The organism is Afipia massiliensis (assembly GCF_014203115.1).
GTDB lineage: Bacteria > Pseudomonadota > Alphaproteobacteria > Rhizobiales > Xanthobacteraceae > Afipia > Afipia massiliensis.
The window spans coordinates 1-115,343 of record NZ_JACHIJ010000001.1; the positions used below are offsets into that span (position 1 = coordinate 1).

A 115,343-nucleotide genomic window follows, 5' to 3' on the forward strand; every position below is an offset into this window, starting at 1 on the left:
CTCTTCGGTAAACCTGCTCTTACGCATCGTCTGTCTCCTGGCTGGAGAACAGAAATCCTAACTCAAAATCGAGGGCGTTTCAGGGGTGCAGGTCACATTCAAGCAAGGGGCCGGTTTGCAAACACATGCAGAAGTCGCACGCCGTTAGCATCTGCTGTCCTGAAGTATTTGTTGGCTAACGAACCCGTTCGAATATCCAGCCGCGCACAGCTCGAATAGACCGAGGCATCAGCTGGTTGGCGTGTCTTTGCCCATTGTTATCAAGCAAAACACAAAGCCAGCAAAAGTCAGATAAGCCGCTGCTAAAACCTTGTAGCTACATGCAGCCCGGCAAAGACCGCGTTCTGGTCAACGTGTTTGACCACCGGAAGAAAGACCCGCTCGACCGGCGGTCGGATGAAGAACTTTAATGGAAGGATTGAAGGGCGCCTGAGTAATTGGCTTGCCGCGCACTTTGGCAACGGCTCTCCCGTGACATGGATTCCGGCTGGCAGCGTTCTGCCAAACACTTCTGCCTCACTGCCGTAAAATCTCGGCACCTACGAATGTTGAAATCCCCGCCTAGTGCGGGTTTTTCTTCATTAGCCACACGTCCACAGAATGGCCCAACCCTCCTATCGATCTCAGATAGGATGCGATGCTAAACCGCGAATGCCCCTCGATTAATGCAAAGCAAGCAGGAACATCCCAAATCGGCGGATAGTCGACGTTCAAATGACCGTCGCGGTTGTCGAGAACTATGATTGGCGCTGGGAAATTCTTGTGCGCCTTCATGTAGACGCCCGTCGGATATAACTGACCAAACTGTTCTTCGGTTACCAGCTTGCGCCCTTGCTCAATGCATCCAGCTTGAGCCGGATGGAAGTTATCCCAGGTAGACCGGATTTCCTTCAGGCGCAACGTTTCCCATTGCATCAATTCAAATGCGTAACGGCGCGAGGCCATATATCTGTAAGGTGAGCGACCCCAATGCTCATGTAGCCAATACTGCGCCACGTTATCGGGCACCGTTGGGAATTGAGCTTTGACCGTGGCCCACCATTGTGAAAACTGGGTTTTGTCGATACCGCCCCATTCGTCTTGAGGCGGCTTCAGGTTTTCTGGATAATTGTCCATGGCAATCCTGTTACACGCCGGCGGCGATGATAGAGGGCCGGTCAACGGGAATCCGCACGCTACGCCTGCCCCTTGGTGCGATTTGTTGCTATTTAGGGCTCGTAGCGCCAAGAACGATGCGAAATCTGCAAATGTTCTCCAGAGGAGAAGAAACATGCGTTATCTGCACGGCGTAACGCATGTATATGATAAACGCGCGCGTCACGACACGCGGCGAATGGGCACAATCTTATCTTCCGATGACGACACATAAGCGGCCCAGCTTATCATGAGCTCGCGGCGCTTCTCAAACAGATCACCGCGCCGATATGCAGCTTCGGTTCGATCTTTCACCATGTGCGCGAGGGCCGCCTCGCAGATCTCGCGGGTGAAGTTGGTGCGCTCGGACGCCCAATCGCGGAACGACGATCGAAAACCGTGCACGGTGTAATCGACGTTCAGCCGCCGCATCAGCATTAGGAACGCCATGTTCGACATCGGTCGTGTGCTAGTCCGCCCCGGGAAAACAAACTCACTCGTCTTACCTAGGGCTTGTGCCGCCCGCAGGACTGCGATCGCCCGCGATGACAGCGGGACGCGATGTTCGCGACCGGCCTTCATGCGGTTGTCGGGAATGGTCCAGGTGCCCTGCTCCAGATCGATCTCGGTCCATTTGGCGCCAAGGACCTCCCCGGTGCGCGCCGCGGTCAGGATCAAGAACTCGAGCGCAAGGGCGACCCCGGTTTTGCCCTCCTCAGCCTGCAGCCGGCGGATAAATCCGGAAACCTCGGTATAGGGCATGGCCGCGTGGTGGTCCCGGCGGTCAGGTTGGCGCGGGAGCGCCTTGGCGATGCCCTCGACCGGATTGCCGCCGCTGCGATAGCCGGCCGCCTTGGCGTAGTCGAGAACCGTCCCGATGCGCTGCCGGACCCGCCGCGCGGTCTCGGGCTTCGGGAGCCAGATGGGTGCCAGGGCGCGCAAAACCTCGGGCGTGCCGATCTGGTCAACCGGCACGTTTCCCAGGGCCGGGAAGGCGTAGGTCTTGAGCGTGGTGATCCACTGCTCGCCGTGCTTGGCGTTCTTCCAGCCGGCCTTATGTTGGCCATGGACGGTCCGCGCAAGGTCCTCGAAGGTCGGGATCACCGCGCGGGCACGCCGGCGCTCGGCTAACGGGTTGCCGCCATCCCGCGCGACCTTCCGATGGGTGCGAGCAGCTTCACGGGCCTCACCCAAGCTGACCAGCCGCAGGCTACCGAGGCCAATGTCGCGCCGCCGGCCCTGCACTATGGTGCGCAGGATCCAGCGTTTGGCGCCGGACGGATCAACCACGAGATAAAGCCCATTGCCGTCAGCGTAGCGGCCGGCCTGCTTCATTGCATTGATGCGGACGGGCGTGAGAGCTTTGTCGGGATGCTTGCCGGTGCGTTTCATGACAGGAAGCCCAATTCGCAGCGGCCATCAGGTTGACCCACATTCGATGTGGGATGGAGCTGGATTTGGTCGGATTCTGCCGGACAAACGCGAATCTGTAAAGTCCTTGTGCCACAGGCACTTCTTGGACGTTATTGGACGGTGTCGGACATCGAGTTAGGCGGACACCCCTTCCGCCAAGTCAGCGTTTTTCAAGAACTTTTTCAATCGTCTAACGTCGGCGCCTGTTTCTAACCACGGTTCTGCCCACGAGCGAAGATGGCGTGTGGTGCGGACGAAGATGGTCGCATGCGCTCTCAATCCTCGTGATGGTCACCATCAATGGGTGACCATCTGGCTGGTACTGAACGGGCGGATCGCTCCGTGACGTGGCTTGACCGGGGCCGGTCGCCCCCTGCGCGGCATCATTTAGGTCGCAGCCCTAATGCGAAAAATGGACTCGATTCTCGTTCGGCGCAGGAACTAGGATGGTGATCCCTTGGCAGGGTGGTCACGATGCCCATCAATCAGCGGATTTGTCCGGAGTGTGGAAAGCCTATGAAACTGATGCTGCCACCCGGCGGCAAAGGTCCGCGCGCTTATCAATGCATCCATTGTGACCGGCCCGACCCGATCAAGTCGCCCCAGGTTAAGAACCTGCTGGATGCGCTCCTGCACGACGAAAAGAAGTAGACCGCCCAGTGAGGCGGCCTCCCCTGTCCCTAACCATTGCGCAATCAGCCGACGCGCAAATTCTCAGCAGATTCTTTGCCGCGGTTTGGCACCACGTCGTAGCTGACCTTTGCGCCCTCGTTGAGGTTAGAAAGTCCCGCCTTTTCAACTGCTGAGATGTGTACGAACACGTCTTTGCCGCCATCGTCAGGCTGAATAAATCCGAAACCTTTAGTCGAGTTGAACCACTTCACGGTACCCATAGCCACGGCTGATATCTCCCAGATTAATCAAGGCCGACAGCAAGCCTGAAATAATGATCCGTGACAAGAGGAACCCGCCGGCGTGAACCGGCCGGTGCCTGTTCTCCTTTTCGCGCCTGACGCCCTAAGCGATTGCCCCGAAGCCGGTACGCTTGGCCCTGCGCGCCCGCCCAACGCAATCCGCTTGTTCTTCCGCTCAATCAAGCAAGGATAAAGTCGTTCGCGGTCAGACTGTGAACACCGTGGAGCTTGAAATCGATGGTGCCACCAAACACATCCGCATGCACCAGCGTTGCGTCGGCCGTCTGGGTAATCGCCAGCGAACTGAAATCCAAAGCCAGCCCCTTCATATCGATCCTGTCTTGCCCATCCTGGAAATCGGCAATGACAGCAGGCACCCCGACCTGTGATCGCGCGAATACGAACGTGTCCGCGCCGCCGCCGCCGATCATGAGGCCGCCCCCCGCGTCAAAATCGAGCCGGTCATTCTCGTTGCCGCCAATCAAAATTGCGCCGGTATATGAGCGGTAGGTGATGTCGTTGGACGAATTCAGGTCGCCGACAATCATGCTGCCGCCGTTAGATACGTTGATCACGGGATCGCCGGCCTTGTTGAGGGAGTAATCGGTGTTTCCGAAATCAAATCCGGCGTAGGAAGCGCCGTTGAAGTTGATGGTTTCAATATTGTGACCCTGGCCATCAAACTGGTTGAGCACCGTGATCGAGTCCGTGCCGCTGTAATTGATAACAAGGTCATTTCCCCCGCTAGCGGCGGTTGGATCGTGAGACGCTGAAAACGAAGTCAGCGCGGCTCCTTTGGTGTCGATGATGATGCGGTCGGCGTAAAGACTCGATTGCGGATTTCCGCCGCCCCGATCATCGATGGTGTCCTGTCCATCGCCGACGTTGAAGACGTAAGTTTCGGTAGCATAAATATTCGAAAACGGGCCAGCGTTCGGATCACCAACTCCGTAGCTGATGAGCATGTCATCGCCCTTCCCGCCGACATAGATATCGCTGCCACCCAAGGCATAGGGGGCCACATTTGCCAAGGCATTGCCGCCGGTGATGACATCGTTGCCGTCGCCGCCGAACATCAGGTTGCCGAAGCCGACGGCATTGATGTGATCCACGCCATCGGTACCCACCAGAATCTGTTTGTTATCGGTGCCGTCCAATCCGTGGTGGAAACTCCAGTTCCAGCCGAATGATGCGGTGCCGTAGATGAACGGAATGGGGTTATCGAACGTGAAGCCTATGTTCACATGATCGTTGTCGGTGTAGTTCAGCAGATCGATAGTGGTGTTGCCGTACGTCAGTTGCAGCCCGTCGGCGCCCAGATGCGTGATGTTGAATGCATCGTATGGTGCGTAGCTGGGAGAACCGCTGAGCAAAATCGTTCTGGTGCCGCCGTCGGTATAAGCGACGGTGTCGTGGCCATCGTTGGCGGTGAACTTGAACGTGTTGTTGCCGGTGCCGCCATCGAGATAGTCGTCGCCGCCGCCACCCATGATGATGTCGTCGCCGCCATTACCGTAGATCGATTCCTTGCCGTTCGAGCCGGTGAGCGTATCGGATCCGCTGCCGTCGATAATCGTTACGTTCTCGACGTTTAAAATCTGCGCAGAACCAAGTCCGAAATTCCCGTTCGCGATAATAGTCAGCGCATCCTGCGCGCCGTCGCCGAGATCGATGGTGCTGAACTGGGCAACTTCGAGGTCGGTCATTTTCAGCGATTGATTGCCCGAGCCCGTCGTCAGCAGGTTGACAGGAGATCCATTCGCGGACGCGAAGTGTAATGACGTCATATCGTATTGCGTCGGAGCTGTCGCAATATCCGCGGAGTTAATTGAATCAGGCAGATAGACGTCGACGATGTTGGTGCCGCCGCCGAGATTGAATGAGGTAAACTGTTGATACTGCGCGTAGGACATTTCAACGGTGTTGGAGCTATCGTCACCGGACAGAATTTCAAAGTTCACGATAGTCGCGGGGCGCAGGTCTATATGTCCGGTGGCGACATAAAGCGCGTCGTTCACATTCAGCCCGGAATAGCCGCCGCCGTCGAAGACATCGCCCGCGCTGATATTGCTGGATGCCGTGAGCCTGACTGTGTCGGCACCCAAGCCCGCATGGATAACGTCGTCACCGTCGCCCGGAATGAACGTGTCTCCGACCGTGTCGGACAGCTGCCTTGCGGCACCACCCGTGAATCCGGTTAGTGTACGAGGCGACACGTTCGCGATGTCGTTACCTGACGTTCCAACAAAGGTCGCTGCCGATGGCGCCTCAAAAATAAAATCGTCGGCGGTCAGCGTAATGTTTCCGTACAGGTCGATCTTGATGCCTGTGACGCTGTCGGTCAGCACGGTTTTGTTTTGCGCGGAGTCGTAGGTGAATGTCAGGTTGCCGAAGCTCGTGCCGCCGACGATTTGCGAGAAGTCGATGCTGTCCACGCCATGCTCGAAGTCGGCGATGACGTCGGTCGCGGTCGCCGTGCTTGATGAGGGCAGTATAAATACGAAGTTGTCGGCTCCGCCCCCGCCAACCATCAGATCATTTTTGATGCCGGCGTAGAGCTGATCGTTCTGATCGCCACCAAACATGAGCTTGGCGCCGTTAAAATAATCACCGCGCAGGATGCTGGGCCGGTCTTTTGCCGCGACAAGAACCGTATTGTTAGTGGCGCTCGTCGCATAGCGCGACAGATTGTCGTCGTGAGACAGGTCGTAAAATCCAAACCCGAGATTGTATCCGGCGAACGACGCGCCGTTGAAATCAATTATGTCGACTCCAGCGTTGCCGCTATTTGTGAACTGGTTGTTAATCGTGATCTGATCGGAATTGCCGCCGCTGCCATACTTGATAACGAGATTTCCAGTGATACTCGCCGGATTGTCGTCGTAAAAACTCAGACTCGTGAACGCGGCGCCTGCGGTGTCCAGAACAATAAAGTGCTCGTAATTGGATGTGTCGTTGATCGTGTCGTTGCCGTCGCCCGGCCGGAAAACGTAGGTCACGCCATAGCTGTCGGTTCCATTGAGCGTGTCATCGCCACGCCCGCCGATGAGAAAGTCGGCCGAAGTCGAGTTGACCAGTGTCAGCGTGTCGTTGCCGTCTCCTCCAAAGAAAGCGCCGCTGCCGGACATAATGTCGTTGCCGTCAGTTCCCACGACAAGGGAATTGGTTCCCGATAGCCCGGTCGCGATGCTGTATCCATTGGTATTGAAAAAATTATATGTCGGCAGATAGGACGCGATGTAGTCGATGCCGCCCTGATCGATGATCGTTTCATTTCCGAACGTGAACGTCAGTGTCGAGCCATCTCGCGTCACATCGAATGTCATGTAAGGCGACGTTGACGAAGGGATCGAGCTGGAGTTGCCGAGAACCAACGTATCAAACTGATCGGCCGACCCTATAGAGCCAGTATCGGTGACTGTCGTCGTGCCGCCGCTCGTGCCGAAAAATTTGTACGTATCGATACGCCCGCCGCCGTCTATGAAATCGTTGCCGCCGCTGCCGATGAGAATATCGTCTCCGTCTCCGCCGCGGATCGTTTCGGAGTGGCTCGATCCGGTAATCGTGGCGCCAATGCTGCCTTGGCCTAGGACGATGCCTTGACCCACAATGGTCACTTTTTCCGCGTTGAGAACGACGCTCTCAGGCATAAAGAAGGTACGGCCGGTGTGAATCTCAAGCGTGTCATGATTTCCCGCGCCTAGATCGATAAGCGAGAGCGCCGCGAACTGCGCCTGCGACATAACGAGATATTTGCTGCCTGAACCCGTTGGATGGAGATTGACCGTTCCCACGCCGGTCAAGGTCGGGAATGGCAGGTTGGAAATGTCGTACTGTGTCGCCGGAACAGCATCCGGATCGCTGCCGTAATCCGGCAGATAGAGTTCGATCTTGTTGGTGCCGCCGCCGAGATCGATCGCACCCAATTGCAGGAATTGGTCAAACGTCATTGATACCGTGTTGTCGGCATCGCCACCGGTGAGATTCGTAAAGTTGGAGATGCTGGCGCCACGAAGGTCGACGGCTGCAGTCTCTCCGACGTCGATGGTGTTGGTGCCTGTCCCGCCCTGGAAAACGTCACCTGCGCCGACATTGGTCGACGACGTGATCTTGATCATATCGTCGCCTCGCCCGCCGATCACCGTATCGACGCCATCGCCCGGCAGGAATACGTCGCCGGCGATGTCACGTAATTGACCGACGGAGCCGCCGGTAAATCCTGTCAGCGTCCCTACCGATGCATTGGCAACGTCGTTGCCTGAGGTGCCAGTGAATGTCGCGGTTTCAGGCGCGCGTGCCGAGGCGGTCGCGGGAGCCGACTCGGTGAGATAGGAATCGATCGCGACGTACGTGAAGTCACCAGGAAAATCTGCGCTCGCCGACACGATATAAATTGTGTCGGTGGTGAAGACCTGGTTCTCCACCACGGGATGCAGATGCTGTTCGTCGAGATAGACCTGAACGTCGTTCGGGATATGCGTAAGCTTGTAGCTGAGAGTATCTCCGCTGTCCTGGTCGCTGCCCGCCAGCGTCAGCACAGATTCGTCGCCGGACGAGAATGAGAACGTCACTGCAGCCGCTGTCGGCAGATGGTTGACGGCCACCACGATGTTGAACGTACCGGAGACGGTTGCCGTGCCGTCGTTGGCGACGACCTTGACCTGCAAGGTTTCCGCATTGGGCGGGGAGCCCGAGAATGTCCGGCTCGCGCTATCGAACGACAGCCAGCTCGGGAGCGGATCGCCATTCGCGAGTGTGGCCGAATAAGCCAGCGCATCGCCATCGCCATCGCCGAATGTGTTGCTGCTAAACTGGTAGGAAAACGGAGCGCCCTGCCCCGTGGCCTGATTCACCAGCGCCTGCGCGACCACAGGCGCATCGTTCACTGGGTCGATAACGATCTGAACCGTATCCGTGAACGTCGCGGAATTGCTGGTGGCGCCCGTCGTCAACGTCGCCGTATCGGTGACCGACGTGACTGCCGTAATCACGAAGCTGCCGTTGAAATTCTGCGGCGCCTGCAGGATCAGATTGTTGGACGCGAGCGATGCGATCTGCGCCGCATCGGTGATGACCCATTTTCCGTTGTCGACACCTCCGACTGCGAGCGCACCCGCTTGCGTGCCGTTGATCGTAAAGACCGTACCGGGTTCGAAACCGCCCAGAACAAGTTTCGTGATCTGCTCGGAGCCATCGGTATCGCCGGTTGACAGCTTACCGACCACAATGCCGGCATCTTCTGCACCCGTCCCGTTGAAAGTGAAAACCGGATGATCCGCGATCGGCTTTACATCGATGGTGACGTGGGCGCTTGAGGTCCCGCCTGCGCCATCCGAGATGACGTAATCGAAGCCGGCAATACCGGAGAATCCTGCGGTAGCTGTGAATATCGCGCTCGTTCCATTGAGAGCAACGGCACCACCCACGGCTCCGCTCACCGCCGAAACGAGAAGGCTAGATGCGGAAGAATCGACGTCGGTGTCGTTGGCGCGCAGCGTTGCATTCGTAAGCGTCAGGACGGTGTCTTCATTCACCGTGACCAGATCGTCGTGCGCTACTGGTGCGTCGTTGACTGCAGTAATCGAAACACTGACGGTTTGTGTGACTGGAGCACTCGTGTTCGTGACCGTCAAACCGTTGACGACGGCGCTGTCCGTCGTGGTTGCCCCGATGCTCAGGCTGTAGTTGCCGTTGACGTTTACAGGCGGCACCAACTGGAGCGCGTGGTCATGAAGCGACGCGATATCGCTGGCGCTGGTGATCACCCACTGTCCGAACGTGGGACTTCCCGGCGTGCTGTCGAGCGCACCGACCTGAACGCCGTCGATCTTGAACACCGCGCCGGCAGGGAACCCGCTGATAGCAACTTTAATCGTTTCGGACGGATCGGATTTTGAAATGTCCAGCGTGCCCAGCGAGATCGTCGTGTCTTCGTCCCCTGCCCGCGTGCCGGCGGCGGGGGGAAGGAAGACTGGAATATCGGCCACCGGATTCACATCGAGCGTGATGGTGTGAGTCAGCGACAAGTCCGTGCCGACATGCGTGCTGTCGTAGCCGCCGCTGCCGCCGTCGTCCTGCACCTGGAATGTGAAGGACGAGATCGAGGAGCCACTCATATTGTTGGCTGGCGTGAAAACCAGCTTGCCCGCATTGATATCCGCGAGGGACACAGTCTGGCCGGCCGCCACTGCAACACCGTTCAGCGCCAGTGACCCGCCTGCCTGTGGCACACTGACGATTTTGATGGCCTGAAGAACATCGCTGTTGACGTCGCTGAACGGAAAGTCGTTGGCAGTGAACGTACGCGGCACATCTTCGCTGATAGCAATGCGCGCATCCGCAGACGTCGGCGCATGGTTTGGCGGCAGGATTTCGACTTTCAGCGTATCGGTAAAAGTCTGTGAGGCTGTGTGAACGGTGCCGTCCGAATAAATAGCGCTGTCGGTTATAGTCGCTACGCTCGTGACGTTGAAGCTGCCGACATAGTCCGCTGGCAGCGTCGCTGTTAAATCTGTCGTCGCAAGTGCATCGAGCGTTGCTTGATCGGTAATGACCCACTTGCCGCTATCGGGACCGCTAACCGCAAGCGCACCGACCTGCACTCCGTTTAGCTTGAAGACGGTGCCTGCAACAAATCCGCTCAATACCAGCTTGGTGACGTGCTCGGAGCCGTCAGTGTCGCCTGTTGAAAGTCTTCCGATAACAATGTCACTGTCGTTCTCAAACCCTACGGCGCCGATCTTGGCGGTTACCACGACATTGTCGACGCCCATGTCCAGGGGAATGGGATAACCATTCACAACGCCAAACCGGAGAGTGTAAGTCTGGTCGCTGGTGAAACTGATCAGGATTCCCGTATCCGTCGCGAAATCATAGTGGTGCCATTGGTCGGCACCAAAATGCCGGAAGCCACCAGAAACGTCGCCGCCCAACAGGTCTGCCGTTGTGCCAATGAACAGATTATCCAGAACAGCATTACTGCTTACGTCGTAGTGGTCCGATACGCCGTTAAGGAGGTCCACCCGCCCAAATTGCGCGTACGGAGTTCGATGAAGCGAGCCATCGACATTGTCGTGAGTCGAATTTCGATTCAGAATAAACATGTCATACGAGATACTTATGCTCTCGATGCCGTACGGGATCTTGAATGACTGCTGAAGAATTGCGTCGTAAGTGGTGGTCTCGGGGTAGGCCAATGCATATGGGCCGGTGGGAGCGCCGGGCAGATGGTAAACATTGGTAACGGGGCCCGCCTGCTTCTGGTATTGCCCCATCGTTGTGTCAAAGAATACGTAATTGAGATTGCTTGCCGCTAAGGACCAGCCGCTCATACCAGCATCGAAGCCGCCATTAACAATCAGACTCACATTGCCGCGGCCGAACGCGAACGTCGCGGTATCCACCACAGGAGCAATGTCGATCTTGGCCGTCGCAGGCGTTGTGTCGTCGCTGCCAAAATTGTTGACGGCCGCGAACTGGAACGACGCAGGACCGTCGAAGTTTGCGGCAGGCTTGAAGTAGACGGTGGTTGCGAAATTGTTGGCGGCATTCCCGCTCGCGGCCACGTTGCCGGTGATCAATTGCGATAATCCGGCGTCCTTGTAGAGCTGACCGTGCGATATCGACGTAATGTTGTAGCTGGAGACCGTGCCCGTCGGGTCCGTACCCGACAACACGATGGCGACGCCCGTTGTCTGGTCTTCCGTACCCGCAGCGACCGATGACGGCGCAATCGTCTGCGGCTCGGGCGGCAGGGTAACGTCGAAATGGAACGTGCTGGCAACAGGTGTGGAATGATCCTCATTGCCGTCTTCGACGGTCACCGAAAATGAGGCTGACGTGTTTGCCGAGCCGTCCTGAGCGAAGGTGACACGACCGGCCGCCACGTCGGCCTGTGTAAACGTCGTCGCTACCGTGCCGTTGACCTTGATCGTGCCGTGCTGAAGGTTCGAAACCAAGAAATTGGACGTTGCGTCGTCTGGATCGCTGGCATTGAGATCATTCGTCGTCAGCGTGTAAGCCTGGTTCGTGTCACGCTGGCTGTCAGATCGCCAAGAAGCTCCGGCGCGTCATTGGTACCGGCAATGTTAACGGTGATCGTCGAGGTCGTGCCATCGGTGCCGGCAACGTTCAGCGTGTCGGTATAGGTCGTGCCCGCGACGAACTCGTTGTGGGCGCCGTCGGTCGCATAGCTCCACACGCCATCTGCGCCAAGCGTGAAATGTCCATAGCCGCCGCTGCCTGCGACATTGGTTTGCGCAACGAAAGTCGGCGAGTTGTCGGGATCTACAATGGCAATTGTGCCACCGGTTGTGAGGACGGCGTCGCCTTCATTCAGATTGACGGTCGCCGCAGCAATCACCGCGATGTCATCGGTACCGGCGACGTTGACCGTGATGGACGAGGTCGTGCCATCCGCACTCGTCACCGTCAGCACATCTGTATATGTCACCCCGGCTTTGAATTCGTTGTGCGCCGAATCCATCGTGTAGGACCACGCGCCATCCGCGCCGACCGTGAAATGTCCGTAGCCGCCGCTCCCTGCGACACCTGTTTGTGCGATAAATGTCGCCGGGCTATCGACGTCCGTAATCGCCAGCGTTCCGCTTGCCGTCTGGATAGCGCCGGTTTCGTCCAGGTTGACGACGGCTGATGTAATCACCGCTGCGTCGTTGACGCCGTTGATCGTTACAGTGAGCGTCTGCGTGTTGGAATCGACCGCGCCGTCGCTGACGTGCACGCTATAGGTAATAGTCAGGACATCGTTCTCGTTGAGGAAATCGAGGTTCGCGGCACCGGGATCATAGGTCCACGTCAGATCTTTCGATCCGCCATCGCTTGTTGCACCATCGATATGAATGTTGCCGGCCAGGCCAAGCGCCGACAGATTGACGCCAGGCGGTAATACAGTCGAACCGTTCAGTTTGATGACGGCGGCACCTGCGACCGAGGCCGTCAGCGTGTCGCCGACATCCAGGTCATGAGCCGTCAGGGTTCCGGTAATCGACCCAATGTCCTGTGCCGAGGCGTTCAGCGCTTCGGTCTGGTCCGGCGGCACAGTTACGCCCGCAATAACCGGCGCGTCGTTGACCGCCATAACGTTCAGTGTAACGATGGCGCTTGCTGAATTCTGGCCAAAGTGGGCGGTGCCATCGGGATCCTGCACGGTTACGGTGATCGCGCGCGGCGATGTCGATGGCGCATCGGATGTGTCGGTGTATGTCACCGATTGTAACGCAGTCTGGAAATCCGCAAGCGTCGGTGACTGCCCGGCAATCGCAGTCAGTGTCAGCGTACCGGAGGTCGCGTCGAACATACCGTGAATCTTGGCCGTGTCCGTGAACGACAGCACGTCTTCAGCTGCGTCATAATTGCCGGTGATCTGGACGGTCGCCTTCGTCAGCGTTGTGCTATCGATGTCTGCGAGCGTGAGCGACGGAGCGACAAGAACAGCCGTCTGCTCCTGTGCGGTGACCGGGCTCGTTCCGATAATTACGACAGGTGCATCGTTCACCGAGTTGACGTTGAGCGTCACAATCACCGAGTCGGATATCGTGGTGCCATTGGTCGCGTGATAGGTAAACGTATCCGTGCCGCTGAAATCCGCCGCCGGCGTGTAAAGGAACGAGCCGTCTGGATTGAAGGTCAGCGAACCGTGCTGGGGGCCGACATCAACAATCGCAGTCAGCGATGAGCCGTCGCGCGTGGAATCGTTGGCGAGTACGCCGCTCGGCAGAACGGCAAGAATGCCGTCTTCATTCAGTGTATAGGAATCCGCTGACACGTAGGTTTTGTGATCGACCGCGCTGACGCCGGCGACAGTTGTCACAGCCGGGTTGCCGGTCGTCGCGTTACCGGTGCTGTCGCTTGCTGGTGGAATGACAATCGTAACCGGAACGACAACCGGTGGCGATGCCGTATCGCTCGGCGTCAGGAGCGGCGTGGTTGGATCGCCAAAGGGCGACGATGAGCCGTGCCTCGTAGTCGATTGCGGCTGTGCGTCGGCCAGCATGCCGGAGCCGGCGATACTCTTGAATTTCAGCAAGGCCTCGAGCGCGCTCAACTCGGCGGCAAGGTCGGCGGGCGTTTTGCCCTGCAACTGACTGTCGAATTGCGACGGGCCGGTCGGCGTGAGAATGAGCTTGCCGCCTTCGCTGGTCAGCGTCGCAATGACATTGCCGTTCTGGTCGAGGATGGATGCCCTGTGCTCTCCGTCGCCCTGACGGAAGATATACAGCGTCACCTCGCCGTTATTCGAGCCGACATCACCGCCGCCTGCGGTGCCATCGATCTTCATGGTCGCGGCCGGCGTGCCTATCCGCATGTTGCCGAGTTTGGCGATCGCGCCCGAAACAAAACTGAACGAGCCCTGGACGAGATTGAACTCTTCGATATTGGCGGAGCCGTTCGCGTCATAAGCGAAGTCGGTCAACACCAGTCGCGAATCCGGCGTGATCTGAAACACGCTGCCATCCCTGAACAGGATGCCAATCGTTCCGCTGGAATCTGTCTGAACGACATCGCCCTTCAGCACCGCATCGCCGACGTTGAGCACGATGGCAACGCCGTTACGGATCACGGTCGCATGGCCTTCAAGCTTGGCCACCTGCCCGATGGCTTGCGCGGAGGCCTCTTGCGTCGTTGCGGAGGCGTATTGCCCCGCGGCGCGTGGGCCCGCGAGAGCCGCGATCACAGCTCCTGTCAGCGCCGCACCGTTCGGCGACTGAATTGTCGCGGGAGCGCTTGTTTTGAAGTAGCCCGTAACGACGTGAACATTGCCGTCGCCACCGATAAGCGTGAGGTCGTCGCCGATGCGTTTGAAATCAGCGTGAAACAGCAACTGCGCATCAATGATCGCAACGCTGGCGTTTAAGCCGACATTGTCGGCTGACTGCGAACTCCACGCAGCGAGTGTGTCGTCTCTGCTTTCCAGAAAGGAAGGGATTTCCGCGAAGTCAGTATCGTCGCTGCCCAGCATTTCAACCCACCGCTAATTGCCGTCACGTTCCGCATGGAGCGCGGCGGGACCCAAGCGGGGGTTCCACTGCAGGTCTAACTTTTGACGAATTGTAGGGAACCAAGCAAGGAAATGTTCCCGATAACCTTATCTCTCCACCGTCCCCGCTAAGGGAGCGCCCAGTTGGGCAAGAAATCGGGAGACCGGTGTCAAAGTCAGCATATTGAAAATACATAATATTTTCAATATATTGCAGGTCGTTCTTGTTGTGAGAATTGACGCTAAGGAGGCACGGCCTGAGGCTGGCTTTTCGCCCGTTGCGGAAACCGCCGGCGGCATTCATCTGCGCCTCGACGAAAAAGGCCCCGGTTTTTCCGGGGCCTAAGTTCAAACTGGAGTAGGAATTCGACAGTTAGTAAGCGCCGAACCGATAGTTCAGGCCGACCTTGACCGTCTGCACTTCGATGTCGCCGCTGCGCAGGAAGCCCGCGGTGCTGACGAAGTAATCTTCGCTGCCGTAACCGGCGTAGAGATACTCAGCCTTTACAGACCAGTTTCGAGCAAAGCCAACTTCCACGCCAGCGCCCACAGAATATCCAACGTGCGTCTTGCTGTCGTTGAAATTGACACCAAGCACGGCGACGTTCACCTCATTGCTTGCGAAGCCGACGCCGCCCTTACCGTAAACCAGCACGTTGTCGAAGGCGTAGCCGATGCGACCCGACACAGAGCCGAAGCCTTCAATCTTGGTCCCGACGGTGAGCAGACCGACGATACCCGCGGTCTGGCCGATGTCGGACCATGCACCTTCAGCCTCGATACCGAAAACCCAAGGCGAGCCGGCGCCCTGCCAGTTGTAACCAAGGGTACCGCCCGCGAAGCCGCCCTTCAGATCCATTCCCTGGCTGTCCGACCAACCGTAGCCGCCCATCGCGCCGATATAGAAGCCGGTCCAATTGAAGGCCGGAGAAACGATTGGCGCCTTTGTATAAGTGCGCGCTGGCAGATCGGCCGCAGAGGCGATCGACGTCGTGGCAAGAAGTCCCAGTGCAATAAGCTTAAGTTTCATTCCCAGTCCCCAAGGTTCCAAAATTTACGGTTCCACTGAGCATTGTTTAGTCAAGCGGCTCAAGTGGATGCCCATATTTCAGGCTGATTAACAGGGGCTGAGCTTTTTTGGCAACACTACCGCCGAGAACGCTAGCGGTATCTGGCCACTTATGGGAGCGCTGCCACGCCAAGGCGCCACGAGCGTTCTTGGATCTTGCCTAAAACAGTCGTCCACGTTGGGCGCTTCACGCGCGCGGTTGAGCGGCAAAAACGGACGGGCTGGGTTCACGCGGAGCGCACCAGCGTCTATGCCAGCGCAAGCGCCCAATGTGTCGCGGAGTCCTGCGCGCACGCACATATAAAAGGACGATCGCAGACCGAAGGTCTTGCAGACTTGGCGGGCAGATTTCTCAATCACGATCTCTCCCGCTGTCCTTCAGCAACTGCGCCGCGTTGATGAGCCGGTAGATCTTTGGTGATTTCAGCGGGTCCGCATCGCAATTCGGGCAAAGCAACTGCGTCTTCCCGCCCTTGAGAGCGATCGCCATCTTGTTCCCGCAGTGGGGACAACGACTATGGACCCATTTTCCCATTCCGGAACTCAAGCAACTGGCTGGGACTCTGTCTGTGGAATACCTCACAGATAACCCCGAGCCGCATGCTTTCTTCCAACGGGTCTTCGTGAAGGCATTTCCCTTCAGCAGTTTCAAACAGGGGACCGCCGTGAGCTCGCGTACCAATAAAAAGGACGCGCCCAGCAATGCTCGACGCGTCCTTCCTATTCTCGCTGAACCAGGCGGAAAGACCGCCCTGTCCGAAGTTCTTGCGAACTTAGCGGGCGGCCCCAGCGAGGTGACAGCGCTTGGAATGAGACACTGGACCACCTCCTTTCGTGTTGACGGAACAATCAATATAAGACGCCAGACGCCAAAGTGAAGGTGCGCCGCGCAATGTCCCCTGTTCCGCGCGATGCTCGATAGATCAGCTATCGTAGCGATTGCGCTGGCGATGCAGCGCAACTGGCAAGCATCATGCGCTCATCGCGTTCGGGCGCGCGCCGCCAACCTTGTCGAATTTGTGCGCCAGCCACGAAGAAAACGTCGCCGGGATGAATCCCACAAGTCCGTAGAGGAAGTAATGCTTGAGGCCCGTCTCGGTGCCCAATGTCCCATAGAGAACGGCTGTTGCCGCAAATGCCACGAGCCCGGTCAACACCATTCGGACGGTCGGACTTATCCGCCGGACGTGCAGGAAAATATCATCGACCGCGCCGATCATCAGGGCAGGAATAATCCCGAACAGGTAATTGTAGGGAAGCGTCACGACTAAAACCTTGAACAGCTTCCTTATGACGTTGTCTCCGTCCCAGTATCCGTCCGGCGTTCCCAGGATGAGCAGGAAGAACCCAGCCACCAGCGGTCCTATGGCTGCGAAGATGATGTATCGCTTCATTTGCTCCCTGCCCGGTTCTTTTCGCGCGAGCCGCGCCCAGCGTGTTCCACATATAAGAAAACGAGAACCGGCCGCGCGCAAGTCGTTAGCCCCCGCTGCCGGTCTCGCCGACAAAAAATCTACCACTGCAGGGAACGAAGCGGAAAGCCGACGCGTTATCGAAACAAGAGCCGTCAGCCCGAGAGGGTTGAAAGCTCGAAGAGCCCCGCTCAATGCTCCGGCATAGGGCGGGGCTTTTTCGGAGATGACAATGCCCTGCGCCCTGTTCTGCCAGGACGCCAAGACCGGTAAAGCCTACCCAACCGGGGCCGATGTCTGGAAACATGCCGCCCGGAACGGCCTGCTCGTCGATGCGGCGCCGAACCCGGACGAGTCCACGCCGAAACGGATTCTCGATAACGACTGCACCGTTCATCCCTGCGAACCGGACCCGAAGGAAAAGCACGATCCGGGAGCGACGGACATCGAACTGCCTGTCAGTTCCTGATTTCGTGAAGGCCTACCGCGCGCCCCTGAGCTTGCAAGACGTCGAGCACGTCGTCTTCACGCCTGCGCTGCAGGCCACGCAAACGGCCATGCATTGCTCGAGATTCTTCGGGTCGTAGGTACTGTAAAGTTTCGTTGCGCACGCAAACGAAGCTTGAGGCTGCTCCGCATTGCCGAGTGACCGCATGACAGCGAAGGCAACAATCAGCAGGCACACAACCGCGGACATCAACAGGATCACGCCGCGGATCATGCCTGACCGCCCGTGTTTTTCCGCCTTGGCCGTGCTGCCAGTGTCGCTGCCAGTCACCGGAGGCTCCTCCGGATAACCAACGCGAGGGACCTTTGTCGGTTCCCGGACGGAAGATCCCTGCGTTCAAACCCACTGCCCGGTAGGTTTTCGCGGCCCCGCCTAGGTTAACAAAATCTAAATCGACGGTCCGGGTATTGGCGCTTTGATTCAAATTTTCCGAAACTTTCGCAGGCTATGAATACGCTTCAATCATGGAGCGCAGCCGATGGCCGTTTTCAAAAGAGAATCCCGCAAGCCCCGCCACACGACCCGGCACGATGCGTGGATGCTGCTCGACGGGGGATTTGCAAAACGTAACTGCACCATCCTCGACCTGTCAGCGGGCGGCGCGCGAGTCAAACTCGCAGACCGCGAGCCGCTCGGAAGCAGGCTCAGTCTGGCGCTGACCGGCGACGTGAGAAAAGTAACCCATTGTCGCGTGATCTGGCGAAAGGACACCATTATCGGCGTGGAGTTTGTCGGGCGTAGCTGATGCCACACAAGCCGCGTCCGCGGCTGAACGAATCCGGAGAGGTGGCTGAGTGGCTTAAGGCACCGCGTGCGGTACACGGGCAACCGTGTCGGAGGTTCGAATCCTTCCCCTCTCCGCCATCCCGCTTCCCCGCCTAGCTGCGAGCATTTTCGCAGATATCGTCAGCGCTGGTTACGTTTGCTTCTCGGGGCACCCTGCTCAACCGGATAGACGCTGCGGTTCTGCGCCAATCTCCAGTTCGGTGCGCATGTCCCGCTCAGGCCGCCGGTGCTCGCCTGACACTGCGCCATCGTTGAATAGTCGCATTGCTCGATGGTGCCGCTCCACCCCTGAACGTAGGTCATGCAATAGGGATAGTCGGTGGCCTGCGCCGGAGCCTGACTCAAGAGAAACAGCCCGGCGAATGCCAGCAAGGTGCGGTGCGGATAGTTCATTCAATCCTCGATTCTTGTTTTGCCGCATGAGACACCAAGGCGCTCCCGCGCTCAAGGCGATAGCCAGCCTCCACGATCACAGTTCAGCGAACCGGGCGGGGCCGCCTGGTTTCAGCGTAACTCCCCGTCCTGCGCCGTGCTGGAGCCACCCCGATCCGTTTGATATGCCGGGTCGCTACTGACGGCCAAATGGGAAAACGCCGGGGAAAACGTCATGGCATCGTCCTGGAACGCCGCCCCCTCTGTTTTGTTCTTTGCGGATTGATACCTGTGCCGGGTACACTGCTCGCGTGGTACCTCCGGCCTCAGGCTGGCGGACGATGGTTCTGGGCCCTGCCAAAGTCAGGAGAAGCCGTGAGTGATCCGGAGCAAGACAATCGGAAACGCAATCTGAAAATCGCCGAGAACGAAGCGGCACGCGAACTCAAAAGTGACGTCCGCCTGACAACCTGGGCGATCGCTATTGCGGTGGTCGTCGCGTTGATCGTTCTTGCGCTCTTTCTGAAGCGATAAAGTCAGTCTCGCCCCTGCACCCGCGCCTTGGCGGCGATGCGAGCGGCGGCCTGAACCATTCCCGGATGAAGGCTACTTGTCGAAGGTCATGTCCACGCATTTCATGACATCCGGCCCGACGCCGACGCTGAGGATGATGCATCCCTTGGCGCTGAGCTTGGAGCGATCGCTGACCCAGATCGCGGACCCGCCTGAGCCGAAGAATGCATTCGTGTTCGGCGGCTCGGTTTCTGTCGCGTCGAATGCGTAGTCCGAATCTCCGGGAAATATACGGGCCTTCAATTTGCAGGAACCGTCGGTATCGACCTTGAGCACTTCCTTGTTGTCGCGGGTCACGCCGACACTGACCTGACATCGATAGAATTCGGATGTCCGCGAGTTGAAAATGTAAGCGTAGGACTTGCAGTTGATGTTCTGGAGCTTGCCCGCGTTCAGGCCGCGACCGCAGGCGATCCGCTGGTTGCTGCTCAGCTTGATTTCGTCGGCGGCGCGGGCGTCCGTGACGCCGGGAAACGTAGTGAGTGCGAGAGCCGGCAAAAGTCCAAAAAAGAATCCGCGAAACTTCTTCATCGATTATCCCCTATTGCGCATGCCGTATCGCGGCGAAATCATGCCGGGCACCGCACGTCCGGCCCCGACTCTAATCCAGTTTGTACAGATAGGCTATCGGCCAGCCGGTTTCCTCAGTGCGCAAGCGCCTGCGCTCTCAAATGCTCCACAACGCTCAGCAGACGGCTTTGGCCCTGCTCGCCGATAGCCGCCTCACGCGCTTCCTGAATGGCGTCACCGAGCTTCGGAAGCGGGAGGTCTCCGTCGCATGCCGGTTTGACCAGGCGGTCGATAATCACATTCCATTGCGCAAGGCCGCTCTCGTAGGCGTCGCCGTGCCCCTTGATGAGGTTGGCAGTGCGTACAATCGCAATGGTTGCATCGGGCTGCTTCACGAGGCTCCGGTCGACCATGTGAAGCCACCGTTCAACCCACACGCGCTCCAGCTTGAATCGCTCGGAAAACGGTCGCGTGATCCGCAGTGCGGCAAGCCATTTCAGCTTGCGAAGCGAAAACCGGCCCGCAGAACTGAACCGCAGCTTGACCGACCGGTGTGTCAGCCGCGCCAGCCGCAGCCGCTGGAATATACCCAGCGCAGGGCCGACTATCGCGGATGGAAGCATCCGGATTACCTCATCCCAGTGAAACCGCTCCACCCGGTCGGTCGACGATGCGTTGGGCTCGGCATTCACACCGCCGGCGTCGGACAGCTTGAGCTGTGCTACGCGGATCGGATCCTCGAAGTGCATCCGGTCCGACAGGAGTTGTGCCAGTTCGGCAAGATTGGGCACGGTAACACCGATCGGACCGATATAGCGGCCGATCCGGTCGAGATAGGCCAGCGCGTAATCGGGATCCTGGTAGTCGATCAGTGATTGAACGGCTTCATTCACGATGGGGACGACGTCGGGCGGCAGGCGCAGCGACAGCCGTGCCAGCGCCGCGCGCGCCACTCGCGGATCGCGGGTCTCCTCGCCGAAGTAGCGCTCTTTGAGCAGCCGGAACGGTGACGGCGGAACTTTGACCCGTATCTTCATGACGAGGCCTGAGCACTGCTTTGGGCGAGTTGGGCCTCAAGCTTTCCGACATTCTGGAACAGGCGCGCGCTGACCAGCCGCAGGAAATAGAATCCGAACTCCGGATTCTGGACATAAAGCTCCTGCACCTTTGAATAAGTCACGCTGAGCACCAGCCCGCCCTCGAGACATTCGAGTGTCTGGGTCCGCTTGTTGGATGGCGACAGCATTCCGAGTTCACCGACAATGGCGCCGACCGGAAGCTCGATGCCGGATTCAACCAGCCGGTAACGGCCGCTGACGATGTAGTACATTTCCTCGGCCTGTTCGTGCTTGTAGAACAGCACCTCGCCGGTCGCGCACTTTCGCTCTGTCATGAACGGCTTCAGCCACGCCATCGACAGATCGCTGCTGACCGAGCGCTTGACCTCGCGGACCAGCAGCAGCATTTCCCGCAACCGGTAGATATTGAGCGGCAGCAGGATCATGTGCAGCACCATCACTGGGTAATGGTGGTGAGCGATCGAAAAAGCGATGAAGACCACGTTGGTGAGGATGCCGAAGATGCGGAGCGGGATCATCGTTCGCATCGTGTAGCCCGCGACCACGAACGCGGACGCGATAAACCCGCCGGCGCCAGAAACGAGACCTGTCATATCCATGGGAATCGACCTGATGCTGAAGGATGTTTGACGCGTATTATGCCGTTCTGCGCCTTGCGGAACAACGGTTGTCACCTCTGACGCCGCTATTCAGGCGTCAATCTCGATATGGACGCCCACCATGACCGGCGGATGATACCGACAGCGCAGTGTACTGCGTTGCTCAAAGGTCGATGGACAGGCCTTCCCTGGCGACGATGGTCCCTGCCCGCGCCTTGGCAGCAGCCGCAGCTATGCGATCCATCTCGTCGTCGTCATGCTCGGGATCGTGATGAAACAGGCAGAGCGTCCCGGCGCCCGCCTCGTCGGCAAGCTGGACCGCCTGTTGCCAGCTCGAATGCCCCCAGCCGACGTGTTCCGGCAATTCCTCGTCCGTATATGTCGTGTCGATAACGACAAGCGCCGCATCCTTTGCGAGAGCGAGCAAGGCCGGATCGATCGAACTCCCGCTCAGCTCGGTGTCGGTGATGTAGGCAAAGACACGGCCGCCGAATTCCACACGGTAGCCGGTCGCACCGCCGGGATGATTCAGCGCGGCGGTCTGGACCTTGATCCCGGGCCGCGGAGAGAGCGTCTCGCCGGGTACAAAATCGGTAAACTCGATGGCGCCCTGCGCGGTTCCGATCTCGATTGGAAACAGCGGATAGCTCATCAGCTTCCGCACCGTTTCCTTGATGCCGCCGGCGGGCTGCAGATTTCCCGCCCACAACCGGAGCCGGCTGCCCCTGTCGAACACCGGTGTAAAAAACGGAAGGCCAATGATGTGATCGATGTGCGAGTGGCTCAAAAACAAATCGAGGTCCGTCCGCGCGGCCTCATCGCTCAGCGCATTGCCGAGCAGACGAAGTCCCGACCCTGCATCGAACACCAGACGATGATCTCCGCACTTCACCTCGACGCATGACGTATTGCCGCCATAGCGCACGGTATTGGGGCCTGGACATGGAATGCTCCCACGAACACCCCAGAACCGCACAGACATTGTGGTCGACATGAAAAAACTCAATGAATCTTACGTAAGGATGGCATGCGGCGGTCATACTCACCAACATGATACCTCGCGGCGGCGATCAAAAAAATGGCTTGCCAGACGGTCATGTGGACGGTAGCGGCGGCCTTTCGCCTCATTTACTTGGTTGTCAGGGCAACGACGCCATTCCAGTCGTCCGGCGGCGGAGTTTTGCGGAATGTTTCGATCCGCTCGGAATACAGATCGTAGAGCACGCTGAAGCTCTTTGCTTCGTCGGCAATCCGGCCCTTCGCGATTGCGGCGAGAGCGCCGTCCCAATCCCGGCTGCGGTAGCACGCCAGCATTTCGATGCCGAGGTTGCGCTGGCGCTGAAACGGCCCCGATTTGGCAAGATCTTCCCGCCCGACGATCGCATAAATCACCTCGGGCTCTTGCTTGCCCTTCACCGTGATAAAATCGATTTCCAGGATTGCGAACTTGTCCTTTGCCGCCAGCGCCGTCGCTGATCCCGCGATGATCGGCACGCCGTAGGACTTCGACTGCCCCTCAAGCCGCGAGGCCAGGTTCACGCTGTCACCCAGCACCGAATAGTCGAATCGCAGGTTGGACCCCATGTTTCCGACTACGCAGGTCCCGGTATTCAGACCGATGCCGACACGCATCGGAATGAACGGCTTGCCAGCCTCATTTGCCTCGCGCTCACGTTCGACATTCAGCGCCTCGATGCGGTCGATCATGTCGAGCGCTGCATTGCACGCATTGATCTGATGCTGCTGATCGCTCAGCGGCGCGTTCCAGAACGCCATGATGGCGTCGCCCATGTACTTGTCGATGGTGCCCTTGCGATCGAGAATCGCATTGGTGAGCGGTGTCAGGAACCGGTTCATCAGCGATGTCAGGCCCTGCGGATCCCGCTTGAACTGCTCTGAGATAGCAGTGAAGCCGCGCACGTCGCTGAACATGATGGTCATGTCCCGCTCCTCGCCGCCGAGCACGAGCTTTTCCGGCGACTGCGCCAGCTGTTCGACCAGCGCCGGCGACAGGTATTGACCGAAGGCCGAACGGATGCGGCGGCGCTGCGCCTGTTCGCGGAAGTAGCTGCTGAACACCAGCACAAGGTAGATCGCGGTACTCGCGATCAGCGGGAACGTGAAATCGATCAGCAGCCGGTGCTCCGCGAAGAAGTACCAGGACGTCGCCACCATGATGCTGACGATGACGGCGCCGAACAGCAGAAGCATGATGGCGCTCAGGATCGGCGCGAGCCAGATGATGGCGATGCCGAACAGGATCGCGGCCAGCACTTCCGCGCCGACAGCATAATTCGGCTGCGACAGCACCGAGCGGGTCAGCGCGCTCTCCAGCACCTGCGCATGAACTTCGACGCCCGGCATCACCGGATCGAGCGGTGTGGTCTTCACGTCCAGCAATCCGACAGCCGAGGTGCCGATCAGGATCAACTTGCGCGAAATCCGATCGGGACCAACCACACCGTCCAGCACATCGGCTGCCGACACATAACGCGCCGCATCGTGCTTGGCGAAATGCACCCAGAGCTGGCCGTTGCGATCGGTGGGGACTTCAAATCCGGGCACCGCCACGCTCTTCACGCCGGCTTCGTCCGACTTGATAAGAATGGTGTCGGACTTGGTGACGATGCGCAGCATTTCGAATGTCAGCGAAGGCATCAATTCGCCCTGCGCCAACATGATCATCGGGACGCGGCGGACAATACCGTCGCGCTCGGTGCGGATCGTGAACAGGCCGCGCCCGGGAGCGGCCTCCTCAAGCACCGGAATATTGCGCAGCAGCCCCGGGAACTGCAGCAGGAACGGCCGCGGATCGCCACCCAACGTCGCAAGGCCAGTCAGAGGCAGATTCAATTCCGGCTGGGGTACGAATCTCGGCAGGCCAGATTCGCCAAGAATAGACGGCGATTTCCGCAGCACGTCGGCGAGCACCTGATCGTTGCTGGGCAGCGCTCGCAATCTTGCCCGGCTTGCTTCATCCAGATCACGGTACGTATCGGCTGCGATGCCGGGCGAAAGCCGGTCCTGCTCCGCGAACACGATATCGAAGGCAATCGCGGCGGCACCGAGATCGGTCAGCCGCTGAACAAGGTCGGCGACGCGCGTGCGCGGCCACGGCCATTGCCCGAACTTGGCGAGGCTCTTCTCGTCGATGTCGATGATGACAACGGGGCGCTGCGTGGTCTCGCGCGGCTTGAGGATTTGATACCCATCGAAGGTGCGAACGCGCAGCTCTTCGAGCGGGATCGGGTCCACAATGCGGACGCCGAGCATTGCGATCAGAAGCAAAAGACACAACAGCCGCGCGTAGCCGAACAGCTTCGCGTAACGCCTGAGACGCGCGAGAAAACGCACCGCCGATTTCATGACCGCCCGCACCATGCCGCTAGCCGATACCCGTTACTTTTCCCGGAATGCACGCATGAGCTGGTCGCTGAACGGCTTCGCGAGATAGGATATCATGGTGCGCTCGCCGGTCTGCACAAAAGCCTCGACCGGCATGCCGGGCATCAGCCTGACATCCCCGAGCCGCGCCACCTCTTCCGGCGGCAGCGAGACGCGGACAGTATAATAGCTTTGGCCGGTACGCTGGTCGATCGTGGTGTCGGGCGAAATCCGGCTGATGGTCCCGTTCAGTTCGGGCGTGGTGCGCTGATTGAAGGCGGACAGCCGGAGCAATGTCTTCTGGCCGATCCGCAACTGATCGATGTCCTGCGGATTGACTTTGGCCTCGACGGACAGATTGTCGGAGTCCGGCACGATGAGCATGACCGCATCGCCGGCGGTGATGACACCGCCGACGGTGTGGACCGTTGACTGGAGCACCATGCCGTCCTGCGGCGCGCGGATATCGATGCGGCGCAGCTGATCCTCGGCGGTCACCTTGCGCTCGACGAACTCGCCGATCTTGTCGTTGATCTCGCGCATCTCCTTGGAGACCTCGCTGGAAAGATCCTTGTCGATCTGGATGATCTGCAGTTCGATTTCGGTGATCTTGCCCTTGGCTTGCGCCTTCTGGGCGACGAATTGCGCACGGTCGCCGTCGAGCCGTGCTGCGTCCCGCTCGAGAACGGTCAACCGTGAAATCTGCACGAGGTTCTTCGCGAACAGATCGCGGACACCGACAAGCTCCTTCTGGATGAGTTCAATCTCGCGCGACTTGGCGTTCTCCTGCGCCTCAAGGCCGCCGATCTCCTCCTTGAGCTGTGCGATACGTTCCTTGAGCTGGGCCTTCTGGTTGACCCGCCCCGATGAGCGCACCTGAAACAGCTTGATCTCGTTGCCGATCAGCGACCGGACATCCGGATTGGCGAACGATTCCATCAGCTCCGGCGGAAAAGTAATGCGTTCTGCGCCATCCTGCTCCGCCAGCAATCGTGCCCGGCGCGCCCACAGTCCGTCCAGGCCTTTGGTGACGATCGCAAGGCTTGCCTTCGTGACCGTATCGTCGAGGCGCACCACGACGTCACCGGCCTTGACGCGGTCGCCGTCGCGCGCCCTCACCTCGCCGACCACACCGCCGGTTGGGTGCTGCACTTTCTTGACGTTGGAATCGACCACGATGGAGCCCGGTGCAATCAGCGCGCCGGATATCTGTGCGGTCGAGGCCCACCCGCCGATCCCGCACGTCAGCAGCGTGACGACGACAAGGCCCACGATCAGGTGAAAACGGATTGATCTGCGCGATCCCGGCTGGTCGAGGCTCTTGAAGATGGAGAGGCGCTCCAGCGGTGAAAACAAGGCGGTGAAGATGCGACGCACAATACCTTCGGTTCTGGCGAGGGGCGGTTTGCTCATGGTTGGCCTCCTCCCTTGTCCGACACGATCTTGATGGCGGGTGGGGTTGCGACGGGGCGTTGCAACACCTGGCCAAGGACAGCCTCCTTGGGTCCGAACGCCTGAACCCGCCCGTCCTTCAAGACCAGAACGAGATCGACGCTCTCGATGCCGATCGGGCGATGGGCGACCACGACAACGACGCCGCCGCGCGCTCGCACGCCGAGGATAGCCTTGTTCAGCGCCACATCGCCTTCGCTGTCGAGGTTGGAGTTCGGCTCATCCAGCACCACGAGAAATGGATTGCCGTAGAGCGCTCGCGCCAGCGCGATGCGCTGGGCCTGCCCCGCCGACAGCACGCTGCCCTGATCGCCGATCTGGGTGTCGTAGCCGTCCTTCATGCCGATGATCAGGTCGTGGACGCGCGCTTCCCGGGCGGCAGCAATGATGCTTTCCGGCGACGCATCGTCTTCGAAGCGCGAAATGTTCTGGGCAATGGTGCCGGCGAACAACTCCACATCCTGCGGCAGGTAGCCGATATGGCGGCCGAGGATTTCCGGCGACCATTGGTCGAGCGCCGCGCCGTCGAGCCGCACCTTGCCGCGCAGCGGCTGCCAGACGCCGACCAGCGCCCGCACCAGCGAGGATTTGCCCGATCCGCTGGGCCCGATGACGCCGACACCCTGACCTGCCTCAAGTGCAAACGTGATGTCCTGCCCCACCACCTTCTGTTCGCCCGGGGGCGCGATGGTGAGCGCCTCGACGGAGACCTTGTTGGCCGGGGTTTCCAGCAGCGTCGGAGCACCCTGCTCCGGCAGCATGCCCAGCAGCCGGTTGAGCCGGTGCCAGCTTTGCCGGGCGGCCACGAAACCCTTCCAGTGCGCGATGGCGAGATCGACCGGCGCCAGCGCCCGGGCGCTGAGGATCGACCCGGCTATGATGATGCCCGCAGTGGCCTGCTGGTTGATGACCAGATACGCGCCGACGCCGAGCACGGCCGATTGCAGCATCATGCGCATCACCTTGGCGATGGCGCCGAGACCGCCCGCGACGTCGCTGGCCCGCTGATTGCTCGAGAGGTAGTCGCGGTTGGACTCCTCCCATCGCCGGCCAACGCGGCCGGCCATGCCCATTGCCGCCAGCACCTCGGCATTGCGGCGGCTCGCCAGCGCGAGGTCCTGCCGGCGCATCGCCAGGCCCGTGGAGCGCTTCATGGGATCGTTGGTCAGGTATTCGGTCAGGATGGTCAGAGCGATCAGGATAATGGCGCCGACCAGCGCGGTCACGCCGATCAGGGGATGGAAGGCGAAACAGATCGCGAGATAAAGCGGCAGCCACGGCAGGTCGAACAGCGCGCCCGGCCCCATGCCCGAGAGGAACGACCGGACGTTGTCGAGATCGCGCAGCGGCTGCAGGCCCTCGCTGCGATTACCCACGAGCAGCGGCATCCGCACGACAATGTCATAGACGCGGCGACTGAGCATTTCGTCGAGCGCGGACCCGATCCGGATCAGGATGCGGCCGCGGATCACATCGAGGATACCCTGGACGACGTAGAGACCGCCCGCCAGCACGATCAGCCCCACCAGCGTCGGAATGCTACGGCTTGGCAGCACCCGGTCGTAGACCTCCAGCATGAAGAACGAGCCGGTCAGGTAGAGTATGTTGATGACGCAGCTCATCACACCGACGCCGACAAATGCGCTGCGGCAGGCGCGCAGCGCCGCGCCCAGTTCGGAACGGGGCGAATGAGCGTGACCTGATGTCTTAGCGGACTGCATCGATACCTGGCTTGCCGGCTGCTGTCAGAACGCCAATCTGCGGTTCATGAATCGTGCGCGGCGACGGGTCCATCATGCCATGACACGGGTGGGGATTGCAGCCGGAAACATGATCGAAGTTAATGTTTCCGCCCCTCCCGCTCATCAGGCGTGGAGGATGAAATCGCTCGCATTCAGCGCAGTAACGCCCTTCAGGAGCACGGTATCCGTGTTGCCGTTGAGGTGGAGCAGCAGGTCTGCGCCTCCGGTGCCGACATGCTCCGCTGTGGACAGCAATGTCGTCAGCGCGGACGCAGTCATGCCTGAGAGCGCTTTGAGGTCGATCTTGTCGGACCCGATCGAAAAATCCATGATCGTGTCTTGCCCGGAAGCCGGCGCGAACACGAAGTTATCCCGACCCGCCGTCTCGACGAGCGTTTCGTTCGCGCTGGTGCTCGCTATTTCGGTGACGCCGTTAATCGTGAAGCTGATGTCTTTAGACGTACCGTCCTGCGACTGAATCGTGAAAACATCCAAGCGCGTTTGGACGCCCGTCAGAGCTTGAACGCTCGGGTTTGAGTTGAGAACCGAATAGACGTACTGACCGTCCGCCTGAAGCGACAAGGTTCCGAGGTTGGTGTGACCAGTTGCATTCGCGACGGTCGTGTTGAAAGAGTCGGCGCTATCGACATCTGAAATCGACAGCATACCGGAAGCAACAAGATTTCCTGCGGAATCAGTGACGCCCTCGCGGACTTCGGCCATTAGCGGGTTGCCGATGACTGCAGCATCATTTGCGCCAGTGACATTCACTGTGAACGTCGCGGTGCCGCTCGCGTCGTGGACGTCGGTCGTTTGCACCGTGAAGGTGTCCGTATAGTTGTCGGCGTTCAGCGCGTTGATCGCAGCCGCGTTCGGGACATAGTTGTAGGTGCCGTTGCTGTTGACCGTCAGCGAGCCATACTGGCCGACGACCGCAGAATTTCCATAGGTGCTCGTTGTGGAATCGTATGCCGTATACGTTAACGAAGCCGTCTCTCCGCTATCGGGATCGGAACCGACGAGCGAACCCGACTGTGTAACGAAGGTATCAGCAGCAACTGTGTCGACGAGGATGGCCGGCGTTGTAACCGCAGCAACTGTCGGCGCATCGTTCGCGCCGGCGTAGGTGACCGTCACCTGCTGAGTTGCTGACGTTCCATTCGCTACGACGCCATGGAAGTCCTGGACGATGATGTCGTAAGTAACGGTAAGCGTGTCGCCATCCGCCAGGAAATCCAGCGCGCTGTCCGTGATCTTGTACGTCCAGTCAATCGACCCGATGCCCGTGCCTGTGCTGTCGTGCGGTACAACGGTTTGCGTACTCGCTGCCGTCAAGGCGGCTATCTGCAATCCGGTTAGCGTACCCCCGGTCCATACGAAACTGGCGGCCGATTGCGTGACCTGATGCGTGTCGCTGTAGTCAGCATCGAAAAATCCAATCGTGCCGCCGACAGCGTCCAGCGACGTCGAACCGGTTACGCCTGTTTGTTCGGCCGAAGCCGCAGTTGCCGCCGCCGATGAGGTTCCGATCTCCGGCGCGTCGTTGGTGCCGGTGATCGTCACTGTGACAGTCTGAGTCCCGGTGGCACCGGTATGGTCAGTAATGCCAACCGTATAGGTGAGCGTTACAACCTCTCCTTCCGCGAGGTAATTGAAGGTCGTAAAGTCGGCATCGAAGTCGAAACTCGCCGAGCCTGAAGACGTGCCTACAGCCTTCTGCGCCGATACTGCCGTCAGCAAGTCATAAAACATGCCGCTGGTTTGCGCGCCGGCTGGCATGAACGGTGGCAGCACGCCGGTTACGGTTACATTCTGGACCGAGGCGACATGGCCGGTATCCGTCAGATCCACATCCGTGAAATCCACTGCGATGATCTGCTGCAGCGAACTCGTATCGGCTTGTTCATCGAATGCCACGCCGGTGATCGCAGCGACGCTCGGCGCATCGTTTGTGCCGGTAATCGTGACATCGAAGGTCGCGGGCGTGGTGCCGCCGTCGCCATCGCTGACGGTGACCGTGTAGGTCAGCTTGATGGTTTCCCCGGACGCCAGATAATCGAACGCGGTCGAGGGAGCGGAAAATCCAAGATCGACCGAACCGGCCGAAGAGCCGGCGGCCTTGGTCGCCGTGATCGGCGTCACCAGTGCGATCAGTTGTGCCGGCATCAGCGAAAGTCCCGCCGTCACGCCTGCCGTTGTCACGGCAGTGACGGACGCGGTGTGGCCCACATCGCTGAGATCGACGTCGCCAAACGTGACATGGATCGGCGACGCCAGCGTAAGTGCGCCGGTATCGGTCTGTTCATTCAACGACGTGGCAGCAATCGCGTCGATGACCGGCGCGTCATTGGTACCGGTGATCGTGATGGTCACTGTCTGGGTGACGAAGGCACCGTGTTCGTCGGTGATTGTGATGGTGTAGACCTGAGTAATGGTCTGACCTTCGGCCAGCGACTGCAGCGTGGGGTCGTTCTCGTCCAACGTGAAGTGCCAGCCGACAGTTCCGGTATTGATGGTATCCGTTTCGTTCTCCACCACCGGGCCGATAGTGAAAGTACCGATGTGCGCGTTCGGTCCAAAGCCAGGCAAGCTGGGATTGGAGATCGGGTTCAGGGTCGAGCCCGAGGTCGACGATGTGAACACGACTCCGGCCTGATGGCCGTCGGACAGATCGACGTCCCGGAACGTGATCGTTCCATTCTTTACAATCGCGTGGTCAGGGGTGACGAGCGCGTCCTCTTTGACTGCGCCGACAACGTCCGACAGCGAAAGAACGATCGTCGGTGCGCCATTGTCATTCGGCACATCGTTGTCGCCGGTAATCGTGATCGGAATGATCACGTTCGCGACGTCGGGCCCTGACCGTGACGTGACCTGAATCATGAAGGTCACGCTCTCGCCGTCGCCCAGAAAATTGAAACCCAGCCGATCGAACGTGATCACACCGGTGGTCTGGTTGATGTGCAGAAATTGCGTAAGAAAGTTCGCGCTGAGATTCGGGTTGGTGCTGACGGCGCTCTTGATGATCGCGCTGCCTGCCACGAACGGAGTCGCGGTGTCGTAGAACGGCGCGTTGCCGATGTCAGGATCGTCGATATGGACAAGATCGGATATCTTGAAAGATTCAACCGCCGTGTCGAACGACTGCTCTGACAGGATCGACGACGCCGAGAACTGCGCCTTGGTGTTGTAGAAAATCCTGTTCTGGTAGGTCGTGATCCCGGTCAGCGGATCGGTCACGGCAAAACGCAACTCGATCTGCGTCAGGAACGTCTGCTTATTGTTGGAGTTGGTCGTGAAAAGAATTTCGGCGAGGTTGTTGCCGCTGGTGTTCGATCCGAACTTGGGCATCTTCGGATTGGAATCGTCCGGATTGTAGTTCGGAAAGTAAAGCTGGAAGACCTGCTGGATGATAGCCTTCTCGGCCTGCTGGTCGGCAAGCGTCTTGAGCTGCTCGATCGCGGTCGGAGGCTGACCGATGCCGAGGCTCGACACGAAGGTCACCTGCCCGGCCTGTGACACGGTGCCGATCAACTGACCGGTGACCTTGTCGTAAAGATTGAACGATCCCGTGGTGCCGTCCGGCTCAACGAGCACAGAGAACTTTGTCGGCCCATCATTGGCCGCGATTTCGACCAGCACAGCAGTGCCGCGAATGCCCATCGTGGCCACCGGCGTTTCAACGCGCATGTTGCCGTTCTTGGCAGTCTGGCCGGCGACGAAGGTGACGGTGCCCTGAACAAGGCTCATCAGCGACGAGTTCGACGATCCGTTCGGATCGAAGATCATCTCGTTGAGAACCATGCGCGCGTTCGAGGTCATGCCGAACGCGCTGCCGTCAACGAAGGTCATGCCGATCGAGGAATTCGATCCGGTCTGGATCACATCGCCCTTCTGCACGGCGGCGCCGATCTGCAGTTCGACGGAGACGCCGTTCCGGATCACGGATGCGCTGCCGGACATCTTCTGGACGGTACCGATCACCGTGCCTGCCGCAGGTGCAGCTGTTGCCTGAGCGTAGTGAACGTGTCCGGTCAATGCATCGACGATATGACCGCCGAGCGTCGCGCCGTCTTTCGTCGACAGGGCGGGTCGCGTTTCACCCTTGAAGTAATTGCCGACGACGAACTTCTGGTTGTTCCCTGAGATGATCAGGTCGCTGCCGATCCGGGTGTAGTCGCCGGAAAACAGCAGATGTGCATCAGGAACGACAACATGGCTGTCGGATGCGTGGTGTTGGACGAAGCCTGGCTTTGAATCGAACGTAAAACGCTCGCCACCCAGTGATACCGGGGAGTCGTGCGAAAATTCGGAATCAAATGGTCCGGCGAAATTCAAACCCTGCCCGCCCGTATCAAAAAGTTTATTGTTAAGAAATTGAGAATTCGCAATTCATAGCATCAAAGGCCGCAGCCCCATAGAGGATTGAACTAAACGGCATGGTTTTACATACCTCCGTTAAGTACAATTACGGGATGATGACTTGGTCTTTCAGGCGTTACTTTCCAAATCTATGAAATAGAACCGATATTTTATGCTGTCCCGCACCATAAGCGATCAATTAACAAGGCATAATCAAGCCTAGAGACCAAACGGCCGCCTCAAGGACAATTAGTCAAAACTCAATCTATACTTCAAAACTTGTGCGCTAAACTCAAACAAAACAGTCAGCGAAACACCGATTACTGCTGAGACGCGGATTTAGCATCCGGGCGCCTACGCGTTAGCTCTATCTACAATTTTAGGCAATGTCGTCAACATTAGTTCCGCATATTTGAATCCAGTTGGCCGATTTGTCCGGTGTTTAAGCCGCCGAAAAGGGGACCACGCCTAATCCTTGTGACGAAATGATCCGGTCACGAGCGCGCATATCTTTGCAGCCGATGTCCGGACAAGGGGCGTCACATGTCGGCTTTCACTGCAGCGCGCGCAGGCGCGGTAGCATTTATCTGTATTTTCAACATGTTGGGCACACCGACGCATGCGGCGGCTTATGCCCTGCGCGAGAGCCCGGCCGGTGCCGAGGACGCCCCCGCACCTGCCCCTGCCGAGCCTTTCGGGCTTTCAACCTCCGCCCTGACCGACGGCCCCCTTCGCGCCAAATGGCTGGCAGCCGAGCGCGCCATTGCGGCCGAAGCGGACATTATCGCTGGCTGCGCCAGCGATCCGGCACATTGCACGTCCCAGCCGGCGCATCGATTCCTCGAAATCGTCAACGCCGCCGCTGCCCGCGAAGGTCTTGCCCGCCTGGGTGAGATCAACCGCGCGATCAATCTCGCCATCCGGCCGGTCAGCGACCGGGCGCAGTACGGTGTCGAGGACCACTGGTCCTCACCGCTGGCCACTCTGGCGGCGGGGGCCGGTGACTGCGAGGACTATGCAATCGCAAAGCTGGTTGCGCTTCGCGCGGCCGGCGTCGCGGCGGAGGACCTCCGCCTCGTTATCATTCGCGAGAACGCGACCGGCGACGACCACGCCGTGGTCGCGGCACGGTCCGGCGGTCATTGGCGCGTGCTGGATAACCGCACGTTCCTGATGATCCAGGACAACGGGTTCGGCAAATACCGGCCGCTGTTTGCAATCGACGCGGAAGGCGCAAAACGCTTTGAACAGCCGATGTATGCGAATGCTGCACCGATCACGCAGTCCCGCCCCGCCGAGATCGAGACGCGCAATCCCGTCGCCGATGCCGGCGCAACGGCGGTCGGATCGAACACGGCGACTGTTGCGTTCGACGAGTTCTGTATGACGCTTGCGCTGTAAGGCAACGCACAAGGTTCGGCCAGATTGACTCCCGGTCCAATCAATTCACCTAGTGGAGTGGATTTGACATTCGCGACCCACCAGCCGGAGGTTCGCAACGCGAATGTCAAATCCAAAACTCCACTACAAACCTATATTTGCTAGTGGTCCTTCCATTCTAACATTCGCAAAATCGTACGCCGAAACGGGATGCGAATGTTAGAATCGGACCACTATTGTCCATCGCTCAGGTCTTGGCGATGCTCTGGATGGTCGCGACAAACAGCAGCGCCGCGAGGGTGACGAGCACCCATCCCGGGTTGTCGCACAGGACCGCTCCCTGAACACAGATTTGGTCGGCTAATGGCCAGCCGCGGTTCCGTGTTGCACCTGCGAGCAGGAAAATACCGCCCGCGCCGGAAATTGCGAGAATGAGCTGACGCATGGATACACTCCTTTCCGCCGCCCATGTTCGGCGCGAAGGAGTGAATCAATGCTTGTTTCGACCGATGAAACATCGGTCCTTCACGCAAAATTCAGCCGGGCTTGCCGATCGCCGCCTGGTCAAACGCCGCTGTAATGGCGGCAAATCTGCCCTCGACCTCGGTGCGCATGTCGGGATGCGTGAAAATGTAGAGTTCGTTGGCACGGATCGCGGCAAGCACACGCGCCGCCACGTCCGACGGATCCAGTCCGTTCCGGATCAATTCGTCGATCATGGCGACCAGCGCAGCGGTCGGACTTGCCGGGTCGAGCGTTTGCGTCGGGCCATACTGCTCCGTCCTGTTGCGCCCGCTCTCGCCGATACGGGTGCGGACAAATCCGGGACACAATACGCTGACGCCGATCCCGAACGGCGCCAGTTGCGGCGCGAGCCCTTCCGACATGCCGACCACGGCAAACTTGCTCGCGGTGTACGGACTGAAACCGAGCGCGCTCTGCATTCCGGCCATCGATGCGGTGTTGACGATGTGGCCACCTTCGCCGTGCGCACGCATGTGCGGCAGAAAAGCCCGGATGCCGTGAACGACGCCCATCAGGTTGACATCGAGCACCCATCGCCAGCTATCCAGCGCGATATCCTCGATACCGCCGCCAGCGGCAACGCCGGCATTGTTGCAAACCACATGGACGTTTCCGAATGCATCGAACGATGCCTTGGCCGCGCGCTCGACACTGGTCGCATCGGTCACATCGCAGTCAATGCCACGCACGTCCGGACCGACGTTGTGCAGGCTTTTGACTGCGGCCTCCAATGCGTCGGTCTCGATATCCGCAAGCATGACTTTCATGCCCGCTTCCGCAAAGGCCCGTCCGAGCGCGAATCCGATACCGCTCGCACCGCCCGTCACAAATGCTGTCTTGCCGGCAAGCTCCTGCATGTTTCCCCCGCGATCCGTTCAAAGCGCGGAAGCGATCATGTCACGATCCGGTGAGTGGAGACCAGCGTGATCGCCACTTCACAAGTGACCGCCACCTGATCGTCACCCGCAAATATCGCCCCGTCTTAAAATGGACACGCGCGCGCGGCTTAGTTTGTTTTTACACCGTCGCTCCGGTGGAACTGCGGAACAAACCGGCGCATTTGTCGTGGAAGGGATTTGCCGATGGCGACACGCATACAGCGACTCGCGGAATTTGACGGCAATGGTGAACCGTCACCTGAAGAGGCAGTTCAGGTTCTTTGTGAAGACAAGAGTGGAACCTATCAGTTGCCATTCGCTTGCCGCCGCGTTAACGGCGAATGGCGCAACAGCGAATCCGGAAGCCTTGTCGAGGCAATGGTCGTCGGATGGCGGCGGCCCAGAGGGACATGATCCGAAAGATCATGTCCCCAAATATCCGACGATTACTTTTTCGCCTTTGAGGCGGCGTACCGCGCCTTGGTCTCAGCATTCATCGGATAGAGGCCCGGCAGTTCTGCGCCGTTGTTGACCTCGTTGACGATCCAGCCCTCCATCGCCTCTTGCTCCGGACCTTCGGTCAGGATCAGTTCGAGGAAGGCTTGCGGGATCAGCACCGCGCCGTCCTGATCGGCCACGATAATGTCATCGGGAAACACGGCGACGCCGCCGCATCCGATCGGCTCACCCCAATTGACGAACGTGAGCCCGGCAACCGACGGCGGAGCAGAAGCGCCATCGCACCACACCGGCAGGCCCGTGCCGAGCACGCCTTCGAGATCGCGCACCACGCCATCCGTGACCAGAGCGGTGACGCCGCGCTTGGCCATGCGCGCGCACAGGATGTCGCCGAAAATTCCAGCGTCGGTAATTCCCATCGCATCGACCACGGCGATGCAGCCCGCCGGCATCGCCTCAATGGCGGTGCGGGTCGAAATCGGCTTCGACCACGATTCCGGCGTCGCGAGATCTTCACGCGCCGGGACAAACCGCAGGGTGAAAGCCGGACCGACCAGACGCTCCTGCCCCGGACGCAGCGGACGCGACCCGCGCAGCCAGACATTGCGAAGCCCCTTTTTGAGAAGGATGGTCGTGATGGTGGCGGTCGTGATCTTCTTGAGCGTTGCGACGGCTTCGGGCGAGAGCGACATGAGGCGGACTCCGATGTGGTGGCCACGCCTTGTTGCGAAAGCAGGGCATGGCGTCAAGGCGACAATCGCGTGAGCGGTAATCCCCGCTTATGGGCTGCGATAACGCCAACTTATTTGCCATTTAGACGCCAGTGTCGGACAAATGGCGATCGATCCTTCAGATTTTCGGCCCGTCGATGACCGCTTCGCCCCGCATCCTCCCGTCCGGAGATACTGCCCTGACGGTCGAGTTCGGGCGCAGCATCGATCCGGTAATCAACCGGCAGGTTCTGGCGCTTGACCGCAGCGTCGCGAGCGAGGCTGTCACCGGCGTGCTGGAAACGGTTCCGACCTACCGCTCGCTCCTGGTTCATTACGATCCGCTGCTAGTCGGCTACGCAGCATTGTCGGAAAAGCTGCTCGCGCTGGCGCAGCGGCCTGTTCCCGCCGAAACCGGCGTCCGGCGCTGGCGCGTGCCTGTGGTTTATGGCGGCGACTACGGCATCGACCTCGACGACGTTGCGCGCGCACACAACATCTCGACATCCGACGTCATCGCGAAGCATACCGGCTGCGAATATCGCGTGGCGATGATCGGCTTCACGCCCGGCTTCGCCTATTTGAGCGGCCTCGATCCCGTCATCGCAACGCCGCGCCGCGAAAGTCCGAGGACGCATACACCGCCCGGCACCATTTCCATCGGCGGCGTGCAAGCTTGCGTGCAATGCCTCGCCGCGCCGAGCGGCTGGCATCTCCTGGGACGAACGCCGGTCCGCACCTTTTATCCACAACGCGATCCGGTGTTCCTGATGGAGCCCGGCGATGCCGTGACCTTCCATGCCATCGCGGCCAGCGAGTTCGCTGCGCTCGATCGCGCGGCTGAGCGCGGCGAAACCGTCGCCGAATTGGTCGCGTCATGAGCAGGCTTGTCGTCATCACAACAGGACCCGCGACGTCAGTTCAGGATGCCGGACGCTTCGGCGCGCAGCGCTATGGCCTCACCACCAGCGGCGCGATGGATCGCGTCTCGCTGGCAATGGCGAATTGCCTTGCGGGAAATACGCCGTTCGCCGCGGCCATCGAGGTCGGACCGTTCGGCGCATCGTTCACGGCACGCAATGGCGCGGTCCGTGTGGCGCTGTCAGGCGCTGCGCGTGTTGCGGACATCGCAGGATCGCCGCTGTTGTTGAACGAAACCGCGCTGATCGCGGAAGGCGAAACGCTCAAGCTCGGCGCTGCGCGCAACGGCATGTTCAGTTACCTTGCGGTCGAGGGCGGCATCGCAGGCGAACCCGTGTTCGGGAGTTTGTCGGTGAACGCGCGCGCCGATCTCGGCAGCCCCTTCCCGCGGCCGCTGCAGGTTGGCGATACACTCGATGTCGGGACCGCGCAGATTGCTCCCTATGAGCGCGCGCTGGACACATTCGATATGCCGCAGACGCCGATCCGCGTCGTCATGGGACCGCAGGACGACGAGTTCGGCGCAGCGTGCGATGTGTTTCTCAACAGCGAGTGGCGCATCTCCGCCACCAGTGACCGCATGGGCTATCGGCTCGAAGGCCCGAAGGTCGTCCATCCCGGCGGGCACAACATTGTCTCGGACGGAGCGGTGCACGGCAGCATCCAGGTGCCCGGTAACGGCCAGCCCATCGTGCTGATGGCGGATCATGGCACGACCGGCGGCTATCCCAAGATCGCGACGGTCATCAGCGCAGACCTCGGACGTTTTGCGCAGATGCAATCGGGCGCGATGATCCGTTTCAAGGCGGTCAGCGTCGAGGACGCACAAACCGAGGCGCGCAATCTGGCCGAATTCATGCGCGCGCTGCCCGGCCGCATTCATGCCGCAGGCGGATCGAGCCTCAATCTTGTCGAATTGCAAAAGGCCAATGTTGCAGGTGTCGCCGTGAATGCTATCGACACCGGCGAACCCTAATCTTCCACGAAGGCGTACCATGATCATCGATCTCAATAGCGATCTCGGCGAAGGCTTCGGCGCATGGGAGATGGGCAATGACGACGCCATGCTGGGCCTCGCCAGCAGCGTCAACGTCGCCTGCGGTTTTCATGCCGGCGATTCCGACATCATGCTGAAGACCGCAAAGCTCGCGAAAGAGCGCGGCGTCAGCATCGGCGCGCATCCCGGGTACCGCGATCTGCACGGCTTCGGACGGCGGCCGGTGCCCGGACTGAATTCATCCGAGATCGAAACCATGGTCGCCTACCAGATCGGCGCGCTGCAGGCGGTCGCCGCACTGGCCGGTCACAAGGTCACCCACGTCAAGGCCCACGGAGCGCTGTCAAACGTGGGATGCGTCGACGACATGACCGCGCGCGCCATCGCCGCTGCCATCAAGGCCGTCGATCCGAATTTGTACTTCGTGGTGCTGCCGAACACCGGGCTGGTCCGCGCCGGCGAAGCCGCAGGACTGAATCTGATCTATGAGGTGTTCGCCGACCGCGCCTATGAGGACGACGCACAACTCGTGGCGCGCAGCAAGCCCGGATCGGTGCTTCATGACGCCGATCAGATCGCGCAGCGTGTGGTGCGCATGGTGCAGGACAACGCCATCACCGCCACATCAGGAAAAGTCATTCCTGTGAAGATCGATACCGTGTGCATTCACGGCGACACGCCCGGCGCGGTCGACATCGCGCGCAAGGTGCGTGCGGAGCTGGAGCGCAGCGGCATCAGCGTCGCACCATTCAACTCGCGCTGATTTTAGTTGTGGTCGTCCCGGCGAAGGCCGGGACCCATCATCCCTGTCGATACATCTTGCAAAGACGTGTTCGGCCGGTCTGCATCAATTGATGAGCCGGTGGCTACAGGTCCCGGCTTTCGCCGGGACGACGGCTACATTTGTCCATGGCTCACTAGCTCGCCGCACTCGCTTCCATCGGCTGCTGCACGTCGGTCTGCGCGATCAGCCGCTTCAATTCCGGAATACAAGAGCCGCAATTGGTTCCGGCCTTCAGCTTCGCGCCGATCTCAGCTGTCGTAAGCGAGCCTTCCGCAATCGCGCCACAGATCGCGTTGCGTCCAACGCCGAAACAGGCACACACCACGGGACCGTCGTTCGCGACACCATCCGCGGACTTCCCCGACAACAGCAGCCGCCGCTGCTCGTCACTGATCGTCTCCGCCGCGAACGCGGCCTTCACAGCTTCCCAGTTAGGTGCCGCTTCCGCCGGACCGATGAACAGACAAGCCTCCAGCGAATCTCCGGAGAACTGCGCCGCACGATAGACATCGTGTGCGGCGTCCTCATATTCGGCGATATGGCTCGCTTCTCCGTGCGGTGAGAGAAAGGTTTTCCAGTTCGCGACATCCAGATTGCCGGCAAGCAGGTAGCCATATCCGCCGATCACTGCGACGCGCGACCACCACACGTCCTTTGGAAAGGACATCGGCTTGCGTGACAGCACGAACCCGCGCTGTGCAAACGCGGCAGCTTCGATGGCGACGGGCGTCGCCTTGTTCTCCGGCTGCCCCGAGAACGGATCGGTGAACGGCGCAACCAGCGCTCCCACCCGCCCCGACGCGGAATTTTCCTCGCTCCAGTGGATCGGCGCGAACAGCATGCCGCGCTGCTGCCGTTCACTCACGACAACCTTCAGGATGCACTGGCCGAGATCGGTCGCGAGCCGCGCGAAACCGCCGTCGACAATGTCCGCCTGCACGGCATCGGTAGGATGAATCTCGACATACGGTTCAGGCAAGTGCTGACCGAGGCGCGGGCTGAGCCCGGTGCGCGTCATGGTGTGCCACTGATCGCGGATGCGTCCCGTATTCAAACGCAACGGCCGTGCCTCGGAGGTCGCGCCGCGCAGCATCGGAACATCGGGCGCGATGAAGTGTCCCTTGCGGTCGGATGTGTAGTACCGGCCCTCGGCGAAGAAACGCGCCTGCGGTTCGACCGCGCCATCCGGCATCGGCCACATGATCGGCGGCATGTTATCGAATCCGTCATCACCGATCGATGCGAGCGCGCCGATATCGAAATCGCGGCTGCCATCATTCTCGAACGCCGACAGCGCGGCATGTTCGCGAAAAATATCGGCGGCGGAGTCGTAGGCGAACGCCGCGCCGTAACCGAGACGCTTCGCCACCTCGCGCATGATCCACCAGTCAGGCTTCGCCTGTCCCGGCGGCGGCAGGAACGCGCGCTGGCGCGAGATACGCCGCTCGGAGTTGGTCACCGTTCCCGACTTTTCGCCCCACGCATGCGCCGGCAGAAGAACATGCGCGCCGGAATTGATGCTGTCGTTGGATTGCACGTTTTCGGAAATCACCAGCAGATCGAGCTTGCGCATCGCCGCACGGACTGCGTCTGCATTCGGCAGCGACACCGCTGGGTTGGTGCCCATCACCCAGAGCGCCTTGATCTCTCCGCGCCCGATCGCCTGAAACATCTGGACGGCTTTCAGCCCTTCGTGTGTCGCGATGTGCGGCGCTTTCCAGAACCGGCGCACGCGGTCGATGTCCGGCGGCGTGAATCCCATATGTGCCGCGAGCTGATTGGCGAGACCGCCCACCTCGCGCCCGCCCATGGCGTTCGGCTGGCCGGTCAATGAGAACGGTGATGCGCCCGGCTTGCCGATGCGTCCGGTCGCGAGATGACAATTGATGATGGCGTTGACCTTATCGGTACCCTGCGCCGACTGATTAACGCCCTGCGAATAGAGCGTCACCACGCGTTGCGTTTTCGCAAACATCTGGAAGAACGCCGCGACGTCGGCTTCGGAGAGCCCCGTTGCCAATGCAGTCGCGGCGACGCTGCCGGCGATGCTGCGCGCCTTCGCCAATCCCTCCGCGAAACCGCTTGTATGCTCATCGATATAGGCATGGTCGAGCGCGCCGTTGTCCGCCAGATACGACAGCAATCCGCTGAACAGTGCAGTATCTGTGCCGGGCTTGAGCCCGAGAAACAGATCGGCATCGCCGGAGGTCTCGGTCTGCCGCGGATCGATCACCACGATGCGCGCGCCGCGCTTCTGCTTGTTGACGATCATGCGCTGGAACAGGATCGGATGGCACCAGGCCGCATTCGATCCGACCAGCACCAGCAGATCGGCTTCGTCGAGATCCTCGTAACAACCCGGCACGGTGTCTGAGCCGAAGGCGCGGCGATGACCGGCAACCGACGAGGACATGCAGAGCCGCGAGTTGGTATCGACATTCGCCGTGCCGATGAATCCCTTCATCAGCTTATTGGCGACGTAATAGTCTTCCGTCAGCAACTGGCCCGACAGATAGAAGCCGACCGATCCCGGACCATGCTTTGCGATGATATGCTGCAGCCGGTTGGCGACATGATCCAGCGCATCGCTCCACGCCACCTGTTCGAACTTGCCGTTCGAGCAGCGGATCATTGGGTCGAGTAGTCGCTCGCTCAGGCCCAGCGTCTCGCCGAGCGCCGAACCCTTGGAGCATAGCCGCCCGAAATTCGCTGGATGCTCCGGGTCGCCGGCAATCGACGCGCCACCCTTGCCGTCAGGCGTGGCGATGACGCCGCAGCCGACACCGCAATAAGGACAGGTGGTTTTTGTGGGAGCGAGGGATGGATCGACGTTCGTCATGCGGTTCCCCGCACGACAAACAGTTCAGAGGTCAGAACGGATGGTAGGACAGCGTGCCGAACACGATGGCTGCGATCAGCGCGAATGAACCGTACACCGCGAGCATATGCACGCGGTTGTCCGGCTCCGCCTGAGCAGAGGCGGCCCGGGCATGGGCTTCGATTCCAGGCACAACATCTCGCATCGCCGATCTCCAGTCGATCACGTGATGCGATATTGAAGCGCTCGAGCGGCCGGTTACAAGGCATTGGCGCAAAAGACGATAAAGTTGCCCCCGCCTGCGCCGGGGGAGAGAAAATTCCTCCCGTCGCAGCCTGCGGAGAACGAACTGTCTCCGGCAAAACCAGCGATTTGTACCTTTCCACCATCAATAGACGTCCTGCTGGTAGCGGCCTTTTTTCTTCAGATCGGCCACAAAGGCGATCGCTTCGTCGGTCGATCGCGCCCCAAACTGGGCTGCGATATCCACCAGCGCGCGCTCGACGTCCTTCGCCATCCGCTTGGCATCGCCGCAGACGTAGACGTGTGCGCCGTCAGCGAGCCAGTTCCACAACTCGCGGCCAACCTCGCGCATGCGGTCCTGAACGTAGAATTTTTCAGCGCCGTCGCGCGACCACGCCAGCGACAAGCGCGTCAGCACGCCCGAGGTTTTCATCGCGTTCAGTTCGTCGGAATAGAAGAAATCGTACGCGCTGCGCTGATGGCCGAAGAACAGCCAGTTGCGGCCGGGCGCCTTGGTGGCCTGACGGTCGTGCAGGAATGCGCGGAACGGCGCGATGCCCGTGCCGGGGCCGATCATGATGATCGGCGTGTTCGGATCCTCCGGCAGGCCGAAGCCGTGGGCCTTCTGCACATAGACGCCGAGCTGATCGCCGGGATTGATCCGTTCCGCAAGGAATGTCGATGCAAGCCCAAGCCGCTTGCGCTTGCCAATGACATAACGCACCGCATCGACGGTCAGCGACAGCTTGCCCGGCGTGGCGTTATGCGACGACGAGATCGAGTAGAGACGCGGCTGCAACGGCTCCAATGCCTCGACGAAGGCCTCCGGATGCGGGCGCACGCCGGAAAACTTCTGCAAGGCGGCCAGCACGTCCAGATTGGCGGCATCGCCGTCCGGATCGTCGCCGGACGCCAGCGCCCGCGCCTTCTCGCGCTGCGCGCCGCCGGTCACGAACGAGAGCAATTCAAACAGCGTGTCCGGTGCCGGAGACAGCGAGACGTCGTTGAGCAGCACCTCGCGCAACGGCTTGCCGTTGACCTCAACCATGTGCGACGCGCCGAGCATCGCGATGATCTGGTCCACAAGGCCGAGATCGTTGGCGGCGAACACGCCGAATGAATCGCCGACGACATAATCGAGACCGGCCTGCGCGAGATCGAACTCGATATGCCAGGTCTCCTTTTCGGAGCCGGGCTTGTTGACCGGACGGCGCGACAGGAACGAGGCCTTCACAGGATTGTCGCGCGAACGTCCCGGCTCCGCTGCGGGTGCCGCAGCGACAGGCGCAGCGGCAGGTGCATTTGCGGAGGACGATGCCGCGGCAGGCGCCTTCTCAAGCTCCTCATAGAGCGACTTGAGCATCCGCGCGGTTTCCTTGCCGCCGGGAACGCAGAGATTGAGCCGCGCCTCAGCCTTGCTGGCGATCACCTCGGAATAGTCGTGGCAGTTGTAACCGCACTGGCCGCAATCCTGCTGCGCCATCGCCGCCATCATCTTGCGGCGGACCGGTCGGCCTTCCGCCAGCTTCATGCGGTCGGCAATCGGCATGGTCTGGTCGTGCCAAGGCGCTTCGCCGTCATCGCCGTCGCCGGCCGCATCCTTCATGACCGCCGCGCCCTGCTCCGCCGACAGCGGCGTCACGGCGTTGTCGAGCGATACCAGACCGGCAAAGAAGCCGTTCAGCCACGAGCGCTGTTCCTGCGAAAACGGCGCGGTTTCCGGGATGATCTCAAGCTGGCCGGGAGGAGTTCTCTGGTTCATCACACAGACTCCATTTCAGTCATGCGCTTGAGCGCGTCGATCTCGGTCCGCTTGGCGAAGGCGACAAACGTTTCATCCTCCGACGCGCGATGGGCGACGTAGGCCTTCAGGACACGTTCAACGGTGCGCGGCGCGTCTTCCGCCTTCACATTCTGAAACAGTTCACGGCCCATGGTGGCGTCCGTGCCGAACCCTCCGCCGACCAGCAGGTGATAGCCATCGACGGTATCGCCGTCGTCGTTGACCGGAACACGCGCGCCGATCAGGCCGATGTCGCCGATGTAGTGCTGAGCACAAGAGTGATGGCATCCGGTAAGATGGATGTTCACCGGCGTCTCAAGCGGCACGCGCTCGTCGCACCATGCCGCGATCTCTTCCGCATTCTCCTTGGTGTGAGTCGCCGCGAAGCGGCAACCTGTCGCTCCCGTGCAGGCTATCAGTCCTGCGCGGAGCGCCGATGTCGTCGTTGCGAGACCCAGCGCCTCGATAGCAGCGGTAACGGTCGCCACGTTGGCGTCAGCCACACCGGAAATGAGCAGGTTCTGCCAGACCGTGAGACGAATATCGCCGTCGCCGAAATCGGCGGCGAGTTTTGCGAGGCCACGGATCTGCTCCGGCGACAGGCGACCGAGCTTCAGCGCAACGCCGATCCAGTTCAGGCCTGCCTGCTTTTGCGGATGCACGCCGATATGCGCAAAGCGATCATAGGCCGGGCGCGGCGCAATCGCCTCAGCCGGCACGCGCGCGAGCTTGCGGCCGAGCTTTTCCTCCACCGCCGCGAGAAACTTGTCGAAGCCCCAGGAGTCGAGCACGTACTTGAGCCGCGCCTTGTTGCGGTTGGTCCGGTCGCCGTTCTCGATGAAAACGCGCACGATCTTGTCGGCAACGTCGGTTGCTTCCTGCGGCTTGAGGATGACGCCGGTATCGCGGGCGAAATCCTTGTGTCCGGTGATGCCCCCGAGCGCCAGCCGGAAGTAAATCCCCGGATCGATCCCAAAGCCTTCAATTACCTCGACCGCCTGAAAGGCGATGTCGTTGGTCTCCTCGAGTGTGGCGATGCGCCCTGCTCCGTCGAACGCCACGTTGAACTTGCGCGGCAGGCCGTACAGCGAGCGGTCGTTGAGAATGTGAAAATGCCAGTCGCGGGCATAGCGCCGCGTATCCAGAATTTCCTGCGGATCAATACCTGCAGTCGATGTGCCGGTGACGTTGCGGATGTTGTCGGCGCCGGAGCCGCGCGAGCACAGTCCGAGGTCCTGAAGACCCTCGATCACGTTGATGGCGTTCTTCGGCTCGATTTCGCGAAGCTGGAGATTGGCGCGCGTCGTCACATGGGCATAGGGCCCGCCGAAATTCTCCGCGATGTCCGCGACGCCCGCGAACTGCCAGTGCTTCAGGATGCCGTTCGGAATCCGCAAGCGGCACATATAGGACGCCTGCGTCGGCGCGACGTAGAAAATCCCGTAATAGCGCCAGCGGAAGTTGTCCTGCGGCTTCGGCGCTTCATTGTTTTCCGCCTGCTTCACCAGTCGCGGATAAGCATCGAACGGATGCTCGTCGCGTTTGAATTTCTCCTGATCGTTGAGCTTGCCGCCCGCGGCGACGGTGCGGTCCTGCGCCTTGAAGTGGATGGCGTCAGGTCCGACCGGCTCGGACTTCGCCGGGGCACTTGTGCGCGCGGCGCGCGAGGCAGAGAGCCCCGATACGAATCCTTCGAGATAACGCTTCTGGTCCGGAGAAAAATCGCTGGACATGCCTCATGCGGCCTTCGGTTGTGCGAGCGCGCGGCCGAACATCATGTCGCCGCGGATCGCTTCGATGGACGCCGTTGTCCTGATCAGTTCGAGGTACCAGAGCGCATCCTGCGTATCGCCGACCAGGACCGCCCCCTTGAGGCGGCCATCAGCCACCACAAGTTTCTTGTAGGTGCCACGCCGTTCGTCATTGAACACAAGCGTGTCGGTGTCGGTTTCACCGAGAAAATCGCCAGCAGAAAACACGCTGACGCCCGAGACTTTGAGATTGGTGGAAACGACGCTGCCGGTGTACTGCGCCGGACGCCCTGCAAGGTGATCGGCAAGCACGCGAGCCTGCTCATAGGCGGGCTCGACAAGCCCGTAACACGTACCGCGATGTTCGGCGCATTCGCCGAGCGCGAACACGTCGGCATGGCCGGTCCGCAACTGGTCATCGACCACGATGCCGCGATTGACCGGCACGCCTGCATCCTTGGCCAGCGTAACGTTCGGCCGGATGCCCGCGGCGAAGACCACGGCATCGGCTGCAATCACCCGCCCATCCGACAGTTCGATGCCCTGCGTCGTATCTTCGCCCAAGATCTGTTTGGTGTTGGCGCCAAGCAGAACTTCGATGCCCTTGCTCTCGACAAGCCGCTTCAGCAGCGCCGCCGCCGGCGCATCGAGTTGCCGCTCCATCAGGCGGTCCATCAGATGCAGCAGCGTAACCTTCGATCCGGCCTTGGCGAGGCCATAGGCTGCTTCAAGGCCGAGCAATCCGCCGCCGACCACCACGACACGCTTCTTCTCACGCGCAAGCTTGAGCAGAAGATCGACGTCGCGGCTGTCGCGGAACGTATGGACGCCCGGCAGGTCCGCGCCGGGCACGTTCAGCCGGATCGCCGTCGAGCCGGTGGCAATGACCACCTTCGAGAACGGAACCGCCGCGCCGTTCGCGAGGTGGATCGTGCGTGCGCTCAGATCGATCGAATTGGCGGCGCAGCCGTAAGTCAGCGTCACACCGCGGTCGCGCCACCACGACGCCGACCGCAGTTCGATGTCCTGCGACGTGGTTTCGCCCGCCAGCACCGACGACAGCAGCACGCGATTGTAGGCGAGCCTCGGTTCGTCACCGATCACGGCGATGGCGTAGCGGCCGAGCGCGCGCTTCGCCATCTCATCGACAAGGCGAGCGGCGGCCATTCCGTTGCCGATGATGACGAGAGGTTCGCTCATGCCGCGCTCCTATGCCGCCTCGACGAACCGATGACGCTCATAAAGGAACTCAAGCACGCGCTGCCGGCACTTGAGGTAGATCGGGTTGGCGGCAAGATCGAGCCGCTTGCGCGGATGCGGCAGCGGCACGTCAAGCACCTCGCCGATCCGTGCGCTCGGACCGTTGGTCATCATCACGATGCGGTTGGAGAGCAGCACGGCTTCGTCAACGTCGTGCGTGATCATCATCACCGTGTTGTTGAGCTTCTGGTGCAGCGCCATTACCGAGTCCTGGAGATGGGCGCGGGTCAGCGCATCGAGCGCGCCGAACGGCTCGTCCAGCAGCAGCACCTTCGGCTCCATCGCCAGCGCGCGGGCGATGCCGACGCGCTGCTTCATGCCGCCGGAGATTTCCGACGGGCGCTTGTCCTTGGCATGGGTCATCTGCACGAGATTGAGGTTGTGCATCACCCATTCGTCGCGCTCGGCGCGGGTCTTGGTCTTGCTGAACACCTTGTCGACGCCGAGACGGACGTTGTCATAGACCGTCAGCCACGGCAGCAGGCTGTGGTTCTGGAACACCACGGCGCGATCAGGTCCCGGCGAATTCACCTCGCGGTCCTCGAGCAGCACGCCGCCCTGCGTGGCGTTGGTCAGCCCGGCGACGATGTTGAGCAGTGTGGACTTGCCGCAGCCGGAGTGGCCGATGATCGAAACGTAATCGCCCTTCTCCACGGTCAGGTTGATGTCCTTGAGGACCTCGCTCTGCGTCGAGCCGCGGGTGAAGACCTTATCGACGTGGTCAATCTTGAGATAAGCCATTGTCATTCTCCGCTAGTGTCCCGTATCCGACGTTCGCTTCACTCTGCAGCGCCTTCCGAGCGAACGTCGGATACGAAAGGACACTAGCAAGTTATAATTCTAGTGATCCTTTGGTTCTGACATTCGTAAAGGTGCCTGCGGAAGATTACGGTATGAATGTCAGAACCGGATCACTAGCTTGCCTGCGCGCCGCGCGTTGCGATGTTCGCAACGAAGGCCACGATGCGGTCGAGTACAAATCCGACGACGCCGATGTAGGCGAGCGCCACGAAGATGTCGGACAGCCGCGATGAATTCCACGCGTCCCAGATGAAGAAGCCGATGCCGACGCCGCCCGTGAGCATTTCAGCGGCGACGATGGCGAGCCACGACAGGCCGATGCCGATACGCAGACCTGTGAAGATGTACGGCGCGGCCGACGGGATCATGATCTTCCAGAAAAACTCGAGCTGGTTCAGCCGGACCACGGCGGCGACATTGCGATAATCCTGCGGAATGTTGCGAATGCCGACGGCGGTATTGATGATGATCGGCCAGATCGAGGTGATGAAGATCACGAAGATCGCCGAGGGATTGCTGTCGCGGAAGGCCGCGAGCGAAATCGGCAGCCACGCCAGCGGCGGCACGGTGCGCATCACCTGAAAGATCGGATCGAGACCGCGCATCGCCCAGATCGACTGGCCGATGATCGCGCCGACGAGTACGCCGACGACGCTCGCAAGACCGAAGCCGACAGCTACGCGCTGCAGCGATGTCATGACGCGCCAGCCGAGACCGATATCCTGCGGCCCGGCGACGAAGAACGGATCGACAATCAGGTCCTTGGCGTCGGCCCAGATCCGTGACGGCGACGGCAATGTCGCGCCCGGCTTCATGCAGAGGATCTGCCAGACGCCGAAGATCAGCACGAGCATGATGAACGGCGGAATGACGCGCGCCGCCAGCGCCCGCAAATTGGGAGACAGCGTATCCGTCACAAAGTTGCGGGATGATTTCGGCAGCGAAACCACGGCGGCGGTCGTCGTGGCCGGTGCGGCGGCTGAGACTGTGCTGGTGGTTTTGGCGAGCGGCATGTTCATGAGATTGCCTCGGTTGTGTTAGGTGCGAGGCCGCCCCTGCGTGGGGCGGCCCGCAGGTTCTCAGGCCTCGATACGCTTGATCGACAAACTCTTGAGGTACGCCGACGGATTTTCGGGATCGAAAACCTTGCCGTCGAAGAAGGTTTCCTTGCCGCGTGATGACGAAGCCGGAATGTCGGCTGCGGCAACGCCGAGCGCCTTGGCCGCCGACCGCCAAACGTCTTCGCGGTTGACCTTGTCGACCAGCGCCTTGACGTCCGTCGTCGGCTCGAACTTGCCCCAGCGGATGTCTTCGGTGACGAACCAGGCGTCATGACTCTTGAACGGGTAGGACGCGTGGTCCTGCCAGAACTTCATGAACTGCTTGGTGCCCTTCTCGACGCGGCCGTTGCCGTAGTTGATGTCGCCGTTGGCGCGGCCGATGATGTCGGCGACCGGCACGTTGAACCACTGCCGTTTTCCGACGATCTCGGACATCTCGGCGCGGTTCGCGGGCTTGTCGCACCACTGCTGCGCTTCCATCACGGCCATCAGGATGGCCTGCGTCGCCTTCGGATACTTGTCGGCATATTCGGCGCGGATGCTCAGCGCCTTTTCGGGGTGCTTCGCCCAGACTTCGCCTGTGGAGCAGGCGGTAAAGCCGATGCCCTGATTGACGAGCTGTTCGTTCCACGGCTCGCCGACGCAGAACGCGTCCATGTTGCCGACCTTCATGTTCGCCACCATCTGCGGCGGCGGAACGACAATGGTCGAGACGTCCTTGTCGGGGTCGATGCCGCCGGCTGCGAGCCAGTAGCGGATCCACAGGTCGTGAGTGCCGCCGGGGAAGGTCATCGCGATCTTCACTTCCTTGCCCTCGGCCCTCTTCTTCGCGAAGGCCGCCTTGAGCGGAGATGCGTCGCTGGTGACTTTCAGATCCTTGTATTCGTTGGAAACCGAGATGGCCTGGGCGTCGAGATTGAGCCGCGCCAGGATGTACATCGGCGTCGGCACGTTGTTCTGAGTCACCTTGCCGGCCGAAATCAGGTACGGCATTGGCGTCAGGATGTGCGCGCCATCGATGCCGTTCTTCTCGCCGCCGAGCACGAGATTGTCGCGCGTGGCGCCCCACGACGCCTGCTTGTTGACCTCGACGTCGGGCATACCGTGCTTGGCAAACAATCCCTTCTCTTTCGCGATCACCAGCGCGGACGCATCCATCAGCGCGATGTAGCCGAAGATCGCCTTGGTCACTTCCGGTCCGGCGGTCTGCGCGAACGCACCGCCGGGAAAATTCAGTCGCGCGGCGGCCAGCAGCGCTGCCGTTCCAGCACCTGCCTTGAGCAGCGCGCGGCGGCTCATCTTGCGGTCCGCGATTCCCTTTTCGCCATGTTTGGTGGTCTTGGTCATCGTGTCTGTCGTCCTTTCGACCGTGTCGCTGTTTGACTGCCGTTCAATCGCCCTACGCACAGGTCTCCTCGCCGCCCAAAACAAAAAGCCGCCACCTCGAGACGCGCCCGTGAGGCTCCTCGAGACAGCGGCATTGCTGTTTGGGTCATCGGTGGACCCGGCAGGCCTTCGTCTCGGCCTACCCCAGCTATTCAAGGATCGTGCCAGCCGCGTGCGGCGCAGCAAATCCATATTTTTCAGGGGTTTGAGGCAGTGCCTTAAGATGAAGCAGGCCGCCGGCGCGGCCTCTCCAAACGGCAAATGCCCACATTTTGCGCGCCACACAAAAATTGGGCAGGCGGCAATTCGCAGGAACTGTGGTCAGGAGAAACGGCGTCCGATCGTCACGGACCCGAGGTGTGCGGCGATGTCATTGGCATCGAACCGCGCGCCGTCGAAGGCTCCCACGCCGTCCGTCACACCATGCGCAGATCCGGCAGGCGCGCCGAGCGCGGCGTCGTACAAATCGGGCCGGAACACCCTCTTGGCCCGCTCCAGAGCCTCCGGCGAATAGGCAACCTGCCCCCATCGCACCATCTGGGCATAAAGCCAGGCCGCCTGCACGGGATCGGGCCGGGCCGCCCCTTCGCGTCCGACCAGCAGATAGCGCTCGCTTTGCCGCATCGTTCCGTCCGGGGAGATTTTCAGGCGGCCGTCGAGCGTGCGCCGGATCACCTCGGGATCGACATCGATCCGGTTCGGCATTGCGAGGATGCGCGCGACCTCAGCCCGGTTGTCCGGGTTTTCGATGAAATCGGCAGCATTCCCGTGCGCGCGCGTGAGTTTTGCGACGATCTCGGGATTTTCCAGCGCCCACTTCTCGCGAACCGCCAGCACCTTTTCCGCCGCACGTTCCAGAATGTCCGACACGAAATGCAGGATGTGCCCGACGCCAAGATCGACCGCGACCGAATTCCATGGCGCGCCGACACAGAAAGCATCGACATGGCCGTTGGCGAGACTGTCCACCATGAAGGGCGGTGGCAGCACCACCAGCCGGACGTCCTCATCCGGATCGACGCCGCCGGCGGCCATCCAGAACCGGAGTTGATAGTTGTGGGTCGAGAACGGGAACGTCATGCCGAAGGTGAGCGGTTCGCCGCCGGCCTTGCGACGGGCCGTAACCACGCGCGCCAGCGCCTTCGCGGTCACCATCGGATCGAGCGGATCGCCGTCCGCCTCGCCCATGATCGCAGCATACAGCGCAGGTGACACCGTGATCGCATTGCCGTTCAGGCCGAGATTGAAGGGCGCCACGATCGGCACTTTGACCTGCGACAGGCCGAGCGTGGATGCGATGGCGACCGGCGCCAGCAGATGCGCAGCATCGAACAGGCCGATATTGAGCTTGTCGCGGACGTTCGACCACGACACCTCGCGCACCAGCGTCACGTCGAGGCCTTCAGCGGCGGTCAAGCCCTTGTCGACGGCGACAATCAGCGCAGCAGCATCGACAAGCGGAATGAAACCGATCGTGAGCGGTCTACCGGTCATTTCAACATCTCCGCCGCGGTGATGATCGATTGGGCGATTTCGCCGATCTTCTTTTTCTCGCGCATGGCGGTCGAGCGGATCAGCACGTAGGCCTCCTCCTCCGAGAGACCTTTCATCTTCATCAGCACGCCCTTGGCGCGATCGAGAATCTTGCGGTCCTCGAGCGCCGATTTGGTGCGGTCCAGTTCATCCTGCAGCTTGGCGAAGGCGTTGAAGCGCGAAATGCACAGATCGAGGATCGGCTTGATCCGCTCCTTCTTCAGGCCATCGACGATGTAGGCCGACACCCCCGCCTCGACCGATTGCTGGATCGATGCGGCGTCGCTCTGGTCCACGAACATGGCGATCGGCCGCCGCACGGCACGGCTGACCTGGAACATCTGTTCCAGAACGTCGCGGCTGGGGTTTTCGAGGTCGATCAGGATGACGTCGGGATCGAGCGCATAGATTCGCGCCAGGAGATTGTGCATCTCCGGAATGTGCTCGACACTGGTAAAGCCCGCGTCCCGCAACCCTTCCTTCAGGATTGCCGCGCGGATCGGGCTTTCGTCGACAATGACGATCTTAAACGACGAATCCGCAGCCATTCACACCCACATTCCGGCAAAACAACCCTAGCACGCGTCAGCGATTGGCTTAAAGCCTTGTATTTATAGGTAATCAGGGATAGCTCCTGCGTTCTCCCAACAGGTTGGACGGTATGGAACAGGGCGTCGCCCCAAAAGTCAGTTTTGTCTCGCTTGGATGCCCCAAGGCCTTGGTGGATTCCGAGCGGATCATCACGCGCCTGCGCGCCGAGGGCTACGAGCTCGCACGCAAGCACGACGGCGCGGATCTGGTGATCGTCAACACCTGCGGGTTCCTCGACAGCGCCAAACAGGAATCGCTGGGCGCCATCGGCGAAGCCATGGCCCAGAATGGCAAGGTCATCGTCACCGGCTGCATGGGCGCGGAACCCGAGCAGATCGAGAAGGCATACCCGAACGTGCTCTCGATCACCGGACCGCAGCAGTACGAGAGCGTGCTCGACGCCGTCCATCGCGCGCTGCCGCCGCTGCACAATCCGCATCTCGATCTCGTGCCGCCGCAGGGCATCAAGCTGACGCCGCGCCACTACGCGTACCTGAAAATTTCCGAAGGCTGCAACAACCGCTGCACCTTCTGCATCATCCCGAAGCTGCGCGGCGATCTGGTCTCGCGCCCGGCCAAGGACGTGCTGCTCGAAGCCGAGAAGCTTGTCACCGCCGGGGTCAAGGAACTGCTGGTGGTGTCGCAAGACACCTCCGCCTACGGCGTCGACATCAAGTATGCGACGAGCCCGTGGAAGGACCGCGAGGTCCGCGCGAAATTCTTCGACCTGTCACGCGAACTCGGCGAGCTCGGCGCATGGGTCAGACTTCAATACGTCTACCCTTACCCGCATGTCGACGAAGTCATCAGCCTGATGACCGAGGGCAAGGTGCTGCCCTATCTCGACATCCCGTTCCAGCATGCGTCGCCTGACGTGTTGAAGCAGATGCGCCGCCCCGCCGCGCAGGACAAGACGCTCAATCGCATCAAGAAGTGGCGCGAGGAATGTCCGGACCTGACGCTGCGCTCGACCTTCATCGTCGGCTTCCCCGGCGAAACCGATTCCGATTTTCAGTATCTGCTCGACTGGCTCGATGAAGCGCAGATCGATCGCGTCGGCTGTTTCAAATATGAGCCGGTCGCAGGCGCGACTTCGAACACGATCGAGAACCCCGTACCTGAAGAGATCAAGACCGCGCGCTGGAACGCATTGATGGCGCGGCAGCAGAAGATTTCCGCGCAGCGGCTGAAGCGCAAGGTCGGCACGCGCCAGCAGGTCATTATCGACGAAGTTGGCCCGACCGTCTCGAAGGGCCGCTCGAAGGCCGACGCGCCGCAGATCGACGGCAATGTCTACGTCTCAAGCCGCCGCCCGCTGAAGGTCGGCGACATCGTCACCGCCAAGATCGACCGCGCGGATCAGTACGACCTGCACGGGACGGTGGCGGGGTTCTAACGCAGATTCCCGCTCGTCCCCGCGAAAGCGGGGACCCAGACTTGTAAATACCCGAGTGAGTTCTGGATCCCCGCTTACGCGGGGATGATCGGATTTTGGAGACGAAGCCGTTTACGGCTTCAGAATCCCCGACCCCGTGGTCATCCGGCTCTCGAGCTCGCGATGCGCCTTCTGCGCATCCTTCAGCGCATAGGCGTGGTTGATCGGCACATGCAGCGTGCCGCTAATGACGGCGGCGAACAGCGTATCCGCGCCTTCCATCAATTCCTTGCGCGTCCCGACATAGTCGTTGAGCTTAGGCCGCGTCGCGAACAGCGAACCGTGATTGTTCAGCTCCGCGATCGAGAACGGCGGCACCGGCCCCGAGGCATTGCCGAATGACACGAACAGCCCGCGCTGTTTCAGCGACTTCAGCGATCCCGCGAACGTGTCCTTGCCGACGCCGTCATAGACCACGTCGCACAACTCGCCGCGGCTGATCTGCTTCACGCGCTCCGCAAAATCTTCCTGCTTGTAGAGAATGACGTGGTCGCAACCGTTGGACAGCGCCAGCTTTGCCTTCTCCTCTGTACCGACGGTGCCGATGACATTTGCACCCAGTGCCTTCGCCCACTGACACGCGAGCAAACCGATGCCCCCGGCTGCGGCGTGGATCAGCACACGATGGCCGGGCTCAACCTTGAAGGTCTTGTGCAGCAGATAATAGACCGTCAGTCCCTTGAGCATCAGCACCGCCGCCTGCTCGTAGGAGATATGGTCGGGCAGCTTCACCAGCTTGTCAGCGGGAATGTTGCGCTCGGTCGCGTAGCCGCCGAGATTGAAGTAGTAAGCGACACGGTCGCCGGGATGGAAATTGGTCACGCCCGGTCCGACCGACACCACCTCGCCCGAGGCTTCGTTGCCGACGATGAACGGCAGGCCCGGAGCCTTGTACAGACCGGTGCGATAGTACGTGTCGATGAAGTTCAGTCCGATGGCGTGCTGGCGGATGCGGACTTCACCGGCGCCGGGCGCAGGCACATCGACATCCTCGTAGATCATCACTTCCGGACCGCCCACCTGATGGACGCGTACAGCCTTGCTCATGGTTTCTCCCGACCTTTTTCTCAAGCAATCTCAACCGGGAGCGAAGTCCATCGGCAGCAAATTGTCAACGCGGACCAAAGCCGCGCCTTAGCCCGCTGTGCTTTTCACCCTTTTCTTGCGGTTGCGCTTGGCCAGGATGTTGAAGAACTCCACCGCCGCCGAGAAGCAGATCGCGACGTAGATGAACGCGCGCGGAATATGGAAATGGAATCCGTCCGCGACCAGCGCCACTCCGATCAACACCAGGAACGCCAGCGCGAGCATCTTGGTGGTGGGATGCTCGGCGACGAACGCTGCGACCGGCCCTGACGACAGGTACATCACGCCGACCGCGATGACGACCGCGGCGACCATGATTTCGATATCCTGCACCATGCCGATCGCGGTGATGATGGAGTCGACCGAGAACACGAGATCGATGACGATGATCTGCATGATCACCCAGAAGAACGCACTCGGAGATGCCTTGGCTTGTTCGTCGTGATCCCGCGCCTCGACCTCGGCATGAATCTCGTGGGTCGCCTTTGCGATCAGGAACAGGCCGCCGACGATCAGAATGATGTCGCGCCATGACAGCGCGAACTTGGCGATAGTGATGACAGGCTCCGTCAGCCCGATCAGCCAGACCAGAATGCTCAGCAGCGCGATCCGGAAGATCAGCGCCAGTGCGAGGCCGATCTTGCGCGCCTTCTCGGCCTGCGCCGGCGGAATACGCGACACGATCACCGACAGGAAGATCACGTTGTCGATGCCCAGCACGACTTCGAGCGCCGTCAGTGTCAGCAGCGCGACCCAGGCTTCCGGACTTGTCAGTAATTCCATCATGCGCGTTTCCCGCCTATCAATCGGATCAGGACATCACTGAGAAGAATATACACGCCGATGGCGCAGAGCCCGGCGGTGACCCACACCGGTGCCTCGAAATTGGTGGCAACCGCGATCATTGCCAGGATCGCCCAGACCACCAGCAGCGCGATGTTCAGCATCCGGAACCGTGTGGTGCGCAGCGGATGCATCACATGGAACGGCACGAAGGTGAGAACGACGAGAACAGCAAGCGCAATACTCCCGACCGCAGCCGGCGGCTTCAGCAGAAACAGATAGAACGCCGCTCCGTTCCACAGCGCCGGAAAGCCGCGAAAATGATTGTCGTCGGTTTTCATCCGCCGGTCCGAGAAGTACAGCGCGCCGGAAATGACAATCGCTCCGCCGAGCAGCGGCGTGGCCAGCGGAATCAGCAGACCGCTGGCGGTAATCGCATAGGCCGGCACGAACACGTAAGTCAGGAAATCGACCACCAGATCGAGCGTGTCGCCGGACCAGTTCGGCAGCACATCGCCGACCTTGAGCCGCCGCGCCAGCGGACCGTCGAGAGCGTCGATCAGAAGCGCCAGCCCGAGCCAGCCGAACATCGCCGCCCAGTGTTCCCTCACCGCCTCCAGCATGGCGATCAGCGCAATCGCGCCGCCGAGCGCCGTGAAGATGTGGACGCCAAACGCGCGCACGCGCGTTCTGGCGGGAAACGGGGGCTGGTCCTGCGGGCCGGGCTCACTCATATGCACCCGTCACTAACAGGATTCCCTTCGTTTTGCATATCCGGGATCCTGCCTTGCATTGCGACGGAACGCACACCGGATTTGCCTCAAATGCCGGTGAGGATCACAACCCGAAATCCATTGTGACACGGGAAAATTCCGACCATAGATACCCGCATGACTGACTCTGCTCCGCACATCCATCAGGCCGCGGTGGTCGGCGGCGGACCCGCCGGGCTTGCCGCCGCCATCGCGCTGGCCCAGGCGGGCGTCGACATCGCCCTGATCGCCCGCCGTTCGCCCTATGCCGATAACCGGACCACGGCCCTGCTCGGCGGCTCGGTGGACTTCCTTCAATCGCTCGATGTCTGGCAGCGGTGCAGCTCCGACGCAGCCGCACTGCGCACCATGCGGCTGGTGGACGACACCCGCCGCTTGATCCGCTCGCCCGAAGTCAAATTCTCGTCCGACGAGATCGGAATGGAAGCGTTCGGCTACAACATCGAGAATCGCCTCCTGATGGTCGCGATGGAAGCGCGCGCCGCCGAACTGCAGAACCTCGTGCGCGTCGATGACGAAGTAGAGTCGGTTGTCACGGGCGAGTCCTCGATCGAGATCACCACGAAGCAAGGCCAGTCGTTTTCAGTTGCCCTCGTCGTCGGCGCGGACGGGCGGCATTCGCTGTGCCGCGAAGCCGCAGGCATCGGCGTCAAGCGCCGCGATCTCGGCCAGTCGGCTTTGACGCTGAACGTGGCGCACACGCGTCCGCACGGAAACTGCTCCACGGAGTTTCACACCGAGTCCGGCCCCTGCGTGTTCGTGCCCCTGCCCGGCGATCGTTCGAGCATCGTCTGGGTGGTGAAGCCGGACGAGGCCGCGCGCTTGAAGAGCCTCGACGACGCGGCGCTCGCCCTCGCCGCCGAGCGGCAATCGCATTCGATCCTCGGCAAGCTGACCATCGCGCCGGGCCGTCATGTATTTCCGCTGGGGATTGAAAATCCCGACCATCTGGCTGCCAAACGCATCGCGCTGGTCGGTGAAGCCGCGCATGTGCTGCCGCCGATTGGCGCGCAGGGTCTCAACATGGGCCTGCGCGATGCCGCCGATCTTGCGGAGACCGTGCGGGACACGTTGTTGATGGGCGCCGATCCCGGCGACGACGCCGTGCTGCAACGCTATGCGCGCGCGCGGCGTGCCGATGTGTTCAGCCGGACCTTCGCGGTGGACATGGCGAACCGCACGCTGCTGAGTGATTTCCTGCCCGCGCAATCGCTCCGCGCCGCCGGCATGCACGTGCTCAACACCATCGGCCCGATCCGCCGCCTCGCGATGCGCGAAGGCCTGTCGCCGTCATGGCGCGGGCGATAGCACGTCGGTTGTCGGCGCACTCATCGCGAAACCGTGGTCTTATCGAACCGGAACTAAATGAACGCGATCAATTGTGCCGCCGCTGGCGGCAAAACTTTTGGTTGCTGCATCAATCAAAGCATCGACCTTGGCGACATCAAAACCGGGATCGGCAGCATTCAATTCAAGGTCGGTTTCAACGACCAGCACTGTCACCACGCCGTCCTTGTCGATCTCAATCGTGGTCCAGATATTCTTTGCGTTGGGATGATTAACCGTCATCGGACATACTCCCTGCAATCCGCCTAGCCTACCACAGCTTCAGCAGGAGTACGGCATCCGGTTGGCCCGGCGGTGCAGCAAGGGGTTGATGAGCATGCCGTCGTCAACATCCCTTGCAGATGCTTTTGACCTCACGGAAACACGATCACGCCCGTCTTGATCATCCACATCACGCTGGTCAGCGTCACCACCGACACGAACGTACCGACCAGCACCAGCGTCGATGCCGGTTCGATCCAGGTGTCGTACTGACGCGCGATCACGAACACGTTGAGCGCGGGCGGCAGTGACGCCAGCAGCAACGCAGTCGCCGCCCATACCGGCGGAAACGGTCCGAGCAACAGCAACAGGCCGACCACGATCAGCGGATGCAGGATCAGCTTGACCAGGATGACGCCGGGAACCTCCCATGGCACCCGCTCGAACGGGCGCAACGCCACGGTGACGCCGAGCGCGAACAGCGCAACGGGTGCTGCGGCGCTTTGCAGAAACTGGAACATGTTGTCCACCGCAACCGGCACCGGCACATGGAAGGCTGCGACCAGCACGCCGAAATAGGACGCGACGATCAGCGGATGCAAAAGGATCTGTTTCGCGACCAGTAAGATCGTCGGCAGCAGCGGACGGCGCTCGCCGTCGGTCAGCACCATCATCAGCGGCGCGATCGTGAACAGGAAGATGGTGTCGAAACAGAAGATCAGCGCGACCGGCGCAGTCGCCTTCGCACCCAGCGTCGCCAGCGCGAGTCCCGGCCCCATGTAGCCGATGTTGCCATAGCCGCCGCCGAGGCCCGCCATCGCGGATTCGCGGGTCGACAGCTTCGCGATGAACTTCACGCCGAACATCGAGATAAAGAATGCGCTCGCGGTGGCGAGCGTCGTGGCGATCACAAACGGCGGATTGTTCAGCTCCTCGAGCGGCGTTCTTGCAAGCGTTCTAAAGAACAGAGCAGGCAGCGAAACGTAGAGCAGGAAGAAATTCATCCACTCCAGCCCGGCTTCCGGCAGCCGTTTATATTTTCCGCAGGCATAGCCGATGAAGATCAGCCCGAAATACGGCAAGGCAAGATTCAAAATATCGATCATCGGGATACGCTTAATCTAGCTGGCTGCGAGGGAGAACATGCCGCAGCGCAGAGGTGCCTCCCGCAGCGCGGATTCGGAGTTTAGGCCCTAGCATCGGCCACAATCATGGTCTATTCGACGGAGGATGATAAAAGCGCGCACCGCCAAATTTCAGATCGGCCAGATCGTTCGCCACCGGATATTCTCTTTCCGCGGGGTGATTTACGATATCGATCCGGAATTCAACAACACCGAGGAATGGTGGCTGTCGATTCCCGAGGAGATGCGGCCCCACAAGGATCAGCCGTTCTACCACCTGCTGGCCGAGAATTCCGAGTCCGAGTACGTCGCGTACGTTTCGGAACAGAACCTGCTGCCCGATGACTCCGGTGAGCCGATCCGCCACTCGCAGGTCGCCGAGATTTTCATCAAGGACAAGTCCGGCAGCTACCGCCCGCGCAATCCGTCGCTGAACTAGCATCCCCTCAACGCGCGTGATCTCTCCTTCGTCATGCCCGGACTTGTTCCGGGCATCCACGTCTGTCTGGATCAACCTCAAGCAAGACGTGGATGGCCGGGACGAGCCCGGCCAGTACGGTGCTTGAACAACGGACTTGCTTCGACCCCGTTCGAGCAAAACGCAGGCCGCTCTCTAGCCCCGCTTGCGCCCGTCCCGCTCCTTCACGAGCGCTTCAAGCTCCTCGGTCTGCTGCGCGATGCGGTCGGCGTTACGCTCTTCATTTTGGCCGCCGGACACCGCCGCAGCCTGCTCGATCAGTTGCCGGATGTTGTCCCGCACGATCGCAATGCGGTCTTCAAGTTCGGGAAGCGAGAGCGAACTGTAGTCGGGCATGCCATGGTCTCCTCTGACGCGCATCCTCTCCGGGCAGCGCTGAGCCTGCCTTACATAGATAAGACCGCCGGCTGATTTATGCTCCCGGCAACCCAAACAAAAAGGGCGCGCATTGCTGCGCGCCCTTTGGGTTTTTGCGGAGACCGCGTTACTTCGCGGCGGGATTGGCGGGCGGTGCCGCGTTTTCCAGCTTCTGGCGGGCTTCCGCCGCGCGCTTCTGAAGCTCTTCCTGCAGTTTCTTCTGCGACTCTTCGAAGACCTTCGGATCGGTCGGCGGGCCATCATAGGCCTTGGCGAATTCGGCAAGCGGAAGCGCCAGCGTCAGCGGCGCGCCGTTGGCGTTGATCGCCTGCACGACAAGGTTCTGGCCCTTCTTCATCTGGCCGAGCATGTCGGGGGTCACTTCGTAATCCGACATACAGCCGTTGGCGAAGCAGATCACGTACGGGCTCTGCAGCGGCGCGTTGGCATCGACGATGATGCGGGTGCCGTGAACGAGCTGCATGCCGAGCGGCAGGGTGACGCGAAGAAGCTTCTTCGGTTCACCTTCCGGCTCGATGATGACGGCGGCGACAACAGGCTGGCCGGATTCAATGCGGCCGTCCTTGCCGGTGAAGCAGACCTGCTTGGCGTTGGCGTCCTGGCCCTTCATGCAGAACTTGGTCCAGGGCTGATAGATCAACTGAACCTGCTGGTCGGCGGGAGCCTGCTGCGGAGCACCTGCAGCCGGAGCCTGCTGGGCGGCAGCCGGCGCCTTCGGCGCAGCCTTAGGTGCAGGAGCCTTTGGCGCAGCCTTCGGAGCCGGAGCGCCAGGAGCTGGTGCGGGGGTCTGTGCATGCACGCCAGAAATGGACGCTGCGGCCAAAAAAGCGCCAGCGGTCAGAGCGGCGAACATCCCGCCGCGCGGCGAGGCCTGCGCGGCCAAGACACGGAAATTCATTGTGGAAAACCCTTTCTGGACCTTAACGCCCGCTCCCGCCTGGGTCGCGGATGCCTGTTTGTTCGGCGGCTGTCTCGGAGCCAATTGAGGCGGATACGTGACAGTTCTCGCAGCCTTCCTCGAATAGCCCGCCTTCAATACAACGGCGGACGAAAAGATCAATGCCAACAGTGATATTTGCGGGTCGCACCCCGCAATATCGGCTCTTAACGTGGTAAATTTTGGCGTGAAGTCCGCCGAATCATTCGCCGTGCCACATCCGTTGCACCCCAACGGCAGAACCGTTGTGTGGAAACTTTGTTGCGCGGCTCTGGTCTTGTCCGACCTCGGAGCATTGCCAGTCGCGGCTCAGCCGTCGCCTGTTCCATCGCCCGTCCACTCTCACGGCATCGCCATGCACGGCGCACCGGCCCTGCCCGCCGGATTCGCCCATATGCCCTACGTCAATCCCGACGCACCGAAGGGCGGCCGGATCATTTTCGGGCTGCTGGGCACCTTCGACAGCCTCAATCCTTTCATCGTCAGGGGCATCGCGGTCCAGCACATCCGCGCCTACGTGGTCGAAAGCCTGTTGGCGCGCGGCAACGACGAGCCATTCACGCTCTACGGCCTGCTGGCGCAAACCGTCGAAACCGACAGCGCGCGGACTTACGTGACGTTCCGGCTCAATCCGCTGGCGAAGTTCTCCGACGGTAAGCCGGTGTTGGCGGAGGACGTTCTGTTTTCATGGCAGCTGATGCGTGACAAGGGCCGGCCCAATCACCGGCTGTATTACGCCAAGGTCGAAAAAGCCGAAGCGCTGGACGACCGCACGGTGCGGTTCGATTTCGGGGGAGCCAATGACCGCGAGTTGCCGCTCATCCTCGGCCTGATGCCGGTCTTTCCCAAACACGCCGTCGACGTCGCGACCTTCGAGGATACTTCCCTCACCGGCCCCATCGGCTCCGGCCCCTACCGGGTCACCGGCGTACGCGCGGGCCAGAGCGTGACACTGACGCGCAACCCCGACTACTGGGGCCGCGACCTGCCGGTGAACCGGGGCCAGTGGAACTTCGATGAGGTGCGGCTGGATTACTACCGCGAAGCCAACGGTGCGTTCGAAGCGTTCAAACGCGGCCTCTACGACTTCCGCGCCGAGAACGAACCGCTGCGCTGGCACGAGGGATACGATTTCGCGGCCGTGCGCAGCGGCGAGGTGATCCGCGACGAGATCACGCCCGGCACGCCGCAGCCGTCGGAGTATCTGGTGTTCAACACGCGCCGCCCCGTATTCGCGGACATCCGCGTGCGGCAGGCGCTGACGCTGTTGTTCGACTTCGAATGGATCAACCGCAATTACTTCTTCGACCTGTACGGGCGCTCGGCGGGTTACTTCGCGGGCTCCGACCTGTCGGCCTACACGCGCCCGGCGGATGCGCGCGAAAGGACGCTGCTCGCGCCCTACGCCGCTAGCATCCGTCCCGACATCATGGACGGCAGCTATCGCCTGCCTGTCACCGATGCGTCCGGCCGCGACCGCGCCTCGCTGCGCGCCGCGCTCGCGCTGCTGGAACAGGCCGGTTACCAGCTCGACGGCTCGGCGCTGCGCCACAAAGCCACCCGGGCACCGCTGACTTTTGAGATTCTGGTCATCACCCGCGATCAGGAACGCATCGCACTGGCCTATTCCCGCGATCTCAAGCGCGCCGGCATCACCGCATCGGTGCGCGCGGTGGATGGGGTCCAGTTCGACCAGCGCAGGCTCTCCTTCGAATTCGATATGATCCAGAATCGCTGGGATCAGTCGCTGTCGCCGGGCAACGAACAGGCGTTCTACTGGGGCAGCGCCGCCGCCGATAATCAGGGCACGCGCAATTACATGGGCGCGAAGTCCCCGGCCGTCGATGCGATGATCGCCGCACTTCTCGAGGCAAAAGAGCGGACCGACTTTGTTCCCGCCGTGCGAGCGCTCGACCGGGCGCTGATCGCCGGCTTCTACGCAATTCCGATTTATAATGCGCGGCAGCAATGGATCGCGCGCTGGAATCGGATAGAACGGCCTAAGGCCACCGCGCTCACCGGCTATCTGCCGGAAACGTGGTGGCACAAGCCGGGTGCCAAGCCGACTTCAGTGAAGCCGTGATGCGTGACAGTAACGCCGTGACCATGTGAGCGAGACCTTGCAGACCGCGCCATCCTCAGCAGCGACATCATCCGGCACGGCGCTGACGCTTGACGATCTGTTTCGCCGCACCGTGTTGCGCCAGCCCGACGCCGTCGCACTGATCGATCCGCCGAACAAGCAGCGCATCACCGGCGATGCGCCCCGGCAACTGACCTTTGCGCAGGCCGATCAGGCCATCTCGGGCATCGCCGCGCGCTTCGTCGAGGCCGGGCTGCCGCCGGGCTCGATCATCGCCGTGCAGATGCCGAACACCATCGAGTTTGTAGTGACGGTGATGGCTGCGCTCCGCGCCGGTCTGGTGGTGGCGCTATTGCCGCAACTCTGGCGGCAATCCGAATTGACCATTGCGCTCAATCGCATCGGCGCGCGGGCGATTGCCGGCGTCAGCCGTATCGAGATTGTCGATCACGGCGAGCTTGCGCTCCATGCCGCGGCGGAAGCCTTTTCCATCCGCCAGGTGTTCGGGTTCGGCCACGATCTGCCCGAAGGCATGACGCCGCTGGAAATCACGACAAGCGGCATGAACGGCTGGCTGTCGCCCACTCTGCCGGATGCGCGCAGACCGGCGATCATTTCATTCGACGTCACGCCGGACGGTTTTCGCGCGATCCCGCGCAACCACCTTCAGCTGATCTCAGGCGGCCTTGCGGTTTTTCTTGAAGCCGGACTTCCGCAGGGCGCGCGGCTGTTGTCGTCAATCGCACCCGCCTCGTTCGGGGGCTTTGCATCGACCGTGGTGACCTGGCTGCTGAGCGGTGGGTCGCTCGCGCTGCATCATCCCGCCGACCTGCAGATTCTTGAACAGCAAATCGTCGATGACCATCACGACACGCTGATCGTGCCCGGTCCGCTCGCGCTCCGGCTGGCCGAGAGCGGCACGCTCGCGCGCCCGCAAGTCGCGATCAGGCATGTCATCGGCCTGTGGCGCACGCCGGATCGCGTGACCGCAAGCAACGACTGGGAAGATACCGGCACCACGCTGACCGATATCTATCTGTTCGGCGAGATTGGACTGTTCGGCGCGCGGCGGCTTGAGGACGGCGCTGCTGCACCTATTACGCCGGGCCCGTTCGGCGCGCCGCGCGGTGCGGCAAGTTCGAAGACCATCGGTGAAATCATCGTGACGCCGAAAGCCACGCTCGCGCTGCGCGGCGCGATGGTGCCGGTCGCAGCCTATCGCATCTCGTCCGAAGACTCTCTCGCGGAAACGCCCGTGCTCGATTACGTCGACACAGGTTATGCCGCGCATGTCGATCGGGCCACGGGCGCCATCGGCATCACCGCGCCGCCTGTCGGGATCGTCGGTGTCGGCGGCTATCGCTTCCTGTCGCAGGATCTCGATGCATGGGCGAAGCGGCTGACAGCCGGTGCCATGCTGACCGCGTTGCCGGATCAACTGAACGGCTTCCGCCTTGCGGGACGCGCCGGCGACAACAGCCGCGCCCGTGAAGCGCTGGGTGAGTTAGGACTTAATCCACTGATGGTCGAAGCATTTCGCGACCGCTCCAGCGGAACCTGACCCCATCATTTCATCGATTGCATTGACCTGCCATTAACAGCCGGGGCTTAAGGTTTCGCGCAGCGCCGACACGTTCGGCAAACCGCGTTTCTCAAGAGTTTGCAGCATCATGTCGCAGCAAGGCCCGATCGTCATTGTCTCAAATCGGGAAGGCCACGCACTTTCGGGCGCGATCACGCAGGTCAAGGCGTTTCCAATGGTGGATGTCGGCTGGTCCGACGCCATGGATGCCGTTGCGCGGCTGCGGCCTGCCGCAATGCTCCTCACCGATCTCGACGGTCACGAGGACACGCTGACGGATCTCGCGGAACGCACCGCCCGCATCGATCCATATGTGCCGCTGATCGCCCTCGCCCCCGGCACAATTTTGCCGCGAAATGTTCTTCCTTTCACCGAGGCCGGCCGAACTCCAGAGCGCCTCGTCAGCCGCCTCAATGCCGCGCTGCGTGTCCGCGCGCTGCACGCCACCCTGCTCCGCCGCCTGTCCAACAACCGCGGCACCTCCACACGTATTGCGACGAGCGATCCGATTGATGACGCGACCGCCCTGCTGCTGGGACGCGGCGGCGCGTATCCGGCCCTGTCGGTTGCACTCGGCGAACAGATGGGCGTCGTCGGCGCACTCAGCATCGAAGCCGCCGCCAAGCACCTCAATGCGCGCGAGCTCGACGGCATCATCGTCGGCGACGGCTTCACGCCGCGTGTTCTGGATGCCTTTCTGACCGTGCTCTCGGAAGATTCCCGGTTCCGCAATCTTCCCGTCGTGGTGAGAAGCCTGTCTGGCCTCGCCGCCGACTACGATCTGCCGAACCTTGAAGTCGCCGACGCCGATCCGCCGATCCTTGCGGCGCATGCCGTTCCGCTGATCAGGCAGCAGGCGTTCGAGTCCCGCATCGGCCGCGCACTCAAGTCGATCGATGTGGGCGGGCTGCTCGACCCGCGCACCGGACTGCTGAACGAGGACGCCTTCAGCCGCGACTTTGAGACCGCCGTGACCGATACCCAGACCCGTGGTGCGGGATTATCCGTCGCCCGCATTTCCTTCGCGCAAGGCTCGATTTCCGAGCGGATGCGCCTTGATGCTGCGCGCATTCTCAGCCGCCTGATGCGGCGGATGGATTTCGCGACGCTCGATGAATACGGCGCGATCATTATCGTGTTCGCCGAAGCCGACCTGCGCAACGCACACGCCATCGCGCGGCGGCTCACCAGCGTATTGAAGCACACCATGTTCAGCAACAAGCGCGACCAGCGGCTCGATCCGCAAGTCACGGTCGCGACGCTGATGCCCGGCGATACGGCATCGATGGTGCTCGGGCGGCTGCACGCCGAAGGACATCGGGTGGCGTCGTAAGTTACGAAGCGCGGGATTTCGTTTCGTCATTGCGAGGAGCACTCGCGACGAAGCAATCTAGCTCTTGCTAGCCTTCTGGATTGCTTCGCTTCACTCGCAATGACGGCTTGCATAATCCGCTCGTCCCCGCGAAAGCGGGGACCCAGAACTGATTTCGAGAGCGTGAAAACTGGATTCCCGCGTTCGCGGGAATGAGCGGAATGACAGATCACGCCGCTTTCTTGCCCTCTGCCAGATTGGCGAGATCGCGCAGGATCGTGGTCGTACCTTCGACGCGTTCCTCCGGCGTTTTCCATTCCTGGAAGAACACCACCTTCATGTCCGGGCGCACCTTCGCGGCCTGCCCGTGCTGGCGGATGAAATAAACCAGCTTCTCCGGCTGCGCGAACGAGTTGTCGCGGAACGTGATGACCGCGCCCTTCGGCCCGGCGTCGACCTTCTCGATGTTGGCGCGGCGGCAATACGACTTGATCGCTGCGATCTGGAACAGGTAGCGCACCTCATCCGGCAACGGACCGAAACGGTCGCGCAACTCCGCGCCGAAGTTCTCGATCTCGTCGTCGGTGTCGAGATCTGCGAGGCGGCGATACAGCGACAGCCGGATCGAGAGATCTTGCACGTAGTCTTCCGGAATGAGCACGGGCATACCGAGCGTGATCTGCGGCGACCAGCGATCCGCGACCGGCTCGGAGATGCCGGCCTTGAGCGACAGGATCGCCTCTTCCAGCATCGACTGATAAAGCTCGAAGCCGACTTCCTTGATGTGGCCGGACTGTTCTTCGCCGAGCAGATTGCCCGCGCCGCGAATGTCGAGATCGTGTGAGGCCAACTGAAATCCCGCGCCGAGGTTTTCCAGCGACTGCAGCACCTTCAGGCGGCGTTCGGCCTGCGCGGTGATTTTCTGCTGCGCCGGCAGCGTGAACAACGCATAGGCGCGCAGCTTCGAGCGGCCGACACGGCCACGCAACTGATAAAGCTGTGCAAGGCCGAACATGTCGGCGCGATGCACGATCAGCGTGTTCGCGGACGGAATGTCCAATCCAGATTCGACAATCGTGGTCGATAGCAGCACGTCGTACTTGCCGTCGTAGAACGCGGACATGATGTCCTCGATCACGGTCGGTGGCATCTGGCCATGCGCCACCGCGACCTTCATCTCGGGCACGTGCTTGTCGAGAAAATCTTTGGCCTCTGCGAGATACTCGATGCGCGGGCACACATAGAACGCCTGACCGCCGCGATACCGCTCACGCAGCAGCGCCTCGCGGATCATCAATGGATCGTGCGGAGCGATAAACGTGCGCACCGCAAGGCGATCGACCGGCGGCGATGCGATGATCGACAGTTCTCGCACACCCGTCAGGGCGAGTTGCAGCGTACGCGGGATCGGCGTTGCGGAGAGCGTCAGCACGTGAACTTCCGCGCGCAGCTGCTTTAGCCGCTCCTTATGGGATACGCCGAAGTGCTGCTCCTCGTCCACGATCAGAAGGCCGAGGTCCTTGAATTTGATGCTCTTGCCAAGCAGCGCGTGGGTGCCGACGATGATGTCGACCTTGCCGTCCGCGAGGTCTTTCTTGACCTGGGTCATCTGCTTGGGCGCAACCAGGCGCGAGGCCTGCGCCACGTTCACCGGGAAACCCTTGAAGCGCTCGGTGAAGGTCTTGGTGTGCTGCCGCGCCAGCAGCGTGGTCGGCACCACGACCGCGACCTGCTTGCCGTCCAGCGCCACGGCGAACGCCGCGCGCAGCGCAACTTCCGTTTTTCCAAAGCCGACGTCACCGCACACCAGCCGGTCCATCGGACGTCCAGCGTCGAGGTCATGCAGCGCCGAGTTGATCGCGCCGAGCTGGTCCTCGGTTTCCTCATAGGGAAAGCGCGCGCAGAACTCGTCGTAGGTGCCCTGGTGCACCGGAAACTTCGGCGCGACGTGGACGTGCCGCTCGGCGGCGATCTTGATGAGGTCGCCCGCGATCTCGCGGATACGGTTCTTGAGCTTGGCCTTGCGCGCCTGCCATCCGCCGCCACCCAATCGATCGAGTTCGACATTGCTCTGGTCGGAGCCATAGCGCGACAGCAGTTCGATATTCTCGACGGGGAGAAACAGCTTGGTCTCATTGGCGTAGTGCAGTTCAAGACAGTCGTGCGGCGCGCCGCCGACCTGCAAAGTCTGCAAGCCCACGAAGCGCCCGATGCCGTGCTCGACATGCACCACCAGATCGCCGGTGGCGAGACTGGTGACTTCCGAGATGAAGTTCTCGAGCTTGCGGGTCGCCTTGCGCGGACGCACAAGACGGTCGCCGAGAATGTCCTGCTCGGTGATCAGTGCGATGTTTTCGGTCTCGAAGCCGGATTCGAGGCCGATCACCGCAAGCATGGTTTCGTTACGCGGCGTCGCCTGCACCGCGCGCCACGAATTGACGCTGGTGGTGTTGAGCAGCTTGTGATCCTTGAGCATGCTCGCCATACGGTCGCGCGAGCCCTCGGACCACAGCGCGACGACGACTTTCTTGCGCGCGGCCTGCAGGCCGTTGATATGCGCCACCACGCCTTCGAACACGTTGACCTTGGTGTCTCCACGCTCGGGCGCGAAGTCGCGTCCCTGCCGCGCATCGATATCGACGACGCCCTCGCCCTCAGGCAGGGCAAACGGTGTCAGCCGCGCCAGCGAACTGTCGGAAAGCTGCGAGCCCCATTCGGCCTCGGTGAGATACAGCCGGTCCGGCGGCAGCGGCTTGTAGATCGCGCCGCCACCCGGGGTGTCCATCACCTCGCGCCGCGCTTCGTAGTAGTCGTTGATCTGGGTGAAGCGTTCGCGCGCGGCATCCTCGGCCAGCGGCTCCATCACGATGGGTGCGGCGCCGAGATAATCGAACAGCGTGTCCATCCGCTCCTGAAACAGCGGCAACCAATGCTCCATGCCGGGATGACGGCGGCCTTCGCTCACGGCTTCATACAGCATGTCGTCGCGGTCCGGCGCGCCGAACGTCGCGACATAGCCCATGCGGAAACGCTTGATGGTCTCCGTCACAAGCTGGAATTCCGACACCGGCACGAGATCGAGCCCGCGCATGTCGTGCAGCGTGCGCTGGGATTCCGCGTCAAAAGTGCGGATCGATTCCAGCGTATCGCCGAAGAAATCGAACCTGACCGGCTGGTCGAGTCCCGCCGGATACAGATCGAGGATACCGCCGCGTACCGCGTATTCACCCGGCTCGCGCACGGTCGAGGTGCGGTTGTAGCCGTTGTGCTCGAGCCACGCCGCGATGTTGTCCATCGCCACGCGATGGCCGGGCGCGACCGACAGCGCCTGCGCCGCCACCACATCTCGCGCGGGCACGCGCTGAACGATGGCGTTGACCGTGGTCAGCACGATCAGCGGTTTCTCGCTGCCCTGAAGGCGCGACAGTTTCGCCAGCGTGGTCAGGCGCTGCGCCAGAATGCCGCCATGGGGAGACACGCGGTCGTAAGGCTGGCAGTCCCATGCCGGGAACTGCATCACCGGCAAATCCGGCGCGAAAAACTCCAGTGCGCGCGCAAGCTGCGCCATGCGCGGCCCGTCGCGGCAAACCACGGCGAGGCTGATGGCAGGCGGGTTCGGCTTGGCCGCGACCGCGCGTGCCATGTCCGAGACGACCAGCGCCTCCGCGCCGTCGGCGACGTTCGACAGCGTCAGCGCGTGGCCGGGGCGAAGCAGCTGGGCCGGAGACTTGACCGGCGATTTCATCGGCGCTGAACCTCGTCAACGAACAGCTTGATGCGAACGAAAATGCCGTTGGCATGTTCGCCGTCGAGCGGCTTGCCGCCACTGAACGCTGCATAGAGATCCGGGTCCGGCAGTTCGAGCAAGTTTTCGAGTTCAGCGACATCCGCATCGCTGAGATCGCCGATCCTCGCGTCGGCAAAGCCCCCGAGGATCAGATCCATCTCGCGGGTGCCGCGGTGCCAGCAGCGGAACAGCAGGCGCTTGCGTCTGTCGTCGAGGCCATCGCTCGACCGTGTCGTACCTGTCATGTCCGTCGCTTTCTCCAACGCAAAAAGCCCGGACGTGCCGGGAAGGCTGATATAGCCATCATGACTGCCGATGTCAGCATTTCTCTGGCCTTGCATTCGGGATATGCAAAAGCAGCGGCAAGTCTCCATTTTGAGTCGACCTGAATGCGCCCATCCCTGCTAAATCCGCTGTTCGCGCCCGTCACGAGCCTGTCCGGCGTCGGGCCGAAGCAGGACAAGCTGTTTCGCTATCTGCTCGATCGCAGCGAGACGCCGCGTCTGGTCGATCTGCTGCTGCATCTGCCGACCAATGTGATCGACCGCCGCGCGCGCCCGACCATCCGCGAGGCCGTTCCCGGAACCGTGGTGACGCTGGAAGTGACCATCGACCGTCACCGGCCTGCGCCTCCCGGCCGCTCGCGCGCGCCCCACCTCGTCTATGCCAGCGACGAGACCGGCGACGTGCTGCTGACCTATTTCCGCGCCAAGCCGGAGTACATCGAGAAGCTCCTGCCGAAGGGCGAGAAGCGTTTCGTCTCCGGTACAGCGCAGATGTTCGACGGCACGCTGCAGATCGTGCATCCCGACCGCGTGGTGGACGAGGAAGGCCTCGCCAAGCTGCCTCAGATCGACACGGTCTATCCGCTGACCGAAGGTCTCGCCATCGGATCGATCCGCCGCGCGATGGCGCAGGCGCTGCAGAAGCTCCCGCCGTTGCCCGAATGGATCAGCCCCGAAGTGTTGCGCCGCTGTTCATTCCCGCCCATCGCAGAGGCCCTGCACCGGGTTCACGAGCCGATCGAACTCACCGACATCCTGCCGCAGAATCCGTACTGGTCGCGGCTTGCGTTCGACGAACTGCTGGCCGGACAACTCGCGCTGGCGCTGGTGCGCGCGCAGTTGCGCCGTCCCGCCGGTGTGCGCAATGCCGGCGACGGGCACCTGCGGCACAAGATCATCGACGCGCTGCCCTATGCGCTCACTAATTCGCAGCAGGAGGCGGCGAAAGCCATCGCCAGCGATCTCAATCAGCCGATCCGCATGTTGCGCCTGCTGCAAGGCGATGTTGGCTCAGGCAAGACCGTCGTGGCGCTGCTCGCCGCAGCCGCGGTCGCGGAGACCGGCAAGCAGGCCGCACTGATGGCCCCAACGGAAATTCTCGCACGCCAGCACATCAAGACCATCGCGCCGCTGGCGGAGCGCGCCGGACTACGCGTCGCCATTCTCACCGGACGCGAAAAGGGCAAGGAGCGCCGCGAGATCATCACGCGGCTCGCAGACGGCGAGATCGATCTTCTGGTCGGCACCCATGCGCTGATCCAGGACGACGTGATCTTCAAGGCGCTGGCGCTTGCCGTGGTCGACGAGCAGCACCGCTTCGGCGTGCGCGAGCGTCTGGCGCTGACCGAGAAAGGCGACGCCGTCGATGTGCTGGTGCTGAGCGCCACGCCAATCCCGCGCACACTGGTGCTCACATATTTCGGTGACATGGATATTTCGGAGTTGCGCGAGAAGCCCGCGGGCCGTCAGCCGATCGATACCCGCGCGGTGGCCGACAGCCGCACGGGAGAGATCATCGACGCCGTCGGACGCGCCATCAAGGACGGCAAGCTGGTCTACTGGATCTGTCCGCTAGTGGAAGAATCCGAAGCGGAAGGCATCGAACACCTTACCAACGCGACGAAACGCTTCGAGATTTTGCAGAAGCGGTTCGGCGATCGTGTCGGCCTCGTTCACGGCCAGATGAAAGGCACCGAGAAGGATCGCGTCATGGCGCAGTTCGCCGCCGGCGAGATTCAGGTGCTGGTGGCGACGACCGTTGTGGAGGTCGGCGTCGATGTTCCCGCCGCCTCCATCATGGTGATCGAGAATGCCGAGCGCTTTGGCCTTGCGCAGTTGCATCAGCTGCGCGGGCGCATCGGCCGCGGCTCCGAGGCCTCGACATGCCTGCTGCTCTATCATGAGCCGCTCACGGAGATGTCCGCAGCACGCCTCAAGGTGATCCGCGAAACCACCGACGGCTTTCGTATCGCAGAGGAAGACCTGCGCCTGCGCGGCGAAGGCGAAGTGCTCGGCACCCGCCAGAGCGGCCTGCCCGGCTACCGTATCGCGCGGCCCGAGGTGCACGCCCAACTCATTGCGCAGGCACGCGACGAGGCCGTGCGGATCATGCAGGACAATCCGAAGCTCAAGGGTGAGCGCGGCGAAGCGCTGCGCTGCCTGCTTTATCTGTATGAGCGGGACGAGGCCCTGCCGCTGATCGGCGCGGGGTGAGTTTGAGCTTGTGCACGGATAGCTCAACAACCGTCATTGCGAGGAGCACTTGCGACGAAGCAATCCAGTCTTCGCCGACCAAACGCCTTGAGAGTCCTTCTGGATTGCTTCGCTTCGCTCGCAATGACGCCGTTGACAGTTCGTGCAACAATGACAGTCTCAGATATGTGAAACAGCCCTGTGCTTACATCGTCGCCAGCGAACGCAATGGGACACTCTACACGGGTGTGACTGCCGACTTGCCCCGACGAGCCTTTGAACATCGCGAAGGCCTGCTGAAGGGATTCACAACAAAATACGGCTGTAAGCTTCTGGTCTGGTATGAGCCTCATGAAACAATGCTTGAAGCAATAACACGCGAGAAGCAAATCAAGGCCGGAAGCCGAGCGAAGAAGCTTCTGCTCATAGAAAGCACCAATCCGGACTGGATCGATCTCTACGAGTCGCTGATGTGAGTTGCGGCGCTGTCCCCATCACGGCAAGCGAAGCAATCCAGAAAAATTATCAGCCACAAGCAAGAACTGGATTGCTTCGTCGCAAGCGCTCCTCGCAATGACGAAGTGAGCGAGCGGCCCTGTTCGACCGAGCCTGCGCCCTCAATCCACCTTCGCAGGCGTCTGCGACGCCGTCGCGACACGCGCAGCGTTGGCCATCTCGGCGAGCGCGTTGACCTTCTTCTGCGCGTCGCTGCCCGGCTGCACAACGCCCGCCGACATGATCAATGTCGCGGCGGCGTCGGTGCTCATATCGACTTCGATAAGCTTGGACTTCGGAACATAGAAGAAGAAGCCGGTGGTCGGGTTCGGCGCGCATGGCAGAAACACCGAGATGAACTCTTCGTTCTGCGGAAGCTTCGTACCAATCTCAACACTCGGCGGCTGGGAGATCAGCACGATCGACCACATTCCCGGTGACGGAAACTCGACGAGACCGACCTTGCGGAAGCTCGAGCCGTTGCCGGAGAACAGCGTCTCGAACACCTGCTTGAGGCCGCGATAGATCGCGCGCACCACCGGCATGCGGCCGAGCAGGCTCTCGCCGAATTCAACCAGCGTTCGCCCGATCAGATTGGCGGCGAGGAATCCGAGAAAGGTCAGCGCAAGGAACGCGACGATCAGGCCGTAGCCCGGCAGGCCGAACGGCAGATAGGTCTCGGGACGATAGACGACCGGCACGAACGGCCGCACGATCCCGTCGACCCACGTCACGAACCACCAGATCAGGTAGATCGTAATCGCTATGGGCCCTGCAATGATCAGGCCGGTGAGAAAATAGCGACGCAGCCGCGCCATCGCACCGCGCGGTGCTTCCGGCGGCGGCACGGGCGGGACACCTCCCGGGATCATATTGGGCGTGGTCTCATTCATCGCAGAACCGAACCATCCTCAAGCGAAATGTCAGAACAACATCGCAAATTATTACGACACCACTGTATCAGACTTTTCAGGGCGCGAACCGCCCGCGCTGCGACCGTTTGTCTGCCTGCGGCTTATTCAACGGTCACAGATTTGGCGAGGTTCCGGGGCTGGTCGACGTCGGTGCCCATCACCACCGCCGTGTGATAGGCGAGCAACTGCACCGGGATCGCATAGACCAGCGGCGTCACCGTAGCCGGCATGTCCGGCAGGATGATCGTCACCAGCGAGTCGACGGTGGCTTCCCTGGCGCCCTGCGCGTCGGTCATCAGAATGATCCTGCCGCCGCGCGCCGCGACCTCCTGCATGTTCGAGACCGTTTTCTCGAACACGCGATCGTAAGGCGCGATCACGACCACAGGCATCTTCTCGTCGATCAGTGCGATCGGGCCATGCTTGAGTTCGCCGGCCGCATAGCCTTCGGCATGGATGTAGGAGATTTCCTTCAGCTTCAGCGCGCCCTCCAGCGCCAGCGGATAGTTGGTGCCGCGGCCGAGATAAAGCACGTCCTGGCTCTTGGCGATGTCGCGAGCGAGCTTCTCGATCTGCGGCTCGAGCGCGAGCGCTTCCGTCATCAGGCGCGGCACTTCGATGAGGCCGTGCACGAGTTTCGTCTCGTCGGTCTCGGAGAGTTCGCCCCGCGCCCTGCCCGCCGCGATGGCGATCGCTGCCAATACTGCAAGCTGGCATGTGAAGGCCTTGGTCGAGGCAACGCCGATTTCAGGCCCGGCCAGCGTCGGCAGCGCGGTCTCGCTTTCGCGCGCGATGGTCGAGGTCGGCACGTTGACCACGGAGATGGTGTGCAGCCCCTGCGACTTGGCATAGCGCAGCGCCGCCAGCGTATCGGCGGTTTCACCGGACTGCGAAATGAAGATGGCGAGGTCGCCCTTGCGCAACGGAGCTTCGCGATAACGAAACTCGGAGGCGACATCGAGTTCGACCGGCAGCCGCGCCAGCCGCTCGAACCAGTATTTTGCTACGAAGCCCGCATAGCTCGCGGTACCGCAGGCCGTGATCGACAGGCGCTGAATGTCTTTGAAATCGAAGGGCAGCTTGACCGGCATCGCCACCTTCTCGGTGGCCATGTCCACGTAATGCGCCAGCGTGTGACCGACGACTTCGGGCTGCTCGTGAATTTCCTTCGCCATGAAGTGGCGGTAGTTCGCCTTATCGACCAGCGACGTCGCGGTGTTGTGCTTGACGATCTCGCGTTCGACCACGGCGTTCTTGTCGTCGTACACCGTCGCATCGGCGCGGGAGAGAACGACCCAGTCGCCGTCATCGAGATAGCTGATGGTGTCGGTGAAAGGCCCTAGCGCGATGGCGTCGGAGCCGAGATACATCTCGCCGTCGCCATAGCCGACCGCGAGCGGCGAGCCCTTGCGGGCGCCGATCATCAGATTTTCCTCGCCCTTGAAGATGAAGGCGAGTGCGAACGCGCCGTGCAGTTGCGGCAGCGTCGCCTTCACTGCGTCAGCAGGCGACAGGCCTTTGGCGAGATACGAGTTGACGAGGTGCGCGACGACCTCGGTGTCGGTCTCGCTGGAAAACGTCGCGCCCTGCGCTTCGAGCTGCGTGCGCAGGTCGCGGAAATTTTCGATGATGCCGTTATGGACGACGGCGACGTTGTCGGTCGCATGCGGATGCGCGTTGTTTTCCGTCGGCTTGCCGTGCGTGGCCCAGCGCGTGTGACCGATGCCGATGTGCCCGCCGAGCGGCGAGGACTTCAGCACGGCTTCGAGATTTTTCAGCTTGCCCTTGGCGCGGCGGCGATCGAGCAGCACGCCTTCGAGCGTGGCGACGCCTGCGGAGTCATATCCGCGATACTCAAGACGCTTGAGCGAGTCGACCAGTTGCTCGGCAACCGGACCCCGTCCGAGAATTCCTACAATTCCGCACATGCGGTTCGATGTCTCCAGCCCGCCCCAATGCGGCCTTATGTACCGAGGAATAACACAATCCTGCCTCAACAATTGTTGCGGATTGAGACAGAGTAAACCGTTAACGAAATCAGCGCGGTAACAGGCCGCGTCTTACTTTTGACTTTTGGGCTTCCGATTGAGCATTTTCATCTCGCGGAAGCGCTTTACCCACCCCTCGCGGACGGTCTGCTGGCTGCGTTCAACCGCCAGCGAATCGTCCGGCACGTCACGGGTGATGACCGAGCCCGATCCGATAAAGGCGCCAGCGCCGATCTTGACCGGCGCTACCAACGACGAATTGGAGCCGACAAAAGCCCCCGCACCGATCTCGGTCCGGTGCTTGTCGAAGCCGTCGTAGTTGCAGGTGATGGTGCCGGCGCCGATGTTGGCGTTCTCGCCGATATGAGTATCGCCGATGTAGGTCAGGTGATTGACCTTCACGCCGGCTTCCAGATCGGCAGCCTTGGTCTCAACGAAGTTGCCGATGCGGACGCCCTCGCCCAGCACGGTGCCCGGCCGCAGCCGCGCATAAGGACCGATGGACGCGTTCTTGCCGATGCGCGCGCCGACGATGTTCGAGAACGAATGGATCACCGCGCCGTCTTCAATCGCAACGCCCGGGCCAATGACGACGAACGGCTCGATGGTGACGTCCTTGCCGAACGTGGTGTCCGCAGCGAGGAAAACCGTTTCCGGCGCGATCAGCGTCACGCCCGCGTCAAGCGCGGCCTGGCGCAGCTTGCGCTGCATCACCTGTTCGGCTTCGGCGAGCTGGGCCTTGGTGTTGATTCCGCGCACTTCGTCCTCACTGGTTTCGATCACGACTGCCCGCAAGCCAAGCTCGCGCACGATCGCCACCGCATCAGTTAGATAGTACTCGCCCTTGCTGTTGCCATTGCCGATAGCATCAAGGATTTTCAGCGCTGTTTTACCTGCAAACGCCATGACGCCAGCATTGCAAAGCGTGACGGCCCGCTCGGTTTCACTGGCATCGGCATGTTCGCGGATCGCAGCAAGCTGTCCTTTGTCTTCCAGCAACCGTCCGTAACCTGTCGGATCGGCGGCACGAAATCCGAGTACCGCCAGCGCCGCACCATCCTTCAACGCAGCGCGCATTCGTTCGAACGTGGTGGCATCAATCAGCGGCGTATCGCCGAACGCAATGAGAACATCGTCCGCGCCGGCTGCAATCGCTTCGCGCGCCGCCAGCACCGCATGGGCTGTTCCGAGGCGCTCGCGCTGCACGAAGGTTTTGGCCTCGGGCCGCGCGCGCCTGATTTCGTCGATCACCGCCTGATGATCAGGGCCGACCACCACCGCAAGCGCGTCACTCTTTCCGCCGGGCGCAGCCGCCAGCACATGGGCAATCAATGATCGGCTCGCAACGGGATGCAGCACCTTGGGCAGACTGGAGCGCATGCGGGTACCCTCGCCGGCGGCAAGTACGATCGTGAGGGTTGTTCTGCCCGACATACGTTTTCCCTGTACCACACGCAGAAGCGCGCCGGCGACGTCTTACCCGAGAGTGCCGAGGGACAAAAGCGTTTTGGACGCTCTCCTGCGCGCGCGGACCCCGGCTTCCTGTTAATCTTTACACAATGATTCGCCGGGACACGGGAGGGCCACGCCTGCGCTATGACCAAGGACAGCCACCAATTCCGCGATGATCTGACGGACGACGACGGCGCCGGCTGGATCAATCGGTTTCTCGCGGAAGAGGACGAATTCGACAGGCGGTCGATGTGGCGGCTGGCGTCGTGGGGCGTCGGCTCGGTCGGAGCGCTGATCATTGCCATTCTCGCGACGCGATCTCCGGCCGCGATGAACCGCGATCAATTGGCATCCGCGGAAATCGCGCGGCAGTCGCAGCAGGTCCAGTGGATCGCCAAGGAAAGCCAGAACAAGGCGCGGGAACTTGCGGCAGCGGTCGAAACACTCAATGGCGACCGCGATCGCCTGTACACGCGCGTAACCATACTTGAACAGGGACTGGACTCGGTAACGGGTGCGCTGGCGCGCCCAGCGGCAGCTACGCTGCCGGCTATTCCGCAGGCGACGCCTGCAGCAACAGCGCCCGCGCTGGTCCCCACGGCCGCATCTGCTGAAGCCGCCGACCTGATTGGGCCGGTCAAACCCGTCGAGGCGAAAGCCGAACCGGTAGCACCACCTCCCAAGATTGCGCCGGTCGCGACAGCGGCTCCTGGTCCTGCAAAACCAGCCGAGCAGAAAGCCGAACCTCTACCCGCCGATCCTGCGCCGACGGTCACGGCTGCTATCCCGCCATCCGAACCGGTCACTAGTGAAGCGCCATCGGCGAGTATCGTTCGCAAGACAGAATTCGGCGTGGATCTCGGCGGCGCCAAGTCGATCGAAGGTCTCCGCGCCGTCTGGCGCGGCGCGCTTAAAGCTTATTCGCAACAGCTTGCATCATTGCAGCCCATTATCGTGGTGAAGGAACGTCACGACGGACTGGGGATGCAGTTGCGGCTGGTTGCCGGGCCGCTGTCGGACGCGGCAGAAGCCGCGAAGCTGTGCGCTGGATTCCTGACCGAGAGCAACCGTCCTTGCGAGACGTCCGTATATGAAGGCCAACGCCTCAGCATGATCAGCGGAAAACAGCCGGAGGCAAAGAAGCCAGAAGCCCCGGTTCACCGCGCGAAGCGGCGGAGCAAACAGCGCAGCGAGCCGGTCGTCGAAGAACGACCCAAAACGTCGTCATTCAGCTCATTTTTCGGCAACAGATAACGCCCAAACTTTTGCAGTCCGGGTTGTATCGTCATTCGATCCGAACCATATTCGGCGCATGAAAAAAGAGCCGTTCAGACTGACCCCCTATCAGGTGCAATGGATTCTGGTCGTGGGGTTTCTCACCATCGGATACGCCCTCTATCTGCGTTATCTGGCCATCGAGTTCGCACAGGTTCGCCTCGAATGCGACGCCGGTTTGCAGACCATGCTGTGCAAGACACGGCTGACGATGACCTACCTGTTCAAAAACTACGTGTTTGGAATAACAGCCCTGGTTGTCGCGCTGCTGCACGTGATCCGGCCATCGATCGTCACCCTGACCATCGGGCTGATCGCCGCGTGTTTTGGAATCGTGCTCTACAATATCGGCCTGTCGGGCGTGGCGATCGGGCTGCTTATTCTGGGGTTTGCGCGACCCGCGCCCGCGACAGCGTAAGCGCCAGCAGCAGATACAATCCACACGTCCAGAGCGACTGCCAATTGGCCGGTCCCTCATTGAAGCCGATATAGATCGCCGAGAGCGCAAGCGCGCCGGCGAAGATCGACTCCGCGATCGGGCGCTTGCCCGACGCGGGCCGGTTCAGCGCCGTCAGAAGCAGGAACGGCACGACGGCCATGGTGAGAGCGGCAAACTGGAAATCGCGGTAGCGCGGATCGAACACGAAGCCGAGCGCGGTCTGCGTCGCGATCACGGTCGTGACGAGCAGCACGAGCCCGAGAATGGTCTGCATGCGTGAGGTGGTGCGATAATCGCGCGGACCGAGCAGCTCAAGAAAGGTCGGAAGGCTGCGGCCATACATCACGGTGTTGGCCACGACCAATGGCGACAGCACGGCGGCGCCGAACAGCAGGATGCCGACGGTCCAGCCGCCCACCCCAAGGCTTTCGACAATCAACTTGTCGAACGCCACGCCGAGAAGCGCGCCGCCAGCGGTGGCGGAGATTCCAACCGTCATCCATGAACTCAAATGCGGCGACCACGGCCTGCGGCGCAGCGTCAGCAGCGCAACGCCAAAGACGAGCACCGAGAAGATCATGCCGGCAGCGGCATAGACCTTCGCGCGCGGGAAGTTGGTGATCGGCTCACCCGCCGGATATTTCAGGTCGCGCGTACCACCGGCATCAAACAGGCCCCAATGGCCGCCGACAGTCCCTTCCCACATGCGTTTCCAGGGCTGATCGTAGGCTTCGATCAGGTTGACCCGGAACTTCTCCTGACGGGCCAGTTGAAGGATCTCGGACACCACCCGCGCCTGATTGGCCCGCGAGGGCAACGCGCCTTCGCGCATGCGCCCTGCACTCGGCCAGCCGGTTTCGCCGATCAGGATTTCCTTGTTGGGAAATGCGACCGCCATTCGCTTACGAATCGAATCGACGTGGCTTGCAGCATGCCGCGCGCGGATCGGGTGATCCTCCCAATACGGCAGAATGTGAATCGTGACGAAGTCGACCGCGTCATAGACGTCACGGTTCTTCAACCAGAATTCCCAGACGTCGGCATACGTTACCGGAACGCCGGCTTTCGATTTCACGTAGCGGATGTTTGCCACCAGGTCGGCTGCGGTCATCTCACCCCGCAACAGCACCTCGTTACCGACGATGACCGCACTGACCACACCGGGGTACTTCTTGGCGAGCGCGATGCCGGTTTCCATCTGCGTCCGGTTATCGACGCGGTTGGTTCCGATCCAAACACCGAGCATCACCTTGAGGCCGGCGTTTTCAGCAAGCTCCGGAATCCGTTCGAGACCATTGCCAACCGAATAGGTGCGGACGCAGCCGGTGACTTTGGCGAGCTGTGCGAGGTCTTCCGCTATCTGCTCCGGCGCGATGACCAGTCCCGGTTCGAGCGGGTTTTGCCCTCCCCGGAACGGCGCGTAAGACACGCATTCCAGCTTCGCTGCGGGGTCGATTGGCGCGCGCGCCAGCATGATCGGCGTGGCCAACCACCACCAAACTGCGGCAATAGCGCTCAGGGATATGACCAGAAGGGCCAGTGGCGTACGAAGCGAAATGGTTCCGTCCTCCAGGGAGGCACGTCGATAACCGCTCCGCGCTGGTCTGCCAAGACCCCAACCGATACCTCCCCCCGGTCTTCTCGCCGCATGCCTTTACCCAAACGCACCAAACTTCCGCCTTGCTGGACAAAAACATAAATGTCCTTCATTGGAATCAGGCAGTTGCGGTAAAGGCAATCTTCCGCCGCAATAGCGGGGCATCTGTTTGGCGCCGAGCGTTGCCGACTGGCACGCCATTCATCGGGGATTTCATGGGTCGGGTTCGTACCGGGTTTCGAGTTGCCATTTTTCAGCGAGTCGCCGTTCCGGCCCTTGCTCTGTTTGTCGGGATCGGGGCCGCCATCGCTCAGAGCGGCGACCTCCGGGCTCAGGACACAGCCCCCAAGCAAGCTCCCGGCGACGCCGCCAAGGACAGCCAGCGCAAGGCCGACGAGTTCGTGGAAGCTGCGCAGGCGATCAACGGCCCCGCAGGAAATCCGGAATGTGTCTGGCTCGGCCGGCGCGTGGTCGGTCTGATGTGGCGCGACGACCTTGATACCGCGTTCCGCCATCTCGATCTTTACGAGCGATTCGGTTGCCCCGGCGGTCACATCCAGGCTGCGTTCCGCTGCGTAGTACGGTTCGGCGCGACAATCGATCCCAAGGTGGCCGAAACCCTTCAGGGGCGCGTTCAGGCCTGCTGGATCAATCCGGCCGCGCAGCCGCAGGCGGCTGCCACGCCTGCCGCGCCCGCACCTGCCGCAGCGACACAGCCAGCCCCTGCCGCAGCGCCTCCTCCGGCTGCTGCCCCTGGCAAATAGTCAGGCCGCGAAACTGCCCATGAGGAACCAAGCGGCCGTATCTCGATTGGATTCGGCTGCGCCCTCAAAACGCCATGTCGCCGTATGAGTTGTTAAGCTGCGCAGCATAGATAAGCTGCTTTTAACGCTGCCGAACCGAGGGGACAGGTTCGCGAATTGCCACGTTTGGCCCCGTATGGTTTTCCTTGATGCGCGCCATCGTCGCTGTCCTGCTCTGCGTTACCGCCATTCACGCCGCCCTTTGGGGCCTGTTGCGTGACGAGCAGAAAGCCCCCGACTTTAACGGAATGCTGCCGAGCCTGTCTTACGCGCCGTTTGAGGGCGCGGGGCATCCGGATGTCGACAACATTCCCAACAAGGAAAAAATCCGCGCGGATTTGAAGAAACTCGCCACCATGACCAAGGCGATCCGCCTGTATTCGTCGACGGGCGGCGTTGAACTGGTTCCCGCAATCGCCAACGAATTCGGCCTCAAGGTCACGGTTGGCGCCTGGATCGACAAAAACGCGGACCGTAACGAGCGCGAAATCGCCGCCGCCGTCGAACTCGCCAAGCGCAACAGCAACGTCATCGGCATCGTCGTCGGCAACGAAACCATCTACCGCGGGGAGCAGAAGGTCGAAGATCTCATCGAGATCATCCAGCGCGTCAAGAAACAGACAAATGTTCCGGTAACGACTGGCGAAATCTGGAATATCTGGCGCGACAATCCGCAACTGGCCTCGTCCGTCGATTTCATCGCCGCGCATATCCTGCCGTATTGGGAAAATTTCACCGCCCAGCAGGCTGTCGATCAGGCCATGTATATCTACGGGCTGCTGAGGGACACGTTTCCCGGCAAGCGGATCGTGATCGCCGAATTCGGATGGCCCAGCGCGGGATACAACCTCAAGAACGCTTTCCCCGGCCCGTTCGAGCAGGCTTCGGTGCTCCGCAATTTCGTGACCCGCGCCGAAGCCATCGGCATGGACTACAACATCGTCGAAGCCATCGATCAGCCGTGGAAGTTTTTTGAAGGCGGCGTGGGACCTTACTGGGGCATCCTTGATGCTTCACGTGAACCGAAGTTCGCCTGGACCGGGCCTATTCGGGATCAAGACTATTGGAAAATTGCTGGCATAGCCTTGCTGGTCGGGGTTCTGCTGTCGCTGCCAATCTTCCGTCTGTCGAGGCCCACGGTCCTCCAATCGGCCATGCTGGCCACCGCAGCCAGCGGCGTCGGCACATGGGTCGCGACCGTCTTTGCCTATTGGAACACGCACTATTTCGTCTTCGGGTCCGCCTTCGCGCTGACGCTGGGCCTCATCCTGCTGGTGCCGCTGGTCCTGATCGCGATGGCCCGGATCGAGGAAATCGCGACCATCGCCTTTGGACACAAGCCTGCCCGCCTGATCTCGGCCGCAGTCCCCCCACCAGCCGAAGGCTACGCGCCGAAGGTCTCGATCCATGTGCCGGCGTATTTCGAGCCGCCCGAGATGCTCAAGCAGACGCTCGATGCGGTATCGCGCCTCGATTATCCGAACTTCGAATGCGTTGTGATCATCAACAACACGCCTGATCCGGCGTTCTGGCAGCCCATACAGGATCACTGCCGTACGCTGGGCGAGCGCTTCATCTTCATCAACGCCGAGAAGGTCGAAGGCTTCAAAGCCGGCGCGCTGAAGATCGCCATGGCGCGCACGGCCGCCGACGCTGAAATCATAGGCATCATCGACGCCGACTATGTTGTCACGCCGGACTGGCTCAAGGATCTGGTTCCGGCCTTCGCCGATCCGCGCGTGGGTCTGGTGCAGGCGCCGCAGGATCATCGCGACGGCGACCGCTCCCTGATGCACTACGCCATGAACGGCGAGTATGCGGGCTTCTTCGACATCGGCATGGTGCAGCGGAACGAAGCCAACGCCATCATCGTTCATGGCACGATGTGCCTGATCCGTCGCGCGGCTATGGATATGGCGGGCGGCTGGGCCGGCGACACGATCTGCGAGGATACCGATCTCGGTCTGGCCGTGATCGAGCACGGCTGGCTTACGCACTATACCAACAAGCGCTACGGCTACGGCCTGCTGCCAGACACCTACGAGGCCTTCAAGAAGCAGCGCCACCGCTGGGCCTATGGTGGCTTCCAGATCGTGAAGAAGCATTGGCGCCGGTTCCTGCCCAACGCGAGCAGACTCTCGCAGGATCAAAAGCGTGAATTCGCGCTCGGCTGGCTGAACTGGCTCGGCGCGGAAAGTCTCGGCGTGGTGGTTGCGATCCTGAACCTGATCTGGGTGCCGATCGTTTCATTCGCCGACATCGCCATTCCGGACAAAATTCTGACCCTGCCGATCATCGCTGCATTCGTGGTGTCACTGGCGCACTTCCTGACGCTGTATCGGCTTCGCGTACCTGTGAAGACCGGTCAGATGCTGGGGGCCATGGTAGCGGCAATGTCGGTGCAATGGACGGTATCGCGCGCCGTGGCGAACGGCCTGATCACCGATCATCTTCCGTTTGCGCGCACGTCCAAGGGCGGGCTTTCGATGATGTCCGTGGAGTTCCAGGCATTCTGGGAAGCCGTGATCGGTATCTTGCTGATCATCGGCGCGATCGTGCTGGTCGCGTTCAATGTGAAGGAAGTTCGGGAGATCAACATCTTCGCAGGCGTGCTCGTGCTTCAGAGCCTGCCCTTCCTGTCGGCCGTCGCCATTGCGATCCTCGAGAATTCGCGGATCAACGCCTTCAACTTCTGGAAGACTTCGTCGGTTCGCGCTGCCGAACTGATCGGACTTCGCCGTGAAGCAACGCCGGCAGCCATCACCGCGCAGCAGCCGGTCACCTCGGACGTCCGCTCAGACACCTGATCGTTAAGGATTGAGTTCGTCAGCTCATTTCATGCTGACGAATGCACCCCACACCGCGGCCAATCCCGCGCCTACCAGAACATAGACGGGATGCCGACAGAACGTGTCGCCGTAGGTGCACATCTGAGCGCCAAACCTGCCGAGCTGGCCATGGTCGGCGGCGTAGAAGAGTCCGGACAAGACAACCAAGAGACCGGCAACGAAGTACATTGTCGTTATCCCTTCCCAGCGAGAAACCGCACCTTGATGCGGTGCCATTCTTGCTGCGATTCCCTCGGCGCGTCGAGGACGAACGCCCTGCTACGGTTGATTGGGGGCCATGGTGAGCGCGGAGGGACTCGAACCCTCGACCCCATGATTAAAAGTCACGTGCTCTACCGCCTGAGCTACGCGCTCACGTGTCGCGGTGTGTAGGTGGCGGGTGAGTGTGGGTCAAGTGCAGCCCGGCATCTTGTTCAGGCTGTGGAATTCGTCGCCAAGGCTTGAGAGATTCCCGCGGCAAGACGACAATTGACAAAAGAACAAAAAGAGAACATGGTGTCGTCATCACTGCCTTGGAAACAAAGATGACCGATATCTCCTACTATGTGGCGCTTCCGTTCAGCGAGGATGACGAAGGGTCCGTCGTGACGGGAACAGCCGAAGAGTTTCAAAGCCCATCTACGGCGATCCGGCGTGCGGAAACATTGTCCCGGGCAGCCGGTATGGTTGGAGCAGTTGCTTTCACGCGCTCTGGCGACCCGATGACGGGCGATTTCAAGGATGCCGTGGTCTTGAAAGCATTCGGCAGTGTCCCCACGGATCTCAGCGGCCTGTAATCGCAGTCTGCAACCGTCAGGGCCGGCGGTCCTCCTGTTCCTTCAGTTCATCTTCGCTCAAATCATTCCGGGGTGTCGCGAAGTCATCGCTGTTGGGATCAACCTTGAACGGTGCATCCTTGGTCGGATCCGAACGGCGTTTCTTCGCCTTCGGGTCGGCAGCGTCGTCTTTCTTCTTTTTTCCGCTCATCGGCTGGTTTCCTTGCCCGCGCCGCCGGCATGGCCGGCCTCGTTTCCCTGAATATGGCTGAGACGGCGAGCATCTGCTACGCCTACCTCACCAGATTTGAGGACGCCCCATCATGACGGATTCGCCTGCTGTCCCCGAGGATACCGTGCGCGACTTCGACGTGCCCGTCCCATACATGCAGCGGACGCGGGATTATTATCTCGCCATCGGCTACGACACCCCCTATCGCTGGGCCCACAATATCGCGGCGCCTTTCCAGCCACTGACCAGGCCTTTGGCGAAAGCGCGGGTGGCGATCGTGACCACGGCCGCCCGCTTCGATCCCACGAAGGGCGATCAGGGACCGGGGGCGGCCTACAACGGCAGCGCGAAATTCTACCAGGTCTACGACGGCGACACCTCCCAGCAGCACGACCTGCGAATTTCCCACATCGCCTACGATCGCGCGCACACGTCTGCGACCGACATGAACACCTGGTTTCCGCTGGCGCAATTGCATCGCCTCGCTGGCGAAGGCCGGATCGGATCGGTTGCGCCGCGCTTCTTCGGTGCACCAACCAATCGCAGCCATCGCGTCACCATCGACACCGATGCTCCGGACATTCTTGCACGCTGCAAGGCGGATGACATCGACGCGGTTGTGCTCGTGCCGAACTGTCCGGTGTGCCACCAGACCACGTCTCTGGTTGCCCGCCATCTGGAGGCCAACGGGATTTCGACCGTGGTGATGGGCTGTGCGAAGGATATTGTCGAACACGCAGCCGTGCCGCGGTTTTTGTTCAGCGATTTTCCGCTGGGAAATTCCGCCGGTAAACCGCACGATATACCGTCGCAGGCATTCACACTTGATCTGGCACTGAAGGTGCTGGAAAGCGCGCCGGGGCCGCAGACGACGGTTCAATCCACGCTGCGCTGGAGCGAGGACGCGTCCTGGAAGCGCGACTACAACAACGTCGAGCGCATGGCGCCCGAGGAACTCGAGCGCCGACGCCGCGATTTCGATGCCCAGAAGGAAGCCGCGCGCGCCAATCGCGTGGCGTGATTCAGTCGGACTTTCCGGCAGCCTTGCGCAGCGCTGCGTTAATCCGATCCTGCCACCCGGGACCGCCCTCTTGAAAATGCTCGAGGACGTCCTGATCAATCCGGATCGAGACAAGCTCCTTCACGCCGGGGATCGAGACCGTCTTGGGAAGTGCCTCCGGCACTTTCGCGGTGACGGATTTGAACGCAGCCTCGGCTTCTGTCTTCGCATCGCTGAGCGTGCGGGGCCGTCTCGGAGGGGACGCCATGCTCAGATTCCCTCGAACAATGCCGTTGACAGATACCGCTCTGAGAACGATGGCACGATCGCAAGAATGGTCTTGCCCGCGTTCTCGGTCCGCTTGCCAAGCTCCAGCGCGGCGGCAATCGCCGCGCCCGAAGAGATGCCGCCCGGAATACCTTCGATGCGCGCAAGGGCGCGGGATGTTGCGATCGCGGTTGCGCTATCGACCTTGACGATCTCGTCGATCACAGCCCGGTCGAGAATGTCCGGAATAAAGCCGGCGCCGATACCCTGAATCTTGTGCGGCGAATGTTGACCGCCAGACAGCACCGGACTTTCCACTGGCTCGACCGCGACGACACGCAAGGACGGTTTGCGAGGTTTCAGAACCTGCCCCACGCCGGTGATCGTACCGCCGGTACCGACGCCGGCGACAAACACATCGATGTTGCCGTTGGTGTCGTTCCAGATTTCCTCCGCGGTGGTGCGCCGGTGCACCTCTGGATTAGCCAGGTTCTTGAACTGCTGCGGCATCACCGAGTTAGGCGTGTTGCGGATCAGTTCCTCTGCGGTTGCAATAGCCCCCTTCATGCCTTGCGCAGCTGGCGTTAAAACAATTTCCGCACCGAGAAATGCCAGCATCTTGCGGCGCTCGATCGACATCGACTCCGGCATCACGAGTTTAAGGCGGTAGCCCCGCGACGCAGCGACGTAAGCCAGCGCAATACCCGTATTACCGGATGTCGGTTCGATCAGAACGGTGTCGGGATCGATAACACCGGCCTTCTCCATCGCAATGATCATGGCCGCGCCAATGCGGTCCTTCACACTCGCAGCGGGATTGAAATACTCAAGTTTGGCGAGAATTGTCGCTTTCACACCGCTTTGCTCAGGCAACCGATGAAGCCGGACTGCTGGCGTATCGCCGAATGCATCAACGATGCTGTCGTAAATTCGTCCGCGCCCCGGCCGATGTAATTGCGAAACGTCTGAATGTGACTTCGTGTCCATGCCGGGTCCTCCACATCAATCAAATGCGAACTATGAGGGAAAGTTACGCAAAACGAACAGCTTCCGCCATTAAGGGTGCCAGCGCTCACGTGCGCAAGGGCCAATCGCGCAGCTGGTCAGCGAGCGTTGCATTGCAAAATGTTATTTCTCTAAAGAAACACATTTGTGTTGCGACAACTTCAAACTCCCATGTGTATATTGGGCATAAGCTCAAATCCGGTAGGGAGGTCACGATGCCAGCTCTTGCTGAAATTCTGTCGACCAAAGCATCACGCTTACCGCCGCGCTCGACCGACCGTCCAGTGTGCACGATTTGCGCGGACTCGATGGTCGCAGCCGAGGCATCTGCATTTCTTTCCGATAACGTGATCAGTTATCTCTGGACCTGCGACAACTGCGGCTATGGCTTCGTCACGAAGCATTCCACAAAGATCGTCTGCAACTGACAGCACAATTTGTCAGCATAGCTGTCAGCGCGGCGCGATATCGCCCCGCGCCCATCCCTCGCGAACTGATGCGCGGTAGTCGCCATACGTCCCGGCGGCGATAGCGGCGCGAGCGCCGCTCATCAGGCTCTGGTAGTACGCGACGTTGATTTCCGACAGCAGCATCGCGCCGAGCGCCTCCTCGGACTTCACAAGGTGGTGCAAGTAGGCCCGTGAGTAGCCGTTCGCCGAACGCCAGGCGCTTTCCTCGTCCAGCGGGCGCGGATCATCGGCATGACGGGCATTGCGCAAATTGATGACGCCATGCCGCGTAAAGACGTGGCCGTGGCGGCCGTTGCGCGTCGGCATGACGCAATCGAACATGTCGATCCCTCGCGCGACCGCTTCCAGCATATCGTCGGGCGTTCCGACGCCCATCAGATAGCGCGGCCGCTCCTGCGGCAGGATCGGTGCTACCTCCTCGATCATTGCCAGCATGACGGCCTGCGGCTCGCCAACCGCCAATCCACCGACCGCGTAACCGTGAAACCCGATGTCAATCAGCGCACGCGTGCTCTCGCGGCGTAATTCGGGAATATCGCCGCCCTGTACGATGCCAAACAGCATGTATCCCGCAGGCGCCGTTTCGAACGCGCGCTTGCTGCGCTCCGCCCAGCGGATCGACAACTGCATGGCGCGTTCGATATCGGCCCGCTCGGCCGGCAGCCGCACACACTCGTCGAGTTGCATGGCGATATCGGAACCGAGCAAGCGCTGAACCTCGATGGCCCGCTCGGGCGACAGTTCCACCTTCGTGCCGTCGATATGCGAGCTGAACGTCACCGCATGTTCCGTGACCTTGCGCAGCTTCGCCAGCGACATGACCTGAAAGCCGCCGGAGTCGGTCAGCATCGGGCCGTTCCATGTGGTGAACTTCTGTAGTCCGCCCAGCGCTGCGATACGTTCCGCGCCGGGACGCAACATCAGGTGATAGGTGTTGCCGAGCACGATGTCGGCGCCCGTGTCACGGATATCGCGCCAATGGATGCTCTTCATCGCGCCCGCGGTGCCGACGGGCATGAATGCAGGGGTGCGCACCACACCGTGCGGCGTTGTCAATTCGCCGGTGCGCGCTTCGCCGTCGCAGCCAAGAAGCTTAAAGTGATTGGGAACGGTCATATGGCGACGTTATGGGTCAGGTCGGCTGACGAAACAACAGGCATGCATCGCCATACGAGTAGAAGCGGTAGCCGGTTGAGATGGCATGGGCATAGGCCTGCTGCATAGTCTCCAACCCGCTGAAGGCCGAGACCAGCATGAACAGGGTCGAGCGCGGCAAATGGAAGTTCGTCATCAGGACATCCACCGCCTTGAAGCGGTAACCGGGCGTGATGAAGATTGCGGTCTCCCCGGTGAACGGCTGGATCGTACCGTCATCCACCGCAGCGCTTTCCAGAAGCCGCAGCGATGTGGTCCCGACGGCCACGATGCGGCCGCCCTTGGCGCGGGCATCGTTAAGCGCGGTGGCGGTCTCGCCGGACACCGTGCCCCACTCAGCGTGCATCTTGTGGCTGGATGTATCGTCGGCCTTCACCGGAAGGAACGTCCCTGCCCCGACATGCAGCGTCACGCGATGCAGACCGATGCCACGGTCGCGCAATGCTGCCTCAAGCGCCGGGGTGAAGTGCAGCCCCGCCGTGGGTGCTGCGACCGCGCCTTCGCTGACCGCAAACATGGTCTGATAGTCGGCAGTATCCCGCTCGTCCGGCGTCCGCCGTGAAGCGATGTAGGGCGGCAGCGGCGGCGCGCCGACGTCGGCAATGGCCTGATCCAGAATTGGCCCGTGAAACGAGAATGACAGCGTCACCTCGCCGTTCTCGCCTTTGTGCTCGACCTGCGCGTCGAGATTTCCCAGCAGACAGACACGGCCTTCGTTCCCGAAGCGAATGGCGTCACCGGCGGCGAGTTTCTTCGCCGGCTTCACCAGCGCCTGCCAGCGCGACCCGTCTATGCGCTTGATAAGCGTGGCTTCGATCTTCGGTTCTGTCTCCCGGCCGACGCGGCGGCCGGTCAATTGCGCCGGGATAACCTTGGTGTCGTTGACGACCAGTTGATCGCCGGGCTGCAGGAACTGCGGCAGTTCGGACACGGCGGCCTCGGCCAACGGCTTGCCTGGTGTCACCACGAGCATGCGCGCCGTGTCGCGCGGGCTGACAGGCCGCAGCGCGATGTTGGCTTCCGGAAGTTCGAAGTCGAATAAGTCAGTACGCATGACGCTCAAATGTTGATGGCCGGGACATGCCCGGCCATCCGTTCGCAAAGCCAGACTACAGCGACAATCAGGCGGCGTCAGCCGCCATATGTGCCTTGACGATCTTGTCGGGATTCTGCACGGGTTCGCCGCGCTTGATCTTGTCGACGTTCTCCATGCCGGACGTCACCTTGCCCCATACGGTGTACTGGCCGTTAAGGAAGGCGGCATCGTCGAAGCAGATGAAGAACTGGCTGTCACCCGAATCCGGGTTCGCCGCACGCGCCATCGACGTGGTGCCGCGCACATGCGGCTCTTTGTTGAATTCGGCCTTCAGCTTCTTGCCCGAACCGCCGGTTCCGGTGCCCTGCGGGCAGCCGGTCTGCGCCATGAAGCCCTCGATGACGCGATGGAAAACGATGCCATCGTAAAATCCTTCGCGCACCAGTTCCTTGATGCGTGCGACGTGACCCGGCGCCAGATCCGGACGCATCTCGATCGTCACCGCACCCTGAGTGGTTTCCAGGATCAATGTGTTTTCGTTGTCTGCCATGATGTTTCCTTTGCAGATTGGGAAACCCGCGATGGCCGATATGGCCGCGGATCGCCTGAGATGGATTACTTGATGTCGGAAGCGACCTGCACCTTCACCATCTTGTCTGGATCCTGAACCGGCTCACCGCGCTTGATCTTGTCCACGACATCCATGCCCGACACGACCTCACCGACGACCGTGTACTTGTTGTTCAGGAAACTGCCGTCCGCGAACATGATGAAAAACTGCGAGTTGGCCGAGTTCGGTTCGCTCGAGCGTGCCATCCCAACAATACCGCGCTTGAACGGCACGCTGGAGAATTCGGCCGGAAGGTTCGGATACTTCGACCCGCCGGTGCCGTTGAAACGCTGACCGTCGCCGGTCTGGGCCATGAAGCCTTCGATCACGCGGTGGAATGGCACATTGTTGTAGTACCCGTCGCGCGCGAGCAGCTTGATGCGCTCGGCATGCTTGGGCGCGAGATCGGTGCGGAGCTTGAAGATGACGCGGCCCTTGGTGGTGTCGATAACGATCGCATTGTCCTTGTCGAGGCCGGCGGGAAGCGCCTGTGACAGGGCGGGCGTTGCGAAAGCGAAAGCCGCGAGAACGGCGAGTATGCGGATCATGACAACTCCGGGGTGATAGGAGGGCTGGTTAGCCAGCGAGTCTCTTCTTCAGGCGCGAGGCGACGGCTTTCGGCACGAAGTGCGAAACGTCGCCGCCCATCCCCGCGATCTGACGCACCAGTGTGGCGGTGATCGGGCGGACGGTGGCGGAGGCAGGAATGAAAATCGTGTGGACCTCTGGCACCAGCGTCTGGTTCATGCCGGCGATCTGCATTTCGTAGTCGAGATCGGTGCCGTCGCGCAGACCGCGGATCAGGATTGTGGCCCCTGCCCGCTGCGCTGCGGTAACGGTCAGATCCTTGAAGGTCACACAATCGATCTCGCAACCGGCATGGGCGGCGATGGGTGCGAACACCTCCCGAACCATGTCCAGCCGCTCTTCGGTGGAAAACAGAGGGGCCTTGCCGGGATGGATGCCGATCGCAACGATCAGCCGGTCGACCAGGCTGCAAGCCTGCCGCACCACATCCAAATGGCCATTGGTAACAGGGTCGAACGACCCGGGGTAAAGCGCAATACGGGACATGCCCCCTCCTACCCCGGCCCGGCGACCGCTGCAAGCAGGCCGGTTCCGCCGGCGGCTGCCATTTTCCGGGGCATTTATTTTTAAGATCCCGTGAACTTTTACCCGACGCCGCGCGTCATCCCTTCAAGCAGACCGTAAAGGCCGGCATGACAGGGGACGGACCATGATCAAGGCACTCTCAGCAGTGACGATTGCGGCTTTCGTTGCAGCCGCCATGACGATTCTTCCAAGCTTTGCGCCTCGCGTGGAGGCAAGCGTGCCGCAAGCGCTTGCAAAGGCTGACCGGCTGCCGATCCGAACGGCCAGTGCATCCTGCGCGGTACAGCATTGGCCGACTATGGACGCGTCCTGTCTGCGCCGCAGCAACTGGAAAGCCGGCGTCCAACCGGTTCGGGTCGTGACGACGGACCGCAACTAGCCCAACCCTTTAGCCGCCGTTGCCGTTTTCCGCCTCATCCGTGATATGTTCCACCGAGACGACATGTTCGTCCTCGGCCGTGTCAAACACGATCACGCCTTGGGTTGAGCGTCCGGCGACGCGAATGTCCTCGACCGGGCACCGGATCAACTGGCCGTTATCGGTAACCAGCATGATCTGGTCGCTGTCCTCAACCGGGAACGACGCCACCAGCTTGCCGTTGCGATTGTTGACGGACATCGCGACGATGCCCTTACCGCCGCGGCCTGTGGTGCGATACTCGAACGACGAACTGCGCTTGCCATAGCCATTCTCGCTGATGGTCAGCACGAACTGTTCAGCAGCCGACATCTGCGCGTAACGATCCTGACTGAGTTGAACGGATGCTGACGATTCTTCCGTATCGGCCTCAATCGTGTCCTCCGACGCAGCCTCGCCCGCAACCGCGCGGCGCATTTTCAAATAAGCGACACGCTCATCAGATGCCGCTTCGAGATGACGCAAGATCGTCAGCGAGATCAGCTTGTCGCCTTCGCCAAGCGAGATGCCGCGCACGCCCATCGAGGTGCGCCCCTGGAAGACGCGCACGTCGGTGACCGGGAAGCGGATGCACTGTCCGCCTGCGGCGGTCAGCAGCACGTCGTCATTCTCTGTCGCGATCTGCACGTCGACAATGGCTTCACCCTCGTCCAGCTTCATGGCGATGATGCCGGAGCGGCGGACGTCGACGAAATCGGAGAGCTTGTTACGCCGAACGTTGCCGCCGGTGGTGGCGAACATCACGTCAAGATTAGCCCACGACGACTCATCCTCGGGCAACGGCATGATGGTGGTGATGCGCTCTCCCTGCTCCAGCGGCAGGATGTTGATAAGCGCCTTGCCGCGTGAATTCGGAGCAGCCATCGGCAAGCGCCAGACCTTCTCCTTGTAGACCTGACCACGGGACGAAAAGAACAGCACCGGTGTATGTGTCGAGGCGACGAACAGGCGGCTGACGAAATCCTCATCGCGCGTCTGCATGCCCGAGCGGCCCTTGCCGCCACGCTTCTGCGCGCGATAGGTCGAGAGCGGAACGCGCTTGACATAGCCCGCATGCGAGACGGTGACGACCATGTCCTCGCGCTGGATCAGGTCCTCATCTTCGACCTCGCCCTCCTGATCGATGATGACGGTGCGGCGCGGCGTCGCGAACTCCGCCTTCACGGCACCAAGTTCGTCCTTGATGATCGCCTGAATCCGGGCACGGGAGCGCAGGATATCAAGATAGTCGGCGATTTCGAGCGCGAGCTTGTCGAGTTCGTCGGAAATTTCCTCGCGGCCGAGGGCCGTCAGGCGCTGGAGACGCAGGTCGAGAATAGCTTTTGCCTGCTCAAGCGACAGGCGTGCGGTACCGTCTTCGGCGACACGATGGCGCGGATCGTCGATCAGCGTGATCATCGTCGCGACGTCCTTGGCCGGCCAGTCGCGCGCCATCAAGGTTTCGCGCGCGGTGTTCGGATCGGGCGACGTCCGGATGACGCGAATGACTTCGTCGATATTTGCGACGGCGATGGCCAGGCCAACCAGGATATGAGCGCGGTCGCGTGCCTTGTTCAGCAGGAATTTGGTGCGCCGTGAGACCACGCTCTCGCGGAACGCGATGAACACAGTCAGCAGGTCCTTCAGGTTCATCACCTGCGGACGTCCGCCATCGAGGGCGACCATGTTGGCGCCGAAATTGGTTTGCAGCGGTGTAAATTTATAGAGCTGGTTCAGCACCACCTCCGGCACCACATCGCGCTTCAGTTCGACAACCACGCGGTAACCGTCGCGGTCGGATTCGTCGCGCAGATCCGAAATGCCCTCGATCTTCTTTTCACGGACCAGTTCGGCGATGCGCTCGACCATGCTCGCCTTGTTCACCTGATACGGGATTTCCGAGACAATAATCGCCTCGCGATCCTTGCGAATCGTCTCGATGTTCACCTTGCCGCGCATCACGATGGAGCCACGGCCAAGGTGGTAGGCCGCACGGATACCCTGACGGCCAAGAATAATGCCGCCGGTCGGGAAATCCGGTCCGGGAACGATATTGATAAGGTCGTCAATACCAAGCGCTGGGTCATTGATCAGCGCGATACAGGCATCGATCACTTCGCCGAGATTGTGCGGCGGGATGTTCGTCGCCATACCGACCGCGATGCCGCCGGCGCCATTGACCAGCAGATTCGGAAACTTCGCGGGCAGAACTTTCGGCTCGCGCTCCGAACTGTCGTAGTTCGGCTGATAGTCGACAGTGTCCTTGTCGATGTCGTCGAGCAGCGAATGCGCGACTTTCTCAAGGCGCGACTCGGTGTAACGCATCGCGGCGGCCATATCGCCATCGACCGAGCCGAAATTGCCCTGCCCGTCGATCAGCGGCACGCGCATGGAAAAGTCTTGCGCCATGCGCACCATCGCGTCGTAGACCGACTGATCGCCGTGCGGATGGTATTTACCTATCACGTCGCCGACGGTCCGCGCCGACTTGCGATACGGCTTGTTCCACTCGAAGCCATTCTCATACATCGCATAGAGAATGCGGCGATGTACGGGCTTGAGACCATCGCGCGCGTCCGGCAGCGCACGCGCCACGATCACGCTCATCGCGTAATCGAGGTAGGAGCGCTTCATCTCATCCGTGATCGAGACGGGACGGATATCAGCCGCCTCGGGAGGGCCGGACGGCGGATCTTGGGGGTCAGTCAACGTGCGAATCCTGGGTGCGAAATACTCTTGTTATATAGGCGAAGTCGGCGGCCAACGCCAACCGCATTTACCGCCAAAACGAGCGTAGAAATCTTTGTAATTACAATATCTTATTGCCAGTCAAAAACCCGTTCCATCTCACGCTTTTTGATGCGGGGAAAACGCTGTTTTGGAGCGGCGTTCAGGGCCCGAATGCGACCGCATGCATGATGCGGCCCGGGACAAATGTGAACAGCCCAGCGATGACCAGCCCGCCCGTAAACAGCGAGATCATTGTGATCCGGTGGCCGTTCACCCGATGCCTGTGCGCAAACCAGATGCCGAGCGGAAGCATGATCAGGCTGAAGATCGACAGCAGATGGATCGGACTCCAGGGTCCACCCAGTCTGATCTGATTTTGATGGATCCAGAACGAACTAAGCGCGACTGTCACCATCAGCACAACCCAGATCCAGCCGAGAGTGCGATGAGGCAACGTGCCCTTCGGAGAAGCGAACTGGACGATGCCCAGTATCACGCGCTCATGGCGGCAAAGGCGTGCAACTGAATGACCAAAGGCGCATTGAGCAGCGGCGCTAGGCTCATCGATCGTTTCCGGCAATGAAGCTGGCTTGAAAATCAGATTCCGACGGAGATGCAGTACACAACGTTTAAGCTGCGATACGCAGAACCAGTGCTTCACTGGCTCTGCGCTCATTCACATGATGATCTCTTTAAAATGGCTTAGAAAGGAATGTCGTCGTTCATGTCGTCGTTGCGGCCACCGCCGGCAGCTACGCGGCGCGGAGGCGCCGAGCGCGACGGGCCTGACGATCCGAAATCACCGCCACCTTCATCAGCCCCGAACGAACCGCCACTGCTCTTGCCGTCGAGCATGGTCAACGTCGAATTGAAGTTCTGAAGAACGACTTCGGTCGAATAGCGGTCCTTGCCGTCCTTGTCCTGCCATTTGCGGGTTTGCAACTGGCCCTCAAGGTAAACCTTGGACCCCTTCTTCAGATACTGCTCGGCGATCTTGCAGAGGCCTTCGCTGAAGATCACGACGCGATGCCACTCCGTCTTTTCTTTGCGTTCGCCGGAATTCTTGTCGCGCCAGGTCTCCGACGTTGCAACGCTGAGGTTGGCGATCGGGCGACCGTCCTGCGTCCGTTTGATTTCAGGGTCGGCACCGAGATTTCCAACCAGAATGACTTTATTGACGCTTCCCGCCATTGCCGCTCTCCACTTTCGCGCACGCATACGGTGCGCCCGAATCTGTCAGGATTTATGTTCGCGGGGTCGCCATCCCAAACTAGGGAAACGCCCGCTCCGAAAATGACCCTATACGCTCCGGCCCGCGCGATGCGCCCGTCCCACCGGTTATCCACACGCAAGCCGCCAGTCAGTCCAACCATAATATGTACTGTTTTTGTTCTCACGCAAGTGGAGCGTGAAAGGGAACCCTTTGACAGACAAAAACAATGTTCGGCCGGGTTCCGAAAATGTGACGAAAACGTGATCAAAACGTGGAGTCGAGGAACCAAATATCTCAAACAATTCCTTGCCTTAGGAAGCCTCACTTCTCGTCCGACTGTTGCATTTGGGAGACGGCTTTTTCGGAGGAAGCCGGTATATTCCGACTCACGAAATCGAAATCCCATTGCGTTCGCGCCTTGGAAAACTGCTTCGAAAAATCGAGGCGGACTTAAAACTGGAGAACTAAGATGAAGAAGTTTTTGCTCGGCACCGTGGCGCTGGTTGCCCTCGGTACTGCTTCGGCGGTCGCCGCTGATCTGCCGGCCCGTACCTACACCAAGGCACCGGTTTATGCCGCGCCGATCTACAACTGGACCGGCATCTACGTCGGTGCGCACATCGGCGCTGCTTTCGGTGGCGATGACGGCTTCACCACCACCAACGCGCTCTTGAGGGGCACCGACCGTGACGCAGCGTTCCTCGGCGGTGGCCAGCTCGGCGCTGACTACCAGTTCGCTCCGAACTGGCTGGTTGGTATCGAAGGCCAGATCAGCGCTCTGTCGAACAGCGACCGTACGTTCACCGATGGCACCCTTGTCCTTCGTGACCGTTCCGACTGGCTGGCTTCGGTCACCGGCCGCCTCGGCTACACCTGGGGTCCGGGCCTGATCTACGCTAAGGGCGGTGTCGCGTTCCGTGACGACAACGGCCTTGCTGCGAACTTCCCTGGCGTGACCAACCGTGAGTCGACCGGTTACACCGTCGGCGGCGGTCTGGAATACATGTTCGCCCCAGCCTGGTCGGCGAAGGTTGAGTACCAGTACTACAACTTCGACACCACCACCGCTGTGTTTGCTGATCCGGCTCTGACCGGCGTCAGCTACAAGGACGACCTCCACACTGTGAAGGTTGGCGTCAACTATCGCTTCAACTGGGGTGGCCCGGTTGTCGCGAAGTACTGATCTTCGCAGACCTGACTAACTCTTCCTGAGCTTCTCAGGATTACGGAAAGGCCGGCTCTTGAGCCGGCCTTTTTGTTTGACGGTCACATCCCCATATCCTCGGCGTTCCCCAGACAGCTAACAGTTGATGGAGTGCGAACAGGGCTGGAAATCCGGTCACGTTCTTACTATGTTCTGCGGACAAGAATCTGATCGACAAATGAGAAACCGGCGAGCGGTCATCGCGTTTTCCGGGGACAGCGCTCTTGTTGCGCACAACGTGCCACCGGAAATCCCTCATGGACGAAGTCATCAAGGCTAGCCGTAAACTAACCGCAGGATCCAGCATGCGGGCCATCACGATTCGCGGCGCGCGCGAACATAATCTCAAGAACGTCGACCTCGAGATTCCGCGCGACAAGCTCGTGGTTTTCACCGGGCTGTCCGGCTCGGGTAAATCCTCCCTCGCCTTCGATACCATTTATGCAGAAGGCCAGCGCCGCTACGTCGAATCGCTGTCGGCATATGCCCGCCAGTTTCTGGAGATGATGCAGAAACCCGACGTCGATCAGATCGACGGGCTGTCACCGGCAATTTCCATCGAGCAAAAGACCACCTCGAAAAATCCGCGCTCGACGGTCGGAACGGTCACCGAAATTTATGACTACATGCGCCTGTTGTGGGCGCGCGTCGGCATTCCCTACTCGCCGGCAACCGGCCTTCCAATCGAAAGCCAGATCGTTTCCCAGATGGTCGATCGGGTTCTGACTCTTCCCGAAGGCACACGCCTCTATTTGCTTGCGCCCGTCGTGCGCGGCCGCAAAGGCGAGTACAAAAAGGAACTTGCAGAATATCTCAAGAAGGGCTTCCAGCGCGTCAAAATCGACGGAAAATTCTATGAGCTGGCCGATGCACCAACGCTCGACAAGAAGTTTCCCCACGATATCGACGTGGTGGTGGATCGCATCGTCGTACGCGCGGATATCGCACAGCGCCTCGCGGAATCGTTCGAGACCGCGTTGAAACTTGCCGAGGGACTGGCCGTCATCGAATTTGCCGATGCGCCCGCCGGTAGCGAACCCGCACCAGAGAAGAAGGCCGAAAAGAAGACCGCTAAGATCCACGACAAGAGCGGACCCGAGCGGATTCTGTTCTCGGAGAAATTCGCCTGCCCGGTGTCCGGTTTTACAATTCCCGAGGTCGAGCCGCGGCTATTCTCGTTCAATAACCCTTACGGCGCCTGCCCGAAGTGCGGCGGCCTCGGCGTCGAGCAGCATATCGACGCCGAACTCGTGATTCCCGACAAGGAAGCAACGCTGCGCAAGGGCGCGATTGCGCCTTGGGCGAAATCCTCGTCACCTTATTATGTGCAGACGCTGCAGGCGCTGGGCAAATTCTACAAGTTCACCCTCGATACCAAATGGAAGGATCTCTCCAAGAAGACCAAGGACGCGATCCTGTTCGGTTCCGGCGACGACGAGATCAAGTTCTCCTACGAGGACGGCGTGCGGTCTTACGACACCAAGAAGCCTTTCGAGGGCGTGGTCACCAATATCGAACGCCGCTTTCGCGAAACCGAAAGCGAGTGGGCGCGCGAGGAGCTCGGAAAGTATTTCAGCGACGTTCCCTGCGAGTCCTGCCACGGTCATCGCCTGAAGCCGGAAGCCCTGTGCGTTAAGATCGGCGGCAAGCATATCGGCGAGATTTCCGAGCTGTCGGTGATGCGCGCTGGTGAATGGTTCGAGACCGTTCCGAAACAACTGAACAAGCAGCAAAACGAAATCGCGGCACGAATTCTGAAGGAAATCCGCGAGCGGCTCTCGTTCCTGCTCGACGTCGGTTTGAACTACCTGACCCTGGCGCGCGCATCCGGCACACTTTCAGGCGGCGAAAGCCAGCGTATCCGCCTTGCATCACAGATCGGCTCCGGCCTGACCGGCGTGTTGTACGTGCTGGATGAGCCGTCGATCGGCCTGCACCAGCGCGATAACGCGCGGCTGCTCGAAACCCTGCGGCGGCTGCGCGATCTCGGCAATACCGTCATTGTCGTCGAACATGACGAGGACGCCATCGAGACCGCCGACTATGTGGTGGACGTCGGCCCTGGCGCCGGCGTGAAAGGCGGCAATATCGTTGCCCAGGGCACGCCGCAGCAGGTGAAGAACAACCCGAACTCGATGACGGGGAAGTATCTGACCGGCGAAATGTTCGTGCCGATTCCCGAACGGCGGCCGCCCAATCATCGCCGCACCATCAAGGTCATCAACGCACGCGGCAACAACCTCAAGAACGTATCCGCCGAAATTCCGCTCGGACTGTTCACCTGCGTCACCGGCGTCTCGGGCGGCGGCAAGTCCACATTGCTGATCGACACGCTGTACAAGGCGATCGCGCGCAAGCTCAACAATGCATCGGAAGGCCCTGCCCCGCATGATCGCATCGAGGGTCTGGAGCATATCGACAAGATCATCGATATCGACCAGTCACCGATCGGCCGCACGCCGCGATCAAACCCCGCGACTTACACTGGCGCGTTCACGCCGATCCGCGAATGGTTTGCGGGTTTGCCTGAATCGAAAGCGCGCGGCTACGAGCCGGGGCGTTTTTCGTTCAACGTGAAGGGCGGGCGCTGCGAGGCCTGTCAGGGCGACGGTCTGATCAAGATCGAAATGCACTTCCTGCCGGACGTCTACGTCACCTGCGATACCTGCAAGGGCAAGCGCTACAACCGCGAGACGCTGGACGTCCTGTTCAAGGGCAAGTCCATCGCCGACGTGCTCGACATGACGGTCGATGAAGCCGCCGACTTCTTCAAGGCGGTGCCACGCGTCCGCGAGACCTTCAAGACCCTGCAGCGCGTCGGCCTCGGCTATATCCACGTCGGACAGCAGGCGACGACGCTCTCCGGCGGCGAAGCCCAGCGCGTCAAGCTGGCCAAGGAGCTCAGCAAGCGCGCTACCGGTCGCACGCTCTACATTCTGGATGAGCCGACCACAGGTTTGCACTTCCACGACGTCGCCAAGCTGCTCGAAGTGCTCCACGAACTGGTGGCTCAGGGCAACACAGTGGTCGTCATCGAGCACAATCTCGAAGTCATCAAAACGGCCGACTGGGTGATCGATCTCGGCCCTGAAGGTGGCGACGGCGGCGGTGAAATCGTCGCGTGGGGTCCGCCGGAGGATATCGTCAAGGCGCCGCGGAGCTACACCGGCAAATTCCTTGCACCCGTCCTGAAGAAGGGCCGCGCCGGAAAAATCCGCGATGCCGAAGAGGCGGCGGAGTAAGCTAAGGATATTAGCATGCGGAGGGGTATGGTGTGAGCGAGGTGACTATCTCACTCCCGTTCCTTTGCACCGCTGGCACGTGAGTACCTTGTCGCCTTTCTTCACCAAGCCCTTGCCTTCGCAGTTCTTGCACTTCTGCTTCTTCTTGATGTTGGGGCCTTTTTCGTTCGCCATTTCGTTTCCTGACCAAGGTATGTCGCAAGATGCACGACTGCGTCTCGCTCTCAAGTATCGCGCAATTCTGTGATCACGCGACTTAAATCATTGATACAGACTTATCGGGTCCGGATGCTCGATCAGATGGCGTAACACGAAGCCACGCCTGTCCGCCGGCTCCAACTCAAGCCGGCGAGCAGACGAGTTGTCATCATCAACCTTGGCTTCAACATATCCTTCGCTGGCATACGCCAAAAGCGATTACTGCCCATGCCGGGCAAGCTCGTCGTCACTCAGATCCCAGTCCTGCCAAAGCGTCAAGACGCCAAGCAGGATTACAATGCCGCCGAGCGCCGTGTGCCAGAGTCTGAGCGTTCCGCCTCCGGCATAGCCGAAGATATGGGGCGAAGCGATCAGCCAGAAGCCAAGCACGACCTCGCACGCTTCCTCCCAGCGCCGAAGGACGATGTATTCGAGCTGGGCAAAGCCAAAGATGAGGACACCAACGCAAACCGCATTCAGGATTGGCATTCCCGGATCAACGTTCGCGCCAAGACCGTTGTTCGCCTGACCGGTAAGCCAGGGCGACAGGATGATCAGCAAGCCGAGCAACATGCCGAACCAATCTTCCCAGGACCGATGTTTGTTTAAAAAACGATCGATAGACATTGAATACCTCCATCAAGAAGGCATACGTCGGCGGCCTGACAGATGTGACATTCCGACTGTCAAACGACCAATTCGGCCGCCTCACGGTATGTCTCAGAAAAACGTATAAATCCCGGCAACCTTTACAAGGTCTCGCGGACGGGTTTTTGTCGGTTTCGAAAACACGCCCGTCTGGAGAGGCCCGCACTGATCGGCGGCCTTCCTGCCGGACAATCGGAAAATGCCCAACACTTGGAAAATCGCGCAATGACCGTTCAAAATAATCCGGCCCTGAAACGCTACGAACTGGAGGCCGAAGGCCATCTGGCTGCGACCTATTACAGCCTTTCCGATGGGATCATCACTTTTATTCATACCGAGGTCTCGAAAGAACTCGAAGGCAAGGGCGTTGGATCAAAATTGATAAAAGGCGCCCTCGATCAGGTGCGCGCTGCCGGACTGAAGGTCGTTCCCCAGTGCCCTTTCGTAAAGGCTTACATTGAGAAATACGCTGAATATGCCGACCTGTTGAAGTAGGATCGCGCCACGCCCCCCCAAACACAGCCTTACGGTTCAAGACATGGTTCGCAACAACACTGCACTTAGCCGCTACGAACTCGACGTTGATGGCACAACCGCTTTCGCCAACTACCGGCTTGCACCGGGCAAAGTGATCATCACCCATACCGAAACGCCCCGTGCCTTGCGCAGCCGCGGCATCGCCTCAAGACTTGTGCGCGGTGCGCTGGAGCAAATCCGAGCCGATGGACTGAAAGTCGTGGCCGGCTGCGGATTCGTTGTCGACTATCTGGAAAAACATCCGGAATTTTCGGACGTAGTGGCCTGACGCTCTTCATCGTAAAAAAAGCCTGCAACCGGCGGGCTTTCTCATATCGCGATCGGCTATCGAAGGAAACGATATCGATCCAAGGCTAAGCGATCTTAATCGACATGTCCGGCAATCCGTCGAGCTTGCACAGGACAACATCACCTTTCACCATTGGTCCGACATTCTCCGGTGTACCGGAGTAGATAATATCGCCGGCTTTCAGTTCGCAGGCTTCGGACAGTTTCGAAATCTGCTCGGCCACACTCCATATCGTGTTACTCAGATCAGAGTTCTGCTTCACTGTTCCGTTGACCGCGAGGGAAATCGCTCCCTTGCTAAAATGCCCGGTCTTGGTAACCGGGTGGATAGGTCCCAACACTGCCGAATGGTCGAAACTCTTGCCGATCTCCCACGGCTTTTTCTGGTCTCCCATCGCGCGCTGCAAATCGCGGCGTGTCATGTCGAGGCCGAGCGCATAACCGTAGACGCAATCCAGAGCCTTTTCCGGCGAGATGTTAGAGCCGCCTGATTTCAACGCGGCCACGAGTTCGACTTCGTAGTGATAATTCTTGGTCAGCGGCGGATATGAATGATCCGCGACCGAACCTATCGCGACATTCTGAATCGCATCCGTCGGCTTCTGGAAGAAAAACGGCGGTTCGCGCGTCGGATCCGATCCCATCTCGCGCGCAGGCGCAGCGTAGTTGCGGCCGATGCAATAGAAACCGGAAACACCTCGTTGAGTCCGACAATGGGGATCGTTGTTTGTCCGACGGGGGAAATAGCCTTCACTCCGACCTGCGCCTCGGCGGTCTCAGCAAAAGCCGCAGTGCCGGCAAATGTCGTCGCGCCGCCTGCGAGAATGTTTCTGCGATTGAGTTGGTCATGGTCGTTCCCCGCCTTGCCTTGTTGCTCTTTCGGTTACATTCCTCACCGTTTGCTTCAATTGCGGCGGCTGACGAATGTGCCGGTGGCATTTTGTATGCCGGACCCGCCGGTTTGAACAGAACGTCGATACCAGTGTGCGCTGCAATGAAAAAGGCCCGCCTGAGAGGCGGGCCTTTCGAATGTAATCCAGCCACGCGGCCGGTGTGGGATCAATTCTTCAGGTCATCCGGAAGTTTGCCGCCATTGGCTGCGAGCTTGGTCATCACCTGTTTGTGCAGCCAAATGTTCATCTTCGCGGAGTCACTCGTGTCGCCGTCGTACTTCAGTTCTTTCGCCAACTCCTTGCGGGCCGAAAGACTCGAGTCGATGTTCAGAGCCTTCATCAGGTCAACGATTGACGTACGCCATTCAAGCTTCTCGCCCTTGGCCGCGACAGCCTTGTCGAGGATAGGCGCAACATCAACCATCGGCACACTTGCACCGCCACCCGCAGCCGATCCAGCACCGCCGGCAGGCTCAGCGGCTTCGGCTTTGGTGCCGAAAATCGCGCCCATGATCTTCCCAAAAATGCTCATCTGTAAAACTCCCGATAGCCCGTCGGTTGACTGTGAATGATTGGCGCTTCTTCTGTTCGTCCGGCAGCACCGTGCCGGTCGTCAGCTGTCAGTGTAGACGTCCGGTTTCGGCTTGCCAATGCAAGTGATCAATATTTGCGCCGCGGCGATTTGAGTCAAAAGCGCCAAAAAGACGCCACAATGACTCGATGCGACGGCGACTTCAATTTGTCACACAGCTTCGCGCCGCCGTCCCTTGCAGAATTTTGCTGCGTCTGCTCGGTCTTTCGTCGCAAGTAATTCGTGATGACCTACACGGTAACCATGGGATCGCGCTGATCCACGTACTCGGCCATGCGGCCTCGCGTCCTTCACTGCTGCTTAACCAGCTACCGAGCCTTCGAGGTTTGGCATGGATGCGTTCTTTCAAAGTACGCATCCTAAACTCTTATGTTCGACGCAGTCGTTTTCGCAGGCGGGGGTAACCGCTGCTACTGGCAAGGCGGCTTCTATGAAGCAGCTGCAACGCGTCTGGGCTTGTCGCCACAGCTCGTCGTCGGCGCCAGTGCTGGCGCATTTGCTGCGGTCTATTCACTGCTCGAAGCCGGACCTGCAACCCGCGCCCGTGTGATCGGCGCTTGCGATCCGCAACTGCGAAACTTCGATTTTGCCGCGTGGCGCCAAGGCCGGCCGCTCTGCCCTGTTGGCCCGCTCTATACCGAGCTGCTTCATCAAACCATCGATAAGAATGCGCTCCGGCGACTACAGCACATGACTGACTTCCGTGTTGCGGTATCCCGATTACCGCGCGGCTTTTCACCCTCGCTCGGTGCAGCCATCGGCATCGGCGTCTATCAGCTGGAGAAACAGATCTTTCACCCGGTGCACCCTCGGTTCGGACGCACGCTCGGTTTCCGATCCGAGTTCGTCGCGGTACGCTCCCTCACCGATCCGCAACAGTTTCGCGAGGCGCTGATGGCTAGCAGCGATGTACCGCCATTCATGCCGGTCACGAACGTTGCCGGAAAGCCCGCCTTCGATGGCGGGCTCGTCGATAATGTTCCCGTTGAACCGATCGAGGCCATTGAGTTCGCAGGCGGACGCACGCTGGTGCTGTTGACACGGGTTTACAAATCGATCCCAGTCGTCAATGGACGCACATACGCGCAACCTTCGCGGAAGATCGATGTGGGACAGTTCGATATCAGGAATCCCGACGGCATCCGCAACGCTTACGAGTTGGGCTTGAAGGACGGCGATGCGTTCGCCACCTCGTGTAGTCGATGAATCCCGCCTTCGCGACACGTTTGATCGCGAGCGCAGGGAGAAACTCGCGACGGTCCTTGCAGAGTAGCGGACTTCCGGATGACTGCTTTTCGCGCCTGACTCTAGCCGTTTTGCGCAGGAGGGTGGTTTCGATGACGACACCACCCTCCTCAAGTTCGTTCGCATCTTATCAATGCCGGTGCGCAGGCGCTCCACCACTCGCACCTATCGCCCTGACATTGAAGCTGAGGTCGATCTTCCCGGCCTTCTCGAACGTCAGGGTCGCCTTTAGCGTGTCGCCTTGCTTCAACTGCTGCTTGATATCCATGAACATCATGTGGAAGCCGCCCGGCTTGAGCTCGACCGTCTCTCCGGATTTGATGATGAGCCCATCCGTCAGCGGCCGCATCTTCATCACGCCGTCGTTCATCGACATCTCGTGAATTTCCACGTGATGCGCACCTGCTGACGTCGCACCGACCAGGCGGTCGGCCGATTTGCCGTTGTTGGTGATCTTGAGATAACCGCCAGCGATCTTGGCGCCGCCAGGCGTGGCGCGCGTCCATGGCGACACGACAACAAGATCGCCGATCGTGAAGGTATCGTTCCCGCTTTGCGTAGTCGCGCCCATTTGCGCGTGATCCATCTTGCTGTGATCCATCTGCGCCTGCGCAACTGTCGACGCGTCGGCAACGATCCGCAGTGTGGGAGCCGGCGATTTCAGGCTGTGCGGATTCTGTCCGTCCGATGCAATCTGGTCCCAGCGAACCTCACCCTTCGCGCATTGCTGGACGGTCGGAAAAGAGATGGCCTGCCCCGGACGGAAATCGCCGGCGAGGAAACTCGTGAAAACGAACTCATCGTAGTTGTCGTCCGAGAGAGCGCCGCCCGACCATATGATTTCCTTGGGTCCTTCGGTCACGGCTTTGCCGTGACTCTGATAGGACTTGGCATAGGCGCCGCGCGTGATGTTGAGGATCCATCCCGCCTTGGGCATCGGCTTCACGCCGATGACCCCCTCGGGAATTTGAATCCGGACTGTTTGCGTAGCTGCGCCGTCGCAGCCGTGCGGGACCTGAAATACCGCCTTGTAATAGGTGCCGGTACGCGCCTCGCCCGTCGCAAGCGTGACATGGGCGAACGCGGCTGATTGCGAGATGATAACGGCAGATGCGGCGAAGCCAGCGCCGGCCAGCAGCCGCTGGGAGCTGCGGAAGTTGATGGACATATTGTTCCTCGACTGATGCTGAAAGATAATTCCGAAACGAACGTCTCAGGTTGTTTCAGATCAGCTTTGGAGGTGCCCGGGCCAGAAAAACCGGCTCCCGTAAAATGGCCGTCAGGGTTGTTTCGTGTGAAATAGCGGAATGCGCGTAGACTGTGGGGAGCGCCAGTGAGCCCCCCTCGCCCAATGGCGCTCCCGCCGTATGGCTTATCAGGCAGGCGCTGAGGCAGTCGTGGCCCGCCCTTGGAACAAGCGGCGCGCCTCCGGTATCGTTCTGGCTCGCGGGCGCTGCGCCGGAACAGATCGTACCGAGGCTGCCGGCGCCGCCCGCGAAAGCCAGCGTACCACTCCATGCCAGAAGCAACCCCTGGATCACCAGGACCTGCGACAGCACGATGGTCAAAAGCAGCCGGCTAAATGAGTGGCGATTACGCATGTCGCGGCTATGCCACGCTCAGGACGGAACGTCCACGATTCGAAGGCGATTCCTATAACACGCCTTGTCTGTAAATCTCTCGGAAGCGTATAAATGAATTATTGTTCGCTATTATACTGATGCTCAGGCACTATATCTATCGCTGGAAACATCCCCAGCATCACCCTATCGATAAAGCATAGCTTAGCGAGAGCACTATTTAATTACCGACGTGCGGGTTCCTGTCAGAATTTATGTCTCCTTTACGTCAAACCGATGAAATAACGATCTAAATTTTGATTTAGCGGCGTGAATGGGTCCGAGATGAGCGCACATCTCGGTAAAAATCTTGGTGAAAGATTAATCACTTCTTACTAGTGATATGCGTTTATCACTTAGCTGCATCGCAACATTCGCGGTGTTGCAACGCAGAATCGTACCCTATATTCAGTTCCAACGATGACGCTACTCCAAGAGCTGAATCGGGATTACGAAGGAGACTAACCATGCTGCTCTCATTTATCCGCGCTATCCAGGCGTTCCGTGACTATCAGCGCAATGTCGCTGAGTTGTCCCAGTTGAGCGATCGGGAACTGGCCGATATCGGGCTTGACCGCTCCGACATCCAGCGGGTCGCAGCCGGCGCTTACAACGGCTAATCCCGTTGCGAAAACTGACTGACGAACGATTGCGCCCGCCCTGTGCGGGCGTTGTCGTATCTGAAGCTTCGCCAAGCGAACCTCACGCACCGAGACATTGCATCGGCGCGTGAGCGGCTCTAGTTGTGAGCCATGACAACCCAGAAAGATCCCAACGCGGCAGCGATCCACGTCATTGGCGGTGGATTGGCCGGTTCCGAAGCAGCCTGGCAGATCGCGAACGCAGGCGTCAGCGTTGTGCTGCACGAGATGCGTCCGATCAGGACGACCGATGCGCATCGCACCGATAGCCTCGCAGAACTCGTCTGCTCCAATTCCTTCCGCTCCGACGACGCAGCAAATAATGCGGTCGGCCTGCTGCATGCGGAACTGCGCAAGCTGAACTCCCTGATCATGCGCAGCGCCGATGCCAATCAGGTGCCTGCGGGTGGCGCGCTTGCGGTGGACCGCGACGGTTTTTCCGCTGCGGTCAGCGCGGCACTCGCGGCACATCCACGGATCGAAATTCGACGCGAGGAAATCGCCGGGCTTCCCCCGGCCGACTGGCAGAATGTCATTGTTGCGACGGGCCCGCTGACGTCACCGGCGCTGGCCGATGCGATCCGCGCCTTGTCCGGCGAGGACGCCCTCGCCTTCTTCGATGCCATTGCTCCGATCGTGCACCGCGACTCCATCAACATGGATGTGGCGTGGTTTCAATCGCGCTACGACAAGGTCGGCCCAGGCGGCACCGGCGCCGACTACCTCAACTGTCCGATGACCCGCGAGCAGTACGACGCGTTCGTCGACGCGCTGATCGCGGGTGAGAAAACCGACTTCAAGGAATGGGAAGCCAATACGCCCTACTTTAACGGCTGCTTGCCGATCGAAGTCATGGCCGCGCGCGGCCGCGAAACGCTTCGTCATGGACCGATGAAGCCGGTCGGACTGACCAACCCGCGCGATCCCACGGTCAAGCCATATGCGATCGTGCAGCTGCGCCAGGACAACAAACTTGGCACGCTCTACAACATGGTCGGCTTCCAGACCAAGCTGAAGCACGGGGCGCAGACGCACGTGCTGCGCGCCATTCCGGGCCTTGAGAATGCGGAGTTCGCACGCCTTGGCGGCCTGCATCGCAACACCTTCCTGAACTCGCCGAAGCTGCTCGATCCTCAGTTGCGCCTGAAGGCGCAGCCGCGGCTGCGCTTCGCCGGGCAGATGACCGGATGCGAAGGCTACGTCGAGTCCGCCGGCATCGGCTTGCTCGCCGGGCTGTTCGCAGCAGCGGATGCGAGGCAGAACGACATCGCACCGCCTCCGCCGACAACGGCGCTCGGCGCGCTGCTCGGTCACATCACCGGCGGGCACATCGAGACCATCGATGCGGGACCGCGCTCGTTCCAGCCGATGAACATCAACTTCGGATTGTTTCCGCCGCTGGCCTCGCCGCCGACGAAGAAGCCGGACGGAACGCGGCTGCGCGGCAACGAGAAGACGGTTGCGAAGAAGCAGGCGATCAGCGCGCGAGCGTTGTCAGATATGGATCGCTGGATCGCGGACACACTGAGCGTCTCTGACGCGGCGTAACCGGCGGATGAAGTAACCGACAAGAACTATCTACACGTCATGCCCGGCTTTATGCCGGGCATCCACGTCTGCTTTTGCCCGACCGTCCGCAAGACGTGGATGGCCGGGACAAGCCCGGCCATGACGAATGGAAAAGCTACTTGGCGCAAAGGCCAAATGGTGACGAACTTCGCTGCAAAAGGCGAAAAGGCGACCGGATGGCGGCGCGCAAGCGGATCGGGATTCAGCCGGTGGCTTACGCGTGAACGACGTTCAGACCTTCACCGCCGTCGAACGCTTCGGCACGAACACCGCAGACACTATGCGCACGACGGTCGACACGACCTAACCATGCTCGGGTGAGCCCAAGCCTTACTGCTGACCTCGCTTCGCAACGGGTCGACACTTGACGGCGAGATGCTTTCTCCAACAGTAAAGAATTGCATGACAAGTGAGGACTCCTCGACTGGCACTCCCAGCAACAATGCGGCGGCCTTTAACTCGGCCCATGCGATCTCATACGCTGAGGGGCCGCGGGCCTGAGTTTCAGAGACTGGGTGGGATACGCGTAGCGTGCAGTCATCCCGCCAGTCGCGTCAGGCGCATCAAGCAACTTGCAGCGCAACAGCGACTTATCGCAGTTGCTTTTGGGGCTCGCTGCCTAACGACCAAGTTGTAACCGCGCCAGGAGATTTAGTGTTAATCCATGTCCAAACCCATTCAGGCAACAGCCCTGCGGCAGCGGTCGTGTTGAAATTTGATACGAAAAAGCTGTCTTGGGTATCAATTAAAGGCCGTATCTTCAAATACAGGTCCCAGACGGTCTTGTCGCTATAGACCATCCATAGATGAGGACTGACGCGAATCCAGTCATCGCCGGTATCGGAAAATGCGGGTTCTAAATCCCTCATCTTAGGAACGCCGGGGAAAATAAACGAGACGTGGTAAAAATTATTCATCTCGCACACTTCTATGATCGATCGCTCTAGGCCCTCCACCAACGTTCGGACCTTCAATTAGAATAGACTTATCCTTTGCGGCAGATTGATCGCGAAGGTGGTGGTAAAATTCGGCACTTCCGAGCAGTGCAGCTGCCGGATCCTTTTCGGCGAACCGAACCAAACGTTCCACGACATAAACAGCGAACAATAACAAAAAGCCACTGGCGCACGCAGCTTGTATGGGATGCGCCGAAAGCGCCCAACAGACTATTCCTATAGAAACAAACAGGGCGATCAAAACGATAGACAGATTTCCAATCAACCCGGGGCCAAGCTTAACCCTCTTGAACATCCCGCTGGCTGAAGCGAGAATATCTTCTGCTGATTTCTTCCCCATTCGCTTAGTTTGCTCAGCTAACGCCGCAAATCCAGCGGAATCTCATCAGACAGGCGCAAATTTCGACAATCTCGTCCGGATTTCGCGCTCCGGAAACCTAACCACGTCAGCCCCTTGAATGGCTTCGGCCCTTATGGGCTGCTCACCCCCTGAACGGCTTCGCGCTGCTGGCACGCCATGTTGTCCAAAGCACGCCGAGCCGGGACGATGACGGCGGCGCGAACGGCTCGGATGTCTCAAGCCGCGTCAGTATCTTTCCAATCACGGCAAGCGGCAGGAAAGCTAGACGCGCGGCCATCGGCGCGTCGGCAAGCATTGCCAATGCCTGATCCAGTTGAGCACGAGCTTCACGGCGCAGATGCGCCAGCGCGCTCTTCAGCGGCGCGCTCACCTGATGCAGGAAAACCTCCTCGGCAACGACGGCGTGAAGATTCGTCAGGTCGGCCGGCAAATAGAGTTGCCGACGAGCAGCGTGGCGCGGCAGCGCCAGCATGACATCAACAAGCCCCTCCGCGATGCCTGCATGCTCGGCGAGGCGTGCAGTCTCCGGCGAATTCACGCCCAGCACCTTGGCACGCAGCGCGTACATCGCGGCAGCCGTATCGCGGCAATGCGCCTCCAACGCCGCCATGTCGGGCATCGGATCGTCATAAACATCGAACACATGTGCGTCGATCAACCGGGCGAACGCTTCAACGGGAAGATCGTAGAGAGCCATCGCCCGCAACAACTCCGCCGCGACCGGATTGCCCTCGACCGCGCCATGGTCGGCAGTCTGACTGCCGTCCGTCAACGCGTCGCGCCACCATTGCAGGCGGATCTCGCCGGGCAGCGGCTGGCTGACGTGATCGCGAACATGTGCAACCTCGGCATTGAATGCCGCGAGTGCAATCCATGCCCGCCGCGATTCCGGCGGCACGAACAGGCTCGCCGCATAGGTTCTAAAATCCTGCGCGCGCACCAGATCCGTGCAAAACGCTTCGGCGGATGTTGCGCTCATGGAACAGCGATCAGCGCTGCCGCCACGCGCCGACTCTCACCCATCATGACATTGTAGGTGCGGATTGCCGGTCCCGTCTGCATGGTGTCGAGCATCACATGCACCTGCCGCAGCGCGTTGCGCAGCGGCGCGGGCGCGATCCAGACATCGCTTCCCGTGCCGATCAACAGTGTATCGATCTCGTTCGCATGCTCGAAAATCCGGGCTAGCGAATACCGGTCGATGTCCTTGGGATCGTTGACCGGCCAAGCCCAGATCGCATTCGGCAGGCATAGCAACGAGCCGCGATGCGACATCTCCGCAAACCGGAAGCCGCCGTTGCCGTAGGCTTCGATCAGCGCCGACCGCGGAAGATGCAACGCATCCGGCGCGCTAGTACCCACTTTCCGAAGTTCGTGATCCATCTCAGCACCACCTTCCACGAACTTCGGAAAGTCATGGGTACTAGCAAGCTATAATTCTAGTACCGCTTTCTATTGGAAGTTCCTGGATCGGACTCGCAGCTTGCGCCGCAGGAACTTCCAATAGGCGGTACTAGGCCATCAGGGCTTCGACGGCTTGTCGTCCTCGCCGCCCCGGTTTTCGCCCACGCCGAGATAAATTAGGATCGGCGCCGCGATGAAGATCGAGGTGTAGGTGCCGACCAGCACGACGCCGAAGGTCATCGTCGCCGCAAAGCTGTGGATCGCCTTGCCGCCGAACAGCAGCAGGGCGAGCAACGCCAGCGTCACCGTGACGTGAGTGATGATGGAGCGCGACAGTGTCGAGTTGATCGAATGGTTCAGCAGATCAGTCATCGGCATCTTCTTGTAGCGCCGCAGCATTTCGCGAATGCGGTCATAGATGACGACAGTGTCGTTGAGCGAGTAGCCGAGAATGGTGAGCAGCGCCGCGATACTGGTCAGATCGAACTCGATCTGGGTGATCGACATGAATCCCAGCGTCAGCACGATGTCGTGGACGTTCGCGATCATCGCGCCGAGTGAGAACTGCCACTCGAACCGGAACCAGAGATACATGAAGATGCCCGCGATCGCGAGCATCAGTCCAACCGTGCCATAGGCGAGCAACTCGCTCGATACGCGCGGACCAACCACCTCGACGCGGCGATAGTCGACGCTGTCACCGAACAACTGGCGGACCTTTTGAACCGCCACCTGCTGCGCCTGATCGCCACCCGGCTGTTCGGCAATGCGGATCAGAACGTCGGAGGGACCGCCAAACTGCTGAAGCTGGACGTCACCGAAATTCAGTGTCGTGAGCTGCGCGCGCAACGATGCGATATCCGCCGGACCCGACTTGGTCTGAATCTCCAGCAGCGTGCCGCCCTTGAAGTCGATGCCGAAATTCAGCCCGTGCGCGAAATAGAGGCCGATCGCGATCAACGACAACAGCGCCGAGATCGGAAAGCTGATGCGGCGAAAGCGCATGAAGTCGAACTTCGTATCGTCGGGAACGATGCGAAGCGCGGGAATGACGCCGTAAATGCTGAGCACCGTCAGAATGACGATGAAGACGGCCAGAGCGATAATAATAGTTTGAGTCACTGTGTAGCTATCCTCAAATCGGCACGGTCTTGGGACGCTTCCAGCTCACCCACGTCGCAACGATCAGCCGCGTAACGGTGAACGCTGTGAAAACCGTGGTGATGATGCCGATGCCGAGCGTCACGGCGAAGCCGCGCACCGGCCCTGTGCCGATGTAGAACAGCACGGCTGCCGCGATAAACGTGGTGATGTTGGAGTCCAGAATGGTCGCGAGCGCCCGGGTGAAGCCAGCATCGATGGCCGAGATTGCAGTCCGGCCTGCGCGCAATTCCTCGCGGATACGCTCATAGATCAGCACGTTCGAGTCGACCGCGATGCCGACCGTCAGAACGATGCCTGCGATGCCGGGCAGCGTCAGGGTCGCATTCAGCAGCGACAGGATGCCAAAGATCATCGCGACGTTGATCGCGACCGCGACATTGGCGAAGAAGCCGAACAGCCGGTAGGTCAGCAACATAAACACAATGACCAGCACCGACCCGACGTAGGACGCCAGTTCGCCTGCGGCGATCGAGTCCTGACCAAGTCCCGGGCCGACCGTGCGTTCTTCGATGATCGTCAGCGGCGCAGGCAACGCGCCCGCGCGCAGCAGGATTGAGAGATCGTTCGCGCCCTGCACGGTGAAGTTGCCGGAAATCTGGCCGGAACCGCCGGTGATCGGCTCGCGGATGACCGGCGCCGAAATCACTTCGTTGTCGAGCACGATAGCGAACGGTTGTCCCACGTTCTCGAGGGTGGCTTGCGCGAACTTGCGCGCGCCGGAAGTATTGAAGCGGAAGCTGACGATCGGCTCGCCGGAGCGCTGATCGAAGCCGGGCTGTGCGTCGGTCAGATCACCGCCGGAGACAAGCACCTGCTTCTTGATGATGTAGGGCACCTTCGGCGCCGTCGAGCTCATCAACAGCTCAGAGTCCGGCGGCACCCGCCCCTGCTGCGCCTGATCGGGCGGCACGGTCGGATCAACCATCCGGAAGTCGAGCTTCGCCGTCTTGCCGAGCAATTCCTTGAGGCGGGTCGGATCCTGGAGGCCCGGTACCTGAACGAGAATGCGATCGATGCCCTGACGCTGGATCAGCGGTTCGACGGTGCCGAGTTCGTTGATGCGGCGCTCGACGATCTGGATCGACTGTTCGACCGACTGACGGACGCGTTCGGTGATCGCTGCCGGAGGCACGGTCAGACGGATCAGCCCGCCGCCGCCATCGCTGACTTCAACGCTGCGCTGGCCGCTCGAGCCGAGCAGACCGCCAAGCGGCTGGGACAGTTCGCGCAGCTTAGCCAGCGCGTTGGTGAGGTCGGTGTCCTTGACGCGGACTTCGACATTCTCGCCACGAACCGCAAGCCCGGTGTAGCCGATCTTGGCATCGCGCAGCGTGCGCCGCACGTCATCGCGAACCTGATCGAGCTTGTCCTTCTTCACCGAGTTCGAATCGACCTCGAGCAGGATGTGCGAGCCACCCTGCAAGTCGAGGCCGAGTACGATGTGACGCTGCGCCCACTTCGGCCAGGTCTTGACGGTCGATTCAGGGAAGAAGTTCGGAACCGCGAAAAGGCAAACGATCGTGGCGGTCAGGATGACCGCCAGCGCCTTCCACCGCGTGAAATACAACATCGAGATAACCCGTCAGATTCGTGAAAGCGTTTGCATCAGTGGAGTGGATTTGACATTCGCGACCAGCGTGCGACGGGGTGCAACGCGAATGTCAAATCCAAAACTCCACTGGAAATCAATTACCAGTGGTCCTTTGATTCTAATATTCGCAAGCTCTTCGCTGAGATGGGCTGCGAATGTTAGAATCGGACCACTGAGGCGTTAGCTCGCGGCTGTCTCTTCCTTTGAATCCTTGGCAGGCTCGCCCTTCGTCCGCACGCCGGAGATCATCTGGCGCATCTGACGGATACGGACACCGTCGGAGATTTCGACCTCGATCTGGTCGTCATCGACAACCTTGGTCACCTTGCCGACAAGGCCGCCGTTGGTGACGATGGTATCGCCGCGGCGGATGTTCTTCACCAGCTCCTGATGATCCTTCAGCTTCTTCTGCTGCGGCTTCAGAATCAGGAAGTACATGATGACGAAAATCAGTGCGAACGGCAGCAGCGACATCAGCATGCTGTTGGTATCACCGGCGCCGGCGGCTTGAGCAAAGGCAGGAGTAATGAACATACGAAAAGTCCTCGGAAAGGCGCCCGCCATGGGGCGAAACGCGTAGGCGCAAGGCCGTTTTGGCCGAATTTGCGCGGACTATAGCGACAGGCCACCCAATTGCAACGGGACCGGACATGTCGATTTTGCCATGCATTCGTGGCGCTTGCAGCCGCCCGTTGCCCTCGCTAAGGGTGCCCTTGAGGTGCTGATTCATGTCCAAAAAACCCAATAAAAAGGCCTCCAGGGCCGCCACGAAGGCGCGTCCCGGCAAGGCGATCAAAACCGCGACAAAACGCCCTGCTGCATCGGCCGATGCCGAGACCCAGGCCCGGATCGCGCTCGCGCTCGAGAGTATCGCCGCGAACCTGAACGCATCAGCGGCCAGACCGTCGACCCCCGATTCTCTCAAAAAGGCCGACGCCTTTGTCTGGCAGCCGAGCGGCCATCTGGTGCCGGTTCCAAAGGTCAGCCGCGTCGACCTCGGACTGCTCAAGGGCATCGACCGGATGCGCGACATCCTGATCGAGAACACCGAACGCTTTGCCACAGGCCTGCCCGCGAACAATGCCCTGCTATGGGGCGCGCGGGGCATGGGCAAGTCGTCGCTGGTCAAGGCGGCGCATGCCAACGTCAACGCCATGCCCAAGGTGCGAGGCCGGCTGAAGCTGATCGAGATTCATCGCGAGGACATCGAAAGCCTGCCGCTTCTGATGTCGCTGCTGCGCGAATCCGATTTTCACTTCATCGTGTTCTGCGATGATCTGTCGTTCGACGGCAACGACGCATCGTACAAGTCGCTGAAGGCTGTTCTGGAAGGCGGCATCGAAGGCCGGCCCGACAATGTGATCCTGTACGCGACCTCAAACCGCCGCCATCTGCTGGCGCGCGACATGATCGAGAACGAGCGTTCG

The 115,343-nt window shown here is 60.7% G+C and carries 99 protein-coding genes, 2 tRNA genes and 2 pseudogenes (1 of these 103 running past the window's edge); 34 read left to right on the top strand and 69 right to left on the bottom strand.

All coding sequences use genetic code 11. The features are described 5' to 3' along the window. Positions 1–561: 561 nt before the first annotated feature. Both HNQ36_RS00005 and HNQ36_RS00010 read right to left on the bottom strand, forming a co-directional pair. A complete protein-coding gene (locus HNQ36_RS00005; RefSeq protein ID WP_184081945.1) occupies positions 562–1,116 on the bottom strand; it encodes a hypothetical protein in 555 nt (184 codons plus the stop codon). Between the two features lie 201 nt (positions 1,117–1,317). Further along, the gene (locus HNQ36_RS00010) at positions 1,318–2,526 is read right to left on the bottom strand and encodes a tyrosine-type recombinase/integrase (RefSeq protein WP_184081947.1); all 1,209 of its coding nucleotides are present in this window, start codon (positions 2,524–2,526) and stop codon (positions 1,318–1,320) included. 537 nt (positions 2,527–3,063) lie between these two features. Between HNQ36_RS00010 and HNQ36_RS26390 the strand changes: the two genes are divergently transcribed. Then, positions 3,064–3,198, top strand: coding sequence for a hypothetical protein (locus HNQ36_RS26390; protein WP_283813971.1), 135 nt, complete (start codon positions 3,064–3,066; stop codon positions 3,196–3,198). A 44-nt stretch (positions 3,199–3,242) separates the two neighbouring features. Here the strand turns inward: HNQ36_RS26390 and HNQ36_RS00020 are convergent, their stop codons facing one another. The 6 genes from HNQ36_RS00020 to HNQ36_RS00045 form a co-directional block, all read right to left on the bottom strand. Then, on the bottom strand, positions 3,243–3,446 hold the full coding sequence (locus tag HNQ36_RS00020) for a cold-shock protein (protein ID WP_046826309.1): 204 nt from the start codon (positions 3,444–3,446) through the stop codon (positions 3,243–3,245). A 194-nt stretch (positions 3,447–3,640) separates the two neighbouring features. Continuing rightward, complete coding sequence (locus HNQ36_RS00025) at positions 3,641–11,473, bottom strand: cadherin-like domain-containing protein (protein WP_246395257.1); 7,833 nt, start codon at positions 11,471–11,473, stop codon at positions 3,641–3,643. Beyond that, positions 11,470–14,439, bottom strand: coding sequence for a VCBS domain-containing protein (locus HNQ36_RS00030; protein WP_184081950.1), 2,970 nt, complete (start codon positions 14,437–14,439; stop codon positions 11,470–11,472). The genes HNQ36_RS00025 and HNQ36_RS00030 overlap by 4 nt, the downstream gene beginning before the upstream one ends. 391 nt (positions 14,440–14,830) lie before the next feature. Then, entirely contained in the window at positions 14,831–15,487 is a 657-nt protein-coding gene (locus HNQ36_RS00035; RefSeq protein ID WP_184081951.1) for an outer membrane protein, read from the bottom strand. 391 nt (positions 15,488–15,878) lie between these two features. Next, positions 15,879–16,016 (bottom strand): hypothetical protein, encoded by a 138-nt coding sequence (locus HNQ36_RS00040; protein WP_246395185.1) that lies wholly within the window; start codon positions 16,014–16,016, stop codon positions 15,879–15,881. Positions 16,017–16,497: 481 nt separating this feature from the next. Next, a complete protein-coding gene (locus HNQ36_RS00045; protein ID WP_184081952.1) occupies positions 16,498–16,920 on the bottom strand; it encodes a DUF5413 family protein in 423 nt (140 codons plus the stop codon). A 250-nt stretch (positions 16,921–17,170) separates the two neighbouring features. On the opposite strand from HNQ36_RS00045, the gene HNQ36_RS00050 reads away from it, so the two are divergent. Further along, entirely contained in the window at positions 17,171–17,407 is a 237-nt protein-coding gene (locus HNQ36_RS00050; protein WP_184081953.1) for a hypothetical protein, read from the top strand. A gap of 12 nt (positions 17,408–17,419) precedes the next feature. Here the strand turns inward: HNQ36_RS00050 and HNQ36_RS00055 are convergent, their stop codons facing one another. Next, a complete protein-coding gene (locus tag HNQ36_RS00055; protein WP_184081954.1) occupies positions 17,420–17,716 on the bottom strand; it encodes a hypothetical protein in 297 nt (98 codons plus the stop codon). A gap of 208 nt (positions 17,717–17,924) precedes the next feature. On the opposite strand from HNQ36_RS00055, the gene HNQ36_RS00060 reads away from it, so the two are divergent. Then, positions 17,925–18,191, top strand: a complete 267-nt coding sequence (locus HNQ36_RS00060) for a PilZ domain-containing protein (protein ID WP_184081955.1) — start codon at positions 17,925–17,927, stop codon at positions 18,189–18,191. Positions 18,192–18,226: 35 nt separating this feature from the next. Further along, a tRNA-OTHER gene (locus HNQ36_RS00065) sits at positions 18,227–18,310 on the top strand. 42 nt (positions 18,311–18,352) lie between these two features. Here HNQ36_RS00065 and HNQ36_RS00070 read toward each other — a convergent pair. Next, entirely contained in the window at positions 18,353–18,625 is a 273-nt protein-coding gene (locus tag HNQ36_RS00070) for a DUF3551 domain-containing protein (RefSeq protein WP_184081956.1), read from the bottom strand. A gap of 189 nt (positions 18,626–18,814) precedes the next feature. Here HNQ36_RS00070 and HNQ36_RS26030 point away from each other — a divergent pair, with 189 nt between their 5' ends. Then, positions 18,815–19,138: a hypothetical protein gene (locus HNQ36_RS26030; protein WP_184082795.1), complete on the top strand. Its 324-nt coding sequence runs from the start codon at positions 18,815–18,817 to the stop codon at positions 19,136–19,138. Between the two features lie 72 nt (positions 19,139–19,210). Here HNQ36_RS26030 and HNQ36_RS00080 read toward each other — a convergent pair whose 3' ends face one another. From HNQ36_RS00080 to HNQ36_RS00115, 8 genes are all read right to left on the bottom strand, one after another. Then, positions 19,211–19,708 (bottom strand): hypothetical protein, encoded by a 498-nt coding sequence (locus tag HNQ36_RS00080; RefSeq protein ID WP_184081957.1) that lies wholly within the window; start codon positions 19,706–19,708, stop codon positions 19,211–19,213. A 113-nt stretch (positions 19,709–19,821) separates the two neighbouring features. Next, a complete protein-coding gene (locus tag HNQ36_RS00085) occupies positions 19,822–20,724 on the bottom strand; it encodes a DUF6537 domain-containing protein (protein ID WP_184081958.1) in 903 nt (300 codons plus the stop codon). Beyond that, positions 20,721–21,365 carry a Crp/Fnr family transcriptional regulator gene (locus tag HNQ36_RS00090; protein WP_184081959.1) on the bottom strand — a complete coding sequence of 215 codons (645 nt, stop codon included), beginning with the start codon at positions 21,363–21,365 and terminating at the stop codon, positions 20,721–20,723. Before HNQ36_RS00090 ends, HNQ36_RS00085 begins: the two co-directional genes overlap by 4 nt. A 163-nt stretch (positions 21,366–21,528) precedes the next feature. Continuing rightward, on the bottom strand, positions 21,529–22,359 hold the full coding sequence (locus tag HNQ36_RS00095; RefSeq protein ID WP_046826300.1) for an MBL fold metallo-hydrolase: 831 nt from the start codon (positions 22,357–22,359) through the stop codon (positions 21,529–21,531). A 134-nt stretch (positions 22,360–22,493) separates the two neighbouring features. Next, positions 22,494–24,746, bottom strand: a complete 2,253-nt coding sequence (locus HNQ36_RS00100) for a CHASE2 domain-containing protein (RefSeq protein ID WP_184081960.1) — start codon at positions 24,744–24,746, stop codon at positions 22,494–22,496. A gap of 18 nt (positions 24,747–24,764) precedes the next feature. After that, on the bottom strand, positions 24,765–26,162 hold the full coding sequence (locus HNQ36_RS00105; protein ID WP_246395187.1) for an HlyD family type I secretion periplasmic adaptor subunit: 1,398 nt from the start codon (positions 26,160–26,162) through the stop codon (positions 24,765–24,767). Then, complete coding sequence (locus HNQ36_RS00110; RefSeq protein WP_184081961.1) at positions 26,159–27,922, bottom strand: type I secretion system permease/ATPase; 1,764 nt, start codon at positions 27,920–27,922, stop codon at positions 26,159–26,161. Before HNQ36_RS00110 ends, HNQ36_RS00105 begins: the two co-directional genes overlap by 4 nt. Before the next feature lie 144 nt (positions 27,923–28,066). Next, on the bottom strand, positions 28,067–32,281 hold the full coding sequence (locus tag HNQ36_RS00115; RefSeq protein ID WP_184081962.1) for a VCBS domain-containing protein: 4,215 nt from the start codon (positions 32,279–32,281) through the stop codon (positions 28,067–28,069). 567 nt (positions 32,282–32,848) lie between these two features. Between HNQ36_RS00115 and HNQ36_RS00120 the strand changes: the two genes are divergently transcribed. Further along, entirely contained in the window at positions 32,849–33,706 is an 858-nt protein-coding gene (locus HNQ36_RS00120; RefSeq protein WP_184081963.1) for a transglutaminase-like cysteine peptidase, read from the top strand. A 226-nt stretch (positions 33,707–33,932) separates the two neighbouring features. Here HNQ36_RS00120 and HNQ36_RS00125 read toward each other — a convergent pair whose 3' ends face one another. Together HNQ36_RS00125 and HNQ36_RS00130 are read right to left on the bottom strand one after the other, a co-directional pair. Further along, positions 33,933–34,130 carry a hypothetical protein gene (locus tag HNQ36_RS00125; protein ID WP_046826297.1) on the bottom strand — a complete coding sequence of 66 codons (198 nt, stop codon included), beginning with the start codon at positions 34,128–34,130 and terminating at the stop codon, positions 33,933–33,935. 91 nt (positions 34,131–34,221) lie between these two features. Continuing rightward, the gene (locus HNQ36_RS00130; RefSeq protein WP_184081964.1) at positions 34,222–35,067 is read right to left on the bottom strand and encodes an SDR family NAD(P)-dependent oxidoreductase; all 846 of its coding nucleotides are present in this window, start codon (positions 35,065–35,067) and stop codon (positions 34,222–34,224) included. A gap of 225 nt (positions 35,068–35,292) precedes the next feature. Here HNQ36_RS00130 and HNQ36_RS26035 point away from each other — a divergent pair, with 225 nt between their 5' ends. Further along, on the top strand, positions 35,293–35,502 hold the full coding sequence (locus tag HNQ36_RS26035) for a hypothetical protein (RefSeq protein ID WP_246395188.1): 210 nt from the start codon (positions 35,293–35,295) through the stop codon (positions 35,500–35,502). Positions 35,503–35,534: 32 nt separating this feature from the next. Here HNQ36_RS26035 and HNQ36_RS00135 read toward each other — a convergent pair whose 3' ends face one another. Continuing rightward, on the bottom strand, positions 35,535–36,239 hold the full coding sequence (locus HNQ36_RS00135) for a ribonuclease activity regulator RraA (protein ID WP_184081965.1): 705 nt from the start codon (positions 36,237–36,239) through the stop codon (positions 35,535–35,537). 176 nt (positions 36,240–36,415) lie between these two features. Here HNQ36_RS00135 and pxpB point away from each other — a divergent pair, with 176 nt between their 5' ends. From pxpB to HNQ36_RS00150, 3 genes are read left to right on the top strand one after another with little or no spacing between them, the layout of a single operon-like run. Beyond that, positions 36,416–37,138, top strand: a complete 723-nt coding sequence (gene pxpB, locus HNQ36_RS00140; protein ID WP_184081966.1) for a 5-oxoprolinase subunit PxpB — start codon at positions 36,416–36,418, stop codon at positions 37,136–37,138. Continuing rightward, the gene (locus HNQ36_RS00145; protein ID WP_184081967.1) at positions 37,135–38,154 is read left to right on the top strand and encodes a 5-oxoprolinase subunit C family protein; all 1,020 of its coding nucleotides are present in this window, start codon (positions 37,135–37,137) and stop codon (positions 38,152–38,154) included. The genes pxpB and HNQ36_RS00145 overlap by 4 nt, the downstream gene beginning before the upstream one ends. Positions 38,155–38,173: 19 nt before the next feature. Continuing rightward, entirely contained in the window at positions 38,174–38,938 is a 765-nt protein-coding gene (locus HNQ36_RS00150) for a LamB/YcsF family protein (protein WP_184081968.1), read from the top strand. 154 nt (positions 38,939–39,092) lie between these two features. Here HNQ36_RS00150 and HNQ36_RS00155 read toward each other — a convergent pair whose 3' ends face one another. From HNQ36_RS00155 to HNQ36_RS00200, 10 genes are all read right to left on the bottom strand, one after another. Further along, positions 39,093–41,798: a nitrate reductase gene (locus tag HNQ36_RS00155; RefSeq protein ID WP_184081969.1), complete on the bottom strand. Its 2,706-nt coding sequence runs from the start codon at positions 41,796–41,798 to the stop codon at positions 39,093–39,095. 31 nt (positions 41,799–41,829) lie between these two features. Continuing rightward, positions 41,830–41,982 (bottom strand): hypothetical protein, encoded by a 153-nt coding sequence (locus HNQ36_RS00160; protein ID WP_184081970.1) that lies wholly within the window; start codon positions 41,980–41,982, stop codon positions 41,830–41,832. Positions 41,983–42,165: 183 nt separating this feature from the next. Further along, complete coding sequence (locus HNQ36_RS00165) at positions 42,166–43,782, bottom strand: sulfite reductase subunit alpha (protein WP_184081971.1); 1,617 nt, start codon at positions 43,780–43,782, stop codon at positions 42,166–42,168. After that, a complete protein-coding gene (locus tag HNQ36_RS00170; protein WP_184081972.1) occupies positions 43,782–45,536 on the bottom strand; it encodes a NirA family protein in 1,755 nt (584 codons plus the stop codon). The genes HNQ36_RS00165 and HNQ36_RS00170 overlap by 1 nt, the downstream gene beginning before the upstream one ends. 3 nt (positions 45,537–45,539) lie before the next feature. Continuing rightward, positions 45,540–46,754 (bottom strand): NAD(P)/FAD-dependent oxidoreductase, encoded by a 1,215-nt coding sequence (locus HNQ36_RS00175; RefSeq protein WP_184081973.1) that lies wholly within the window; start codon positions 46,752–46,754, stop codon positions 45,540–45,542. A gap of 9 nt (positions 46,755–46,763) precedes the next feature. Then, the gene (locus tag HNQ36_RS00180) at positions 46,764–47,555 is read right to left on the bottom strand and encodes an ABC transporter ATP-binding protein (RefSeq protein ID WP_184081974.1); all 792 of its coding nucleotides are present in this window, start codon (positions 47,553–47,555) and stop codon (positions 46,764–46,766) included. 173 nt (positions 47,556–47,728) lie between these two features. Further along, the gene (gene ntrB / locus HNQ36_RS00185; protein ID WP_430641343.1) at positions 47,729–48,628 is read right to left on the bottom strand and encodes a nitrate ABC transporter permease; all 900 of its coding nucleotides are present in this window, start codon (positions 48,626–48,628) and stop codon (positions 47,729–47,731) included. A gap of 66 nt (positions 48,629–48,694) precedes the next feature. Next, positions 48,695–50,023 (bottom strand): CmpA/NrtA family ABC transporter substrate-binding protein, encoded by a 1,329-nt coding sequence (locus HNQ36_RS00190; RefSeq protein ID WP_184081976.1) that lies wholly within the window; start codon positions 50,021–50,023, stop codon positions 48,695–48,697. 360 nt (positions 50,024–50,383) lie between these two features. Next, complete coding sequence (locus HNQ36_RS00195; protein ID WP_184081977.1) at positions 50,384–51,556, bottom strand: CmpA/NrtA family ABC transporter substrate-binding protein; 1,173 nt, start codon at positions 51,554–51,556, stop codon at positions 50,384–50,386. Then, the gene (locus HNQ36_RS00200) at positions 51,553–52,143 is read right to left on the bottom strand and encodes an ANTAR domain-containing response regulator (RefSeq protein ID WP_184081978.1); all 591 of its coding nucleotides are present in this window, start codon (positions 52,141–52,143) and stop codon (positions 51,553–51,555) included. Before HNQ36_RS00200 ends, HNQ36_RS00195 begins: the two co-directional genes overlap by 4 nt. 113 nt (positions 52,144–52,256) lie before the next feature. On the opposite strand from HNQ36_RS00200, the gene rimO reads away from it, so the two are divergent. Then, positions 52,257–53,582 (top strand): 30S ribosomal protein S12 methylthiotransferase RimO, encoded by a 1,326-nt coding sequence (rimO, locus tag HNQ36_RS00205; protein WP_184081979.1) that lies wholly within the window; start codon positions 52,257–52,259, stop codon positions 53,580–53,582. 111 nt (positions 53,583–53,693) lie between these two features. On the opposite strand, the gene HNQ36_RS00210 is transcribed toward rimO, so the two are convergent. The 3 genes from HNQ36_RS00210 to pcsA form a co-directional block, all read right to left on the bottom strand. After that, a complete protein-coding gene (locus HNQ36_RS00210) occupies positions 53,694–54,668 on the bottom strand; it encodes a quinone oxidoreductase family protein (protein WP_184081980.1) in 975 nt (324 codons plus the stop codon). Between the two features lie 87 nt (positions 54,669–54,755). Then, positions 54,756–55,493, bottom strand: coding sequence for a TerC family protein (locus HNQ36_RS00215; protein WP_184081981.1), 738 nt, complete (start codon positions 55,491–55,493; stop codon positions 54,756–54,758). Further along, on the bottom strand, positions 55,490–56,224 hold the full coding sequence (pcsA, locus tag HNQ36_RS00220; RefSeq protein ID WP_184081982.1) for a phosphatidylcholine synthase: 735 nt from the start codon (positions 56,222–56,224) through the stop codon (positions 55,490–55,492). Before pcsA ends, HNQ36_RS00215 begins: the two co-directional genes overlap by 4 nt. A gap of 156 nt (positions 56,225–56,380) precedes the next feature. Here pcsA and HNQ36_RS00225 point away from each other — a divergent pair, with 156 nt between their 5' ends. After that, the gene (locus HNQ36_RS00225) at positions 56,381–57,571 is read left to right on the top strand and encodes a UbiH/UbiF family hydroxylase (RefSeq protein ID WP_184081983.1); all 1,191 of its coding nucleotides are present in this window, start codon (positions 56,381–56,383) and stop codon (positions 57,569–57,571) included. A gap of 39 nt (positions 57,572–57,610) precedes the next feature. Here the strand turns inward: HNQ36_RS00225 and HNQ36_RS00230 are convergent, their stop codons facing one another. Next, positions 57,611–57,832, bottom strand: coding sequence for a hypothetical protein (locus HNQ36_RS00230; RefSeq protein WP_184081984.1), 222 nt, complete (start codon positions 57,830–57,832; stop codon positions 57,611–57,613). Positions 57,833–57,963: 131 nt separating this feature from the next. Continuing rightward, positions 57,964–58,917 carry an AEC family transporter gene (locus HNQ36_RS00235; RefSeq protein WP_184081985.1) on the bottom strand — a complete coding sequence of 318 codons (954 nt, stop codon included), beginning with the start codon at positions 58,915–58,917 and terminating at the stop codon, positions 57,964–57,966. Positions 58,918–59,041: 124 nt separating this feature from the next. Between HNQ36_RS00235 and hspQ the strand changes: the two genes are divergently transcribed. Continuing rightward, positions 59,042–59,374: a heat shock protein HspQ gene (gene hspQ / locus HNQ36_RS00240; protein ID WP_184081986.1), complete on the top strand. Its 333-nt coding sequence runs from the start codon at positions 59,042–59,044 to the stop codon at positions 59,372–59,374. A gap of 174 nt (positions 59,375–59,548) precedes the next feature. On the opposite strand, the gene HNQ36_RS00245 is transcribed toward hspQ, so the two are convergent. After that, on the bottom strand, positions 59,549–59,749 hold the full coding sequence (locus tag HNQ36_RS00245; protein ID WP_184081987.1) for a hypothetical protein: 201 nt from the start codon (positions 59,747–59,749) through the stop codon (positions 59,549–59,551). Positions 59,750–59,897: 148 nt separating this feature from the next. Further along, on the bottom strand, positions 59,898–60,689 hold the full coding sequence (locus tag HNQ36_RS00250; protein WP_184081988.1) for an invasion associated locus B family protein: 792 nt from the start codon (positions 60,687–60,689) through the stop codon (positions 59,898–59,900). A gap of 394 nt (positions 60,690–61,083) precedes the next feature. Here HNQ36_RS00250 and HNQ36_RS00255 point away from each other — a divergent pair, with 394 nt between their 5' ends. The 3 genes from HNQ36_RS00255 to HNQ36_RS00265 all read left to right on the top strand — a co-directional run bounded on the left by HNQ36_RS00255 (position 61,084) and on the right by HNQ36_RS00265 (position 65,726). Beyond that, on the top strand, positions 61,084–62,811 hold the full coding sequence (locus tag HNQ36_RS00255) for an ABC transporter substrate-binding protein (protein WP_184081989.1): 1,728 nt from the start codon (positions 61,084–61,086) through the stop codon (positions 62,809–62,811). A gap of 37 nt (positions 62,812–62,848) precedes the next feature. Beyond that, complete coding sequence (locus HNQ36_RS00260; RefSeq protein ID WP_184082741.1) at positions 62,849–64,372, top strand: AMP-binding protein; 1,524 nt, start codon at positions 62,849–62,851, stop codon at positions 64,370–64,372. Between the two features lie 109 nt (positions 64,373–64,481). Continuing rightward, positions 64,482–65,726 carry a GGDEF domain-containing protein gene (locus HNQ36_RS00265; RefSeq protein ID WP_184081990.1) on the top strand — a complete coding sequence of 415 codons (1,245 nt, stop codon included), beginning with the start codon at positions 64,482–64,484 and terminating at the stop codon, positions 65,724–65,726. A 208-nt stretch (positions 65,727–65,934) separates the two neighbouring features. Here the strand turns inward: HNQ36_RS00265 and mfd are convergent, their stop codons facing one another. Beyond that, positions 65,935–69,450: a transcription-repair coupling factor gene (gene mfd / locus HNQ36_RS00270; protein WP_184081991.1), complete on the bottom strand. Its 3,516-nt coding sequence runs from the start codon at positions 69,448–69,450 to the stop codon at positions 65,935–65,937. Beyond that, complete coding sequence (locus tag HNQ36_RS00275; RefSeq protein ID WP_184081992.1) at positions 69,447–69,737, bottom strand: FAD assembly factor SdhE; 291 nt, start codon at positions 69,735–69,737, stop codon at positions 69,447–69,449. The genes mfd and HNQ36_RS00275 overlap by 4 nt, the downstream gene beginning before the upstream one ends. Before the next feature lie 144 nt (positions 69,738–69,881). Here HNQ36_RS00275 and recG point away from each other — a divergent pair, with 144 nt between their 5' ends. Further along, the gene (gene recG / locus HNQ36_RS00280; protein ID WP_184081993.1) at positions 69,882–71,990 is read left to right on the top strand and encodes an ATP-dependent DNA helicase RecG; all 2,109 of its coding nucleotides are present in this window, start codon (positions 69,882–69,884) and stop codon (positions 71,988–71,990) included. A gap of 167 nt (positions 71,991–72,157) precedes the next feature. Next, a complete protein-coding gene (locus tag HNQ36_RS26040; RefSeq protein WP_184082742.1) occupies positions 72,158–72,445 on the top strand; it encodes a GIY-YIG nuclease family protein in 288 nt (95 codons plus the stop codon). A gap of 141 nt (positions 72,446–72,586) precedes the next feature. On the opposite strand, the gene HNQ36_RS00290 is transcribed toward HNQ36_RS26040, so the two are convergent. The 3 genes from HNQ36_RS00290 to glmU form a co-directional block, all read right to left on the bottom strand. Beyond that, a complete protein-coding gene (locus HNQ36_RS00290) occupies positions 72,587–73,357 on the bottom strand; it encodes a DUF502 domain-containing protein (RefSeq protein WP_184081994.1) in 771 nt (256 codons plus the stop codon). Positions 73,358–73,479: 122 nt separating this feature from the next. Beyond that, positions 73,480–75,306 carry a glutamine--fructose-6-phosphate transaminase (isomerizing) gene (gene glmS, locus HNQ36_RS00295; protein ID WP_184081995.1) on the bottom strand — a complete coding sequence of 609 codons (1,827 nt, stop codon included), beginning with the start codon at positions 75,304–75,306 and terminating at the stop codon, positions 73,480–73,482. A 132-nt stretch (positions 75,307–75,438) separates the two neighbouring features. Beyond that, positions 75,439–76,800 carry a bifunctional UDP-N-acetylglucosamine diphosphorylase/glucosamine-1-phosphate N-acetyltransferase GlmU gene (gene glmU / locus HNQ36_RS00300; RefSeq protein WP_184081996.1) on the bottom strand — a complete coding sequence of 454 codons (1,362 nt, stop codon included), beginning with the start codon at positions 76,798–76,800 and terminating at the stop codon, positions 75,439–75,441. 162 nt (positions 76,801–76,962) lie between these two features. Here glmU and HNQ36_RS00305 point away from each other — a divergent pair, with 162 nt between their 5' ends. Next, positions 76,963–78,072 (top strand): hypothetical protein, encoded by a 1,110-nt coding sequence (locus HNQ36_RS00305; protein ID WP_184081997.1) that lies wholly within the window; start codon positions 76,963–76,965, stop codon positions 78,070–78,072. 58 nt (positions 78,073–78,130) lie between these two features. After that, on the top strand, positions 78,131–78,511 hold the full coding sequence (locus tag HNQ36_RS00310; RefSeq protein WP_184081998.1) for a hypothetical protein: 381 nt from the start codon (positions 78,131–78,133) through the stop codon (positions 78,509–78,511). Here the strand turns inward: HNQ36_RS00310 and HNQ36_RS00315 are convergent. Beyond that, positions 78,471–79,961, bottom strand: coding sequence for a glycoside hydrolase family 17 protein (locus tag HNQ36_RS00315; protein WP_184082743.1), 1,491 nt, complete (start codon positions 79,959–79,961; stop codon positions 78,471–78,473). The genes HNQ36_RS00310 and HNQ36_RS00315 overlap by 41 nt on opposite strands. A gap of 383 nt (positions 79,962–80,344) precedes the next feature. Here HNQ36_RS00315 and HNQ36_RS00320 point away from each other — a divergent pair, with 383 nt between their 5' ends. Both HNQ36_RS00320 and HNQ36_RS00325 read left to right on the top strand, forming a co-directional pair. Further along, positions 80,345–80,893: a beta-1-3, beta-1-6-glucan biosynthesis protein gene (locus HNQ36_RS00320; protein ID WP_184081999.1), complete on the top strand. Its 549-nt coding sequence runs from the start codon at positions 80,345–80,347 to the stop codon at positions 80,891–80,893. A 188-nt stretch (positions 80,894–81,081) separates the two neighbouring features. Further along, positions 81,082–83,739 (top strand): glycosyltransferase, encoded by a 2,658-nt coding sequence (locus HNQ36_RS00325; RefSeq protein ID WP_184082000.1) that lies wholly within the window; start codon positions 81,082–81,084, stop codon positions 83,737–83,739. A gap of 24 nt (positions 83,740–83,763) precedes the next feature. On the opposite strand, the gene HNQ36_RS00330 is transcribed toward HNQ36_RS00325, so the two are convergent. After that, on the bottom strand, positions 83,764–83,949 hold the full coding sequence (locus HNQ36_RS00330) for a hypothetical protein (protein ID WP_046826263.1): 186 nt from the start codon (positions 83,947–83,949) through the stop codon (positions 83,764–83,766). Positions 83,950–84,059: 110 nt separating this feature from the next. Next, positions 84,060–84,135, bottom strand: a tRNA-Lys gene (locus HNQ36_RS00335). 170 nt (positions 84,136–84,305) lie between these two features. Here HNQ36_RS00335 and HNQ36_RS00340 point away from each other — a divergent pair. After that, positions 84,306–84,557 carry a hypothetical protein gene (locus HNQ36_RS00340; RefSeq protein ID WP_046829390.1) on the top strand — a complete coding sequence of 84 codons (252 nt, stop codon included), beginning with the start codon at positions 84,306–84,308 and terminating at the stop codon, positions 84,555–84,557. A gap of 16 nt (positions 84,558–84,573) precedes the next feature. On the opposite strand, the gene HNQ36_RS00345 is transcribed toward HNQ36_RS00340, so the two are convergent. Beyond that, on the bottom strand, positions 84,574–84,747 hold the full coding sequence (locus HNQ36_RS00345; protein ID WP_184082001.1) for a hypothetical protein: 174 nt from the start codon (positions 84,745–84,747) through the stop codon (positions 84,574–84,576). 112 nt (positions 84,748–84,859) lie between these two features. On the opposite strand from HNQ36_RS00345, the gene HNQ36_RS00350 reads away from it, so the two are divergent. Continuing rightward, complete coding sequence (locus HNQ36_RS00350; RefSeq protein WP_184082002.1) at positions 84,860–85,789, top strand: glycine/sarcosine/betaine reductase selenoprotein B family protein; 930 nt, start codon at positions 84,860–84,862, stop codon at positions 85,787–85,789. Position 85,790: 1 nt separating this feature from the next. Here the strand turns inward: HNQ36_RS00350 and HNQ36_RS00355 are convergent, their stop codons facing one another. Together HNQ36_RS00355 and cysK are read right to left on the bottom strand one after the other, a co-directional pair. Continuing rightward, positions 85,791–86,036, bottom strand: a complete 246-nt coding sequence (locus HNQ36_RS00355) for a BrnA antitoxin family protein (RefSeq protein WP_184082003.1) — start codon at positions 86,034–86,036, stop codon at positions 85,791–85,793. A 2-nt stretch (positions 86,037–86,038) separates the two neighbouring features. Continuing rightward, a complete protein-coding gene (cysK, locus tag HNQ36_RS00360) occupies positions 86,039–87,022 on the bottom strand; it encodes a cysteine synthase A (protein ID WP_184082004.1) in 984 nt (327 codons plus the stop codon). Between the two features lie 233 nt (positions 87,023–87,255). Between cysK and HNQ36_RS00365 the strand changes: the two genes are divergently transcribed. Continuing rightward, positions 87,256–87,468 carry a hypothetical protein gene (locus tag HNQ36_RS00365; protein WP_184082005.1) on the top strand — a complete coding sequence of 71 codons (213 nt, stop codon included), beginning with the start codon at positions 87,256–87,258 and terminating at the stop codon, positions 87,466–87,468. Positions 87,469–87,492: 24 nt separating this feature from the next. Here HNQ36_RS00365 and tgt read toward each other — a convergent pair whose 3' ends face one another. From tgt to coaD, 5 genes are all read right to left on the bottom strand, one after another. Beyond that, positions 87,493–88,626 carry a tRNA guanosine(34) transglycosylase Tgt gene (tgt, locus tag HNQ36_RS00370; protein ID WP_184082006.1) on the bottom strand — a complete coding sequence of 378 codons (1,134 nt, stop codon included), beginning with the start codon at positions 88,624–88,626 and terminating at the stop codon, positions 87,493–87,495. Positions 88,627–88,642: 16 nt separating this feature from the next. Next, positions 88,643–89,719 carry a tRNA preQ1(34) S-adenosylmethionine ribosyltransferase-isomerase QueA gene (queA, locus tag HNQ36_RS00375; RefSeq protein WP_184082007.1) on the bottom strand — a complete coding sequence of 359 codons (1,077 nt, stop codon included), beginning with the start codon at positions 89,717–89,719 and terminating at the stop codon, positions 88,643–88,645. Between the two features lie 67 nt (positions 89,720–89,786). Beyond that, positions 89,787–90,251: a peptidylprolyl isomerase gene (locus tag HNQ36_RS00380; protein WP_184082008.1), complete on the bottom strand. Its 465-nt coding sequence runs from the start codon at positions 90,249–90,251 to the stop codon at positions 89,787–89,789. A 65-nt stretch (positions 90,252–90,316) separates the two neighbouring features. Continuing rightward, entirely contained in the window at positions 90,317–90,859 is a 543-nt protein-coding gene (locus tag HNQ36_RS00385; protein ID WP_184082009.1) for a peptidylprolyl isomerase, read from the bottom strand. A gap of 28 nt (positions 90,860–90,887) precedes the next feature. Beyond that, entirely contained in the window at positions 90,888–91,385 is a 498-nt protein-coding gene (coaD, locus tag HNQ36_RS00390; protein ID WP_184082010.1) for a pantetheine-phosphate adenylyltransferase, read from the bottom strand. A gap of 163 nt (positions 91,386–91,548) precedes the next feature. On the opposite strand from coaD, the gene HNQ36_RS00395 reads away from it, so the two are divergent. Beyond that, the gene (locus HNQ36_RS00395) at positions 91,549–91,803 is read left to right on the top strand and encodes a hypothetical protein (RefSeq protein ID WP_184082011.1); all 255 of its coding nucleotides are present in this window, start codon (positions 91,549–91,551) and stop codon (positions 91,801–91,803) included. A 9-nt stretch (positions 91,804–91,812) separates the two neighbouring features. On the opposite strand, the gene gyrA is transcribed toward HNQ36_RS00395, so the two are convergent. The 3 genes and pseudogenes from gyrA to HNQ36_RS00410 form a co-directional block, all read right to left on the bottom strand. Further along, positions 91,813–94,530, bottom strand: a complete 2,718-nt coding sequence (gyrA, locus tag HNQ36_RS00400) for a DNA gyrase subunit A (protein WP_184082012.1) — start codon at positions 94,528–94,530, stop codon at positions 91,813–91,815. A gap of 181 nt (positions 94,531–94,711) precedes the next feature. Beyond that, positions 94,712–95,115: pseudogene (locus HNQ36_RS00405) on the bottom strand (DUF2306 domain-containing protein). A gap of 138 nt (positions 95,116–95,253) precedes the next feature. Next, positions 95,254–95,742 (bottom strand): single-stranded DNA-binding protein, encoded by a 489-nt coding sequence (locus tag HNQ36_RS00410; protein WP_046826250.1) that lies wholly within the window; start codon positions 95,740–95,742, stop codon positions 95,254–95,256. A 491-nt stretch (positions 95,743–96,233) separates the two neighbouring features. Between HNQ36_RS00410 and HNQ36_RS00415 the strand changes: the two genes are divergently transcribed. Both HNQ36_RS00415 and uvrA read left to right on the top strand, forming a co-directional pair. After that, positions 96,234–96,947 carry an outer membrane protein gene (locus HNQ36_RS00415; protein WP_184082013.1) on the top strand — a complete coding sequence of 238 codons (714 nt, stop codon included), beginning with the start codon at positions 96,234–96,236 and terminating at the stop codon, positions 96,945–96,947. A gap of 278 nt (positions 96,948–97,225) precedes the next feature. Further along, a complete protein-coding gene (gene uvrA, locus HNQ36_RS00420; protein ID WP_184082014.1) occupies positions 97,226–100,210 on the top strand; it encodes an excinuclease ABC subunit UvrA in 2,985 nt (994 codons plus the stop codon). 417 nt (positions 100,211–100,627) lie between these two features. On the opposite strand, the gene HNQ36_RS00425 is transcribed toward uvrA, so the two are convergent. Continuing rightward, positions 100,628–101,035 carry an SPW repeat protein gene (locus HNQ36_RS00425; RefSeq protein ID WP_184082015.1) on the bottom strand — a complete coding sequence of 136 codons (408 nt, stop codon included), beginning with the start codon at positions 101,033–101,035 and terminating at the stop codon, positions 100,628–100,630. Between the two features lie 246 nt (positions 101,036–101,281). Between HNQ36_RS00425 and HNQ36_RS00430 the strand changes: the two genes are divergently transcribed. Next, the gene (locus tag HNQ36_RS00430) at positions 101,282–101,551 is read left to right on the top strand and encodes a GNAT family N-acetyltransferase (protein ID WP_184082016.1); all 270 of its coding nucleotides are present in this window, start codon (positions 101,282–101,284) and stop codon (positions 101,549–101,551) included. A gap of 43 nt (positions 101,552–101,594) precedes the next feature. After that, positions 101,595–101,861, top strand: coding sequence for a GNAT family N-acetyltransferase (locus HNQ36_RS00435; protein ID WP_184082017.1), 267 nt, complete (start codon positions 101,595–101,597; stop codon positions 101,859–101,861). 85 nt (positions 101,862–101,946) lie between these two features. Here HNQ36_RS00435 and HNQ36_RS00440 read toward each other — a convergent pair. Both HNQ36_RS00440 and HNQ36_RS00445 read right to left on the bottom strand, forming a co-directional pair. After that, positions 101,947–102,707: pseudogene (locus HNQ36_RS00440) on the bottom strand (fumarylacetoacetate hydrolase family protein). Between the two features lie 233 nt (positions 102,708–102,940). After that, a complete protein-coding gene (locus HNQ36_RS00445) occupies positions 102,941–103,306 on the bottom strand; it encodes a DUF3597 domain-containing protein (RefSeq protein ID WP_184082018.1) in 366 nt (121 codons plus the stop codon). A gap of 429 nt (positions 103,307–103,735) precedes the next feature. On the opposite strand from HNQ36_RS00445, the gene HNQ36_RS00450 reads away from it, so the two are divergent. Beyond that, positions 103,736–104,572, top strand: coding sequence for a patatin-like phospholipase family protein (locus HNQ36_RS00450; RefSeq protein WP_184082019.1), 837 nt, complete (start codon positions 103,736–103,738; stop codon positions 104,570–104,572). Between the two features lie 169 nt (positions 104,573–104,741). On the opposite strand, the gene HNQ36_RS00455 is transcribed toward HNQ36_RS00450, so the two are convergent. Beyond that, positions 104,742–105,779 (bottom strand): DUF1775 domain-containing protein, encoded by a 1,038-nt coding sequence (locus HNQ36_RS00455; RefSeq protein WP_184082020.1) that lies wholly within the window; start codon positions 105,777–105,779, stop codon positions 104,742–104,744. A gap of 55 nt (positions 105,780–105,834) precedes the next feature. After that, the gene (locus HNQ36_RS00460; protein ID WP_184082021.1) at positions 105,835–106,212 is read right to left on the bottom strand and encodes a hypothetical protein; all 378 of its coding nucleotides are present in this window, start codon (positions 106,210–106,212) and stop codon (positions 105,835–105,837) included. A 485-nt stretch (positions 106,213–106,697) separates the two neighbouring features. Here HNQ36_RS00460 and HNQ36_RS00465 point away from each other — a divergent pair, with 485 nt between their 5' ends. Further along, positions 106,698–106,850: a DUF1127 domain-containing protein gene (locus tag HNQ36_RS00465; protein WP_002711692.1), complete on the top strand. Its 153-nt coding sequence runs from the start codon at positions 106,698–106,700 to the stop codon at positions 106,848–106,850. A gap of 132 nt (positions 106,851–106,982) precedes the next feature. After that, positions 106,983–108,419, top strand: coding sequence for a methylenetetrahydrofolate--tRNA-(uracil(54)-C(5))-methyltransferase (FADH(2)-oxidizing) TrmFO (gene trmFO, locus HNQ36_RS00470; protein WP_184082022.1), 1,437 nt, complete (start codon positions 106,983–106,985; stop codon positions 108,417–108,419). A gap of 611 nt (positions 108,420–109,030) precedes the next feature. On the opposite strand, the gene HNQ36_RS00475 is transcribed toward trmFO, so the two are convergent. The 7 genes from HNQ36_RS00475 to yajC all read right to left on the bottom strand — a co-directional run bounded on the left by HNQ36_RS00475 (position 109,031) and on the right by yajC (position 114,450). Beyond that, on the bottom strand, positions 109,031–109,357 hold the full coding sequence (locus HNQ36_RS00475) for a hypothetical protein (protein ID WP_184082023.1): 327 nt from the start codon (positions 109,355–109,357) through the stop codon (positions 109,031–109,033). Further along, complete coding sequence (locus tag HNQ36_RS00480) at positions 109,350–109,736, bottom strand: hypothetical protein (RefSeq protein WP_184082024.1); 387 nt, start codon at positions 109,734–109,736, stop codon at positions 109,350–109,352. The genes HNQ36_RS00475 and HNQ36_RS00480 overlap by 8 nt, the downstream gene beginning before the upstream one ends. A gap of 142 nt (positions 109,737–109,878) precedes the next feature. Beyond that, positions 109,879–110,736, bottom strand: a complete 858-nt coding sequence (locus HNQ36_RS00485; protein WP_184082025.1) for a phytoene/squalene synthase family protein — start codon at positions 110,734–110,736, stop codon at positions 109,879–109,881. Further along, a complete protein-coding gene (locus tag HNQ36_RS00490; RefSeq protein WP_184082026.1) occupies positions 110,733–111,140 on the bottom strand; it encodes an Mth938-like domain-containing protein in 408 nt (135 codons plus the stop codon). The genes HNQ36_RS00485 and HNQ36_RS00490 overlap by 4 nt, the downstream gene beginning before the upstream one ends. Before the next feature lie 138 nt (positions 111,141–111,278). Next, positions 111,279–112,283, bottom strand: coding sequence for a protein translocase subunit SecF (secF, locus tag HNQ36_RS00495; RefSeq protein WP_184082027.1), 1,005 nt, complete (start codon positions 112,281–112,283; stop codon positions 111,279–111,281). 13 nt (positions 112,284–112,296) lie between these two features. After that, positions 112,297–113,895: a protein translocase subunit SecD gene (gene secD, locus HNQ36_RS00500; protein WP_184082028.1), complete on the bottom strand. Its 1,599-nt coding sequence runs from the start codon at positions 113,893–113,895 to the stop codon at positions 112,297–112,299. Positions 113,896–114,096: 201 nt separating this feature from the next. Beyond that, positions 114,097–114,450, bottom strand: a complete 354-nt coding sequence (gene yajC / locus HNQ36_RS00505; RefSeq protein ID WP_046829891.1) for a preprotein translocase subunit YajC — start codon at positions 114,448–114,450, stop codon at positions 114,097–114,099. 194 nt (positions 114,451–114,644) lie between these two features. Here yajC and HNQ36_RS00510 point away from each other — a divergent pair, with 194 nt between their 5' ends. Beyond that, positions 114,645–115,343, top strand: the 5' portion of a protein-coding gene (locus HNQ36_RS00510; protein WP_184082029.1) for an ATP-binding protein. 273 nt of this gene lie beyond the right edge of the window; only the first 699 of its 972 coding nucleotides appear in the window; it begins with the start codon at positions 114,645–114,647; its stop codon lies beyond the right edge, outside the window.

Excerpts from the sequence above, each read along its gene's own strand:
- HNQ36_RS00005 (WP_184081945.1), bottom strand. The coding sequence starts at position 1,116 with ATGGACAATTATCCAGAAAACCTGAAGCCGCCTCAAGACGAATGGGGC.
- HNQ36_RS00010 (WP_184081947.1), bottom strand. The coding sequence starts at position 2,526 with ATGAAACGCACCGGCAAGCATCCCGACAAAGCTCTCACGCCCGTCCGC.
- HNQ36_RS26390 (WP_283813971.1), top strand. The coding sequence starts at position 3,064 with ATGAAACTGATGCTGCCACCCGGCGGCAAAGGTCCGCGCGCTTATCAA.
- HNQ36_RS00030 (WP_184081950.1), bottom strand. The coding sequence starts at position 14,439 with ATGCTGGGCAGCGACGATACTGACTTCGCGGAAATCCCTTCCTTTCTG.
- HNQ36_RS00035 (WP_184081951.1), bottom strand. The coding sequence starts at position 15,487 with ATGAAACTTAAGCTTATTGCACTGGGACTTCTTGCCACGACGTCGATC.
- HNQ36_RS00040 (WP_246395185.1), bottom strand. The coding sequence starts at position 16,016 with ATGGCGATCGCTCTCAAGGGCGGGAAGACGCAGTTGCTTTGCCCGAAT.
- HNQ36_RS00045 (WP_184081952.1), bottom strand. The coding sequence starts at position 16,920 with ATGAAGCGATACATCATCTTCGCAGCCATAGGACCGCTGGTGGCTGGG.
- HNQ36_RS00050 (WP_184081953.1), top strand. The coding sequence starts at position 17,171 with ATGCCCTGCGCCCTGTTCTGCCAGGACGCCAAGACCGGTAAAGCCTAC.
- HNQ36_RS00060 (WP_184081955.1), top strand. The coding sequence starts at position 17,925 with ATGGCCGTTTTCAAAAGAGAATCCCGCAAGCCCCGCCACACGACCCGG.
- HNQ36_RS00070 (WP_184081956.1), bottom strand. The coding sequence starts at position 18,625 with ATGAACTATCCGCACCGCACCTTGCTGGCATTCGCCGGGCTGTTTCTC.
- HNQ36_RS26030 (WP_184082795.1), top strand. The coding sequence starts at position 18,815 with ATGGGAAAACGCCGGGGAAAACGTCATGGCATCGTCCTGGAACGCCGC.
- HNQ36_RS00080 (WP_184081957.1), bottom strand. The coding sequence starts at position 19,708 with ATGAAGAAGTTTCGCGGATTCTTTTTTGGACTTTTGCCGGCTCTCGCA.
- HNQ36_RS00085 (WP_184081958.1), bottom strand. The coding sequence starts at position 20,724 with ATGAAGATACGGGTCAAAGTTCCGCCGTCACCGTTCCGGCTGCTCAAA.
- HNQ36_RS00090 (WP_184081959.1), bottom strand. The coding sequence starts at position 21,365 with ATGGATATGACAGGTCTCGTTTCTGGCGCCGGCGGGTTTATCGCGTCC.
- HNQ36_RS00095 (WP_046826300.1), bottom strand. The coding sequence starts at position 22,359 with ATGTCGACCACAATGTCTGTGCGGTTCTGGGGTGTTCGTGGGAGCATT.
- HNQ36_RS00100 (WP_184081960.1), bottom strand. The coding sequence starts at position 24,746 with ATGGTGCGGGCGGTCATGAAATCGGCGGTGCGTTTTCTCGCGCGTCTC.
- HNQ36_RS00105 (WP_246395187.1), bottom strand. The coding sequence starts at position 26,162 with ATGAGCAAACCGCCCCTCGCCAGAACCGAAGGTATTGTGCGTCGCATC.
- HNQ36_RS00110 (WP_184081961.1), bottom strand. The coding sequence starts at position 27,922 with ATGCAGTCCGCTAAGACATCAGGTCACGCTCATTCGCCCCGTTCCGAA.
- HNQ36_RS00120 (WP_184081963.1), top strand. The coding sequence starts at position 32,849 with ATGTCGGCTTTCACTGCAGCGCGCGCAGGCGCGGTAGCATTTATCTGT.
- HNQ36_RS00125 (WP_046826297.1), bottom strand. The coding sequence starts at position 34,130 with ATGCGTCAGCTCATTCTCGCAATTTCCGGCGCGGGCGGTATTTTCCTG.
- HNQ36_RS00130 (WP_184081964.1), bottom strand. The coding sequence starts at position 35,067 with ATGCAGGAGCTTGCCGGCAAGACAGCATTTGTGACGGGCGGTGCGAGC.
- HNQ36_RS26035 (WP_246395188.1), top strand. The coding sequence starts at position 35,293 with ATGGCGACACGCATACAGCGACTCGCGGAATTTGACGGCAATGGTGAA.
- HNQ36_RS00135 (WP_184081965.1), bottom strand. The coding sequence starts at position 36,239 with ATGTCGCTCTCGCCCGAAGCCGTCGCAACGCTCAAGAAGATCACGACC.
- pxpB (WP_184081966.1), top strand. The coding sequence starts at position 36,416 with ATGACCGCTTCGCCCCGCATCCTCCCGTCCGGAGATACTGCCCTGACG.
- HNQ36_RS00145 (WP_184081967.1), top strand. The coding sequence starts at position 37,135 with ATGAGCAGGCTTGTCGTCATCACAACAGGACCCGCGACGTCAGTTCAG.
- HNQ36_RS00150 (WP_184081968.1), top strand. The coding sequence starts at position 38,174 with ATGATCATCGATCTCAATAGCGATCTCGGCGAAGGCTTCGGCGCATGG.
- HNQ36_RS00155 (WP_184081969.1), bottom strand. The coding sequence starts at position 41,798 with ATGACGAACGTCGATCCATCCCTCGCTCCCACAAAAACCACCTGTCCT.
- HNQ36_RS00160 (WP_184081970.1), bottom strand. The coding sequence starts at position 41,982 with ATGCGAGATGTTGTGCCTGGAATCGAAGCCCATGCCCGGGCCGCCTCT.
- HNQ36_RS00165 (WP_184081971.1), bottom strand. The coding sequence starts at position 43,782 with ATGAACCAGAGAACTCCTCCCGGCCAGCTTGAGATCATCCCGGAAACC.
- HNQ36_RS00170 (WP_184081972.1), bottom strand. The coding sequence starts at position 45,536 with ATGTCCAGCGATTTTTCTCCGGACCAGAAGCGTTATCTCGAAGGATTC.
- HNQ36_RS00175 (WP_184081973.1), bottom strand. The coding sequence starts at position 46,754 with ATGAGCGAACCTCTCGTCATCATCGGCAACGGAATGGCCGCCGCTCGC.
- HNQ36_RS00180 (WP_184081974.1), bottom strand. The coding sequence starts at position 47,555 with ATGGCTTATCTCAAGATTGACCACGTCGATAAGGTCTTCACCCGCGGC.
- ntrB (WP_430641343.1), bottom strand. The coding sequence starts at position 48,628 with ATGCCGCTCGCCAAAACCACCAGCACAGTCTCAGCCGCCGCACCGGCC.
- HNQ36_RS00190 (WP_184081976.1), bottom strand. The coding sequence starts at position 50,023 with ATGACCAAGACCACCAAACATGGCGAAAAGGGAATCGCGGACCGCAAG.
- HNQ36_RS00195 (WP_184081977.1), bottom strand. The coding sequence starts at position 51,556 with ATGACCGGTAGACCGCTCACGATCGGTTTCATTCCGCTTGTCGATGCT.
- HNQ36_RS00200 (WP_184081978.1), bottom strand. The coding sequence starts at position 52,143 with ATGGCTGCGGATTCGTCGTTTAAGATCGTCATTGTCGACGAAAGCCCG.
- rimO (WP_184081979.1), top strand. The coding sequence starts at position 52,257 with ATGGAACAGGGCGTCGCCCCAAAAGTCAGTTTTGTCTCGCTTGGATGC.
- HNQ36_RS00210 (WP_184081980.1), bottom strand. The coding sequence starts at position 54,668 with ATGAGCAAGGCTGTACGCGTCCATCAGGTGGGCGGTCCGGAAGTGATG.
- HNQ36_RS00215 (WP_184081981.1), bottom strand. The coding sequence starts at position 55,493 with ATGATGGAATTACTGACAAGTCCGGAAGCCTGGGTCGCGCTGCTGACA.
- pcsA (WP_184081982.1), bottom strand. The coding sequence starts at position 56,224 with ATGAGTGAGCCCGGCCCGCAGGACCAGCCCCCGTTTCCCGCCAGAACG.
- HNQ36_RS00225 (WP_184081983.1), top strand. The coding sequence starts at position 56,381 with ATGACTGACTCTGCTCCGCACATCCATCAGGCCGCGGTGGTCGGCGGC.
- HNQ36_RS00230 (WP_184081984.1), bottom strand. The coding sequence starts at position 57,832 with ATGACGGTTAATCATCCCAACGCAAAGAATATCTGGACCACGATTGAG.
- HNQ36_RS00235 (WP_184081985.1), bottom strand. The coding sequence starts at position 58,917 with ATGATCGATATTTTGAATCTTGCCTTGCCGTATTTCGGGCTGATCTTC.
- hspQ (WP_184081986.1), top strand. The coding sequence starts at position 59,042 with ATGATAAAAGCGCGCACCGCCAAATTTCAGATCGGCCAGATCGTTCGC.
- HNQ36_RS00245 (WP_184081987.1), bottom strand. The coding sequence starts at position 59,749 with ATGCCCGACTACAGTTCGCTCTCGCTTCCCGAACTTGAAGACCGCATT.
- HNQ36_RS00250 (WP_184081988.1), bottom strand. The coding sequence starts at position 60,689 with ATGAATTTCCGTGTCTTGGCCGCGCAGGCCTCGCCGCGCGGCGGGATG.
- HNQ36_RS00255 (WP_184081989.1), top strand. The coding sequence starts at position 61,084 with ATGCACGGCGCACCGGCCCTGCCCGCCGGATTCGCCCATATGCCCTAC.
- HNQ36_RS00265 (WP_184081990.1), top strand. The coding sequence starts at position 64,482 with ATGTCGCAGCAAGGCCCGATCGTCATTGTCTCAAATCGGGAAGGCCAC.
- mfd (WP_184081991.1), bottom strand. The coding sequence starts at position 69,450 with ATGAAATCGCCGGTCAAGTCTCCGGCCCAGCTGCTTCGCCCCGGCCAC.
- HNQ36_RS00275 (WP_184081992.1), bottom strand. The coding sequence starts at position 69,737 with ATGACAGGTACGACACGGTCGAGCGATGGCCTCGACGACAGACGCAAG.
- recG (WP_184081993.1), top strand. The coding sequence starts at position 69,882 with ATGCGCCCATCCCTGCTAAATCCGCTGTTCGCGCCCGTCACGAGCCTG.
- HNQ36_RS00290 (WP_184081994.1), bottom strand. The coding sequence starts at position 73,357 with ATGAATGAGACCACGCCCAATATGATCCCGGGAGGTGTCCCGCCCGTG.
- glmS (WP_184081995.1), bottom strand. The coding sequence starts at position 75,306 with ATGTGCGGAATTGTAGGAATTCTCGGACGGGGTCCGGTTGCCGAGCAA.
- glmU (WP_184081996.1), bottom strand. The coding sequence starts at position 76,800 with ATGTCGGGCAGAACAACCCTCACGATCGTACTTGCCGCCGGCGAGGGT.
- HNQ36_RS00305 (WP_184081997.1), top strand. The coding sequence starts at position 76,963 with ATGACCAAGGACAGCCACCAATTCCGCGATGATCTGACGGACGACGAC.
- HNQ36_RS00310 (WP_184081998.1), top strand. The coding sequence starts at position 78,131 with ATGAAAAAAGAGCCGTTCAGACTGACCCCCTATCAGGTGCAATGGATT.
- HNQ36_RS00320 (WP_184081999.1), top strand. The coding sequence starts at position 80,345 with ATGGGTCGGGTTCGTACCGGGTTTCGAGTTGCCATTTTTCAGCGAGTC.
- HNQ36_RS00325 (WP_184082000.1), top strand. The coding sequence starts at position 81,082 with ATGCGCGCCATCGTCGCTGTCCTGCTCTGCGTTACCGCCATTCACGCC.
- HNQ36_RS00330 (WP_046826263.1), bottom strand. The coding sequence starts at position 83,949 with ATGTACTTCGTTGCCGGTCTCTTGGTTGTCTTGTCCGGACTCTTCTAC.
- HNQ36_RS00340 (WP_046829390.1), top strand. The coding sequence starts at position 84,306 with ATGACCGATATCTCCTACTATGTGGCGCTTCCGTTCAGCGAGGATGAC.
- HNQ36_RS00345 (WP_184082001.1), bottom strand. The coding sequence starts at position 84,747 with ATGAGCGGAAAAAAGAAGAAAGACGACGCTGCCGACCCGAAGGCGAAG.
- HNQ36_RS00350 (WP_184082002.1), top strand. The coding sequence starts at position 84,860 with ATGACGGATTCGCCTGCTGTCCCCGAGGATACCGTGCGCGACTTCGAC.
- HNQ36_RS00355 (WP_184082003.1), bottom strand. The coding sequence starts at position 86,036 with ATGGCGTCCCCTCCGAGACGGCCCCGCACGCTCAGCGATGCGAAGACA.
- cysK (WP_184082004.1), bottom strand. The coding sequence starts at position 87,022 with ATGGACACGAAGTCACATTCAGACGTTTCGCAATTACATCGGCCGGGG.
- HNQ36_RS00365 (WP_184082005.1), top strand. The coding sequence starts at position 87,256 with ATGCCAGCTCTTGCTGAAATTCTGTCGACCAAAGCATCACGCTTACCG.
- tgt (WP_184082006.1), bottom strand. The coding sequence starts at position 88,626 with ATGACCGTTCCCAATCACTTTAAGCTTCTTGGCTGCGACGGCGAAGCG.
- queA (WP_184082007.1), bottom strand. The coding sequence starts at position 89,719 with ATGCGTACTGACTTATTCGACTTCGAACTTCCGGAAGCCAACATCGCG.
- HNQ36_RS00380 (WP_184082008.1), bottom strand. The coding sequence starts at position 90,251 with ATGGCAGACAACGAAAACACATTGATCCTGGAAACCACTCAGGGTGCG.
- HNQ36_RS00385 (WP_184082009.1), bottom strand. The coding sequence starts at position 90,859 with ATGATCCGCATACTCGCCGTTCTCGCGGCTTTCGCTTTCGCAACGCCC.
- coaD (WP_184082010.1), bottom strand. The coding sequence starts at position 91,385 with ATGTCCCGTATTGCGCTTTACCCCGGGTCGTTCGACCCTGTTACCAAT.
- HNQ36_RS00395 (WP_184082011.1), top strand. The coding sequence starts at position 91,549 with ATGATCAAGGCACTCTCAGCAGTGACGATTGCGGCTTTCGTTGCAGCC.
- HNQ36_RS00410 (WP_046826250.1), bottom strand. The coding sequence starts at position 95,742 with ATGGCGGGAAGCGTCAATAAAGTCATTCTGGTTGGAAATCTCGGTGCC.
- HNQ36_RS00415 (WP_184082013.1), top strand. The coding sequence starts at position 96,234 with ATGAAGAAGTTTTTGCTCGGCACCGTGGCGCTGGTTGCCCTCGGTACT.
- uvrA (WP_184082014.1), top strand. The coding sequence starts at position 97,226 with ATGGACGAAGTCATCAAGGCTAGCCGTAAACTAACCGCAGGATCCAGC.
- HNQ36_RS00425 (WP_184082015.1), bottom strand. The coding sequence starts at position 101,035 with ATGTCTATCGATCGTTTTTTAAACAAACATCGGTCCTGGGAAGATTGG.
- HNQ36_RS00430 (WP_184082016.1), top strand. The coding sequence starts at position 101,282 with ATGACCGTTCAAAATAATCCGGCCCTGAAACGCTACGAACTGGAGGCC.
- HNQ36_RS00435 (WP_184082017.1), top strand. The coding sequence starts at position 101,595 with ATGGTTCGCAACAACACTGCACTTAGCCGCTACGAACTCGACGTTGAT.
- HNQ36_RS00445 (WP_184082018.1), bottom strand. The coding sequence starts at position 103,306 with ATGAGCATTTTTGGGAAGATCATGGGCGCGATTTTCGGCACCAAAGCC.
- HNQ36_RS00450 (WP_184082019.1), top strand. The coding sequence starts at position 103,736 with ATGTTCGACGCAGTCGTTTTCGCAGGCGGGGGTAACCGCTGCTACTGG.
- HNQ36_RS00455 (WP_184082020.1), bottom strand. The coding sequence starts at position 105,779 with ATGTCCATCAACTTCCGCAGCTCCCAGCGGCTGCTGGCCGGCGCTGGC.
- HNQ36_RS00460 (WP_184082021.1), bottom strand. The coding sequence starts at position 106,212 with ATGCGTAATCGCCACTCATTTAGCCGGCTGCTTTTGACCATCGTGCTG.
- HNQ36_RS00465 (WP_002711692.1), top strand. The coding sequence starts at position 106,698 with ATGCTGCTCTCATTTATCCGCGCTATCCAGGCGTTCCGTGACTATCAG.
- trmFO (WP_184082022.1), top strand. The coding sequence starts at position 106,983 with ATGACAACCCAGAAAGATCCCAACGCGGCAGCGATCCACGTCATTGGC.
- HNQ36_RS00475 (WP_184082023.1), bottom strand. The coding sequence starts at position 109,357 with ATGAATAATTTTTACCACGTCTCGTTTATTTTCCCCGGCGTTCCTAAG.
- HNQ36_RS00480 (WP_184082024.1), bottom strand. The coding sequence starts at position 109,736 with ATGGGGAAGAAATCAGCAGAAGATATTCTCGCTTCAGCCAGCGGGATG.
- HNQ36_RS00485 (WP_184082025.1), bottom strand. The coding sequence starts at position 110,736 with ATGAGCGCAACATCCGCCGAAGCGTTTTGCACGGATCTGGTGCGCGCG.
- HNQ36_RS00490 (WP_184082026.1), bottom strand. The coding sequence starts at position 111,140 with ATGGATCACGAACTTCGGAAAGTGGGTACTAGCGCGCCGGATGCGTTG.
- secD (WP_184082028.1), bottom strand. The coding sequence starts at position 113,895 with ATGTTGTATTTCACGCGGTGGAAGGCGCTGGCGGTCATCCTGACCGCC.
- yajC (WP_046829891.1), bottom strand. The coding sequence starts at position 114,450 with ATGTTCATTACTCCTGCCTTTGCTCAAGCCGCCGGCGCCGGTGATACC.